The following is a 115,343-nucleotide window of genomic DNA, read 5'->3' as shown; positions in this document are numbered from 1 at the left end:
CCGACACCGGGCCGCCGTTGCCGAGCACCACCTGATTGGTGGCGTTCACCAGCTGGCCGTTTTCATCCACATGCAGATTGCCGGCGCGCGTGTAGGCTTCGCCGCCGTCGGCGGTTTGCACCGCCAGCCAGCCCGGCCCCTGAATCGCCACGTCGAGCGGGTTGCCCGTCTGCTGGATCGGCCCGGGCGTGTAATCCGCACCCGGCGTCGACGACAGCACGAAGGTGCGGGTGGTGTTGTCGTTGATCGAACTGCCGTCGCCGAACGACATCGGCACGGCGCGGAAAGTCGCCAGTTGCGCGCGAAAACCGGTGGTCGATGCATTGGCCAGGTTGTTCGCGACGATTGCCTGCTGTTCGAGCGCCTGCGTACTGCCCGACATCGCGGTGTAGATCAGCCGATCCATGGTGGGTTAGTCCCGGTCGCTTACAGGTTGATCAGGGTCTGGTCGACGGTCTGCTGGGTCTTGATCGTCTGCGCGTTCGCTTGATAGTTGCGTTGCGCGGTGATCAGGTTCACCAGTTCGCTCGTCAGATCGACGTTCGAGTTTTCCACCGCGCCGCCTTGCAGCACGCCGTGGTTGGTCGAGCCCGGCGCGGAAATCTGCGCGACGCCCGATTGCGAGGTCTGCTGAAACTCGTTGTTGCCGAGGTTCACGAGACCGTTCTGGTTCGAGAAGTTCGCCAGCACGATCTGGCCGAGCGCAGCGGTTTGCTGGTTCGAATAGTTGCCGGTCAGCGTGCCGTCGGCGCCGATCGTGAAGCTCGTCAGCGTGCCGGCCGCGTAGCCATCGGGCTGCAGCGAGTTCACGCCGTCCTTGCCGCCGTACTGCGTCGTGCCGGCGATGTTCAGCGTCAGCTTCTGCGGCGTCGACGAACCGTCCGTGGTCGGAATCGAGAAGTTGTAGGCGAACGGCGTGGTGGTGGCGACACCGGCTGCGTCCGTCGTGCCGAGCAGCGTGCCCGACGAGTTGAAGTTCGCGTGGCCGATCAGGCTCGCCGTGCCCGTCGAGGTGCCGGCATACACGTTCCACGTGCCGGCCGACGTCTTGGCGAAGTACATGTTGACCGTCTGCGAGCCGCCAAGCGAGTCATAGACCGTCGTGCTGGTCGAGTAGTTATACGTCGACGAGCTGTTCTGATTGAACGCCACCGGAGTCGGCGCGATCGCGACGCTGTCGCCGGTCGCCGGTGTGCCGTTGAGCGTGATGGTCTGACCGTTGCCGAGCGAGATCGCCGTGCCCGCCGTGTACGTCGCGGCGGCGGACGTCGTGCCGAGCGTGGTGTCGGTGACGGTGTAGGTCGTCGGGCTGGTGAAGTTGACCGTGTAGCTGTCGTTGTTCGTGCCCGAAGCGGTGTTCGTGATGGTTGCGCCGGGCGTCGTCAGCGTGCTGCCAGCGACGAGCGTCGGCGTCACGGTCGGCGTGCCGAGCATCAGCGGGTCCTGCGCATTCAGGTTCAACCCCGCGGTGATCTTGGTAGTGGCTTGCGGCGCGATGTTCGCGGTCGGCACGGTGAGCGGCACGGTCTGCGCGGTGTTGATGATGCCCGAGCTGTTCGCGGCGTAGCCCATCAGTTGCAGGCCTTGCGCATTGGTGATGTTGCCGTTCTTGTCGAGCTGGAACACGCCATTGCGCGAGTACACCAGCGAGCCGTTGTTCGACAGCTGGAAGAAACCATTGCCGTTGATCGCGACATCGAGCGCCTGGTTGGTGCTGGTGATCGTGCCTTGCGAGAACTGCTGCTGCACTTCGGCGAGCTTGGTGCCGATGCCGACCTGGTTGCCTACCGCCGTCGCCACGGAATTGGCGTACATGTCGGCGAATTGCGCGGCGCCGCTCTTGAAGCCAACCGTATTCGCGTTGGCAATGTTGTTGCCGATCACGTCGAGGTCGCTCGACGATGCCGACAAACCACTCAAACCTTGTTGGTAACCCATGACGGTCTCCGTATCTGGAAAGTCGTAACTGACAGAATCTGAATCAGAGGATGGCGGCGACACCGGTCAAGCCGACCGTCGAGCCATTCGAGAGCACAAGGCCCGGCGTACCGTTGGTCTGCATGACGACGCTTTGCACGGTGGCGCCCGTGAGCGTGGTGGCCGTGGCCTGCTGACCGTTGATCGTGCCGACCGCGCTGATCGTGTACTTGCCGTCCGGCAGCGCATTGCCGGCCGCGTCGGTCGGCGTCCAGCCCACCGGAATCGTGCCGGCCGACTGCTTGCCGAGGTCGATCGTGTTGACGATCTGGCCCGCCGAGTTCTTCACGACGACCTGCAGATCGCTGACCGAGTTGGCGAGCTGCACGCCGAACGCGCCGGCCTTGCCGCTCGCGACCGCCACCGAGCTGCCAGGAGCGAGCACGGTCGAGCCGATCAGCAGCGCGGCCTGCGACTGCTGGCCCGCCGACATCTGCGTGGCGAGCGAGCTGAGGGTCGTGTTCAACTGGCTGATGCCCGAAACCGTATTGATCTGCGCCAGCTGCGAGGTCATCTGCGAGCTGTCCATCGGGTTGGTCGGATCCTGGTTCTTCAACTGCGCGACGAGCAGTGACAGGAAGGTATTCTGCAGATCGGTCGCCGAGGTGCCGGACGTGCTGCCCGTCGAACTCGTGGAACTCGAGGCACTGTTCGTGCCGTTCATCGTATCGAGCAGCGTTTGCGACACATTCGTGCCGCTGCCGCCGATGGTGGTGTTGGTGGTCAAGGAGCTCTCCTCAGGTTCCGATCGTGAGCGTTTTCAGCATCAGTGTCTTGGCGGTGTTCAGGGTCTCGACGTTGGCCTGATACGAGCGCGAGGCCGAGATCATGTTGACCATCTCCTGCACCGGATCGACGTTCGGCAACGTGACGTAGCCGTCCGAATTCGCGGCCGGATTGCCGGGGTCGTAGGCGGTCTTCATCGGCGTCGGGTCGTCGACCACGCCGGTGACCTGCACGCCGCCGACCTGCTGGCCCGAAGCCGTGCGCGCGCCGCCGAGCGGGCTGACCGCGAACACGACCTGCTTGGCCTTGTACGGCTGGCCGTCCGGGCCGGTCGTGCTGTCCGCGTTGGCGAGATTCGACGCCGTCACGTTGAGCCGCTGCGACTGCGCCGACATCGCGGAGCCCGCAACACCAAAAATGTTCATCAGGGATGGCATTTCCCGACCTCTCTCTTACCGGTTCGACCCGGCTTCACGTTAATCCCGTAGCGATTGTTCTTGCGTACTGCTGAGTCTGTCGGCGTGGCTTCTTACGAGCCCGACTGGATTGCCGACAGCATCGTTTTGATCTGGCTGGACAACACCGTCATGCCCGATTCGAAGTGCAGCGTGTTGTCCGCGAACTGCACCCGCTCCGTGTCGATGTCGACCGTGTTGCCGTCGAGCGCGGGTTGGGTCGGCACGCGGTATTGCAGATTGCCGTAGTCGTCGGACGGGCCGCCGGTCGGCGTCAGCGTCGACTTGCCGGCCATGTGGCCCGGCGCCGTCGACACCATCGACATGCCGTTCGTCACACCCGCGGGCTGCGTCATGGCTAACGTCGCGTTGTTCGACGCCGCGGTTCCAGTGGCGCCGCCGCTCTTCTTCAGCGCGCCGGCGAGCGACGAGGCGAAGTCGACGTCGCGCGCCTTGTACCCAGGGGTATCGGCGTTGGCGATATTCGACGACAACAGCTCCTGCCGGTAAGCGCGCACATCGAGCGCTTGACGGCCAAAGGCGAATTCGGCATCGAGTTTGTCCAGCATAAGAATCTCCGGAGAACGTTCCCGAGGCTTCCCATGCATGCCTCGCGTGAGGACTGCACCAGGCGGGAAGACCTTTTTGCATGAGGTGCATCTTATGGGCCGAACGCAAGCGGCAATCGGACGAATAACCGGGAAAGGGGGCTTCTATTCAACGTTTACGCAAAGGGGGCGCTCACTAGAATGCAAGGCGTACCGATGCATTCGATGGAGAAATACGATGGACCAGCCCGCCTTCGATCCGACGCACCGCGCGAATTGCGCGGCGGCGCATCGCGTGGGTGCGGGTGCCGGCGTCGCACGGCGTGTGGCGCGCACGGTCTCGCGTCTGCTGACGCGCCTCGTCGTGAATCTGGCGGTGTGGGTTGCCGGCGGCATCGTGCTGCTGCCGGCCAGTACGCAGGCCCAGGAAGCCGGCGGCCCGATCGTGATTCCCGGCCCGGGAGAAAAGAATCCGGCCGCGCTCGCCGATCTGGCCGAGCATATGCAAACCGCGCCGGCCAAGCGCGCCGGTTCCGCCGCTACGTTGGCCGCGGCCACCGCGCAGTCGCTGACGCGGAATTCCACCACTCGCGACGCCGATTCATTCACGCGCGCCGCCAATGCGAGCGGCTCGATCGTCATTCCGGGCGCGGGCGAACCGCCGGCTGCGCCGCAAATGATCCGCACCAACTTCAGGCCCGACGCCAACGGCGTCGTCACGATTCCCGCGCCGGGCAGCGCCAATGCGAACGCCATGGACGGCGTCGCACGGGTCAATGTCGTGCCGGGTTCGCGCCAGGTGGTTCCTGTCGTGGTGACGCCCGAGCCGCAGGCCAATGGAGCACGGCGAGCCGCAAGCGTTCAGCCGGTGGCCGCCAATACACCGCTCAACGCAGCCGCTGGGGCAACCGCGGCGGCCGGTTTCGACAGTTTGGCGTCGCGCGGCGAGCCACCGCAGTTGGGTGCGAACGGCAAGCCGGTGGTGACCCGCGCCGCTGCCACGCCGGTCGCAACGGCTGCGCCTACGCCCGCGCCGGCTACTATCGGCCGCACGCCGGCCTTGCGGCAAGTCGCACCGGCCGTCGCGCAACAGAACCTGCGTCCCGCGACACTCGCGCCAGCCGCGCCGCTGCCCGGCCAACAGGATCCGGAGGCGATCCGCAGCGCCGCGCTCGCATTCCTGCAGCAGCAGTCCGCCGGCTTGCCCGGCAAGGTCGACATCACCGTGGCGCCGGCGTTTCCGCGCGGTCTCGCAGACTGCACGATGCTCGAGCCGTTCATGCCGAGCGGCGCGCGCCTGTGGGGCCGCATGACCGTCGGCGTGCGCTGCGCGGGTGAGCGTCCGTGGACCATTTATCTGCAGGCGCGCATCTCGCTGCACGCCACCTACTATCTGGCGGCACGTGCCATGGCGCCCGGCGAAGTGCTCACCGCCGCCGACCTCGTCGCGCGTGACGGCGATCTGACCGGCTTGCCGCAGGCGATCGTCACGGACCCGTCGCAGGCGGTCGGCTCGGTCACGCTCACGCGAGTTGCCGGCGGCATGCCGCTGCGCCGCGACATGCTGAAAAGCGCGTCGGCGGTATCGATCGGGCAAACGGTGCGGGTCGTGGCAGCCGGCGACGGTTTCGCGATTTCGGCGGAAGGCAGCGCGATGAACAATGCGTCGCCGGGCCAGCAGGTGCGGGTCAAGACCGCCAACGGCCAGATCATTTCCGGCATTGTGAAAGACGGCTCGACCGTGGAGATTCAACTGTGAACCGCTGCGGCGCGCACGCCATGATGGTTCCCCGCGCCACGCCTGTTCCGGCGGGCACGAGCGGCGCGGCAGGCAGCACCAGAATCAGGCCAGCCAAGGGCTCGGGTAGAGATGTAAGGAAAGGTAACGCCTTGATCGATTGCGCTAAAGTTTTGATCAGCGGTAGCCGTTATAAGGATCAAATCGTTCAGGAAGCCAATCGTGAAAGTCGATTCCACAACCAATTCGAATCTGCCGACGTTGAAAGATGCCCTGTCCCGTTCGCAACAAAGCGACGCGACGAGCGCGAACAGCAACGCGCAGAATGCGGGCACGGCCTCGCAGACCACCACCAGCGGTTCGGGCGACGCCAGCGTCAGCCTGTCGGGTCTGTCGCAGCATCTGCGCAGCCTCGCGGCGTCCGGCTCGGCCGATATCGACACGGCGCACGTCGAGTCGATCAAGCAGGCCATCAAGGACGGCTCGCTGAAGATCGATTCCGGCAAGATCGCCGACGGCGTGCTGAACACCGCACGCGAACTGTTGCAAAGCAAATCCTCGTCGACCGGCAACTGATCGACGCATCGAAGTACGGTGAAGTGCCGGGCGGCGTTCGACAAACCCGGCTCGCGGATCAAGCGCGAGCCGTCGTGTTCAGCGAGTTGTTGAGATGAAAGACGCCCTGCTTGCCACCCTCATCGAAGAATATTCGGCCGTCGAGGCATTTGCCTCGATTCTGACGCTCGAGACCAAGGCGCTGACTGCCTTGTCGCCGCTGGAATTGCTGCCGCCGATCGTCGAGAAGAAAACCGAACTGATCGGCACGCTGGCCAAACTCGAAGACACCCGCGACGGGCTGCTCGCCCAGATGGGCTTTCCCGCCGGCTGGCCCGGCATGGAGCTCGCGGCCAGCACCGACGCGCGCGTCGCCGAGCAGTGGACGCTGCTGCAGAAAGCCGCCGAACGCGCGCGACGCTGCAATACCAGCAACGGTGAACTGATCCGCGTGCGGATGGACTACAACCAGCGGGCGCTCACGGCGCTGCAGGTGGCCGTGCCCCAGAAGGTCGGCTTCTATGGGCCGGATGGCCGAATTCCCGCGCGTCCCGCCGTGTAAAGATCGTCGCTGGACCCGCATGGCCTGACACGTGGGCCGGACTGAAACAGATGGATTGAAAAGGGCTCGTCTTTTGACGAGCCCTTTTTGCTTTCAGGCACTCCGCTTCGAGCGCGCCGCACTCCTTCACGCACACGTTAGCCATCCGGCCAGGTGGCGCGAAATCGCCAGCCGCGTTGAAATCACGGCTTCCCCCTTACTGAGTTGCTCCGCCGTCCGGGCTTTTTTAAAGGCTATCCGGACGTGCATCAACGGAGTGCTAATCACTAGCGAGGTTGTGTAATGGTGTGTATGATTCGAGGAGTGCAGTATGAAAAGCGCCGAGGTCGTGAAACTCATTCAAATGGCGGGCTGGCAGCTGGTCCGCATATCGGGCGGCCACCATCATTTTCGTCACGCGGCAAGAACCGGTCTCGTGACCATCCCGCATCCGAAGAAAGATCTTCCGCCCGGCACATTGAACAGCATTCTGAAACAGGCGGGCCTGAAATGAAAAACCTGACTTTCCCCATCGCGATTGAACCGGGGAGTGCGGATCACGCGTTCGGCGTCATCGTGCCGGACATTCCGGGCTGTTATGCAGCAGGCGATACGCTGGAAGAAGCCTACGCGAACGCCAAGGAGGCCATCGAGGCCCATCTTGACGTGCTGCTCGACGAGGGCTTGCCGATTCCCGCGCGACGCACGCTGCAAGAGCACAGGCGCAATCCCGACTATGCGGATTTCACGTGGGGACTTGTCGCCACCCGGAATATTCCCGCCTTGAAGAAAGCGGTACGTATCAATATCTCGCTGCCCGAAGCGCTGGTCCAGGACATCGACACTTATGCCCAGGCGCGTGGCATGTCGCGCTCGGCCTTTCTGGCACTGGCCGCGGAACATGAAATGGCCGAGGCATGAGAAACAGCGGTTACGCGACACGCCGCTCACCGCTCATCCACGCCATCGAATACTCGAACTTCAGGTCGCCTCAGCGTTCGCCCAGGCCATCTCACGCAAGCGCGTACGCAAACGGGCCACGGCCTGGCTGTGCAACTGGCAGACTCGCGATTCGCTGACTTCCATCACCGCGCCGATTTCGCGCAGGTTCATGCCGCGTTCGTAGTACAGCGACATCAGCAGCTTCTCGCGGTCCGGCAGGCGGTCGATCGCCTCCACCAGCGCTGAGCGCAAGCTGTCGTCGAGCAGCGCCGACAGCGGGTCCGAGTGATCGACGCAGTAGCGGTCGAGGAACGGCTCGTCGTCCGCCGAACGGTCGAAGTCTTCGTAATAGATCAGCTGGCTGCCGTGCAGATCCTGCAGCATCGACTGATACTCGTCGAGTGGCATTTGCAGATGCTCGGCAATCTCCGTTTCGCTCGCCGAGCGGCCCAGATTCTGCTCCACCTTGTGCACCGCCGTTTCCACTTCACGCGAGGTGCGCCGCAAGCTGCGCGGCAACCAGTCGTTGCTGCGCAACTCGTCGAGCATCGCGCCGCGAATCCGCTGGCTCGCGTAAGTCTCGAACTGCGCGCCCTGGTCTTCCTTGTAGCGGCCTGCCGCGTCCAGCAGTCCGATCATGCCGGCCTGGATCAGATCGTCGAGATCGACGCTCGCCGGCATCTTGGCGACGAGCTGCAAGCCGAGGCGACGCACCAGCGGTGCGTACTTCGTCAGAACTTCGGCTTGGGAAATCTTTCCCTGAGCGTTATACATCGTGCTCCCCTTGTCCTTGTGCCGCCACTCAGGCGTGCTGCGCAGACGGTTGGTCGGCGTGTTGCGCCGCTGTAACTGTCGCAGGCGCCAACCAAGGCGTTTGCGACGACATCGCTGGCCGCATCGGCCAGTACTGCAACTCGGCGGCGAGGTGCCGGAAGTCACGCGCAGCCGGTGTCGACGGAAACGCATCGACGACACAACGCGACAACTCCAGGGCTCGCGCCATCCGCGCATCGGCGGCAATACAACCGGCGTCTTCCAGCGCCACCGTCAGGTAGCGCCCGGCCACGCCGGCCAGGTTTGCAAACGCGGTATGCGCGTCGTTCACGCTCTGCACGTGGTTCACCAGCACGCGGAACTGCGCGATGGCGTGCGCGTAGTGCAAGCGCTTCATGCATGCGTAGGCGTCGGTGATCGCGTGCGCGGCCATGCGCGTGACGATCATCACGTCGTGCGCCTGCCTCGCGAGCGCCGAGAGATGACCTTGCGCATCGAGTTCCGCGTCGATCAGCACGACGTCGGCGGAACCGCGCAACACCACGCCGAACTCGGCGGCCGTATGACCTTCCCGGTTCGGACGCGAGGCGGCCAGCACCGAGAAGCCAAGCGAGTGCCTTGCGGCGGCGTCGTCGAGCGTCATCTCGCCGCGCATCACGGCGGCAAAATTGCCCGCGCCGCGCACGCCGCCGAGCATCGTGCTCACCGACTTCTCGCCGAGGCATTCGTCGATCACCAGCACGTCCTTGCCCTGCTGAGCCAGCGCGGCGGCGAGGTTCACCACCGTCGTGGTCGAGCCGACGCCGGCCGAGCCGCTCGTCACCGCGATCACACGCGAGCCGCTGCGAGCCAACATCCGCCGCAGTCCTTCTGCCTGATCGGAGATGAGCTTATCCAAAGCGGACCTCGTGCAATTCGGCCGTGGAACGTGCGGACAGTGCGGACAGCAAAGCCGGAATGTCGTCGTCGTGCGGTACGAATGGCGAGTTATCGCGCGGTATGCAGAAGGTGCTCTTGATCAGGAATTTCTTCGTCGCGACGTACAGGTTTTCCGGCACCTTCTGACCGGTCGACACGTAGTGCACCGGCAGCTTGTAGCGGATCACCGTATCGAGCACGCCGCCGAGATTGGTGGCTTCGTCGAGCTTGGTCAGAATGCAGCCGGCGAGCGGCTGCTGATCCGGCGCGCGCTGATAGGCCTGCACGACTTCGTTGAGCGTGTCGCCATGGCTGGTCGCGTTGAGCAGCAACAGGCGCTGCACCGGCTGACCGGCGTGGCACAGCATTGCGATCTGGTCGGAGACGAGGCGGTCGCGCTGGCTCATGCCGATCGTATCGATCAGCACGATGTGCTTGTTGCGCAGCTCGGAGAGCGCGAGTTGCAGGTCGGCGCCGTCTTTCACCGCATGCACCGACACGCCGAGAATCTTGCCGAAGATGCGCAGTTGTTCGTGGCCGCCGATCCGGTAGCTGTCGGTGGTGAGCAAGGCAACCTTGCTGGCGCCGAAGCGCATCACGCAGCGCGCGGCGAGCTTGGCGGTGGTCGTCGTCTTGCCGACGCCCGTCGGGCCCATCAGCGCGAACACGCCGCCGCGCTCCATCAGCGCGTCTTCGTCTTCCATCACCGGCAGGTTCGAATCGAGCACCGAGCGGACCCAGTCCATGCCGCCGTCCATGCTCTCGATGTCGTCCGGCAGGTTGTCGACCATCATCTGCACGAGCTGCGCGGAGAAACCGGCGGCGAACAGATGCTTGGTGAGCGACGCGCGCACCGGGTTGCGGCGCTGGCGCTCGCCCCACAGCAGGCCGGCGAAGTGTTCCTCCATCATCCCGCGCATCGACGACAGCTCGCTCATCACGGTGTCGTTGACCACTTGCTCCATGCGTGCCTTGATCGCTTCGGCGACCGAAGCGGGCGTGCGGGCGTCTTCGTTCGAGGACGGCGCCGGTGCGTTTTTCTGCGCGGCGCGGCGCGCGGCGGCTTGCGCGCCTTCGCGCGCCCAGTCGGGCGTGTCGACGGCCTGCGGCGCGGCGGGCTTACCCGGTTCGACGGCGGCGCCAAGGCCCTTGGCCATCGCGGCCGCCGGCGACATCGCGGCGGGACGCGCGCTATATGCGCCCTCCTGCTGCTGTTCGGCCGCGATACGGCGCGCGTGGTCGATCAGCCAGGGATTCGATTCGGCCATCGTGCGCGGCGCTTGGGCGTCGGCACCCGGCGCGGCGGGCGCAGCCGGCACGCCGGCCGCTTTGAGCAGATCGGCGCGGATGTCTTCAGTGAGGCGCGAGGCCGCGGCGCGGGCACTCGGTTGCTCGGGGGTGATGGGTTTCGACGGCACGGCAGCGGCTGCCTTGATCGGCGCCGCTGCGTTGACGGGCGCGGCCGGCTTCACGGCGGCGCCCAATGCATCGCTCGCGTCGTCGTCGGTGTGGTCGGAGTGGGAAGCTCCGTTGCCCAGATTCTCCGCGCCGGCCTCCGGGCTTGCGCCGAACACCGACGAGAACACATCGGGCATGCCGCTCGCATACGGATTCGCCTGCATCGGCGCTGCCGCCGGCATGGCGCGCGGTGCGGCCAGCGCGGGCCGTCCAGCCATCGCATTCATCGATCCAGCCTGCAGTGCGCCGGCGCCTGCGCGCGGGACTTTCGGCGAGAGGGCGGCGAGGTCGCTGTCGGCCAGTGCGACGATCTCGACGCTGCCGTCGTCCATCGTGCGATTGGACAGTACGACGGCGTCCGCGCCCAACGCTTCGCGCACGAGACGCAGCGCATCACGACTGGTAGCACCGACAAATTTACGAATGTTCAAGCTGGACCCCCGATGAGGTAAACGGACTAACGGACCGGCAACATACCGCTTCCCATTGAGATCATTATTGCGAAACCCGTCGAGGCACGATCGATGGATAAAGACCGTTAAACGCGGGCAATTCGGACGATGGAAACGTGCTTCGATTCACACGCACGCCGGTTTGAAACACGCCTGGCGGTGCCGTCGGACGGCGCTTTCGCGGACGCGGCGTGTACGTCGCCGTCTGCTTGCGGCATGAAAAGCCAGGCGCCGGAATGAAAACCGGCGCTCGATGAGCGCCGGCAAAAGACATCGGCCACAAACTGGCCTCGGTGAGCGATACGCGTTACCCGTGCGCGCCGATCAGATTCACCACTTTGATATTGCGCGTGTCGGGCACCTCCGCATACGACAGCACCTTCAGCTGCGGCAGGCTGCGGCGCAGGAAGCGCGCGAGCATCGGCCGCAACGCATGCTGCACGAGCAGTACAGGCGCGAGCCCGAGGTTTTGCTGACGCGTCATCGCCTTCTGCGTTTCGTTCAGCAGCGTATGCGCAAGTCCCGGCTCGAGTCCGGGATTAGAGCCGGTCGAGAGCGCCTGCGAGAGCACCCGTTCGAGATTCGAATCGAGGCCCATCACCTGCATGTCGCCGACGCCCGGGAACCACTGCTGCGTGATCGCACGACCGAGCGCGAGGCGCACGGCGGCGGTGAGATCGTGCGCGTCGGAGATCTTCGGCGTGTGTTCGGAGAGCGCTTCGAGGATCGTGCGCATGTCGCGGATCGGCACGCCCTCTTCCAGCAGGTTTTGCAGCACCTTTTGCAGCGTGGTGAGCGGCAGCGACTTCGGCACCAGATCGTCGACCAGCGACGGCGTGTCCTTCTGCATCCGCTCGAGCAGCGCCTGTACTTCCCGGCGGCCCAGCAGTTCCGACGCATGCGTGACCACGAGGTGATTCAGGTGCGTCGCCACCACCGTGCTCGAATCGACCACCGTGTAGCCGTACACCTGCGCCTGTTCACGCAGGTTCGTATCGATCCAGATGGCCGGCAAACCGAAGGCGGGGTCCTGCGTCGGCGTACCCGGCAGCGCGGCGGACACCTGGCCCGGGTTGATCGCCAGCCACTGGCCGGGATACGCTTCGCCGACGCCCACTTCGACACCCTTGAGCGCAATTCGATAACCGTTCGGCCGCAATTCCAGGTTGTCGCGAATATGAATGACTGGCGGCAAAAAGCCGATCTCCTGCGCGAACTTCTTGCGGATGCTCTTGATCCGCTTGAGCAGTTCGCCGTCCGAGTTCTTGTCGACGAGCGGAATCAGCCGATAGCCGACTTCGAGGCCGAGCGTGTCGATCATCGTCACGTCGTCCCAGCTCGCTTCGGTGTTTTCGACCGGCGCCATCGCGGCCGGTGCGACATCGACGAGCGCCGTGGTGTTCTTGCGCTCCTCGGCGCGCTTTTTCATCGTGCGGCCGAGCTGGATCAGACCGCCGCCGAGAATCAGAAACGCGAAATGCGGCATGCCCGGAATCAGGCCCATCAGCACGAGAATGCAGCCGGTGATCATCAGCACGCGCGGATTGGTGAACAGCTGGCCGGTAAGCTGCGTGCCGATGTCTTCGTTGGTCGCCACACGCGAGACGATCACACCGGCGGCGGTCGAAATCACGAGCGACGGAATTTGCGCAACGAGGCCGTCACCGATGGTGAGCAGCGTGTAGTTCTTGCCCGCCGCCGCGAAGCTCATGTCGTGCTGCACGATACCGACGATCAGTCCGCCGATGATGTTGATCACCATGATCAGCAAACCGGCGATCGCATCGCCGCGCACGAACTTGCTCGCGCCGTCCATCGAGCCGTAGAACTCGGCTTCCTGCGAGACTTCGGCGCGGCGCTTTCTGGCCTGCTCTTCGTTGATGAGGCCGGCGTTCAGGTCGGCGTCGATCGCCATCTGCTTGCCGGGCATCGCGTCGAGCGTGAAGCGCGCGGACACTTCCGCGATCCGCCCCGCGCCCTTGGTGATCACCGAGAAGTTGATCACCATCAAAATGATAAAGACGACAATACCGACCGCGAAGTTGCCGCCCACGAGAAAGTGGCCGAACGACTCGATCACCTGGCCGGCCGCGTCCGGACCGGTATGGCCTTCGAGCAGTACGACCCGCGTGGACGCCACGTTCAGCGAGAGGCGCAGCAAGGTCGAGAACAGCAGCACGCTCGGGAATGCGGCGAAATCGAGCGGCTTCATCGTGTACATGCTGACGAGCAGCACCATCACCGAAAGCGCGATGTTGAAGGTGAACAGCAGATCCAGCAGGAACGGCGGCAACGGCAAAATCATCATGCCGAGGATCATGCAGATCAGCACCGGCCCGGCAAGGGCGCGCATATTGGTGCTGCTCAAGGCATCCGGCCGTCGGGCGAGGAAACCGGCGCGAGCGTTCATGCGGAGGCTCCTGAAGCGTCGTCGTTAGTAGCGTTGAGGGTCTCGGCGGCTTCCTGATCGGCTTCGTCGTCCGATACACCGCCCTTGTCGAGTTCCGCGGGCACGTCGAGTTCGGTCGGTGCGAGCGGCACGTCGCCGCCTTCGGTCTTGAAGCGCCGCAACTGATACACCCACGCGAGCACTTCGGCGACCGCGCCGTACAGCGGGCCCGGAATCTCGCGGTTGAGTTCGACGTTGTGATACAGCGCCCGCGCGAGCGGCGGCGCTTCCAGCAACGGCACGTTGTTTTCGGCGGCGATTTCGCGAATCCGCGCCGCCACCAGGTTGACGCCCTTGGCGACCACCTTCGGCGCGCGCATCTCGCCGTCGGTGTATTGCAGCGCGACGGCGAAGTGCGTCGGGTTGGTCACCACCACGTCGGCTTTCGGCACGTTGGTCATCATGCGGCGGCGGGCAATCGCGCGCTGCTGCTGGCGAATCCGCCCTTTGACGTGCGGATCGCCTTCGCTTTCGCGATGCTCGCGCTTTACTTCTTCCTTCGTCATGCGCAGCTTCTTGTGGAATTGCCACAGTTGATACGGCACATCCATCGCGGCGACGACGAACATGCCCGCCACCGTCATGCCGCAGCACACGGCGATCAGATGCACGGTGTTGGCGAGCGCGAGATGCAGCGGCTGGGTTGCGAGCGCGAGAATCTCTTCACGGCGATTCCAGATCGCCGTGCCGCCGATCACGCCGACCACCAGCGTCTTCGCGAGCGACATGCCGAGCTGGATCGGACCGTTGATCGAGAACATCTTGCCGAGGCCGGCAATCGGATTGAGGCGGTCGAATTTCGGCTCGAGGCCTTTTGCCGACAGTTGCCAGCCACCCAGCGCCATCGGTGCGAACAAGGCGGCGACGCCGGTGAAAGCGAGAATCGGCAGCAGCGCGTACAACCCTTCGCGGCTTGCCACGCCCGCACCGATCATCATGCGGCGCGTTTCGAACGCGCCAGCGTGATCGAACGTAAAGGCCGCGCGCAGCATGCCCTGCAAATGCTCGCCGATACTGCCGGACATTCCCCACACGCCGAAGAACCCCGCCGCCAGCAGGGCAAACGTGGACAGCTCCCGCGAACGCACGATCTGCCCTTCCTCGCGCGCCTTCTGCAGGCGCCGGGGGGTGGCTGATTCGGTTTTTTCGAGGTCGCTGTCCTCTGCCACAAAAGCTCTCCAGTCGGCTGAGGCACGGCGCCTCTTTCCAGTGAGAGCGATTATTCCCGCTCGACGCAAGCACCGATCGGCGGATAAGGGCGGAGAAAGTGGGGTATTTCGAGGGATGGAGACGGCCGGAAAGCCAGCCGGTCGGCCTTGCTGACGCGATGCGGCCGCTCGCTGCCGGACCGGACACGCGCGCGGTCTCGCGCGAGCGCCGGTCCGGTCTCAGGCTTCAGTACGACGCGTCAATCAAAACGCCACGAAAGGCGTTTGACCGCCATTCGCCGTCTGATCGATGCCGTAATACACATGGCGGCCGTAGAAGAACGGCAACCCGAGATCGAAGCTGCTGTTGCCGCCGATCTGCCCTGCCAGGTCGTTGAACGCGTAATTGCTGCCGTTGCTGAACAGCGTCGCCGCACTCAGGATGCCGATGCTGGCGTTCGCCTGCGTATTGTTCAGCCCGACCAGCGTCAGCGTCCGTGTTTGCGCCGACGACGGGCAGTAAAAGCCCGCAAAGTTGCTGCCGCACTGCGCGAGGGAGCTGTCGCCGAAGAAGTAGGCGTTCGAGCCCGAATCGAGGAAGGCTTGCACTTTCGTGCCGTTGAACACACTGTTGTCCATGTCGCCGAAAGCGTCGGTGGTAAAAAGCTGGACCCCGGTGAGCGCATTGTTCGCCTGCGTGCCGACGCCGAATACCAATGTGCCGGTGGCCGACGGCGCGCCGGTATTCGACACCGGCGGCATCTGCACGATCACGCCGTTGTTGTCGACCGGGAAATACGGGACCGGATTGGCCACCTGCTGCGCGAGCGGCACCGCCGTGCGGGCGCACGACACGCCGCCCGGACAGGCGAAGTAATTGCTGAAGCTGGCCGCCTGCGCAGGGTCCGAGCAGGTCGTGCCGCAATCGGTCGGCGCCGTGCCAATGCCGAGAATGCCGTTGGCGCCGAGATCGTCGACCTTGTTTTCGGCCGAACCGCTGCCGCAGCCGCGCGTCGGCACCGTGCTCGAATCCTTGTCGCCGATGATCTGCATCGGAATCGCGGCCGTGGTCGTCTCGCCACCGATCGCGATGGTCGCGGTGCGCACCGTGCCCCACGTGAAGCCGTCCGCGAAGGTCGCGCACTCGGCGAGCTGGGCGCCGCCGATGGTGACGGGCTGCAACGCACTGAGCAGCGAGGGGTTCACGACCGAGCTGACCACGCGCAGCCCGTACGAACCGGTATCGACCTGGATATTGTCAATAGTCTGACAATTCGTGGAGGAGCCGGGCGCGCATATTTTCACGCTGACCGCTGGGATATTGATGACGCCGTTCACGCCCCGGCCGACGGTGATGGGCACGGTATTCGCCGCGGTCGCGGCGATCGGCTGCTGGGTCGGACTGGCCGGCAGCGAGCCGCCGTTCAGCGTGGTCGATGAATCGTTGTTGGAGCCGCCACCGCCGCCGCACGCGACGAGCGCGGACACCAACGCCACGGCCGCGACGGCCTTCATCCAGCCCTTGAGCTTCACAGCAATATGCTTGGTTCGCATGTCTCGTCCTCGCTATTACTGGATGTCTGAACCGCTGACGCCGGCGGGCAGCGCCGGAGGCAACCACGCCTGGCCATTGAACGAGCCCATGTGGCCGCCGGAGCGCACCACGAGGCCGCTCTGGTCGACCGCGACCGGGCCGCGGCTGCCGCCGCGCGCCGCGCGCACCGCCTTCACGCCGGCCACGTACTGCGGGAAATAGTTGCCGAGCAGATCGTTCAGATCCGGCATTTGCGGCCCGCGCCAGGCAATGCCGAACACGGAGCCGTCCGAGGCGAGATATTCGCGGACCACGGTGCCGTTGCCGAGCGCCGTTTCACGCACGGTGTAAGACGTCGAAGCTGTAGCGGAAGACCCGGCGTTGGACGCGGAGCGCATCACGCTCTGCGCCGCGTTGACGGCACTGCTGCCGGGCTGAACGATACGTGACGAGACCGACGCGCCCGTAGGCGGTGTCATGGGGGCGCCACCCAGTCCCGCATGAGCGGACTGCACGGCGATAAACGAACAGGGCAAAGCAAGCGCCGTAACGATCCCAGCGCGGCGTACACGACTCCACATGAAGGCTCCTCCCGAGCTGCCGCTCGGCTCGCACGTGGTGCAAACCGGCCGCAAGTCTGCAGATCATACGGCACCGCTGCGGTCGCACTGCGGAGGGTTTGTCCCCATCGCGCCACCGACCGGCGTGTGTCTCCACCGGAGCGCCGTGCCGCTGCTTGAGTTCGTAGTATGCCTGTGGTTTGCGTCGGCAGACAGCAAGCACACGCGGACGCGTGGCTTGCCATGGGTCCTGCTTCGGCCCGGTGCCCTTGGTGGGCGGGCGCGACGCGGCGTCGCGCCGGCAGGTCAGAAGCCGAGGCTGGCCAGAAGATCGTCGACTTGCGACTGGTCCTGCACCACGTCCGTTTTGCCTTCCGGATTGATTTGCGGACCGTTCAGCAGATGTTCGGGGCTGCCGGTCGGCGAGACTTCGGCCGCCAGCGCCGCCGCGTTGGCCGCGAACTGCTCGCGCCGTTCGAGCGCGATGTTCTCGACCAGCACGCCGAGCAACTGCTGCTCGATCAGATACACGACATCCGTGATCTTCTTGATGACCTGGCCGGTCAGATCCTGGAAGTCCTGCGCCAGCATGATCTCCATGAGCTGCGAGTTGGTCGCGCTGGTCGCGTCGGGCACGCCGCGCAGGAAGGTCCGCGTGTCGTTCATCAACGCGCGCACTTCCTCGCGCTCGATCGGCGCCGCATACCACTGCTCCCAACGCGCGTCGAGTTCGCCCGCGTCTTTCTGCAGCTGTTCCTGGATCGGCTTGGCGATGTCGATAGCGGACAGGACGCGCTCGGCGGCCTGCTCTGTCATATCCGCGATGTACTTCAGGCGGTCGCGGGCATCGGGCACGGCTTCGGCCGCACGCTCGACATGCTTGTCGAGCCCGAGCTCGCGCATCGAGTCGCGCAGCGTGCGCGTCAGTTGTCCAATGCGGGCCAGGATGCGGTCGGACGCGAAGTCGCCGCTCTCGTTGGGCGCGTCGGCTCCTTGCGCGTTGGTCGGCAGATTCACATCAGCTCCCGGTCTTGGCCATCTTCTCGAGAATCTTGTTGAGCTTCTCGTCGAGCGTCGCGGCCGTGAACGGCTTGACGACATAACCGCTCGCGCCGGCCTGCGCCGCCGCGATGATGTTTTCCTTCTTCGATTCGGCCGTCACCATCAGCACCGGCAGGTGCGCGAGGTTGGCATCGGCGCGGATCTCCTTGAGCATGGCCAGACCGTCGAGGTTCGGCATGTTCCAATCGGAAATCACGAACTCGTACGTACCGCCGCGCAGACGCGCCAGACCGGCCGCGCCGTCTTCCGCCTCGTCGACGTTCGAATAGCCGAGTTCCTTGAGGAGGTTGCGGACGATCCGGCGCATCGTCGGAAAGTCGTCAACAACCAGAATCTTCATTCCCTTATCCATTTCATTCCCTTTGCTTGATCCATGGTGCGGCGCCTGACCGCTCAACTCGCGCCTCAAACCAGCGCCTCAAATCCTACCGGCCCGCATCATACCCGCTGAACGCGGTCGCCCATTGCCGAGAGACGCGCCATCACACGTCGGCTCATTTCCGGCAGCGATGCGATCTCGTCCGCCGCGCCAAGCGCAATCGCTTCACGCGGCATGCCGAACACAATACAGCTCGCTTCGTCCTGCGCAAGGGTGTAGGCCCCCGCCTTTTTCATGTCCAGCAGTCCGGCTGCGCCGTCGCGCCCCATCCCGGTCAGAATCACGCCGACCGCGTTCTTGCCCGCATGCTGCGCGGCCGAACGGAACAGCACGTCCACCGACGGACGATGCCGGTTCACCGGCGGCTCGTCCGACAGGTGAGCAATATAGTTCGCACCACTGCGGGCAAGCAACAGATGAGCGTGGCCGGGCGCGATATACGCATGTCCCGGCAGCACGCGTTCGCCGTGCTCTGCCTCTTTAACGGTAATCCGGCACAAACCATTGAGGCGTTGTGCAAAAGATTTTGTGAAGCCCGGCGGCATATGCTGCGCGATCAGCACTGCGGGTGCATCGGGCGGCAGCGGCACCAGCACTTCGCGGATCGCTTCCGTGCCGCCCGTCGACGCGCCGACGATGATCAGCTTCTCGGTACTGAGCAGCGGATTGTTGAAGAGCGGCGCCGCGCCGACCGGCGCCTGCGTCGCATGTGCTGCCGCGTGCTGCACTGGCGCGGCCTGGCGCACGCGTGCGCGCGCGGCGGCGCGAATCTTGTCGGCGAGCTTTTCCGAGTAATCGAGCATGCCGTCGCGAATGCCGACCTTCGGTTTGGTGACGAAGTCGACCGCGCCGAGTTCCAGCGCGCGCAACGTGATTTCATTGCCGCGCTCGGTCAGCGACGACACCATCACGACCGGCATCGGCCGCAGGCGCATCAGCTTCTCGAGGAAGTCGAGACCATCCATGCGCGGCATTTCGACGTCGAGCGTCAACACGTCCGGATTGTGCTGTTTGATGAGATCGCGCGCGACCAGCGGGTCGGGTGCGGTCGCCACCACCGTCATGTCCGGCTGGCCGTTGATGATTTCCGTCATCAGGCTGCGAATCAGCGCCGAATCGTCGACGCACAGTACTTTGATCTTTTGCACAGCGCTCACGCCTCCTCTGTAGTTCTGGCGTTGTTTGAATTAATCGGGCGCGTTCCGAACAGTTCGATGCGTGGCTTTGCTGCGCCTGCGCCCGCACTGCCCGCTGCCGTTCCCGTTGCCGCCGGCGAGCCGAACAGCTCGACCTTCGGACGGGCGCCAGCGGAACTCGAAAACAGTTCGACCTTGCCTCTCGACGCGGCCGGCGTCGAGAACAGTTCCACCCGCTTGCGCGCCGCGGCGAGCCGCTCGGCGCGCGCTTCGGCGCTTTGCCGCATCAGCGCCTGTTCGCGCTCGGCCACGCCCGCTTCCTGCTGCAGGCGCAACTTCTTCACCATCACCTGGCCCGTGCGCGGCATGAACGCCACCTTGCGCGGATGCGAGCCCTGCAAGTCCTCGGCGACGATGCGGATCTTCTCAACCGCCAGATAGCGGCGCACGAACTCCGAATTGCGGTCGCCGATGTTCATCGTCGTCATGCCGGCGAGCACCGCGCCGCCGCCGAATACCTTGGCTTCGAAACGCTCGCGCCGCCCGCCTGCCTTGATCAGTTCGTTGATCAGCACTTCCATCGCGTAGGCGCCGTAGCGCATCGAATCCGATGCCGCCTGCGCGACGTCCGCGCCGTCGTCGGGCAACATGAAGTGATTCATGCCGCCGATGCCCGCCGTGCGATCCTGAATGCAGGCCGCGACGCAGGAACCGAGCACGGTGACCAGCACCATGTCTTCGTGCGTGGTGTAGAACTCGTTCGGCAACAGCTTCACGCCGGGGCGCTGGAAGTGGTTGTCGAAGTACAGATTGGTGGCAATTGGCAAGGCGCTGCTCATACCGTCACCCCGCTCGCCGTGTGATGCGATGCCGTCGCCGGGCCGCGGGTCGCCGTCGGCGTACGCGCGCCGGTCGCATCACGCGTCAGTTCGTAGACGGTCTGGCCGCGCAGCTTGAATGCCTGCGTGACGTATGTGAAGTTTTCCGAGTGGCCGGCGAACAGCAAGCCGCCCGACTTCATCAGCGGCTCGAAGCGCGCGAGTACTTGCGCTTGCGTCGGCTTATCGAAATAAATCATTACGTTGCGGCAGAAGATCGCGTCGAACTGCGAACGCAACTGGTAATCGCGGTCGGTGAGGTTGAGTTGCTCGAAGCGCACCAGCGCGCGCACTTCCGGGCGCACCTTGACCATACCCGCGTGCGCACCAGTGCCCTTCAGGAAGAAGCGCTTCAGCCGCTCGGGTGAGAGATGCTTCACCTGGTCGAACTGGTACATGCCGGCTTCGGCCTTGGCGAGCACTTGCGTATCGATATCGGTGGCGAGCACCGAGGCCTGGCGCGCGCCGCTGTCGCCGAGCGCTTCGATCAGCGTCATCGCAATCGAATACGGCTCTTCACCGGTCGACGCCGCCGAGCACCACACCGAAACCGGCTGCGCGCGGCGCGGCACGAAATCGGCGAGGATCGGAAAGTGATGCGCCTCGCGAAAAAACGCCGTCAGGTTGGTGGTCAGCGCATTGGTGAACGCTTCCCACTCGGCCGGATCGTTTTCCGCTTCGAGCAGGTCGAGATACTGCTTGAAGGTGTCGAGGCCGCGGGCGCGCAGACGGCGCGCCAGACGGCTGTACGCCATGTCGCGCTTGTGATCCGACAGCGAAATGCCCGCGCTGCGGTGAATCAGTTCGCGAATGCGAGCGAAGTCCGCCGACGTGAATTCGAAATCCCGTGCCTGTTCGCCGGATCTAACCGGGTCAGCCCGGTCCGGACGTTGCTGTGCGCGCGTTGCCATCATGAGAGTTCCTGCCTGCGATACGAGCCATCCCGCTTTCCGCCCGGACAATCGCCCCGGGTAGAAGGGATTGTGTTCGCGGGGTCGCGCCCGCCCGCGAGTTCCGCCACCATGCAGTCGGCCCGCGACACGCCGATAAAGCGTGCTTCGATGATTCGCCCCTCATGGAGCGAGATGCCGAATGACTGCATGTCTTTGTGCCACTTCCTAGAATGTTTCCCAGTCCGCATCCGAGCCCGCCGTGGCCGCGCTCACTGCGGCCGGACGTGCTGCGGATTCGGATGCCGCGCGGGCGGTCTTCGGCTTGAGCGCCGGTTCGACACGCGCGGCGCCTGCATCGTGGCTCGCCGAACCCGATGCGGTGTTCGCCGCCGGATGTGCTGCGCCACCGTTCATGGATGCATGCGGCGCGGCCTTGGCCGCCGGCTTGCTCTTGCTGCTGGTCACGCGTGAAGCCGTCGATTGCGAACGCGTTGGCGCCGCGCTGTTATGCGCCGCGCCGCCGGCCACCTTCCAGCCATTCACCACGGCCTGCAACTGACGCGTCTGATCTTCGAGCGAGGCCGCTGCGGCCGCCGCCTGTTCAACCAGCGCGGCGTTCTGCTGCGTGACTTCGTCCATCTGCACGACCGCGCGATTCACCTGTTCGATACCGCCCGACTGCTCTTCGGACGCCGCGCTGATTTCGCCCATGATGTCGGTCACGCGGCGCACGGCCTGCACGATCTCGTCCATCGTCGTACCGGCGCGGCCGACCAGCGCCGAGCCGCTTTGCACCTTGTCGACCGAGTCGCCGATCAGTTCCTTGATTTCCTTCGCGGCGCTCGCGCTGCGTTGCGCGAGGCTGCGCACTTCGCCCGCCACCACCGCGAAGCCACGACCCTGTTCACCGGCGCGCGCCGCTTCGACTGCCGCGTTCAACGCGAGAATATTGGTCTGGAAAGCAATACCTTCAATCACGCCGATGATGTCGACGACCTTGTTCGAACTGCTCGCGATGTCCTGCATGGTCGTGACGACCTGGCCCACCACGTCGCCGCCGCGCGTGGCGATGTCGGATGCGTTGACGGCCAGTTGGCTCGCCTGACGCGCGTTCTCGGCGTTCTGCCGAACGGTCCCGGTCAACTGCTCCATGCTCGACGCGGTTTCCTGCAGCGAGGCGGCCTGCTGTTCGGTGCGCTGCGACAGGTCGGTGTTGCCCATGGCGATTTCGCGCGCGCCGGTGTCGATCGATTCCGTGCTGCTGTGAACCGCCTTCACCATCGTCGACATGCTGTCCTGCATGCGCTTGATGCCGGCGAACAGTCGCCCGATTTCATTGCGGCTGAAGACGTTGATCGTCTCCGACAGATCGCCCGCGGCGATGCGCTCGAAGCACGCCGTCGCGTCGGCGAGCGGCTGCACGATCAGGCCGCGCAGCGCGAAGCGGATACCCACCACGAGAAGCAGTGCGAGCGCGGTGACGGCGATGATCAGCGTCGTCATCAGCGAGATGTTCGATTGCGCGCTCGCTTGCTGATCCACGGCGCTTTGCTGCAAGGCCTTGACGACCGCCGCCGCCGCCGCGTCATAAGCGATGAACATCGGGCTGATTTTCGTATCGGCGATCGCGTGGTAGGCGGCCATGTCGTTCGCATTCAACGCCGCGAACTCCGGGTCGACGCCTTCGCGCATCACGCTCATGCGCTTGGCGAGAACGTCGTCGAGCAGCGCCTGATCGACGCCGGGCTTCGGTGCGTCGAGATAGCTCTGCCAGCTTTGGTTGCCCTTGGTCAGCAACTCCTGTGCGCGTTCGATCGCTTTCTTCGCTTCGTCCGCGTTGCCCGCGGCGGACAACGTGTTGAAGCGGTCCACCGCGAGGCGCGAGCGCAGCAGGTACGCCGAGGCATCGTCGAGCGCGTGAATGGCGACCAGATCGCCGCGCGCAATGCGGTCGAGCGACTGGCTCGCGCGGTTCAGCGCGCTCAGCCCAAGTACGCCGACCAGCACGGTCAGCGCGACCAGAATGATCCCCATCATCGTCAACGACGTGCGAATCGACCACCTGCTCAGCATTTCGATGCTCCCTATCCCAATCGTTTCGTGAAGGCTGCCGCCATCAGGCGCCGAGCGTTTCGATCAGCGCCATTTCGCGGCTGGTCATGAGCTTCTCGATGTCCATCAGGATCAGCATGCGGCCGTCGACGGTGCCCAGCCCCGTGAGGTACTCGGTCGTCAGCGTGGCGCCGAATTCCGGCGCCGGCATGATCTGGTCGGTGGCGAGCGTCAGCACGTCCGACACGCCGTCCACCACCATCCCGACCACGCGATGCGCGACGTTCAGGATGATCACCACGGTCTGGTGGTCGTACTCGACACGGCCCAGATGGAACTTGATACGCATGTCGACGATCGGCACGATGATGCCGCGCAGATTGATCACGCCCTTGATGAACTCGGGCGCATTGGCGATCCGCGTCACGTTGTCGTAGCCGCGAATTTCCTGCACCTTGAGAATGTCGATGCCGTACTCTTCGGCGCCGAGCGTGAAGACGAGGAATTCCTGACCGCCGGCGTCGGCCTGCTGCGCGTCGCGGCGGCTATTCGCACCGGTCGCGTTCGCGACGCTCGAATTGATGGATTGGACTTCTGCCACGTTAGCCCCCAAACGGTTGGGATGAAATGAGTTGAGTAAGTGTTACTGTTGCGGCGAATGTGTCGGACATCATGCGAGGCTCAGCGCGCCATGCGCGTGGCGTGTTTCGCGGTTCAATGCTGCGACGTCCACGATCAGCGCGACGCTGCCGTCGCCGAGAATGGTCGCGGCGGAAATGCCGTGCACCTTGCGGTAGTTCGTTTCCAGATTCTTCACGACGACCTGCTGCTGGCCCACCAGCTCGTCGATCAGCATCGCAAAGCGGCGCCCCTCGGTTTGCATGATGGTGACGATGCCTTGCGTCGGTTCCTGCTTCGCCCCTTCGACGTTGAACACTTCGTGCAATGCCACGAGCGGCAGGTATTCACCGCGCACCCGCACCACGCGCTCGCCGTTGGCGACCGTGTAGATGTCTTCGGCTTGCGGCTGCAGCGACTCCATCACGAAGTTCAGCGGCAGAATGAAAATCTCGTTGCCGACCTTGACCGACATGCCGTCGAGAATCGCCAGCGTGAGCGGCAACACGATGCGCGTGGTGCTGCCCTTGCCGGCGTGCGAGGTGATTTCCACGTGACCACCCATCGACTGGATGTTCCGCTTCACCACGTCCATGCCGACGCCGCGGCCCGACACGTCGGTGACCTGCTCCGCCGTCGAAAAGCCCGGCAGGAAGATCAGGTTCCAGACTTCTTCGTCGCTCATGGTCTCGCTGACCTGCATGCCCTGCTTGGCCGCCTTCGCGAGAATCTTGTCGCGGCGCAGGCCCGCGCCGTCGTCGCTCACTTCGATGACGATGTTGCCGCCATGATGCGCGGCCGACAGCACCAGCTGACCGGTCGAATCCTTGCCCGCCGCGCGCCGCGCTTCCACGGTTTCGATGCCGTGGTCGAGACTGTTGCGCACGAGGTGAGTCAACGGATCGATGATGCGTTCGATGAGGCTCTTGTCGAGTTCGGTCGCTTGCCCGAAGGTGACGAGTTCCACTTCCTTGCCGAGCTTCGCCGCCAGATCGCGCACCAGACGCGGGAAGCGGCTGAACACGTAATCCATCGGCATCATGCGGATCGACATCACCGCTTCCTGCAGATCGCGCGCGTTGCGCTCGAGTTGCGCCATGCCGTTGAAGAGGCGGTCGTGCAGTGCCGGGTCGAACGTGCTGGTGGTTTCCGCGAGCATGGCTTGCGTGATCACCAGTTCGCCGACCAGGTTGATCAGCTGATCGACTTTTTCGACGCCGACGCGAATCGAGCTGCCTTCCGCGCCGCCCGCTGCCGCAGCCGGACGTGCCGCCTTGCGGTCCTGCTCGGCGGGTGCGGCTGCGCTCGCCGGCGCTGGCGCCGGTGCGCTCGTGGCCGCCGCGGGTTGAGCCGCGGCCGGCGCCGGCGCGGCCGGTGTGTCGAACAGGCCGTGCGTGGCCGTTGATGCGGGTGCGGCGGTGCCGGCCGCCGGTGCCGGCGATGCTGCGTGGTCCGCCTGAGTTGCCTGTACTGCTTGCGCCGGAGACGAGTCGGCAGCGTCGGGCGTTCCAGGTTCGCCTTGCTGCGTGTCGTCCGCCGGTGCGGTGCCGCGGCCGATCACGATCTGACTTTCGTCGATCACGAAACAGCACACGGCGATGATGTCGTCGGAGGTCACATCGGTCGCGAGCCACAGCGTCAGATCGCCGCCGCTCTTGACCTGCCCGACGATGTTGCCCAGGTTGCCGAGCTCTTCGGCCAGCAGTTCCTGGTCCTTCTCACCAACGCCCCGTAGCGTAATTTTCAGATGGAGACCGGTTTCTTCGCCGGCTCCCGCGGCTTGCCCGGTCTGTGCCGGTTCGCCGTCAATCCATTCACCCGCCGCCTGCACCGCCTGTTCGACGACGTGCTCCGGCGGGGTACCGCCCTGTGCTGCCTGTGCTGCCTGTGTTGCAACCGGTGCCGCGCTCGCCGCGGCGGGTGCTGCGGCCGCAGCCGGCGCCGCCCCGTCGCGGCTTTCCGCGTTCAGGCGTTCGAGCTTCGCGCAAATCGCCTTCGCAGTGGCCGCGTCCGGCTCGGCGCTCGCGCGGTAATCGGCGAGCTGGCCGGACAACACGTCCTTGGTTTCGAGGAACGTGTCGATCATGTCCTTGCGCAGCACGAGTTCGTTATTGCGCGCGCGGTCGAGCAGCGATTCGAGAATGTGCGTCGTTTCCGTCAGCGCCGTAAAACCGAACGTCGCCGCGCCGCCCTTGATCGAATGCGCCGCGCGGAAAATTGCCGCGAGGTCTTCGGGGTCCGGGTGAGCGATATCCAGATTGAGCAGCAACTGCTCCATCTGCGCGAGCAGTTCGTCCGCTTCGTCGAAGAACGTCTGATAGAACTGAGTGATGTCGAGTGTCATGCCTGGGTCACCGCGAGAGTTCCTGTCTTGGCTTGGGCTGCCGTGCCGCCGCGTCGATAGCTTCTTTAACTGGGTCTATGGGTCGCGCTTACGCGTGGTCTGGCTCGGCTAGCGCCGCCACCAGTTCGGTCAGCATGTCGGGGTCGAGCGGCTTTTCGATCCAGCCGGTCGCACCCGCGGCTCGCGCCGCTTCCTTGAACGGCTCGCCCGATTCCGTCGTGAGGACGAGGATGGGCGTGGCCTGGTAAGCCGGGTTGTTGCGCAGCGCGGCGATCAGATCGAGGCCGGTCTTGCCCGGCATGTACTGGTCGGTCAGCACGAGGTCGAACGACATGGCGAGCGCGTTTTCGAGCCCTTCGTTGCCATCCGCCGCGAGCGTCACCTCGTAGCCGGCCGTCGTCAGCGTGGCGGCGAGAATCTGCCGCATCGATGCCGAATCGTCGATTGCCAGGATGTGCCTGATCATGAAAACCTCGCTGCACGTACGCTATGGATCGTCCCGCCGTCCGCGCCGGCAGGGCGCGTGAACCAGCGGGTCGATCGCGGTCTGTTACTGGGCCGACGGCACTGCCGCCGGCAACTTCGGTGCAACCGTTACCGGCTGCGCAAGCTTTTGCAGCAACGGCTTGGAGCCGGCTGCGTCGTCCGACAAGGTGGTCGTGGTGGAGTCGTCATGATTCAGCGCCTCCTCCGACTTCCTGTTCAGCACGATGATGCTGATGCGGCGGTTCTCCGGATCCATCGGGTCCGCCTTGTTCAGGTTCTGCGTCGACGCGAGGCCGAGCACGCGCATCACCTTCGCTTCGTCCATGCCGCCGCCGATCAGCTCGCGGCGCGACGCATTGGCGCGGTCCGCGGACAGTTCCCAGTTGCTGTAGCCCTTTTCGCCGCCGGCGTACTGCGCGGCGTCGGTGTGGCCTTGCACGATGATGCGGTTCGGCACGTCGTTCAGCGTATGGCCGATTTCGCGCAGGATGTCGCGCATATACGGCTCGACCTGGTCTTTCGCGGTCGCGAACATGGGCCGCTTCTGCGAGTCGACGATCTCGATGCGCAAGCCGGTCAGCGTCGAGTCGATGCGGATCTGCTGCTTGAACTGGCGCAGCACCGGATTCGCTTCGATCGCGGCCATCAGCTTGACCTGCAGATCGTGCAGGCGAACCTGCTCGCGACGCTCCAGCTCGCCTTGCAGCTGCTTCATCGAGTCTTCGCTGCCGTGTGCGGCGCTGTGCTCGGCGCGGTTGCTCGAACCCTCGCTGGAGCGCGTCACGCCTTGCGCGTCGGTCGAGATATCGCGGCCGCCGCCCTTCAGAATGCTCGAGTCCTCGGCGCTGCGGTCGCCGCCCCACAGCGTGATCTTCAACGGCTGATTGAAGTAGTCGGCAATGCCCCTCAACTGCACCGTGGACGCCGAACTCAGCAGCCACATCAGCAGGAAGAACGCCATCATCGCGGTCATGAAGTCCGCATACGCGAGCTTCCACGCGCCGCCGTGATGGCCGGCTTTCTTCGGCGCGGAGCGCTTGACGACAATGGCGCGGTCTTTGTCCTTGCTCATCGGTTCGGTTCCCGGCGCTCTTTACTTGGCCTTGACGCGGCGCACGTGCTCTTCCAGCTCGGCGAACGACGGGCGTTCGGTCGAGAAGAGCACCTTGCGGCCGAACTCGACGGCGATCGCCGGCGCGTAACCGTTCAGGCTGGCCAGAATCGTCACCTTGATGCACTGAAACATCTTGGTCGACTCGGTCACACGCTGTTCGGCGACGCTCGCAAGCGGCCCGATCAGCCCGTACGAAAGCAGAATCCCGAGGAAGGTGCCGACCAGCGCCTGCGCGATCATCTCGCCGAGCACCGCGGGCGGCTTGTCGGCGGAGGCCATGGTGTGCACCACGCCCATCACCGCGGCCACGATACCGAACGCCGGCATTGCGTCGCCGACCTTGTTCAGCGCGTGAGCGGGCGCCTCGCCTTCCTGGTGATGCGTCTCGATCTCCTCGTCCATCAGGCTTTCGATCTCGAACGCGTTCATGTTGCCGCCCACCATCAAGCGCAGGTAGTCGGTCAGGAATTCGATGATGTGATGGTCCGCGAGAATCTTCGGATACTGGGTGAAGATCGGACTCTTCGACGGATCGTCGATATCCGCTTCCAGCGTCAGCGTGCCTTCCTTGCGCGCCTTGGCCAGCAGGACGTAGAGCAGCGCCATCAGCTCCATATAGACGTCCTTGTTGTACTTCGCGCCCTTGAACAGGGTTGGAATGACGCGCAGCGTGGCCTTGATCGTCTTCATTCCGTTACCCAGAATGAATGCGCCGACCCCGGCGCCGACGATCATCAGCACTTCAACGGGCTGCAGCAGCGCGCCGAGATGGCCGCCTTCCAGCGCGTAACCGCCGAAAACGGACAAAAGCGTCACGAGTGTTCCCACGAAAATCAGCACTGCCGAGCCCTCACAAAGAAGCGACGGTGACCGTCGTTAATCTGGTTTACGGCAACGAAGCGGAAAACTTTGGCGGAAAAGCGGCTCGTCGCTCCGGTGTAAACCAGAGGCGGATGCGGCGGTCCGGCGCTGCGGCGGGACCGGCCATGGCGCGGGCGGGCTAGAAGCCCCGCCGCATGGGCGATGGAAGGCGCGCCGCGCAGCGGCGGCCGCCTTGCGGGTCAGGCTACGAGCGCGGCGAGGCTCTCGCGGGCTCGGGCGTCGGCGAATTTCTTTGTCTTACCGGCGCGCGAAGGCGGCTGGCACAGGCCGCAGACGAACGCGTGCTGCGGATCGTACGCGTGCGCGACAAAATGTCCCCCGCAGCGGCAGCAGGCGGTCATTTGCAGCATTCCGGAGTCGAAAAAGCGCACCAGCGTCCAGGCGCGCGTGAGACTGAGCACGGGCTCGTCGTCGTGCAGCTGGACGTGTTCGAGGTACAGCCGGTAGCTCTTCACGATCGACTGGATCGTCGGGCAGCCGCCGTGGCCGGCCATGAAGCGGTAGATGTTATAGAACAGCGAAGAGTGAAAGTTCGGCTGCCAGGTCATGAACCAGTCAGTCGAAAACGGCAACATGCCCTTGGGCGGTGAAACCCCTTTGAGCTCTTTATATAGCTTGATAAGCCGGTCGCGCGACAGACTGGTTTCCGCTTCCAGCAATTGCAAACGCGCGCCAAGCTCGATCAGTTGGATCGCCAGGGTGATTTCCCTGACTTCGAGCACAACACTCTTATAGGCCATCCGTTTGCGTTTCCCCCGTCCTGATCGCTTTGTTTGAATTACAACCTGCCATCAGCCGAGGTGCTCGACTGGCTGGCTTGCCATCAGGATCGCGGAATGCGCCTGGGCCACGGCGCTGGATTTGCCTTTGTCCGCCAGAGCGGACAGTACGGCATGGTCGTCGAAACGGAAACGGCACAACACCTGATTGGACGCCGCCAGCTTGACGGTCTGCGCCAACGACAGATTGGCGAGCACATCGGCTAACTGGTCCGAAATCCCCATGCGAAACATGCCCGTCGGCTTGTCTTCGCGCAGCAGTCGCTGGGCGAGCAGGAGATAAGACAGGTTGACTTCTCTGATCTCATTGAGCATTTCGCTTGTCGCGCTCATGATTCCCCCGGGGTGTATCTGGCTGGTCAGGCCGTTACGGAAACGTTTGCTCGGACGCGCGCACTTAAACCGCACGAATCGGCTCGTTTCTGGTCTTGCGAGCATTGTGTCGAAAGGGGGGGCGGACGAAAATCGGACAGACACCCAGCCTTGTTGACGGATTAATCCGTCATTCGTGTAGGAATTTTTCCTACAAAGGCGAGTCGGGGAGCGGGTTTGCGGAGAGCGAAGGCGCGCGATCTGAATTTTCCACGCGCCTTGAATTCACTGCTTTCACCGATGTGAACCAGATGGTGAGTCTGATCGACTCATGGCCCGCACCGTTACAGCGGTGAGCGGGAATTATAAGACGTTTTCACTTCTCTGCAATGTGCACCCTGTAGGCATCGCGCTCCACGTTTCGGGCCCGCGCCTTGCTGGAGGCTTCTCAGCGTTCGAATAATCATCCGGCGGCTTTTCCCGATTAGGGAGATGAGCGCCCAGACGACCTGTAACGCGCCATGTTTCGCGCTGTAACAACATTAAGCGTTTGAAAAATAACTCGAATTAGCACGGCCGATCCCGATAATGAAGCTAAGGGATTACCCGATGCAGGTTCGGAACACCCCCGGGCGGCGGCTTACCGCGCCCAACCGTCCGTCAGGCATTCGCTCTTCGCTCTGCTCAAGCGCTGCTGTGCGATGCCGTTCTGATTAGGAGAAAACGCATGCGAATCGCACAAATTGCGCCACTGTATGAAGCTGTTCCGCCGAAACTTTACGGTGGCACCGAACGCGTCGTGTCGTATCTGACCGAAGCACTGGTCGACCTCGGCCACGACGTCACGCTGTTTGCGAGCGGCGACTCGGTCACCTCCGCGAACCTCGACGCCTGCTGGCCTCGTGCGTTGCGCCTTGATCCGACGATCCGCGATGCGCTGGCTCCGCACGTCCTGATGATGGAAAAGGTCCGCAAGGTTGCGCACGAGTTCGACGTGCTGCACTTCCACCTCGACTACATGCCGTTCCCGCTCTTCACGACGATGGACACGCCGTTCGTGACGACGTTGCACGGCCGCCTCGACTTGCCGGAACTGCAACCGGTGTTCGATGCGTTCTCCAACGTGCCGGTGGTCTCGATTTCCGATTCGCAGCGTGCACCGCTGCCGCAAGCGAACTGGCTCAACACGATTTACCACGGTCTGCCGGAGCAGCTACTCACGCCGCAAACCCACAAGAAGCCGGAGTATTTGGCGTTCCTCGGCCGCATTTGTCCGGAGAAGCGCGTCGATACGGCTATCAAGATCGCTGCCCAAAGCGGTTTGCCGCTGAAGATCGCCGCCAAGGTGGACAAGGCCGACCAGGAATACTTCAAGCGCGAAATCGAACCGCTGCTCTCGCTGGCGCATGTGGAATTCGTCGGCGAGATCAATGAAGCGCAGAAGCCCGAATTCCTGTCCGGCGCCAAGGCGCTGCTGTTCCCGATCGACTGGTCGGAGCCGTTCGGTCTCGTGATGATCGAGTCGATGGCGTGCGGCACGCCGGTGATCGCATTCAACCGGGGTTCGGTGCCGGAAGTGATCGACCATGGCGTGACGGGTTACATCGTCGAGGACGTGCAAGGCGCGGTCGCGGCGCTGCAACGCCTGGACGAATTGTCGCGCACCGAGATCCGCGCCCAGTTCGAACGTCGCTTCAGCTCGAAGACGATGGCCCAGAATTACGTGGATGGCTATTCGGCATTGATCGACGCCACGCGCCGCCCGGTGTTGCGTCAGGTCGCGGTGGGCTAAACGCGGGTTCAAGCGGCCGGGCAGTTTTCGCTCTGCCGCTTGAGTATCGAAATTCGCCGCTTACGGCGTTTCCGATTTGCAGATCAATAGTGAGTCAATTTGTCGTGTGAATCGTTTGCGCGAGCGGCAAATCCAAGTTATCCCGCTTCTTTGTCCAGAAAAGCCGCCCCGCGAGGGCGGCTTTTTTAATACGGGTATGGATGCGCTTCCATCGCGGATTAGCACTCAGCAAATAAAGACCGCGTGCCAATAAACCTTCAGTTGGCTTTCGCCTCGACCGGCAATCGGCTCAAGCCGCACCAATCAAAAAGCGCTCGCGATTTTTACCGACGATCCACTTGGGCGGTTTGCCGCGCCCGCTCCACGTATTCCCCGACTTCGGATCCTGGTACTTTGCCGGCAGCGGCGCCTTCTTGGGCGGGCGGCCACGCTTGGCGGCAACCGCAAAGCCGAGGTCTTGAGCCGTCAGACCGTATTCAGCGATCTTTTGGCGGATGTCGGCGACCACATTGTCGATTTCAGTACGCCGCGCTTCTTCTGCTTGTGCCTGCAATTTGGCGATCTGCGCTTTGAGGTCTGCATATTGAGACATTCCGGTTCTCCCCTTTTCTAGAACTCATTGGCTCGCAGACTAACTGCAATTATAAAAATTCGCAATGGACAAGAATACCGATTTAGCAAGATATCCTCTGATAATTATTAACATCGGCGAATTGTAAAACGGCATCTTTATCTCGCAATAAAAAGGTAAAGGCGACACCACATTGACAATTCTTGACACATGATTTGGCGGGCTTTCCCTAGAATTGCGCGTTCACGGCATGCAGACGGACTTAGCCGCGCGTGCCAGCGGAAGCCCCATCTTTTTAGGATTACCAATCATGCAGCTGTCAAAGCGCCTCGCTGCCGAGTTGTTCGGCACTTTCTGGCTCGTGCTCGGGGGCTGCGGCAGCGCTGTCCTCGCTGCCAACTTCGCCGGCCCGGTTCACGGTCTGGGCATCGGCTTCGTGGGCGTCTCGCTCGCGTTCGGCCTGACCGTGCTGACCATGGCTTTTGCGATCGGCCACATTTCCGGCTGCCATCTGAATCCGGCGGTCAGCGTCGGCCTGACCGTCGCCGGGCGCTTTCCGGCGCGCGACCTGCTGCCGTACATCGTTGCCCAGTTGATTGGTGCCGTGCTGGGTGCGCTGGTGCTGTCGCTCATCGCGTCAGGCAAACCCGGCTTCGATCTCGTCGCCAGCGGCTTCGCAAGCAACGGCTATGGCGAGCGCTCGCCGGGCCACTACTCGCTCGCCGCGGCATTCATTTGCGAAGTCGTGATGACCGGCTTCTTCCTCTTCGTCATTCTCGGCTCGACCGATAAACGCGCGCCCGCCGGCTTTGCGCCGATCGCCATCGGCCTGTGCCTCACACTGATTCACCTGATCTCCATTCCGGTCACCAACACGTCGGTCAACCCGGCGCGTTCCACTGGCCCGGCGCTCTTCGTCGGCGGTGCAGCGATGGATCAGTTGTGGCTTTTCTGGGTTGCGCCGATCCTCGGCGCAGTGATCGCCGGCGTGTTGTACCCGGTTATCGCCGAAAGCCGCAGCGGCAATTCTCAGAAGCTGGCGCTCGACTAATTCGCGCGCAGTCATTTAAGCAACAAAGCGGGCGCTAAGGCGCCCGCTTTGTTTTGCGGCGAACGGCGACGGGCTCGATATCGCAGCGATGACGCACTCGCGCCCGCTGCTAGAATCGTGCGACTTCCCAAGCTCGCACAGGTGCTCCCTATGAAGCGTTTCCGCGGATTCCTGCATGGCGTCGCACTCTCCATCGGCGGCTTGTGCGCGAGTCTGTTGACGCCGCCTACAGCGCACGCGGCTGACGGCCAGACGGAAACGCTCGTGTTCGTGCGGCACGGTGAGAAACCCGCCCAAGGCTATGGGCAACTGAACTGCCAAGGGCTCAACCGCGCGCTGGCGTTGCCGGCCGTGATCGCGGCCAAGTTCGGCAAACCGGATGCGATCTATGCACCCGATCCGGGCCAACAGAAAGACGACAGCGGCAAGCCCTACTACTACATCCGGCCGCTTGCGACAATCGAGCCGACCGCCATCCAGTTCCAGATGCCGGTGCAAACGCCGTATGGTTTCGCTCAGATCGACCAGCTCGGCACCGCGCTCGTCAATCCTGCCAATCGCAACAAGCTCATTGTCGTGGCGTGGGAACACAAGCTGATCGTGAAGCTATTGCGCCAGATGATGAGCACGCATGGCGGCAATGCCGCTGACGTCCCGAACTGGAAGAGCGACGACTTCGACAGTATTTATGTTGTTCGCCTCGACTGGCAAAACGGCACCGCGCGCGCCAGCTTCAAACAAGATCGTCAGGGGCTGAATGGGCGCGCGACCGATTGCCCTTGCGCGCAGTTGCAAGGGGCTTCATCAGCGGCGGCACCGGCGGCTTTGTCGAGCGCGGCAGATTAATCGGGTAATACAGATGTAAGCCACAATTACGCATGCGGCCATGTGAATTGGGTTGAGCGAAGCGGCGGGAGCGATTCGGCGCGGCTCCAGAGGTCGTGAATCCCTATCTGGCAGGGCTTTGACCGAATGGCACTCAGCGCGCGGCATGCCTATGTAAGGCTGCTCCGGCCTTTCAAATCCTGCGACGATGCTTGCAGTCCGTAACATCTCGTCGCAGTACCCATCGACCGGAATGCGTAGATTGAACCTGTGCGACAAACATACGTCGCCTCACAGGAGAACAAACATGAAACGCATCGTCACTCACTTGCTGGTTGCTGCAGGACTCGCGGCGGGCGCATGCGGTGTCGCGCAAGCGCATACGGATCTGAACATCGGCCTGTCGCTCGGCGCACCGGTTTATGCCCCTCCGGCTCCGGTCTATGCCGCGCCGCAGCCGGTCTACTACGGCAACGGCGGCTGGGAGCATCGCTACGATCGCGGCGACTACTACCGTGGCGACCATCGATATGATCGCAACTGGAACCACAATGACCGCGGCTGGGGCCACGATAACCGGGGCGACCATGACAACCGCCGGGGCGGATGGCACGGGTGATCTTTCTGCTGCGTCTAACGTCGGCGAATGAGGCGGCTTGCTGACCCTGATGGACTCTGGTCGTGCAACGCGGTCACTAGCAGCCTGAACCAACCGACGCGCTCACTTAAAGGAAACGGCCTGCATGCATGAAACTGGATGCGGGCCGTTTCCATTTCCACTCAGGACATCAGTTCGTCGTCGAGCGAGAAAAGCTTGCGCAGATGGTGCGCGACGCCCGCTTCAAAGTTGTTGCCGATGCGCGGCACGTTCGGTAAACGCGTGATGAGGTCGGGATTGGCGTTGTTCATCATGAACGGATGGCCGGCCGTTTCCAGCAGATCGATATCGTTCATGTTGTCGCCGAAAGCGACGCATTGCGAGGCATCCACGCCAAGGCGCTCGAGTACGATCTGCAGCGCGCGGCCTTTCGATACGTTCGCCGTCATCACTTCCAGACAGTCCGGCAGCGAATAGGTCACGTACAGGGCGTCGCCGAATTCACGCGCGAGATTGGCCGCGACCCGTGCGAGATCAGCGGGAGCGCCAATGTAGAGAGCCTTCGCGATGTCGACGCCGTCGTGTTTCGGCAGGTCGGTCACCTCGTAGGTGAAGCCGGAGTCCTGGTGAAACTTCAGCAGATCCGGCGCGTCGCGGTCGATCAGCCAAGCCTGATCGGCGAACAGGTTGACGATCACGCGGCCATGCGCGCCAGCGATTTCCGGTTGTACGAGTCGTTGCACGATAGCCGGAGGCAGGTCGTCGGCGTGGATCACCGCGTTGTCCGGCGCGTGGATGCGCGCGCCATTCGATGTAATCAGATACGGATTGATGCCGAGCACGTCGCGGATGCCGGCGACGTCGCAATAATGGCGGCCCGTTGCAATCACGAACCGCAACCCGTCGCTTTCAAGTTTGCGTACGGTGGCGACCGTGAACGGATCCACCTGGTGATCCGCGTTGAGCAGCGTGCCGTCGAGATCCGTGGCGATGACTTTGTACATAGTTTGAGCAGGCGGGCAGCGTTGAAGCTGCGTATTTTACCGTTGCCGGCCGCATTCGCCGGAACGCGGTGGCCATGCACGGCTATTCTCACCGGCAAGCGCGCGACTCACGCACGCCGCGGCTCGCCGTTTTCAGCCGCCGATGCGAACCGCTTCACGTTGCGCCAACTGCAATCCACCGTGCGCCGAGTCGGCCAGCGGCTCGCGCAAACGCGCCTGATAAATCTGCGGCACGTACTCGCGCAACGGCGCGCCGAGTCCGCCGCACAACGCGACCGGCAGGCTCGCCGACGGGTCAAGCGCGGCAATCATCTTGCCCACTTCGGCGCCGGCCTCGCCGAGCAAGCGCGCCGCGAACGGATGCGTACGGTGAGCGATGACAATCGGCGCGAGCCTCGCATAAGCTGTCTGGTTGGCTTCGCAGAGCCAGACGACGAGGCTGTCGCGATCATGCGCGCCGGTGTGCGCGACCAGTGCCCGCGCCAGATCGTCGATGGGACCGCGACCGTCCAGCGCATGCTGGGCATGCACGATGGCCCGCAGTCCAAGCCACGCGCCGCTCGCTTCGTCGCCCGATGGGAAGCCGTAGCCGCTAACCTGGCGGCATTCGCCCTCGCCGTCCAGTACGGCCGCCACGCTGCCGGTGCCGAGCGCGACGATCACCCCATGCGCGCCGCCGTGTGCGCCGAGCAAGGTGGTGTAGGCGTCACTTTCCACGGCGAGTCCCGCTAGCACGGGCGCTTGTGCGCGAAACGCGGCCAGCCAGTCGCGATTGTTGACGCCTGCCAATCCGCAGCCGAGCACGCAGCGCGACCAGTCCAGCGCCTTGCCGGCGCTGGCAAATGCTTCGCCACAGCCGGCCGAGATAGCCTGCCATGCACGTTCGACACCGAGTCCCAACCCCGACGGCCCGCTTGCCGCCTGCGCCAGCTCGCGGCCTTGCGCGTCGCCGAGCACGACCCGCGTGCCGCTGCCGCCGCCGTCAATGCCGATCAGAAAGAAGTCTTTGTTCATGGAATCGAATGGGTTCCGTGGATGAATAAAGCATAGCGTGGCAGGTCAGTTTCAATCCGGCAATCGGCCGAATGGCTAGCTTGCAGTGCTCACGGCATCGGCTATGCTGGCGGGCGACATCACAACGCAGGAGCGCGACAGTGACACAGCGATGCAACTGGGTATCGAGCGAAGCGCTCGCACAGTATCACGACGCCGAATGGGGCGTCCCCTCGCGCGACGACCAGCATCTGTTCGAGATGCTCGTGCTGGAAGGCGCTCAGGCCGGCCTGTCGTGGTCGACGATTCTCAACAAACGGGCCGGCTATCGCCGCGCGTTTGCGGACTTCGACATCGCCAAGGTTGCGCGCTTTACGCCGAAACACGTCGAGACGTTGGTGAAGGACGAAAGTATCGTGCGCCACCGCGGCAAGATCGAATCGGCCATTACCAACGCCCGCGCCGTCCAGCAGATTCAGGCCGAGCACGGCTCGCTCGCCAACTTCGTCTGGTCGTTCGTCGATCAGACGCCGATCCAGAACGACTGGGCTTCTTATAAGCAGGCGCCCGCGTCGACCGACATTTCGGACGCGCTGAGCAAGGGGCTGAAGCGCTACGGCTGCAAGTTCGTCGGCTCGACGATCTGCTACGCGTTCATGCAGGCAGTCGGCATGGTGAACGACCACGAGGCGAGTTGCATGTGCCGCGCGCGATGCGCGGCGCTTGGCAAGAAAGGACGTAATCGTAAAGCGGGCTGAGGCGGCCCGGTATTCGCCCACGCTTAGTGCCGCTGTTCTAACAAAGGATGGTGGCTCAGGGAAACTCCCAGGGACCAAGGCGCGTACCCAACCTTCACCTCGCGGCGCAAGGCCTGACGGACGACACACGACGCATCACAACGCCGGACTCGGCGCGATGCGCCCGTCCGGTAAATCCCGGCTGCGCTTTCAGGGCATGTTGGTCGTTATACGGTTATGAGTTGCAGTTGCGGCAGTCGGCGAACCCTGCGGCATGGGGAGCATCGTGGAAAACGAGCCAGGCCCGGGAAATGGCGACTTTTCGCCACGCTAGTTCGGGATTCACCAAATGGAGCACGCCCGATACCGCCGGTCATGCGCTCGAACAACGAATAACCGCTGCGTAACGCACGGGAGACCAACCATGAAAACTCTTAACTTCCTGACGCATCAGGAGATTTTCGACCAAGCCGTGGCTCATTTGTTGGGCCAGAAGCGCGCCGCGCTTTTGCCGCGAGGCGGTGGCGCTTATCGCGGCTACTGTGGCGGCTGCCCGGTCGGCAGCTTCATCAAACCGCGCGACTATATGACCGCGATGGAAGGTATTCCAGTGCGCTTCATCGGCAAAACGCCTGCGGAGATGCCTGCGTATATGGACGTCGGCGTGTCCGCGCTGAAGAAGGCGCTGCTGCGCTCGCGCATCAATGTGTACGACCCGGCCACAGTCAACCTGCTCAGTTGTCTGCAAAACGTCCACGACGTTTTCGGCACTTGGGAATGGCTCGAGCGTCTGAGCTCGATCGCCCGCCAGTTTGGCTTGTCCGCCGACCGGCTGAAAAGCGCGGCGTAGGCAGGATAAAACCCGCTGCAATACCGTAACCGCGCGCCACTCTCCGGAGTCGCGGTGCGCGCGGCTAGTGGATTCAGAAACCGCGACCCAAAGGCGCGCAACCCTCATTCGCCCATTCCTTTCCGGGCTGAGCGCTCCACCTGACGCCCCAAAAGCAAAACGGCGATGTGGCTTCTTTCGAAGCTCACACCGCCGTTCGGCCGTGCGGAAAAGCGTGCTTAGTGCAGCTTTTTCGGCAGCATCTGGCTGCGCAGGCGCTTGTGCAGGCGCTTCACAGCAGCAGCCTTCTTACGCTTACGTGCCGTGGTCGGCTTTTCGTACGATTGGCGCTCACGCAGTTCAGCGATCAGGCCATTCTTTTCGATTGCGCGACGAAAGCGGCGAATCGCCACTTCGAACGGCTCGTTTTCTTTCAGAAGAATCGTCGTCATTTAATTCCTAACTCAATCACTTGATAGGGGTAAATTGCGTGGCGGCATACCGCTCACGCGCCGGCCCTCCGGTCGTTTCAGTTCATGGCCAGTAACAGGCAAACGCGGGCAGAACCCGGCCAAACCACGAATGAAACGAGAGGCAAAGCGGCCACGGAGGCCGGAAAAGAGAGGTGGGGAGTTCACCGCGGAACGCGGACAGACATAATGCAAAAGCCGCGTCTGCTGCTGTTTCGCCAACCTTTCATCAACAAAAAAGCATTGACGAAACAGGCAAAGATCTCAATTCACTCCCGATGATATCAGGAAACTCTCCATCCTACCAGGGGTTTAGGGATTGCGCCAGGTCACCTATTGCATGCTCAGGCGCTCGCTTCGTCCAATTCACGGATATCGGCGCCCGTCAGCATCAGATGAACGGCCGCCGCGAGGCTTTTAAGTTGCTCGACCGAAGTCGCGCTGGCAATAGGGGCCGTAACACTGGGGCGCGCGATCAGCCATGCCAGAGCGACAGTGGCCGGCGTGCTGCCATGCGCGTCGGCAACCCGGTCTAGCGCGGAGAGAATTCGCAAACCGCGATCATTCAGGTACTTTTCCACCCGGCTGCCGCGCGCCTTATTGGCCAGATCCGCCTGCGAACGGTACTTGCCGGACAGAAAGCCGCTCGCCAGACTGTAGTACACCACCACGCCGAGCTGGTTGGCGAGCGCCACCGGTTCGATGTCGCGCTCATATTCCGCGCGGTCATACAGGTTGTATTCCGGCTGCAGCAGTTGGTATTCGGGCAAGCCGTGCCGGCGGGATACGGCGAGTGCTTCCTCGACCCGCGCGCCGCTGTAATTCGACGCGCCGATCACCCGCACCTTGCCCGCCTCGACCAGCTTCTGATAAGCGCCCAGCGTTGCGGCGAGCGGCGTTTCGGTGTCGTCGTCGTGAGAAAAGTAGACGTCGATGTAGTCGGTCTGCAAGCGCCGCAGCGAATCCTCGACGGCCGCCTGAATGTTTGCCGCCGACAACCCTTTGCGCTGCGGATGCTTCGAGACCTTGGTAGCGAGCACGATCTTGTCGCGCTTGCCGCTCTGACGGAACCACTTGCCGATGATCGTTTCCGATTCGCCGCCTTGGTTGCCGGGCACCCATGCGGAATAGACATCGGCGGTATCGATAAAGTCGAGACCGGCGTCGACAAACGCATCCAGAATCGAAAACGAGGTGGCTTCATCGGCGGTCCAGCCGAAAACATTGCCGCCGAACATAAGCGGCGCGACCTGTAATTCCGAACGCCCAATCCTGCGCTTTTGCATGATTTCTCCAGGGTTTGTCACAAGAGAAAACGAGAATACGCCGTCTTTTCAATAGCTGCAGTGCAACTGCTGAAGAAGGCTGCAAGGGGCTTTCAGCCACATTGCAATATGCCCGGCACACAAAGCAATAGGTCCGTCATTGCATAAGTTCCTCAAGTTTTTTTTAGTGGGGCCGTCAACCTTCACTGAGGCGGCCAGCAATGAACGAGTGCTTCCGCCGATGCCAACGTGGCGTATTGGGCTCAAGGCTTATTTAGGAGATTTTCCATGCTCGGAATCAATAGCAACATCAACTCGCTGGTTGCACAGCAAAACCTTAATGGCTCGCAAAGCGCCCTTTCGCAAGCCATCACCCGCCTGTCGTCGGGCAAGCGCATCAACAGCGCGGCTGACGATGCAGCAGGTCTGGCGATCTCGACGCGTATGCAAACGCAGATCAACGGCCTGAACCAAGGCGTGTCGAATGCGAATGACGGCGTGTCGATGATTCAAACCGCATCGAGCGCACTGTCCTCGCTGACCTCCAGCCTGCAACGTATCCGTCAACTGGCGGTGCAAGCATCGACCGGTTCGCTGTCGTCGAGCGACCAGGCAGCGCTGCAGAAGGAAGTTTCGGCGCAGATCGCTGAAGTGAACCGTATCGCATCGCAAACGACGTACAACGGCACGAACATTCTGGACGGCTCGGCAGGCAGCGTGACGTTCCAGGTCGGCGCGAACGTCGGTCAGACGATCAGCCTGGACCTGAGCCAATCGATGTCGGCAGCGAAGATCGGTGGCGGCTTGGTGCAAACGGGTCAAACGGTTGGCACGATCGCGGTCAGCCTGAACGCGTCGGGCGCATACACGAGCACCGGCGCGACGATCACGTCGGTCAACGTTCTGTCGGACGGCAAGGGCGGCTACACCTTCACGGACCAGAACAACACGGCCATCACCTCGGGCGTCTCCAGCGCGATTTTCACCGCAGGCACGGCCGCTGGCACGGGCACCGCCGTGACGAACCTGACGCTGAGCGCATCGGCAGTGACGACGGCAGGCGCAGGTTCCGCGGCAGCCGTCGCCGCAGTGGCTCAGATCAACGCGATCAACAACCCGCCGACGGTTTCGGGCCTCGACATCAGCACGGTCACGGGCGCGAACGAAGCGATGGTCTCGATCGACAACGCGCTGCAAACGGTCAACACGCTGCAAGCTGCACTGGGCGCCGCGCAAAACCGCTTCACGGCAATCGCGACGTCGCAGCAAGCTGAATCGACCGACCTGTCGTCGGCACAATCGCAGATCACGGACGCCAACTTCGCACAAGAAACGGCGAACCTGAGCAAGGCGCAAGTGCTGCAACAAGCTGGTATCTCGGTGTTGGCGCAAGCTAACTCGAACCCGCAGCAAGTTCTGAAGCTCCTGCAGTAAGAGCTGACGCGGTAACGGCGATGCGTCGCGCGCAAGCGGGGCGCATCGCCGGGTTTCAAGCGACGGGAGGCATGCCTCCCGCTGTGCATTTCCATCACCTAGTGATGTAGCATCGCGCACCAACCAATACAGATTTCCAGACGCCCGGAGCCTCTGCATGTCCTCGATCTCAACCTCGTCCTCTACAGCAAGTGCCAATTCCGCGCTGCAGTCGGCTGCTCAGTCGATCATCAGCGGCTCGACGGGCAATTCGTCGATGGACGTGTCGACGCTCGTCACGGCACTCGTGAACGCGAAGGTCGCGGGACAAACCTCGGCTCTGGCGGCAAAGCAAACCTCCGACAACACGACGTTGTCCGCATACGGCGCGCTGAGCTCCGCACTCAGCGCTTTGCAGTCGGGCATCACGAATCTCGCCAACGGCAACACGCTGGCAACGTTCGCCGCGACCGCGAGCGGCACCGGGCTGACCGCGACAGCGGGCGTCGGCGCCGTGGCCGGCAGTTATTCGATCGCCGTGACGCAGATCGCCAGCTCGCAAGCCTTGTCGTCGGCAGCCTTCGGCGCCACGACGCAACTGGGCACCGGCACGCTGTCGATCTCGATGAACGGCAAATCGATGGATATCAACGTCGACAGCAGCAACAACACGCTCTCGGGCATCGCGTCGGCGATCAACGCGAGCAGCAGTAATCCCGGCGTCACGGCAACCATCGTGACCGGCACGGACGGCGCCCACCTCGTGTTGCGCGCGGCGAACACGGGGGCGGCCAACGTCATCAATGTTTCGACCAGCAACATCACCAGCGACACCGGCCTGTCGAGCCTCGGCGTGACGTCGACGGCCAGCACCACGGGCGGCCAGTCGGCCATTACGTCGGCCAATTCGAGCAGCGCCTGGACCCAGAGCGGCTTCGCGCAGGACGCGGAGTACACGATCGGCGGAATCGCGGGCAGCAGCGCGAGCAACGCGGTGACCGGCGCCATTTCAGGCGTGACGATCAATCTGACGGCGGCGGCCGTGGGCACGCCCGCGGGCACGCCGCAGACGCTGACCATCGCGCAGGACACCACCGCGCAGAACACCGCGATCAACAATTTCGTGAGCCTGTACAACACCGTCGTCACGACGATGTCCACGCTCACGTCGTTCAGCGCCGGTTCGACGTCGCAAGGCCCGCTGCTGGGCGACTCCACGCTGCAGACGATCAAGAACACGTTGGCCAACATCATCGGCGGCGCGGTCGGCTCGGGCAGCACCGGCACCACGCTGGCGGCGATCGGCATCACGTTGAAGGACGATCCGGCCGACGGCACGATGGTGGTCGACAACAACGCGCTGAACACCGCGCTGACGAGCAGCCCGGCCACGGTCGCGTCGCTCTTCAACTCGACCAACGGCATTGCCGAGCAGCTGAACGCCAGCATCACCACGTTCACGCAGACCGGCGGCATCATCGACACGCGCAACACCGCGCTGAACGCCGACCTGAAAAGCATTGCCACGCAACAAACCGCGCTCGCCGACTACACGACGCAATTGACGAACCAGTATCAGGCGCAGTTCACCGCCCTGAACACGTTGATGGCGACCATGAATAACAACTCGCAATACCTGACCGCGCTGTTCGGCGGGACCAACAGCGCGGGCGCGCTGGCCACCAACAAGGGCTAAGCCATGAGCGCGCACAACCTGAACCAGACGGAATTGGTGGAACGCGTGCTGTCGATCACGCGGGAAATCGAGCAGGCGGCCTCGCTCGCGGACTGGCCGGAAGCCGCCCGCCTGACCGAAGCGCGTTCGCCGCTGCTGATGTCGCTCACCGCGGATCAGGAACCGGCGGCGCTGGACATGATCCGCCAGATCCAGGCGATCGACGCGGCGCTCCTCGCGGACGCGGCAGTCACGCAGAACGAACTGCATTTCGAGTTCGAAGCGGCGATCGGACGCACCAAGGCCGCCGGCGAATATCAGCGGATGGCCCGCCTGTAAGAAAACCCGGAGGGGAGCCGCGCAAGGCGGCATCCGTTCCCGGAAAGCCGGTGCAGCCGGCCGACCGAATAATAAGAACTACGTGCCGAAGTGAGGCGCGCTCGTTCCCTCAGCCCGCCTCGTGCGGGCTTTTTTCTTGCCTTCCGGCTTTCCGGCCCCTTCCTCCATACGCTAAACAGGCGGCTTTTTTACCGTCATCTCCGCGCATCGGAAAGACCGGCCTCGTCGCACAATTTCCTCCATAGAACATTTTGCGCCGAGACCATGACTCTCCTGTACGAGCAGCCGCCTGCTGAATCCCTGACGCCCGAACAACAACTCGAGCAGGACATCGCGCTCGTGTTGCAAACGGCGCTCGACCATCACCACAAGGGCGAATTCGAGGACGCGCAAGCGCTGTATCGGGCCATTCTCGACGCGAACCCCAAACACGCCGACGTGCTGTACAACCTCGGCGTGCTGCTGGGCCAGACCGCCCGTACGGCGGAAGCCCTGCCGCTTTTCGAGCAGTGTCTCGGACTGCATCCCCACAACGGCCAGTACTGGGCCGCCTACATCAGTGCGCTGATCGACGCCGGCGAAACCGCCGCAGCATGGCTGGCGCTCGAGATGGGTCAGAAGCAGGGCTTGAAGGGACCGGCGGTGGACGGCTTGATCGTGCGCATGGCCAACCCCGGCAAAGTCATCCATACCTTGCCGGTCGCGGCGCAGAAGCCGCAAGCTGAGCCGGCCGCTGCAACAGACACGCCGCCGGCTGCGGAAAGCACGCGCACTACCATCGCATCGGGCCGCCGGGTCAGCCAGCAGGAAACCAACCGCTACACGGCGCTCTACAACAAAGGCAATGTCGTCGAGGCGGTGAAACTCGCCCGCTCCCTGACGCAACGCTTTCCCGCCGACGGCAATTCGTGGCGCTGGCTCGGCATCGCGCTGCACCGTCTGGGCCGCTATGACGAAGCACTCGCCCCGCTGCGCAAAGCCGCTGAACTGTTTCCCGAGGAACTCGAAAGCCGCACCGTGCTGGCCGATACGCTGCGCCTGAAAGGCTTGCCGGCGGAAACCGAGCAGGAGTGCCGCAAGATCCTCGCGATCAATCCGGACTACGCCGAAGCGCAGCGGATCTTCGGCATGTCGCTGGTTCATCAGGGCCGCGTGGCCGAGGGCCTGGCCGCCGCACGGCGCGCGATCGAACTCGCGCCGAACAATTCCACCATGTACAGCACGCTCGGCGTGTTGCTGCTCGATCTCGGCTTCGTGAGCGAGGCGGAAAAAGAATTCCGCGCCGCGCTGGAGAAGGATCCGAAAGACCACATCGCGGCCAACAACTTCCTGTTCACGCTGTCGCACAACCCCGAGATCGATCACGGCACGCTGTTTGCCGAGCACACCAACTTCGCGCGTCAGCATGAAGATCCGGTGCGCGCGCAGTGGCCGCGTCACGTGAATAAACGCTCGCCGGATCGCAAGCTGAAGATCGGCCTCGTTTCGGGCGACCTGTTCCGCCACGCCGTCGCGTCGTATTTGCTGCCGATCATGGAGCATCTTGCCAAGGACCCGAATCTGTCCTTGCATGTGTACAACAACCACATCGCCGAAGACGACTACACGCAGTTGCTGCGCAATTGCGCCGATGAATGGCAGCAGATCACCGGCATGCCGGACGCGCAACTCGCCAACAAGATCCGCGACGAACGCATCGATATTCTGTTCGATCTGTCGGGCCACACGGGCCGCAACCGTCTGCTGACTTTCGCGCGCAAGCCCGCGCCGATTCAGGTGACCTGGATGGGTTATCCGGGCACCACCGGCCTGAGCGCGATGGACTATTACCTGGTGGACAAGTACGGCGTGCCGTTCGGGCCGGCGGAAAACCTGTTCTCCGAAAAGATCGTCCATCTGCCGTCGAGCGCGACGTTCCTGCCGGAGCAGAGCGCGCCGCCGGTCAATATTCTGCCGGCCATGCATAACGGCTACGTCACGTTCGGCAGTTTCAACCGCCTGAACAAACTGCGCCGCGACGTGATCGCCCTGTGGGCCGAGTTGCTGCGCGCACAGCCGACCGCAAAAATGTTGCTCGGCGCAATCGCCACCGACGAAGACGAACAGTTGCTGATCGACTGGTTCGCCGGCGAAGGCATCGAGCGCGAGCGGTTGATGTTCCGCCGCCGTTCGAGCATTCCTGTCTATCTGCAACAGCATTTCCACGTCGATATCTGCCTGGACACGTTCCCGTACACGGGTTCGACCACGGTGCTGAACTCGTTGTGGATGGGCGTGCCCACGCTGACGATCGCCGGCGACACGCTGGCGAGCCGCGCCGGTACGACCTGGATGTCGCATGTCGGGCTCGATGACTTCGTCGTCGCGAACAAGGAAGAATTCGTTGCGCGCGGCGTGGCATTGGCCTCCGACATTCCCGCGCTCGCCGACATCCGCACCGGCTTGCGCGAACGCTGCGCAGCCTCGGCGGCGTTCCGCCCCGAGGTGGTCGCGGCAGGCGTCTCACGCGCACTGCGGATCATGTGGCAACGCTGGTGCGCCGGCGAACCGGCCGCCGCCTTCGAAGTTTCGATGGAAGACGTAACCGGCGCCGCCAGCGAAGCGCCCGTGCTGTCCGAACAAGGGGAATCCAAGTGAACGCAGCTTTGCCGCTTCGCGCTATCGAGTCACCGATCGAGTCGCCGATCGACGAGCGTATTTACGTTACCCAGCCGCATCTCGCGCCGCTTGAAGAGTTCATCCCCTATCTCCAGCAGATCTGGGACAGCAAAGTGCTGACCAACGGAGGTCCGTTTCACCAGCAGTTCGAAGCGGCGCTGTGCGAGTATCTCGGCGTCAAGCACCTTGCACTGTTCACGAACGGCACGCTGGCATTGCTCACCGCGCTGCAGGCGCTGCGCGTGACGGGCGAAGTGATCACCACGCCCTATTCGTTCGTCGCGACCGCGCACTCGCTGGTGTGGAACGGCATCAAACCGGTGTTCGTCGACGTCGATCCGGACACGCTCAATCTCGATCCCGCGAAGATCGAAGCGGCCATCACGCCGCAGACCACCGCGATCATGCCGGTGCATTGCTACGGCAAGCCGTGCGACGTCGACGCCATCCAGAAGATTGCCGACAACTACAACCTGAAGGTGATCTACGACGCCGCGCATGCGTTCGGCGTTCAGACCGACGCCGGCAGCGTGCTCGAACACGGCGATCTGGCTGTGTTGAGCTTTCACGCCACCAAGGTGTTCAACACCTTCGAAGGCGGCGCGATCATCTGCCAGGACGCGAAGACCAAGCAGCGCATCGACCATCTGAAGAACTTCGGTTTCGTCGATGAAACGACGGTGGTGGCCTCCGGCATCAACGGCAAGATGAGCGAGATCAATGCCGCGTTCGGTCTGCTGCAACTGCAGCACATCGACGAAGCCTTGGCCCGGCGCGCGCAGATCGATGCGATGTATCGCGAACGGCTGCGCGACATTCCCGGCATCCGCTGCATGCAGAAAGCCGGCGAGAAAGTGGCGAATCACTCGTACTTCCCGATTCTCGTCGGCCCGGAATTCCCGATCAGCCGCGACGCGCTGTATCAGAAGTTCCGCGATCACGACATCTACGCGCGCCGCTACTTCTATCCGCTGATTTCCGACTTCCCGATTTATCGCGGTCTGCCGTCCGCACGCCGTGAAAATCTGCCGATCGCGCACGCCGCCGCGCAACAGGTGCTGTGTCTGCCGATTTTCCCGGCGCTGACCGACGGCATGCTCGAGCGCATTGTCGGACTCATCGCGGACTGCTGATCATGACGTCCTCTGTTCGATCCGACCGGATGCAAGCGCGCATTCTCGATATCGCCGGATTTCTGCCCGAGCAGATCCTGACGAACGAGCAGCTCGCCGCGCTCTATCCGGAATGGCCGGCGGACAAGATCCTGGCCAAGACCGGCATTCAGCAACGGCATATCGCGTCGGCCGAACAGACCGCGGCGGATCTGGCTTACGAAGCGGCGCGCAATCTCTTCGCTCAGGGCGCAGTGAACGCGCAGGATGTCGACTTCGTCATTCTGTGCACGCAGGCACCCGACTATGTGCTGCCCACTTCGGCCTGCCTGTTGCAGGACCGGCTCGGCATTGCGACTCACGCCGGCGCGCTCGACGTGAATCTCGGCTGCTCGGGCTACGTGTACGGACTCTCGCTCGCCAAGGGTCTGGTGGAAACCGGCGCCGCACGCTGCGTGCTGCTGCTGACCGCCGACACCTATTCGAAATACGTGCACCCGCTCGACAAGAGCGTCCGCACCCTGTTCGGCGACGGCGCCAGCGCGACGGCGATCATCGCCTCCAGGGACAGCGACGCGTCGATCGGCCCTTTCGTGTTCGGTACGGACGGCCGCGGCGCGCAAAACCTGATCGTCAAGGCGGGACTGTTTCGCGAGCCGAAGAGCGCGCAAAGCGCACTCGAAACGACCGATGCATCCGGCAACGTGCGCACCGACGAACATCTGTACATGAACGGCGCCGAAGTGATGGCGTTCTCGCTCGCCGAAGTGCCCAAAGCAGCGACAGCGCTGCTCGAAAAGGCCGGCATGGACCGCGAGGAAATCGACTTCTTCGTGCTGCATCAGGCAAACCGTTTCATGCTCGAAGCACTGCGCAAGAAGATGAAGGTCCCGGAAGCGAAGTTTCCGATCCTGATGGAGCAATGCGGCAACACCGTTTCTTCGACGGTTCCGCTCGCATTGAAGCAGATGAAAGACGACGGCCTGCTCACGCACGGCAGTCGATTGATGTTGTTGGGCTTTGGCGTCGGCTACTCATGGGCCGGCTGCATGGTGACTTACTAGCAGGAGTGGACATGGAAAACTTTTACGAAGGAATGGCCGAAATCTTCGAGATCGACGCGAGCCTGATTACGCCGGAACTCGATTTGCACGAGCATAACTGGGATTCGCTCGCCGTCGTGTCGACGATCGCTCTCGTCGACGACTGCTTCAACGTGATGCTGAGCGGCCAGACGTTGAACAATTGCAACACCATCGCCGACATCGAAGCACTGATCAGCACGGCGAAGAAAGCAGCCTAAGGAGTTGAGCATGAGTTCGCCGGACTTCAGCGCAGGGCGCGAGTTACGCACGCAAGGCGCCCGCATCGCAGGCGTGGTGTCGTGCGTGCCGTCGAGACAGGTCGATAACGACTACTTCCTCGAGAGGTTCGATGCATCCGCTGTCCGCGACGTGGTCAAGATGATCGGCGTCAACCGGCGCCGCTGGGCCGACGCGCAGACGAGCACCGGCGATCTGTGCCGCAAGGCCGGCGAGAAGCTGCTCGCAGGACTCGGCTGGCAGGCGGACTCGATCGACGCGCTGATCTTCGTCTCGCAAACACCGGACTACCGCTTGCCCGGCACGGCGTTCGTGTTGCAGGCGGAAATGGGTTTGCCGAGCGCGTGTCTCGCCTTCGACATCAACCTCGGCTGCTCCGGCTATCCGCAAGCGCTGTGGCTCGGCATGAACCTGATTCAGACCGGCGCGGCAAAGCGGGTGCTGCTCGCGGTGGGCGACACGATCAGCAAGATCATCGACCCGACCGACCGCTCCACCACGCTGCTGTTCGGCGACGCGGGCACGATGACGGCGCTCGAAGCGTCGGAAAGCGAGGCTGCGGCGCACTTCATCATCGGTGCGGATGGCAAGGGCGTGCGCAATCTGATCGTGCCGTCGGGCGGCTTCAAGTCGTATGACGCCGCGGGTGACGAACGCATGGCCGGCAAATCGCCGCAATGCCTCTTCATGGACGGCGGTGAGGTTTTCAATTTCACGCTGAACGCGGTGCCGAAGCTGGTCTCGCGCACGCTCGATATCGCCGGCCGCGACAAGGACACGTACGAGGCGTTCCTGTTCCATCAGGCCAACCTGTTCATGCTGAAGCATCTGGCCAAGAAGGCCGGCCTGCCGGCTGAACGCGTGCCGACCAATATCGGCGACTACGGCAATACGAGTTGTGCATCGATTCCGCTGCTGATGACCACCGAACTGAAACACCGCCTGAAGGAAGAAACGCTGCAGCTGGGCATGTTCGGCTTCGGCGTCGGGTATTCGTGGGCTTCGGCGGCGCTCGCGGTCGGGCCGCTCACCATCGTGGACACGATCGAGACATGACACTCTTTGCTGACAACTGCCTCGCCGGCGGCCTCTATCTCGTGACCGGCGCGTCGTCGGGCATCGGCCAGGCGAGCGCGAAACTGGTCGCCAGCCTGGGCGGCCGCGTGATTGCCGCCGGGCGCGACGAGGCTCGCCTTCAGGCGACGCTCGCCGGGCTTCACGGCAGCGGTCATGTTATCGCCGTCGCATCGCTCGCCGACGCCGATCAAACCGCCGAATGGGTGAGTCACCTCGCTGAAACGCACGGCACGTTTGCCGGCGTGTTTCACGCGGCCGGCGTCGAGTTGATTCGTCCGGCGAAGCTGACGAAACAGGAACAGCTGGACCAGGTGTTCGGCAGCAGTTTGTATGCGGCGTTCGGCATTGCCCGCGCCGGCAGCAAGAAAAACGTGATCGCGGATGGCGGTTCGCTCGTGTTCATGTCGTCGGTGGCCGGTTCGACGGGTCAAGCGGGCATGACGGCTTACTCCGCCGCCAAGGCGGGCATCGACGGATTGGTCCGCTCGCTTGCCTGCGAAATGGCGCCGCGCAAGATTCGCGTCAACTCGATCGCGGCCGGCGCGGTTCACACCGCCATGCATGAGCGGCTGACGGGCGGCAGCCCCGACGAAGCGCTCGCGGCCTACGAGAAGAGCCACCTGCTCGGCTTCGGCGAGGCCGACGACGTCGCGCAATCCGCGCTGTTCCTGCTGAGCGGGGCGAGCCGCTGGATCACCGGCACCACGCTCGTCGTCGACGGCGGATATAAGGTTCGATGATGGTGAAGCGACTGATCGTGGCCGGCTGCGGCGCTTTCGCGCGCGAGCTGATCAACTGGGCGCAAGACGCGGCGGACGCGGGCCGGGGGGCAAGCGTCAGCGCATTTCTCGACGCAAATCCGGCCGCGCTGGAAGGCTATCCGTACCAGCTCGAATGGCGTGGCGACATCGACAACTATTGCCCGCAGGATGGCGAAGCCTTGCTCGTCGCTATCGGCGACCCTGCTGCCAAACGCGCCGTGGTGGCGCGCCTGCGTGAGCGCGGCGCGGTGTTCGCGACCCTCGTGCATCCGAGCGCCGTCATCGCGCGCTCCGCCGTGCTCGGCGAAGGTGTGGTGGTGTGCCCTCAAGCGGTGGTGTCGGCCGACGCGCGCGTCGGCGACTTCGTCGCGATCAACGTGCTGTCGAGCGTCGGCCACGACGTCAAGCTCGGCAATTACTCGACGCTCAGCTCGCACGTCGATCTGACCGGCTACGTGCAAACCGGCGAGGGCGTATTTTTCGGCAGCGGCGCGAAAATCCTGCCGAAGCTGAAGATCGGCGCACGCGCGAAAATCGGCGCCGGCGCCATCGTGATGCGCTCGGTGGCTGAAGACGCCGTGATCTACACCGCGCCCGCCAGGAAGCTCTGACATGACGCTCGACCGGATTCTGTTCGAACAGTACTGGCATCTCGCCTGTCATCGCCGTGAGCTCGCCAACGACGGCGACTTCATCAAATTCGACGGCGTGTCGGGCGAGATCGTCCTGTTCAACGACAACGGCGAGATCGTTGCATTCGACAACACCTGTCCGCACCGCGGCGCGCGAATTTATACCGATGAGCACGGCAACCGGCCGGCGACCTGCGGCTATCACGGCTGGACTTATAAGAACGGGACGATCATCGTGCCGGAGAAGGCACGCTTCAAGTCGTGCGATATCGACCGCGCGCGCTTCAATACATTCCAGGTCGACTGGTGCGGCGACTTCGTGTTTTTCGCGATCAAGCCGCGCACGGACTTGTACGAACAGTTGGGCAAGAGCGCGGATATCCTCGAGAACATTTCGTTCAATGTCGACCGGCGCCTCGATCTGAACCGCTACGACTACGAGTGCTATTGGCCGCTCGCCGTCGAGAACGCGCTCGAGCCGTATCACATTGCCGCGGTCCACACGGAAACGCTCGCCACCTTGCAACTCGGCGACGGTCAGAACGTGTTCGACGGCGCCAATTCGATCTGGTACGCGCCACTCGGCAATGCACGTCTTGCCAACCAGTTGGCGCGCCTGCGCAGGCTGTTCAATATCGACTACCAGTACGAGGGATATATGAGTCTCTATATCTTCCCGTTCACGATGATCTCGTCGACGTACGGCTACTCGTATTCGCTGCAGAACTTCTTCCCGGCGCGGCAAGGCGAAAGCCGCACGCGGTTCACCAGCCGACTGTACGCATCGAACACGCTGAATGAGAACGCCACGCGCGTGCTCGATTCGTTTTTCGAATCCACCGTGCGAATGAACCAACAGGTGTTCGACGAAGACCACGACATCTGCAAGTTGCTTCCGAAAGAAAGCTGGTCGACGGATGCGCTCCGTTTTCCGTCGGATGCGGAAGTGAAGATCGACCATTTCAGGCAATCGTGCCGCGCCGTCGGCGAGACGAGCCTGGCTGTGCCGCACCAGATCCAGACGTCGATCGACAAAGCCGCTTCGCTCTACGCGGCCGGCGCCGTCGATTGAAGCCAACACCCCAGCGAGAATTTCACCATGGCCACGCCATCCAAATTCGATAACGACACCTTCCCGCTCACGCGGGAACACATGGACGCTTTCGTGCGGCGCACCGCCGACCGCCTCGCGGAACACACCGGCAAGCTGCTCGAAGTGGGACCGCAAGATCGGTCTCTGGTACGCCAGTGCTTCACGAACTTCAGCGTCGACACATTCGACGTGGTCGACACCTACAAGCCGACAATCGTCGGCGACATCACCAAGGTCAATGCGGCGATTCCGGAAAGCGCATACGACGTGGTGGTGTGCATGGACGTGATCGAACACACGCTGAACCCGTTCGACACGGTCAAGGAAATCCGCCGCATTCTGAAGCACGAAGGCCACCTGATGATTTCCGCGCCGCTGAACTGGCGCATTCACGGACCCTCGCCGGATTGCTGGCGCATCACCGAGCACGGCTGGAACGTGCTGCTGCGCGATTTCGATATCGTCGAGATCGACATTCTGGAATCGCCGGAGCGCGAACTGTTCCCGTTGAAATACAACGTGCTCGCGAAGTGCAACAAATTCAAGAACACGCAAGACAACGAACTGACGTTCCGATTCATTTAGCCTTCGACATGAAAAATACCCTGGCATCCGTTGAGGCGGTCATCGATCAGATCGCTTCGGAGACGTTCAATCCGGACGTCTTCAAAGAGACTGGCGTATTCGTGATGCGCAACGCGATTCCGCGGCCTGTCGTGCAGGAATGGCAAGCCGAGTGGCAGGCGTTTTACGACGCGCAGTTGGCCGAAGGCCGCGACGTCAACAAGGCGAATCCGGTTTCGCTCACCGAGCAATTGCCGCCGAAGCTGGCCTCCATGTACAAGGAGCCGGTTTTTGCCGAGACGTTCCGGCAGATATTCGGCGAACACGTCGCGCTGTACAACCACCGTTTCGTGATCAAGGACAAGTTCAGTTCGAACAAAGTGTTTCTGCATCAGGACAGTTGCTATCACCTCGGCAATCTGAACAAGTGCAGCATGTTCGTGCCGCTCAGCATCGTCAACGCGGACAACGGCGGCATGTCGTTTTACGCGGGCTCGCACAAACTGGGCGTGCTCGGCGATGCCGGCGAGATCAATCCGGACAGCTTCGAATTCAAGTGGCCGAAGCTCACGCCGGAACTGAATCCGGGCGACTTCGTGATCATGAACAGTGCGCTATGGCACGAGTCCGGCCCGAATGTGTCGGGTATCGACCGCATCATGGCCGACACCATCGTGCAGCCCGCGGACGATCCCACCGGCAAGGATCTGCTGTGCGGCGAATGGCAAACGGATATTTTCTATTCACCGACCAACTACATTCGCTACTTCGTCAATTCGCGTGTGTTGAAGCTCATCAAGTATGAGAAAGAGCGCGCGGCCGCCGCAGTGTAATCCCGGGTTTGCTGCGCGCAGCGCAGCAGCGCACCGTGCTTGCGCATTTTGCCGCAGCATTACTGAAACGTCGCATTGACCGACAGTTGCACCACGTTGCCCTTCGGTCGGTTGCTGGTGTTGAATTCGTTGACCCAGCGCAGCGCAGCCGACACGGGCGTTTTCTGAATCTTGCCCGACCAGGTGATCATCGGCCCGACGCCCACGGAATGGCCCTGAGCGCCGCCGACAATGTCCGCAATGCCGCCGCTGTCGTGGCCGATCTGCTGGACATAACCACCCACCACGCCGACGCCCCAGCCGTTGCTGAAGCGCTTGAGTGCGAGCAGATCGAGCACGCTGACCGGCGCGTTGTGATAATGGGTATCCTTATTCGGCGTATAGAACTCGAGGCCGTAATTCAACGACAACTCAACGTTCTCCTTCGGCAGCAATTTCGTATAAGCGATTGTCGGCGTGAAGGTCCACGTGTTCTGTCCGGCATTGGCTAGCCGGTTCGAGTTGTACGCACCAGTCGGCGCGTAGATCTGAACACTGAATGCGACGTGGTCGTTCCTGGTCAGGTGATAGCCGGCAATGACTGGCGTGAAGAAGAAATCGGCGAACTGCGTGCCGTGGTCGTCCGGCAAGCGGCCATGAAACGACGAGATGTTGGTGTACTGAACCGGCACCCCGAACGACGACGCGAAGTTCCAGCCGCCCACGGTGATCCCCCACGTCTTGACCGCGGCGAGGATCGTGTATTCGGCCGTCGCATTGACGCCTTGCGTGACCTGCCCGGCAATCGGAATCGACTTGCTCGCGCCTAGCGAGCCTTCGTAGTAGACCGTGGCGGCCGACACGATCCAGTCGCTGGTGGGCGGCACGATGCCGCCGTACGGCGTTACCTGCTGGCCGGTAATCGGACGGCCGATGCCGCCTTCCGTCGCCCACGCCGTCTGGGAGAGACTCACGCCGACCGTTGTCACGAGCGCGCCTCTGCACAATCCGGCAACGAGCCGCCTGGCTGCGAATAAACAGTTAGGTTGACTCATAATCGTCCTCATCGAATGGCAGTTCGGCATTCTCACTCCTGCGGCACCGCATCGGGGCAGCCTGCGTCCGCAAGCCACACTGCGCGCGCGCGCGCAGGTTGCATGAGCGCTCCTTGAAACGAGAGGCGTCGCATCAAACGAAGCATGTGGAAAAGAGAAGATTCACCGAGCCGGCACCGCTAGGAATACTGGCGGCGATTTTAGAAGTTACAGAGATAAATTTGTGGCACGGCTGAAAAGCGAGATCGGTCTCGACCGACTTGCCCGCTTATTCAATTGGCATTGTGTTTTGCCAGGTGAGTCTCGACCCTCAACGTCTAAAAAATCCCACAACGGCTGCAATTACCGCTTCGGCCCATTAGACTGGCGCTCGCTTGAATTCGACCCACCGCTTTCGATGAGGCTTTCATGATTCGCACGCTGCACCGGTACTGCATTGCCTTCACCGTTGTCCTTCTTTCCGCCTGTTCGGTGACGCCGCGCCAGGACGGCGTGTCGCAGACCGGCGCATCGACGGCCGCCGCGTTGGCATCATGGAACGACACGAAGACCAAACGGTCGATCGTCGACTTCGTGACGCTGGTGACGACGCCCGAGTCCAAGGATTTCATCCCGCGTGCCGACCGGATCGCTGTATTCGATAACGATGGCACACTGTGGCCTGAGCAGCCCGCCCCGGTACAACTGGTGTTCGCGCTGCAACGTGTGAAGACGGTGGCCGCACGGCATCCGGAATGGAAGCACCAGGAACCGTTCCGCTCGATCCTCAAAGGCAATCTCAGGAATGTGGCGGCAAGCGGCGACACCGGCTCGATGCGGTTGTTGGCGGCGGCCCACGCCGGCATGACGGGCGATCAGTTCGCCGCGCTCGTGCACGAATGGTTCGATTCCGCGGGCGACCCGCGCTTCAACCGGCCTTATGCCGATCTCGCGTATCAGCCCATGCTCGAGTTGCTCGCCTATCTGCGCGCGAATGGCTTCAAGACCTATCTGGTGACGGGTGGCGACGTCGAGTTTGTCCGCGACGTGGCCCAGCGCATGTATGGCATTCCGCCCGAGCAGGTGATTGGCAGCACCGTCAAATACCGGTACGGCCAGAGTAACGGCGCGGTTTCGCTGACGCGTCTCTCGCAGGTCGACACGTTGCTCGACGGCTCGGCCAAACCGCTGGCCATCGATCGCGTGATCGGCAGGCGTCCGGTGATCGCGTTCGGCAACGCGGATGGCGACGCGCCGATGCTCGAATGGACCTCGGCAGGCGACGGCCCGCGGCTCGCCGCGCTCGTGCATCACACGGACGCGGAGCGCGAATACGCATACGACCGCGCGGCGAAGAGCGGCAAGCTCGACAAAGGTCTGGACGAGGCCGGCGCGAAAGGCTGGCTTGTCGTCGATATGAAAGATGACTGGAGAACCGTGTTCAAGCCGGACGGCGCGACAACGGCCACGGCGGCGACAACGGCCCGGGCGAACTGAATGTGAAACGCAGAGGGCCGTCCGGCTAACGGCCTTCTGCGACTATTTTCAGCTGTGGCCGGCGGCTCGTTTAGCGGCTCAGCGTAATCGCCAGATACGTGGCATAGAGCACCCCGCAAACCAGCAATGCCCAAACCGGCACGCCGCGCTCACGCACATTGACCCGCAGCCACGCCGCGGCGACGAGCGTGATTACGATGCCGGTCACCACTTCGATACGCGGCACCCACGGCGTCAGCAGAATACCGATCGCGGGCAGCAGGGTGCCCTGAAACACCATCGCACCGGTGATGTTGCCGAACGCCAGCGTGTCCTTGCCGCGGCGGATCCACAGAATGCTGTTGACCTTCTCGGGCAGTTCGGTGGCGATCGGAATGATCAGCAGCGAGAGCAGCAGCGGCGACACGCCGAGCGCCTGCGATACGCCACGCACACCATGGATGAAGCCTTCCGCGCCCCACACCAGCAACGCGACGGCCAGCGTCAATTGCACCACGATGGTCGCGAGGTTGGTCGGCACGCCGAGGCGCGAGATCAGCATCTTGCCCGGCGCTTCAGTGCCGTGGCCGGCATCGACCAATTCATTCGATGCGCGGAAGGTCATCACCACATAAGTGACGTACACGCCGACCAGCGCCAGGCTGAAGAGCGCGCGCACGATCATCTGCTCATGCGGCACGTACATCGCGGCCGCTGCCAGTACGAACGCACACAGGAAATAGTTCAGGTCGCGCGTGAAGCCCGTGCGCTCCGGCGCGACCCAGCCGCGCGCGCCGCGCGAGCCGAGAATTGCGAGCGTCATGAGGAAAGTGGAGAGGGTGGAAAGCATCAGCGGCGCACCGAGAATCGCGCCAACGCCGATCTCCTGATTGACCGCGCTATCCGTCGTGCCGCTGGCGATCGCGAGCAGCGGCACGAGCGTCTCGGGCAACGCGGTGCCGACGGCGGCGAACAGTGAACCCGTCACGCCTTCGGAAATCTCGAGGCGTTCACCCAGATGCTCGAGTGCATTGGTGAAGAGCTCGGCCGCCACCAGAATGACGACGAGCATGATGGCAAGTTCGAGCAGGAGACCGGTCATGCGTGGCACCCCGCAATCACGCAAAGGCAGCGACGCGGCGGACGGGTAGTAGGGGAGACTGGCAAGTTACGACGATGTTTCACAGGGCTGCTCCGCGGTCGGACGTCGATGACAAACCAATGACGCACCGCCGCCCGTCCGACCAGAACGAGGCAGTGCGTCAATGGTCTCGCCAAACCGACGCGGTCGAACGCGCCATGACCCGCAGGCCAAGTATGTTGACGCGCTCTCCTTCAATGGATGAAGGAAGGCTACTCCCCAGTGACCGGGGGATTCTAACGGCAGGGGGCGTTTTCAACAACCTTGTTGCGGTGACGGCGGTTGTTGGAGCTAATCGGATAGCCAGGTAGTCGGGAATTTAGCCCGTTAGTTGAAGTGATATTGCACGCCGATTGTGAAACTGTTATTTGTTCTTCGGGTCCCGTCGTGATTGCTGGTGTCGGTTGTCCATTCGCTCACCGCGCTCATGTGTTTAGCAAACTTATATTCGACGCCTAAACCCCAGTGAAGGCGTGTGTCCGGCCGGTCCATTGTCAATCCAACACGTATGTACGGCATACACTGATTGAATGGCATGCCAAATTTCGCATCGATTCCGCCATCTTTAGAAGTTGTCGAGCCGTGATGCAGATCGGCAAAAACTTCCGCGCCTGCAACGAAGCGATCGACATCGAAGTTATATCCCGCCGTAAACCCCGGAAAAATCGCAGTATGCGATGCTTTATTGACGGCGCCTGAAGCATCGGAGGTATTCACGCCCAACTTGAAACCCACATAGGGGCCGGCAAACTCGCTTGCGCCCGTTTGAGGAGGCACTGATTGCGCGTGGACGAGATTGGATAGCATCATGATCGATGCGGTTAAAATCAGCCGGGTTATTTTGTACATGACCTGCAATAAAACGATTGGCGCGCGGATAGATCGCGACACCTTATTAATCAGTGAAGCGATGTCAAAATTCCGCTCCGGGGATATTCACGCGCGATGGAATTTGCATGACCAAAATATGCTAATTCAGGAAATAGGATGGGGCTATGCGAAATGTCCGCATGGAGACCTTCAAACGTCCGATTCTTAATTTACGGCACAAATAAAGCGGGACGTTTTGGGACGAATCTGCAAAGGGACATGCGAGCATACGTAAGGCGTTGCCAAACGACTATTGCAGGAATGTGGGGTCTTAGGCGGCACGCGTGTGACACGACCGGGCCGTAAGAAACAAAAGGGCTTAGCGCATATTGCGTAAGCCCTTGAGCGAGATCGATTCTTTATGGTGCGCCCGGCTGGGATCGAACCAGCAACCCCTGCCTTCGGAGGGCAGTACTCTATCCATTGAGCTACGGGCGCTTCAACACGAAAGCGTGGCACCAGAACGGATGCGACGCCAAAGCGAGACCGAAAGGATACCCGGTTTCCGCCATACCGTCCACCGGACGGCCTGCATGGCGGTCTTCGCGGTCTTTCAGGCAACCCGCGCGATGCGGGTAAACGCCTGCTGAACACCGCGCCGCGCCCCTCGCCGCCGTCGAAATGTTCCGTCTATAATCGTCCGTGGCTGATTAAAGAACAAGAAGTTGCCGTCACGCTGTACCGCTCACATACCCACGGAGACGAGACAAGCATGAGCGAAGCACCACACGGAGCCCCGATCAAAACCCCCGGACAGCTCGTCGCCGCGATCATTGCCAGTTTTGCGGTACCGATCGTCATCATCGTTCTGTTAGTGATCTACGTCGACAATTCGACGCGCACCGGCGCCGGCACCGACTCTCTCTCCGAAGCCGAGGTCACCGCCCGCATCAAGCCATTTGCCCAGGTCGACATTCGCGACGCCAACGCGCCGCGCGTCTACAAGAGCGGCGAGGAAGTCTATAAGGCGGTGTGCTCCGCGTGTCACGCGTCGGGTGCGGCAGGCGCGCCGAAATTCACCAATACCGCCGACTGGGCACCGCGCATCGCGCAGGGCTTCGACACGCTGCTGCACACGGCGCTCTCCGGCAAAGGCGCGATGCCCCCGCGCGGCGGCACCAGCCCGGACGACTACAGCGATTTCGAAATCGCCCGCGCGGTCGCCTACATGGCCAACAATTCCGGCGGAAGTTTCCCCGAACCGGCTCAGCCGGCAGCGGGCGCACCAGCGGCGGCGGCATCCGGTGCTGCGGCTGCGGCGCCGGCCGGCGCTTCCGACGCGGGTGCGGCACAGGCCGCCGCAGCGATGGCCGCCATGGCGAGCGTACCGCAAGCAGCCGCGCCGGCAGCGGGCGGCACGCAAAGCGCGGACGCGTCGCAGGCCGGCAAGGCGTTGTATCAGCAGGTTTGCCAAGCCTGCCATGCGGCCGGCGTGCTGAACGCACCCAAGTTCGGCGACAAGGATGCCTGGGCGCCGCGCCTGAAAGAGCCGATGGACACGGTCTATAACTACGCGCTGCACGGCAAGGGTGCGATGCCTCCGAAGGGCGGCTCGACTGCTTCCGACGCGGACGTGAAGGCCGCCGTCGACTACATGGTCAGCGCGGTGAAGTAAAAACGCTCGCGGCGTTGGCCGCACCACTAAAAAATCCCTGCACCGTTGGCGACGCGGTGCAGGGATTTTTTTATATCTCGGCCTGCAAATGGGCCTACGTCATCTCAACGTTTTCAGCGCCAGTTCAAGGCTTCTGCAACAGCGCCTTCAAACTCGCGAGCCGGTCTTTCGGCGACATCGGCGCTTCTTCGGGCGTCGGCGGCGGGGCGTCGTCGAGCAGCATTTCGGGGATGAAACGCGACGGCTCGCACACCACCGTCTCGCGCGCGCGCTTGCGCTTCTTGCACCAGTTCAGATGCAGACTGCGCTGCGCACGCGTGATCGCCACGTACATCAGCCGGCGTTCTTCTTCGATGCGCGCGTCGTCGATCGGCTCGTCGTCGGGACCGCCGCGATGCGGCATGATGCCTTCCTCGACGCCCACCAGAAACACGTGCGGATACTCCAGACCCTTCGACGCATGCACCGTCGAAAGCCGCACCGCGTCGGGATCTTCCTCGCGGCCTTCGAGCATCGACATCAACGCCACGGTCTGAATCAGGCCGAGCAGACTCTTGCCGGTGTCGCCTAGACCGTCGGCGGTGTCGTAGCCGGTGGCTTCGTCGTTCGCCGTGCCCGCAGGCTCAGCCTTCGTGCCCTTGCGCTTGAGCCACTCCATGAACTCCAGCACGTTTTGCCACTTGGACTGCGCCTGACGTTCGTCGAACGCGTCGTAGAGATAGGCCTCGTAGTGGATCGCGTCCATCAGTTCGTCGAGCAGCGTGCCGGCGGCATCCTTTTCGGCGCGATCGGTGAGGCGCTGCATGAAGTCGCAGAACACGCGCATGGGTTCGATCTGCCGTGGCGAGAGACGCGCCTCGATGCCGCCCATGTACACTGCCTCGAACAGCGACACCTTGGCCTGGCCCGCGAACGAGCCGAGCGCCTCGAGCGTCGTATTACCGACGCCGCGTCGCGGCGTAGTGATTGCGCGGATGAACGCGGGGTCGTCGTTCGCGTTGGCGATCAGACGCAGATACGCGCAGATGTCCTTGATCTCGGCCTTGTCGAAAAACGATTGGCCGCCGGACAACACATACGGAATCCGCTCGCGCCGCAACACCTGCTCGAAAATGCGCGCCTGAAAATTGCCGCGATACAGGATCGCGTAGTCGCGGAAATTCGCGCGCCGCTCGAACTTGTGCGCCGACAGGCGAAACACCACGGATTCGGCCTCGTGCTCTTCGTCGTTGCACGGCGTGACGGTGATCGTGTCGCCCATGCCGTGCTCGGACCACAGCTTCTTTTCGAACAGCTTCGGATTGTTCGCGATCACGTTGTTCGCCGCGGTCAGAATGCGCACGGTCGAGCGGTAATTCTGCTCCAGCTTGATCAGATGCAGCTTCGGAAAATCCTTGCTGAGCTGTCCGAGATTTTCGAGCGTCGCGCCGCGCCAGCCGTAGATCGCCTGGTCGTCGTCGCCGACCGCCGTGAACGCCGCGCGCTTGCCGGCCAGCAGTTTCACCAGTTCGTACTGGCAGGCGTTGGTGTCCTGATACTCGTCGATCAGCAGATAGCGCAGCTTGTTCTGCCAGCGGTCGCGCACCTGCTCGTTCTTCTCGAAGAGTTCGGCGGGCAGACGGATCAGGTCGTCGAAATCGACTGCCTGATACGCATGCAGCGTCGCCACGTAATTGCGGTAGACGATCGCGGCCTGATGTTCATCCTCGTTCGCGGCGATCGCAATCGCCTGCTCGGGCATGATCATGCCGTTCTTCCACAACGAGATGATCGACTGGATCTTGCGGATGAAGCCTTTATCCGTCGAGCCTACCTGCTCCTGGATCATGCCGAAGCAGTCGTCGGAATCCATGATCGAAAACTGCGGCTTCAAACCGACATGCTCCGCTTCCTGCCGCAGAATCTGCACGCCGAGGGAGTGGAAGGTGCAGACCGTCAACTGGTTGACGGGCACTTTACGGCCTTCCTTGCCGGGCGTCGTCAGTGTCTTGCCTTCGAGCAGCTTGCCCACGCGCTCGCGCATTTCCAGCGCGGCCTTGTTCGTGAACGTGACGGCGGCGATGTGGCGCGGCTCGAAGCCCTTGGCTTCGATCAGGTGCGCGATCTTCTGCGTGATCACGCGCGTCTTGCCGCTACCTGCGCCGGCGAGCACGAGACACGGACCGTCAAGATAACGGACCGCTTCATTTTGAGCGGGGTTCAGGCCTGCGGACATCGTCTGTGGATGGGTAATGCGGTTGAAAGCAGCGGTTGAAGGCGTGGCGGCGCAATTTGCCGGCCGAAGGCCCGGAGGCATGCTGCGCGGACCCGGCGGCTGGAACGGGCGCCACGCGCGATGCGAGTGTGTTCCGGCCCGCTGCGATTCGCGCGAGAGGAGCGATGTTAACACGATTGTGTTGACGGATAGCGGCGACCAATGCCCGCGACGACGCTGACGGTCCACCGCCAGGACATGCCACAATTGCGGTGTTGCGCGCCGTCGCCGCGGTGGCAAAGCGGCGCGCCGTTTTTTGCAGGAAGACACGCATGTCCGCATCGCTGAAGATTGGATTGATGGGTTACGGTTTCGCCGGCGCGACCTTTCATGCGCCGGTGATCGAGCACTGCGGCCGCGCGAGCGTCGCGGCCATCGCCACGAGCCAGCCCGAGCACGCGCTCGCCGACTATCCGCACACGAAGGTGGTGGCCGACCTCGACGCACTGCTGGCGCTGGATGAACTCGACTGCATCGTGATCGCCACGCCGAACGACACGCACTTCGACCTGGCGCGCCGCACGCTGGAAGCGGGCAAGCATGTGGTGGTCGACAAACCGGTCACGCTGAACGCCGCCGACGCACACACGCTGGCCAACATCGCGCTCGCCCGCAGCAAGCTTTTCATGCCGTTTCACAACCGCCGCTGGGACGGTGATTTTCTGACCGTGCGCGATCTGCTCGCGAGCGGCGAATTGGGACGAATCACGCAATACGAATCGCACTTCGACCGTTTCCGGCCGGAGGTGCGGCAGCGCTGGCGCGAGGAAGCGTCGCGAGGCGGCGGCTTGCTGCTGGATCTCGGACCGCATCTGATCGACCAGGCGCTGGCGCTGTTCGGCACGCCGCAAACCGTGTCGGCAACGGTGCGCACCCATCGCGACGACGCCGGCGCGCCCGACTACGTGCACATCCAGCTCGGCTACGGCGAATTCGAAGTGGTGCTGCACGCCAGCGCGTTGACGGCGCTGGTCGCGCCGCGCTTCACCATCCACGGCACGCGCGGCAGTTATATGAAATACGGGCTCGACACGCAGGAAGATCAATTGAAGGCGGGCCTGCGTCCGGGCGACGACGGCTTCGGCGCGGGCAATGCCGCAGGTGTGCTGCGCGTGCTGGAAGGCGATCAGGAAGTCGAGCGCGAGTTGCCGACGCGCAATGGTGAGTACACCGGGTTTTATATTGCGGTGGCCGACGCGATCCAGAACGGCGTCAAATTCCCAGTGAGCGCACAGGACGCCGTCGACGTAATGACGGTTATCGAGCTTGCCACCCGAAGCTCGGAAGAAGGCGTCCGGCTGCCGTTCGATCGGATTCGTTGACGGTTTGGCCTGCGCGTCGAAACGACTTGTATACCTAAAACTGCACTCGCCGTGCACGCGGTGCGGGCCAGAGAACGCTGACAAGCGCGAAAGGAATATAACGTTACAAATCAGGCCGCGCCGCCGGTCAGCGCGGCCCGGTGGTCATCCGTTGCTACCGGGGTAGCACCACAAAACGACAATGACTTCCGGAGTGTCCATGCCCCGTACTATCCGTGCGCTCGCCGCGTGTGCCTTGCTCAGTTCCCTCGCCGCCTGTGTGGTGGCGCCTCAATCCCAGCCGGCGCCTCGTCCCAACCCGCAACAGATCGCGGATCAGCGCCTGCGTCAGGTCGACGGCCGCATCGACAATCTCAGCCGCCGGATCGACAACCGCGTGAATCAGGGTTATTACCCGCCGCCCCAAGGCGGCGCGCTGCACCATCGTCTCGACGTGATCCGTCAGGAAGCGCACGACATGGCCGCGCAGCATGGCGGCGGCCTGTCCGGCGACGAACAGCGCGTGCTGAACCAGGAACTGGACAACGCGGCACACGCTATCGGCGAATAATCGCGCCAGAATCAATTTCAGATTCCACACCGAAACAGTACGAGCGCGGGCATCACGTCCCGCGCTTTTTTTGACAGCTGCAAAGGCGCCAAGTCAACCGCCGCGCCGCTCACGGGCCTTTATTTGACAAGCCCCCGGCCCTCGCGTACATTCGCCGCACGCGTCGGGAGAGCGTGCTGGCCGCAGAAAACCGCAGGCCGCGCCGCCGAAGGGGCACACCCGCAAACTCTCAGGCAAAAGGACCGACCGCGTCGAAAAACCCGCGTCCAGGCAACATCGAGGCACAGGTTTTTCGCACTCTGGAGAGCGGCAGTAGCCGTCTGCGTCGTTTTTAATCGAGCGGATCTGGCAAGCTGCCCACCGAAGGGGCGCGCGTTTCACCGCGGCACGTCAACGTGACCACGGCAACGCAATCTCTCAGGTATCGAGGACAGAGGGGCCATGCAACGCATCGCTCGCAGCCGAAAGGCCGCGAGGCGTAGCGCCGCATGGCCTTTTTTGTTTCGCGAGACGCCCGAGGCCCCATGACCGAACTCAAACACACCCCGCTCAACGCCACCCATCGTGCGCTCAATGCCCGCATGGTCGATTTCGGCGGCTGGGACATGCCCGTCAATTACGGCTCGCAGATCGACGAACACCGCGCCGTGCGCACCGACGCCGGCATGTTCGACGTCTCGCACATGTGCGTCGTCGATTTCACCGGCGAGCGCGTGCGCGCTTTCTTCGAATACGCGCTGGCGAACAACGTCGCCAAGCTGCAAACGCCCGGCCGCGCACTGTATTCCTGTCTGCTGAATCCGAATGGCGGCGTGATCGACGATCTGATCGTCTATTACTTCGGCGAAGACCACTTCCGCGTGGTCGTCAACGCCGGCACCGCTGATAAAGATATCGCCTGGTTCGGCCAGCTCAACGCCGAAGGCAGCTTTGGCCTGACCATCACGCCGCGCCGCGACTATGCGATCGTCGCTGTACAAGGTCCGAATGCGCGCGAAAAGGTCTGGCAAACCGTGCCGGCCGCACGCGCCGCCACTGAAGCGCTGAAGCCCTTCAACGCCGCACGTATCGAAGACACGCCGTTCGGCGAATTGACCGTCGCTCGCACCGGCTACACCGGCGAAGACGGCTTCGAAATCATCGTCCCCGCAGATCACGTCGAAGCGCTGTGGAATGCATTGCAAGCTCAAGGCGTGCGCCCGGCTGGTCTCGGCGCGCGCGACACGCTGCGGCTCGAAGCCGGCATGAACCTGTACGGCCAGGACATGGACGACGACGTCTCGCCGCTCGACGCCGGGCTCGCCTGGACCGTCGACCTCACCTCGCCGCGCGACTTCGTCGGCAAGGGCAAGCTGGAAGCGGACGGCTCGCAGGCTGCGTTCGTCGGTTTGATCCTGCTGAAGGAAAACGGCAAGGCGGCGGGCGTGCTGCGTGCTCATCAGAAAGTCGTCACGCCGCAGGGCGAAGGCGAAATCACCAGCGGTACGTTTTCCCCGACCATGCAGGAATCGATCGCCTTCGCGCGTGTGCCGAAAGGCGTGCAGCCGGGCGACACAGTACACGTTCAGATTCGTGACAAAAACGTCCCCGCAAGCGTGGTAAAACTGCCGTTCGTGCGCAATGGCAAAGTGCTCGCGGTTTAAGCAAACCTGCGCGTGCGTCTACTTCCCAAGTTACAACCGAATCACACCGCATAGGAGCATCCGATGAGCATCCCGGCCGATCTGAAATACACCGAATCGCACGAGTGGGTCCGCACCGAGGCGGACGGCACGCTGACGGTCGGCATCACCGACCACGCCCAGGAAGCGCTCGGCGATATCGTCTTCTTCGAAGTCCAGGAACTGGGCAAGACCGTTACCGCGGGCGACACCGTCGCCGTCATCGAATCGGTGAAGGCCGCTTCCGATATCTACGCGCCGGTCTCGGGCGAGATCATCGAAGCGAACACCGCCGTGGCCGACACACCTGATTCGGTCAACAGCACGCCGTACGAAAGCTGGCTCTTCAAGATCAAGCCGGCTGCGGACGCCACGCAAGACCGTCTGATCGACGCCGACGCTTACACCAAGTCAATCGGCGCCTGATTCACCTTTACGTTTAACCCGACAGGTGCGGCGCGTCCTTCAGAAAGTCGCAGGACAGCCGCACCGCCAGGAACACCCATGAAGCTCGAACACCCGGATCGTCTGATGAACCGCACTCCTCTCTCGCTCGCCGCGCTCGAAGTGCATGACGCCTTCGCCGAACGGCATATCGGCCCGGACGCGGCCGACCAGCACGCCATGCTCGAAGCCCTCGGCTTTGCGTCGCGCGCCGCGCTGATCGACGCCGTCATTCCGAAGACGATCCGCCGCACCGAAACGCTGCCGCTCGGACCCTTCACGCAACCGAAGAGCGAGGCGGAAGCGCTCGCCGCGCTGCGCGAACTCGCGGACAAGAACCAGGTGTTCCGCTCGTACATCGGGCAGGGCTACTACAATGCGCACACGCCGACGGTGATCCTGCGTAACGTGCTGGAAAATCCGGCGTGGTACACCGCGTACACGCCGTATCAGCCAGAAATCTCGCAAGGCCGTCTGGAAGCGCTGCTGAACTTCCAGCAGATGATCGTCGACCTGACGGGTCTGGCGATCTCGAATGCGTCGCTCCTCGACGAAGCTACCGCCGCCGCTGAAGCGATGACGCTGCTGCAACGCATCGGCAAGCCGAAGTCGAACGTGTTCTACGTGGCCGACGACGTGCTGCCGCAAACCATCGAAGTGGTGAAGACGCGCGCCACGCCGGTCGGCATTGAAGTGAAAGTGGGCCCCGCTGCGGAAGCCGCGAATGCGAATGCGTTCGGCGTGCTGTTGCAATACCCGGGCGTGAACGGCGACGTGCGCGACTACCGCGCGCTCACCGAAGCGATCCACGCAGCGGGCGGCCACGTGGTGGTCGCCGCCGACCTGCTCGCGCTGACCGTGCTCACGCCGCCGGGCGAATGGGGCGCGGACGTGGCCGTCGGCAATACGCAGCGCTTCGGCGTGCCGGTCGGCTTCGGTGGTCCGCACGCGGCTTACCTCGCCGTGCGCGACGAGTTCAAGCGTCAAATGCCGGGCCGTCTCGTCGGCGTGACCGTCGACGCACAAGGCAATCCCGCGCTGCGTCTCGCCCTGCAAACGCGCGAACAACACATCCGCCGCGAGAAGGCGACCTCGAACGTGTGTACCGCACAAGCGCTGCTCGCGATCATGGCCAGCATGTATGCCGTCTATCACGGCCCGCACGGCCTGAAGACGATCGCGCTGCGCGTGAACCGCATCGCCGCGTTGCTGGCGGAAGGCGCGAAGCAACTCGGCTATACGCTCGCCAACGAAACTTTCTTCGACACGCTCACGTTCGAAACCGGCGCGCGCACGCAAGCGCTGCTCGACGCGGCCACCGCGAAGCGTATCAATCTGCGTCGCGTCAGCGCCACGCAAGTGGGCCTGTCGATCGACGAAACCACGACACGCCACGATCTCGCCGATCTGCTGGCCGTGTTTGCGCAAGCGGCTTTCACCAACGATGTGCCGCAAGTCGATGCACTCGACGCAAAGCTCGCCGCATCGAACACCGCATCGGTGCCGGCCGCGCTCGAACGCACCAGCGCGTATCTCACGCACCACGTGTTCAACCGTCATCATTCGGAAACGGAAATGCTGCGCTATCTGCGCAGCCTGTCGGACAAGGACCTCGCGCTCGACCGTTCGATGATCCCGCTCGGTTCGTGCACGATGAAGCTGAACGCCACCTCGGAAATGCTGCCGGTTACGTGGCCTGAATTCGGCCAGATCCATCCGTTCGCGCCGGCTGAGCAAACCGTCGGCTACCGCGAGATGATCGATCAGCTCGAAGAGATGCTGGTCGCGGCCACCGGTTACGCGGCTGTGTCGCTGCAACCGAACGCCGGCTCGCAAGGCGAATACGCCGGCCTGTTGATCATCCACGCGTATCACGCGTCGCGCGGCGAAGCGCATCGCAATGTCTGCCTGATTCCCGCTTCGGCGCACGGCACGAACCCGGCTTCGGCGCAGATGGCCGGCATGCAAGTGGTCGTGGTGGCCTGCGACGCGCAGGGCAACGTCGATATCGAAGACCTGAAGAAAAAAGCCGATCAGCACGCCGACAAACTCGCGGCGATCATGATCACGTATCCGTCCACGCACGGCGTGTTCGAGCAGAACGTGCGCGAAATCTGCGAAATCGTGCATGCGCACGGCGGCCAGGTCTATGTGGACGGCGCGAACATGAACGCGATGGTCGGTCTGACGGCGCCGGGCCAGTTCGGCGGCGACGTCTCGCACCTGAATCTGCACAAGACCTTCTGCATTCCGCACGGCGGCGGCGGACCGGGCGTCGGTCCGGTGGCGGTCGGCGCGCATCTCGCACAATTCCTGCCGAACCAGATCTCGTCGGGCTATGAACGCGCGCCGAACGGCATCGGCGCGGTGTCGGGCGCACCGTACGGCTCTGCATCGATCCTGCCGATCTCGTGGATGTATATCGCGATGATGGGTGCTAAGAACCTCACCGCCGCGACCGAAACCGCGATCCTCAACGCGAACTACGTCGCGAAAAAACTCGCGCCGCATTATCCGGTGCTGTATTCGGGCCCGGGCGGACTGGTCGCGCACGAGTGCATTCTCGATCTGCGTCCGATCAAGGAAACCAGCGGCATCACCGTCGACGACGTCGCCAAGCGTCTCGCCGACTACGGCTTCCACGCCCCGACCATGAGCTTCCCGGTGCCGGGCACGCTGATGGTCGAGCCGACCGAATCGGAATCGAAGGAAGAACTCGACCGTTTCATCGAAGCGATGATTGCGATCCGCGAGGAAATTCGCGCGGTCGAAGAAGGCCGCTCGGATCGCGAGGACAATCCGCTGAAGCATGCGCCGCACACGGCAGCGGTGGTGATCGCGAATGACTGGAAGCACGCGTATGCGCGCGAAACCGCGGCGTATCCGCTGCCCACGCTTATCGCAAAGAAGTACTGGCCGCCGGTTGGCCGCGCGGACAACGTGTACGGCGACCGCAATCTGTTCTGCTCCTGCGTGCCGATCGCCGACTACGAGTAAGCAGGCTCGCTGCCGCGCATCGCCCACTGTCTCGAATAGAGGCGGCAGGGCGGTGCGGGGTTCTGTCCTGAGTTCTCTGTCGTTCGTGCCCGCAAACGGCTAACATCACACACCGAATCAGCCTAACGAGGAGTTTCGCATGGCGCGAAAGGTGCGATTGATGCAAAGCCGGACCGAAGCAACGCGAGCGCCGAACTGGCGGCAAGCCTGCGCGCTGCTGTTGGCTGGCGCAGCCGTGCTGCTGCCGCTGCGGCAAGCGCAGGCCGCGATGAATTTTTGCGCGGCGCCCGCGCTGCAGACCAGCGAACGCACGAACGCCGATCCCGGTGTGAAAGCGCTGGTGAGCAATGTGCAGGCCCATCTGAACGACCAGCCGCATGCGCTGGCGAAGCTGCATACCGAAGGCACGCTGCCGCACGAAGGCATCTACGACCAGAGCGTCGAAGCGGAGAAAGATCTCGATCTGTTGCGCGACGCCGCACTTGCCTGGCGCGCCACTAGCGACGACCGCTATCTCAAGCTCGTCGACCGCTTGCTGTACGCCTGGGTCACGACCTATCAACCGAGCTTCAATCCGATCGACGAAACCCGTTTCGAAGGACTGATTCTCGCGTACGACATGACGGCGAGCGCGTTGCCGGTGAAAACGCGCAATGCGTCGATGGCGTTCCTGACAAAGCTCGCGAACGGCTACATCGGGCAAATCGACGCGCAGCCGCGCCCGCTCAAGGGAACGTTTAGAAACAACTGGCAAAGCCATCGGATCAAACTGATTGCCATGGCCGCGTTCACGCTCGACAACCGCAAGATGATCAACGCGGCCCAGCGTCTGTTCGTCGAGCATATCGGCGACAACATCGAGCCGGATGGTTCGACGATCGATTTCAGCGAACGCGACGCGCTGCACTACGTCACCTACGACTTGCAGCCGCTCGTGACAGCCGCGCTCGCCGCGCGTCGCCATAACCGCAACTGGTTGCCTGAGAAGGGCGCGGACGGCGCGTCGCTGGAAGCCGCGCTCAACTGGCTGGCGCCGTATGCGGCCGGCAGCAAGACGCATGAAGAATTCGTGCATTCGAGCGTTCCGTTCGATGCAAGACGTCGCGAAGCCGGCTTGCCCGGCTATTCGGGTCAGTGGGATCCTAAGAATGCGACGGAACTGTTTCACCTGGCGGCGCGCCTCGACGGGCGCTATACGCCGATCGCGCTACAGCTCGCACCGACGCCGCCCGCGTGGCTCGCCGTGTGTTTGCCGCTGCCGGCGCGGTAATCCATCTTTATCAATTGCAGGGAGCAGTAAATGGCAGTCAGCGTCTTCGACCTCTTCAAAATCGGCATTGGGCCGTCCAGTTCGCATACGGTCGGGCCGATGCGCGCGGCGCTGATGTTCGCTCAAGGGCTCGAACGCGATGGGCTGCTTGCTGCGACCGCATCGGTCAAAGTGGAGTTGTACGGCTCGCTCGGCGCGACGGGCAAAGGGCACGGCACCGATCGCGGCGTCATGCTCGGCCTGATGGGCGATGCGCCCGACACCGTGGACCCTGACACGATAGCGCAGCGGCTTGAGGGAGTGCGCGTGTCCCGCAAGCTGGCATTGCTCGGCACGCACGAGGTGCCGTTCGTGCAAAAGGATCACATTTCGTTTTATCGTCAGGCGCTGCCCGAGCATCCGAACGGTCTGAAGTTGCGTGCGCTCGATGCGCAGGGCGAGACGTTACGCGAGTCGACCTATCTGTCGGTGGGCGGCGGTTTCGTGGTGACGGCCGGCGCGCCGAATACGAAAGTGTTGGCCGCCGTCGACCAACTGCCGTACTCGTTTCGCAGCGGCAACGAGTTGCTCGCGCTGTGCGAATCGACCGGTAAGAGCATCGCCCAGCTGATGTGGGAAAACGAGCGCGTCTGGCATACGGAAGAGGAGACGCGTACGGGCCTGCTGAAGATTTGGGACGTGATGCAATCGTGCGTGTCGCGGGGTTGCGGCATCAACAATCCGGATGCAGACGGTAATTTGCCAGGCCCGTTCCAGGTGAAACGTCGCGCGCCGCAGCTGTATCGCGCGCTGTCGGGCAATCCCGAGCTGGCGTTGCGCGATCCGCTGTCGATGATCGACTGGATCAATCTCTACGCGATCGCCGTCAACGAAGAAAACGCCGCCGGCGGACGCGTGGTGACGGCGCCGACCAACGGCGCGGCCGGCATCATCCCGGCCGTGCTGCATTACTACATGCGTTTCATGCCGGGCTCGAATCAGCAAGGCGTGATCGACTTCCTGATGACCGCGGCGGCGATCGGCATCTTGTACAAGCTGAACGCGTCGATTTCGGGCGCTGAAGTGGGCTGTCAAGGCGAAGTGGGCGTTGCCTGCTCGATGGCGGCGGGCGCGCTCGCCGCCGTCATGGGCGGCACGCCGCGGCAGGTCGAGAACGCCGCGGAAATCGGCATGGAGCACAACCTCGGGCTGACGTGCGATCCGGTCGGCGGCATGGTGCAGATTCCGTGTATCGAACGCAATGCGATGGCATCGGTGAAAGCGGTCAATGCCGCGCGCATGGCTTTGCGCGGCGACGGCAGTCATTATGTGTCGCTCGATTCGGTGATCAAGACCATGCGCGAGACCGGCGCGGATATGAAGACCAAGTACAAGGAAACGTCGCGCGGCGGGTTGGCGGTGAATATCGTCGAGTGTTGAGTTGCGCGGTTTGCTGGCTTTACGACGAATGACGACGCGGGCTATCAGGCCCGCGTTTTTTATTTGCGTGTCACGTTACGCGCGAGCAGGACGGTTGCGCTGCGCCGTGACAGCGCAGCCGCGCTCGGCGTAAGCTGTCGAAGCGCCGCATCGGCCAGTGTCCCGCCGATGCGTGCATCCTCACACCGCACTCATGCACTGCCTGGAGGCTTCATCGCAATGTCGCAGCCGAATGCTCCCGTTTCCGGATCCGCCGCCGCTCAAACCACCGGCGCGCGTCTCGTCGTCGATGCTTTGCTCACGCACGGTGTCGAACGTGTTTTCTGTGTGCCTGGTGAGAGTTTTCTCGCCGTGCTGGATTCGCTGCACGACGAAACCGAACGCATCCAGACCATTGTTTGCCGTCACGAAGCGGCCGCGGCGAACATGGCGGAAGCCGTCGGCAAATTGACGGGGCGACCGGGCGTCGCGCTTGTCACGCGCGGACCGGGTGCCACGCATGCGTCGATCGGCGTGCACACCGCGTATCAGGATTCCACGCCGATGATCCTGCTGATCGGCCAATGCGCGCGCGAGCATCTCGATCGCGAGGCGTTCCAGGAAATCGACTATCGGCGCATGTTCGGCCAGATGGCGAAGTGGGTCGCCCAAATCGACGATCCGAAGCGCATTCCCGAATATCTAAGCCACGCGTTTCACACGGCGACGTCCGGACGGCCTGGCCCCGTGGTGTTGTCGCTGCCGGAAGACGTGTTGAGCGATGCCTGCGAAGCCGTGGCAGGCGCGCCTGCTTATCAGCGCGTGGCGGCGTCACCGTCGGCGGCGCAGATTGAGAAGTTGCGCGTATTGCTCGAAGGCGCGCAGCGGCCGATGGTGATCGCGGGCGGCAGCGGTTGGACGCCGGCTGCGTGCGCGGACTTTCGACGCTTCGTGGAGAACTGGCAATTGCCGGTCGGCCTCGCATTCCGCTTTCAGGACATGCTCGACAACGAGCACGCGAACTATGCCGGCGACGTCGGCCTCGGAATCAATCCGGCGCTGGCGCAACGTATCCGTGACGCCGACGTGCTGCTCGCGATCGGGCCGCGCTTGGGCGAAGCGACCACCAACGGCTACACGTTGCTTGATATTCCGAAGACCAAACAAACGCTCATCCACGTGCATCAAGGTGCGGAGGAGTTGGGTCGCGTGTATGCGGCGGATCTGCCGATCGTTTCCGGCATGCCGGAGCTGGCAGCGGTGCTTGCGGAACTGGAGCCTTTGTCCGAGCAACTCGCCTGGTCGGGCGCAGCGAGCGAGGCGCATCAGGCGTATCTCGACTGGCGCAAGCCGCGTCAGATTCCCGGCGATGTGCAGATGGGCGAAGTGATCCAGCAGTTGCGCGCGCATCTGCCGGACGACGCGATTCTCACCAACGGCGCGGGCAATTACGCGACGTGGCTGCATCGGCATTTTTCGTATCGCCATTACCGTTCGCAACTCGCCCCGACTAGTGGTGCGATGGGCTACGGTGTGCCGGCGGCGATCGCGGCGAAGTCGATGTATCCGCAACGCGCGGTCGTGGCGCTGGCCGGCGACGGTTGCTTCATGATGGCCGCGCAAGAACTCGCGACGGCGATGCAGTACGACCTGCACGTGCTTTTCATCGTGGTGAATAACGGTCACTTCGGCACGATCCGGATGCACCAGGAACGGCATTATCCTGGTCGGGTACATGGCACCGGGCTCACGAATCCGGATTTCGCGGCGTTCGCGCGCTCGTTCGGCGCGCATGGTGAGACGGTGGAGCGGACTGAGGATTTTCTGCCTGCGTTAAAGCGTTCGATTGAGGCGAAGCGCGCGGCAGTGATCGAGATTCGCATGCCGCAGGAAGCAAGCACGCCGGGCGCGACGTTGGAGCAGATTCGCGAGCAGGGGAGGAAGATGCGAGGGGAGTAATCGCGCTGCCATTCGATTGGCACGCGACGTCGCAAAATACCAAACGAAAAGCCCTGCGTGTTCTAAAACCGCAGGGCTTTTTTTGCGTCAGTTGCCGTGTCAAACCATCACACGGCAGCCAAGCTGCTCTAGCAGGAAAAGCTACTTACTTCCCACCCACGCTTTGCAACGTCGTCCACTTGCCATCGACAACCTTGTACAGCGTGATACCGCCGTTCTTCAGGTCGCCCTTGCTGTCGTACGCGAGGTTCGCCGACGTCACTGCCGGCATCGAGGTCTTCGCGAGCACCGGCAAGTACTTGGCCGGATCGGTGGAGTTCGCCTTCTTCATTGCGTCGAACATGGCCATTGCGCCGTCGTAAGCGTACGGCGAGTACGTTTGCACGTCTTCGTTGAAACGCTTCTTGTACTTCGCGACGTAGTCCTTGCCGCCCGGCATTTCTTCCAGCGGCAAGCCGGCAAGCGATGCCACCGTGCCGTTCGCCGCTTCACCCGCGATCTGGATGAACGTAGGCGTGTGGACCATTTCGCCGCCCATCAGCGGCGCCTTGATGCCCAGTGCCTTCATCTGCTTGACCATCGGTGCCGCTTGCGAATCCGCGCCGCCGTAGTAGATCAGATCCGGTTGGACCGACTTCAGCTTGGTCAGGATCGACTTGAAGTCCACAGCCTTGTCGTTCGTGTATTCACGATCGACGATCTGGCCACCGGCTGCCTTCGCCGCCTTTTCGAACTGATCCGCCAGACCTTGGCCATAAGCCGTGCGGTCGTCGACGATCACGATCTTCTTCATGCCCAAGGTCTTCACCGCGAACGTGCCGGCGACCGAACCTTGCTGCGTGTCGGACGTCATCATGCGGAACGTGGTCTTAAAACCTTGTTGCGTATATTCCGGCGCCGTCGCCATAGCGATTTCGGGGATGCCCGCGTTCGCGTAAATGCGCGAAGCCGGAATCGTGGTGCCCGAGTTGAAGTGGCCGAGCATGCCCTTGATGCCGTCGTCCACCAGCTTTTGTGCAACCGTCGTACCGGTGCGCGGATCGGCCTGGTCGTCGGCCGAGTCCAGCACGAAGCGGACTTGCTTGCCGCCGATCACCGGCTTGGTCGCGTTCATATCTTCCACTGCCAGCGTGATGCCGTTCTGGAAGTCCTTGCCGTAGTGCGCCTGCGCGCCTGTCATCGGGCCGGCAAAGCCGACCTTCACATCTTCCGTCGATTGAGCATTGGCCGTCCCCGCCAGCGACATCGCTGCAACCAGTGCAGCGCCTGCCAGCTGTTTCATCTTGTGTTGCATAGCTTCTCCTTGGTACCAGGTGTGGATGGAGCGGTTTCGGGGTCGCCGTACCGCTTCCTTCTTTTTTGAAAAGATCGTTAAGGTTCGCTCAACCGATCGTCATCAAATTCGCATTACCGCCTGCTGCTGCCGTATTCACGCTGACCGAGCGTTCCGTCAACAGACGCTCGAGCGCGTAATCCTCATCGCCGCTTTCCAGCGCGCGTGCCGCAACGCCCTGCACCGACACGATCGGGCCCGGACGCTTCGCGACTTCCTTGACCAGCGCCAGCAGCTCGTCGCTATCGCCTTCGAACAGCACGGCGTCGAACGTTGCATCCGCGCTCTTCTTCACGCTCGCATGTGACTTCAGCGACGCGGGCAACTGCGCCACCAACTGTTCACCAGCCGCGCCTTCGAACAACGCGCGATTTCCCGTAGCGAGCGCCGCGGCAAACTGCACGCGCGCGCCGCTCGCAGTAGACGCAATGCACAGCACCGTGCCGCGTGCGCCCAACGTGTACGTGTTGCGCTCGCCAGTCGGTCCCGACAGTACCGCCGTGGCGCCCGCCGGGATATGCGACAAATAGCCATCGCAGCGCGCGGCCAGCACGGGCTGTTGTTCGGCGATCAGCCAATCGCGATAAGCCGTCAATGCAGCGGACGGATTGTCGCTGTTTTCGGCTGCGTTCGGTGCATCCGCAACCAATGCCTGAGCGAGCGACTTCGGCAAACCGGCCGGACGCGTCGCCAGCAGACGCTGCAGATACAGCGCGCCGCCCGCTTTCGGCCCCGTGCCCGACAAACCTTCGCCGCCGAACGGCTGCACACCCACCACCGCGCCGATCACATTGCGGTTCACATAAATGTTGCCGACGTGCGCGCGGCTGATCACGTGAGCGATGGTTTCATCGATCCGCGTATGGATGCCGAGCGTCAGGCCGTAGCCCGTCGTGCGAATCTGTTCGAGCAGCTTGTCGAGCTGGCTGCGGCGGTAACGCACCACATGCAACACCGGGCCGAACACTTCGCGCTTCAGTTCGTCGATGCTGTCGAGTTCGATCAGCGTCGGCGGAACGAAGGTGCCTTGCGCGCAACCGTCGGGCATCGGCAATTGCTCGACCTTGCGGCCTTTCTCGCGCATCGTCGCGACGTGCGCGTCGATACCGCGCTTCGCGTCGAGGTCGATCACCGGGCCGACGTCGATCGACAGACGGTCAGGATTGCCCACGGCCAGTTCGCGCATCGCGCCGGTCAGCATCTCCAGCGTGCGGTCAGCGACATCGTCCTGCAGACAAAGAACGCGCAGCGCGGAACACCGTTGACCGGCGGAGTCGAAAGACGATTGCAGCACGTCCGCGACCACCTGTTCAGCGAGCGCCGACGAGTCCACGATCATTGCATTCTGGCCGCCCGTTTCGGCGATCAGCGGAATCGGCTTGCCGTCCGGATCGAGGCGGCTCGACAGCGTCTTGTTGATGAGGCGCGCGACTTCAGTAGAACCGGTGAACATCACCGCGCGCGTGCGCTGATCGGCGACCAACGCAGCGCCGACCGTTTCGCCATTGCCCGGCAGCAGTTGCACTGCGCCCGCCGGCACGCCGGCTTCGCGCAGAATGCGCACGGCTTGCGCGGCGATCAGCGGCGTCTGTTCGGCCGGCTTCGCGAGCACGGTGTTGCCGGCGGCCAGTGCCGCGGCCACCTGGCCCATGAAAATCGCCAGCGGGAAATTCCACGGGCTGATGCAGACCACCGGACCGAGCGGGCGATGCGTGTCGTTGGAGAACTCGTCGCGAATCTGCGTGGAGTAGTAGCGCAGGAAGTCGATCGCTTCGCGGATTTCCGCGACCGCATTGGCCAGCGACTTGCCGGCTTCACGCACCACCAGACCCATCAGCGTATGCATCTGCGCTTCGAGCAGATCGGCGGCACGCGCGAGGCAATCGGCGCGCGCATCGACCGGCGTGGCCTGCCAGATCGGCGCGGCGGCGACGGCATGCGCCAGCGCGGCGCTCACATGTTCTGGCGTCGCCTCGACGACCGTGCCGACGAGGTCGCGATGATCCGCCGGGTTGCGCACATCGCGCGCGACGCCCACGGCGATTTCGTTGTCCTCGAGCATCGGCGCGGCGCGCCACGGATGATGCGCGCTCGCCAGCAACGCCGACGACAGCGACGCCAGTCGATGCTCGTTCGACAGATCGAGGCCCATCGAATTGAGACGCTCGGCGCCGTACAGATTGCGCGGCAGCGGAATCTTCGCGTGCGGCGCGCCGAGCGGCACGATCTTCGAGGCTTCGTCGACCGGGTCGGCGATCAGGTCCTTGATCGCGACGTTTTCATCGGCAATGCGATTCACGAACGACGTGTTCGCGCCGTTTTCCAGCAGACGGCGCACGAGGTACGCGAGCAGCGTTTCATGCGTGCCGACCGGCGCGTACACGCGGCACGGACGGTTCAGCTTGTCGCGGCCGGTGACTTCCTCGTACAGCGGCTCGCCCATGCCGTGCAGGCACTGGAACTCGTACTGGCCGGGATAGTAGTTGTTGCCCGCGAGGTGATAGATCGCCGAGAGCGTGTGGGCGTTGTGCGTGGCGAATTGCGGATAGACCGCGTCGGGCGCGCCCAGCAGTTTCTTGGCACAAGCGAGGTACGACACGTCTGTGTAGATCTTGCGTGTGTACACCGGATAGCCTTCGAGGCCGTCAACTTGCGCGCGCTTGATTTCGGTATCCCAGTACGCGCCCTTCACGAGGCGCACCATGATGCGGTGACGGCTGCGGCGCGCCAGATCGATGATGTAGTCGATCACGAACGGGCAACGCTTCTGATACGCCTGCACCACGAAGCCGATGCCGTTCCAGCCGGCCAGCTCCGGATCGAAGCACAGCGCTTCGAGCAGATCGAGCGAGATTTCGAGGCGGTCGGCTTCTTCGGCGTCGATGTTCAGGCCGATGTCATAGCGGCGCGCGAGGATCGCCAGCGAGCGCACGCGCGGCAGCAATTCGCTCATCGTGCGCTCCTGCTGCGAACGCGAGTAGCGTGCGTGCAGCGCGGAGAGCTTGATCGAAATGCCCGGGCCTTCGTAGATGCCACGGCCGCCGGCAGCCTTGCCGATCGCGTGGATCGCCTGTTCGTACGACGCGTAGTAGCGCTGCGCGTCGGCTTCGGTGGTGGCCGCTTCGCCGAGCATGTCGTACGAGTAGCGGAAGCCGCGTGCTTCGTATTTGCGGCTATTGGCCAGCGCTTCGGAGATGTTCTCGCCGGTGACGAACTGCTCGCCCATCAGGCGCATCGCCATGTCGACGCCCTTGCGGATCAGCGGTTCACCGCCCTTGCCGATCAAACGCGTCAGCGCCGACGAAAGGCTCGTTTCGCTATTGGTCGTCACCAGCTTGCCGGTAATCATCAAGCCCCACGTCGCGGCGTTGACGAACATCGACGGTGCCTGTCCCATGTGCGATTTCCAGTCGCCCTTGCTGATCTTGTCGCGGATCAGCGCGTCGCGCGTGGCGCGGTCGGGAATGCGCAGCAGCGCTTCGGCGAGGCACATCAGCGCCACGCCTTCCTGGCTCGACAGCGAGAACTCGTGGATCAGACCTTCGACGCCACCGCCCTTGCTCTTGGTGCGCAGCGTTTCGACGAGCTTGCCGGCCATCGTCTGCACATCGCCCGCGAGGTTTGCCGGCAAACGAGCCTGACCGACCAGGAACGGCAAGCATTCCGGCTCAGGACGACGGTAAGCGGCCGTGATCGCCGCGCGCAGTACCGATTGCGGTTGCACGTTTTGCGCGAACTCGAGAAACGGGTGCGACGCGCCGTCTTCTTCCTGCTCGACCGAGGCGCCATCGGCAAGATCCGCCGAGCCTGCCACGCCCGACAGTTCGGGCGGCAGCTGACCGTGCTCGATCTTTTCGAGGTACGCGAAGATGGCCTGCTTGATGAGCCAGTGCGGGGTGCGTTCAAGACGGGTAGCGGCATCTTTCAGCCGGGAACGCAGGAGGTCGTCGACCTTGACGCCAAGGGTGGTGCTAGCCATGTTTCCTTCTTCGGATACCAAACGAATGCGCTGGGAAAGACTAAAAGTTGGGCGAATCGTACGCCTCCCAATAAAAAGGTGCAACCATGTTAAACGCATGGTTGCACCCTGTTGAGAGCCTTGTGCGGCGGGGGTTTTCGCCAGACGGCGCTGAGCGCGTGCGCAGCGGTTGCGCTTAGTACTTTCCCTGGCGTGATTCTTTTTGCATTTACCCTTATCAGAACGGGTCGGCGCGCCGTTATACGGAACATAGCGGCACGCGGCCTCCGGGCACGCACAAAAAACGGTACGGGGTTTAGAGGACAGGCGAAATGGAAAAGTGGCTGGTGATATTGGGCATCTGGGCGATGTGCGCGACTTGCGGCGTCCTCTTCATACGCGGCGCGACGAGCGGGCCGGGCAGGCGCGAGCCCGATGACGAACGTGCGCCGACGGCACCGCGCGCTGCGGCGGGCGACGCGCGGGCCGCATTGAACGATTGAGCGGTTGCGTCCGGCGTTCCGTGCCGGACGTAGCGGCGCCGCTTCTTACGCTGACTCCAGTCGCCGGGCGAATGCAAGGCCCGGCTTCATGCGGCGGCGTGGTGTCGGCGTGCGTCGATGTCGGGGGGTCGGTTTTGAACTGCGCACGGGTATCGTGTCGGCGCAGCTGGATCGGCTCGAACTGCACAAAGGTATCGTGTCAGCGCAGCTGGATCGGCGCGAACTGTCCACGACTACGCTTCACCGCTGTCGAATCGACTCGAGTTACGTGCTGGCGTCGCGTCAGTGCCGGTGAACCGGCTCGAACCGCGAGCAAGCGTCGCGAGGCGAAACGAGTTGGTCGTGCAGCCGGCAAAGCCGGCTGTCAGCTACGCTCGCGCCGAAGCCGGAACCAAACACGGCGAGACCCGGAATGCCCTGCTCCAACGAATCCCGATTCTCAGCGCGATGCCGGCAGCCCGAACAACAAGGCGCGTGCGTTTCCTCGCGTGCCTGCGCCGTGCTGTCGACGCGGATCGTGCGTCTCATCACGAGCCTTGCCCCAAGCTATTCCAGTACGGTGCGAACACGTGCGCGGACAGCGCGTAACCGATGGCGATATTGACCACCACCCCCACCGTGAACGCCAGGAACGGCTTCAGGCCGGTGGCGGTGAGCGAGCGCAAGCGCGTGGTCAGCCCGATGCTCAGAAAGCAGAAAGTGAACGCCCACGTGCGCAACGCCGTGATCGGCGCGACGAATTCGGGCGTCACGACTTTGCGGTAATCGGCCAGCGAATAGTGGCTGGCGATCCACGTCACCAGCGCCGACGCGATCACGAAACCGATCACGAACTTCGGAAAGCGCGCCCAGATCTCGCCGGCGTTGGCCTTGGCTTTGACGCCGCTGTCCTGCGATTCCCAGCGCGTCGTCGCGACGATCGCCAGCACGAACGCCCAGATGCCGATCCAGATATCGCGACCGACCACCTTCATCAGCGTGAACGCCTGCAACGACGCCTCCGGCGCGCCGGCAATCGCGCCGCCCGCATGTTTCGCGAAGTCGCCATACGCTTGAGCAGCCGCGATGCCGGCGGCGTCGGCGAATTCAGACGTGCCGATCCAGGCGCCGGCGACCGCAGTCGACAGGCCGAGCAAGCGGGATGCGAACGGCAATACGAAGATCATCACGATCGCCCACAGCACCACCAGCGTGATCGCCACCGAAGCCTGTTCGCGTTTAGCCCGCACTGCGCCGGCAATCGCGATGGCCGCCGAGACGCCGCACACTGCGCCGCCGACGCCGAGCACGGCGGCAAAACGCCGGTCGAGGCCGAACGCCTTCGCGGCAAAGAAGATCACGAAGAACGTGACGAGCGAGACGATGGTCGCCTGCCCGACCGCCACCGGTCCCGCCCACACCAGCAACGTGAACGGCAACGTCGCGCCGAGCAGCACGATCCCGACCTTGATATAGAACTCGACGCGCAAGCCGGCCGAAAACCATTCAGGCAGCTTGAACACGTTCGAGATCAGCAGGCCCAGCGCCAGCGCGACGAGCGGCGGTTCGAGGTTGTACTTCGACGCGTTGACCCACGCGCCCAGCGTAAAAATCAGTGCCGACGCGATGAACAGGATCAGGAACGAGGCCAGGAAAGCACTGACCCGCTGCTTGAGCGCCGCCAGGCTCACGCCGAATAGCAGCGCGAACACGATAAACAGCGTGGCATAGTTCGGCAGGTGCTTGCCGACATCCTGCGCGGCCTGCGCCACGCTCGACCATTTGGCAGGCGCCACCGCCAGCCACTTGATGCTGCTGCCCGACGCGAAGAGCGCCCAGGCGACGACGATCACCAGCAGGCCGACCCACACCGCCCACCAGTCTTCAGTCGAGAAAAGTCCGCCACCGTGCATGCTGTGCCGATTCGTCGGCGCCGCGCCGGGTTGCAGCGTCGGGTTGGTGTCGCTCATCGCCATGCCCCGAGGAAGTTGAGATGAATCGACGCGGGAATGTTGGAGTTTTGCCTGAAAGCGCGCCGATTCGGCGAAATATAGGCGAGCGGTGTCGCAAAACGAAACGACTATTCGCTCTATGAATATGACCGAAAGGAGTAACGACGGCGTCGGCCCGCCGACGCGCCTTAGATGTCGAGCGGATCAACTTCCAGATTCCAGCGCAGCACGCCTTTCAGGCCGCGCAGCAGCGGCTGCCAGGCGCGCAAGGTCGCCTGCAAGGCGGCCCGCGACGCACTCTCGATCAGCAACTGCGCGCGGTGCACGTGCATCACTTTGACGATGGTAAGCGGCACGGCGTCGTAGACGGTCACGCGTTCGGCGGCCGCAATGCCGGTCAACTCGGCCGCTGCCTGTTGCAGGAAGGCGAGCGCGGCTTCGAGCGTGCGGCCTTCGGCGCGCAGCAAGGCTTGATAGACGAATGGCGGCAAGTGCGCATCACGCCGTTCGGCCAGCGTGGAATTGGCGAAGCCGACATAGTCGTGGCGACCCAGCGCGTGATAGAGCGCGTGGCGCGGATAGCGTGTCTGCACGAGCACTTCGCCCGGCAAACCCGCACGGCCTGCCCGGCCGCTCACCTGCATCAGTTGCGCGAAAAGCCGTTCGCTCGCGCGGAAGTCGTGGGAAAACAACGCGGTGTCCGCGTTCAGCACGCCGACCAGCGACACGCGCTGGAAGTCGTGACCCTTGGCGATCATCTGCGTGCCGACAAGGATATCGACTTCGCCCGCGTGGACGTCGGAGAACAGCGCCTGCGCGCTCCCTTTACGGCGCGTGCTGTCGGCGTCGATCCGCAAGATGCGGGCGCCGGGCACCGCGCTCGCCAGCGTTTCTTCGACGCGCTGCGTGCCGCGGCCCATCGGCGCGATATCGACGTTGCCGCACTCCGGGCAGGAGCGTGGGATACGCGCTTCCCATCCGCAGTGGTGGCAGCGCAGCGCGCGCTCGGGCTTATGCAGCACGACATACGCGCTGCACCGTGGACAACCGGCGACCCAGCCGCAGGCATCGCAGGCAAGCTGCGGCGCGTAACCGCGGCGGTTCAGGAACACGAGGCTTTGCTCGCCGCGTTCGAGCCGCGCCTTCAGCGCCGCGATCAGCGGCCCCGACAAACCTTCCACCGATGCCCGCCCGCGCCGCCGTTCCTCTTCCAGATCGATCAGTTTGACGGTGGGCAATACGGCCTCGGCAACGGCACGGCGCGACAGCGTGAGCCGCTTGTAGCGGCCCTGGTCGGCCTGCCACCAGCTCTCCAGCGACGGTGTGGCCGAACCGAGCACGACCGGCAAGCCAAGTTGCTTGGCGCGATAAATCGCCAGATCGCGCGCCGAATAACGCAAACCTTCCTGCTGCTTGTAAGCAGGATCGTGCTCCTCGTCGACGACGATGATCGCGAGCTTGGGCAGCGACGCCAGCACCGCCAGCCGCGTGCCGAGCACGATGCGCGCGCGGCCGGTGTGCGCGGCGAACCAGTTGCGGGCGCGCTCGCCTTCCGCGAGGCCGCTGTGCAGCGTGACGATCGACGTGCCCTCGAGCGCGGCGAAGCGCGCGCGGAAGGCCGCTTCGAACTGCGGCGTCAGATTGATTTCGGGGACGAGGACGAGCGCCTGGGCGTCGGGCTTCGCGGCCAGAATCTCGGCGAGCGCGCGCAAATAGACCTCCGTCTTGCCACTGCCTGTCACGCCGTGCAGCAGGAACGGCGCAAAGCCGTCGGCATCACGGACGGCCTCGACGGCGGCCGCCTGCTCGTCCGTGAGCGTGGGCAGAGCGGGCGCGCACGTGTCAGACGAAGCGGCTGTGGCCAGCGCCGCCGCGGCTTCGATGATGTCCAACGCGACCCAGCCGTCGGCCTGCCAGGCGTCGAGCGTTGCAATCGCTTTGGGGTGTAGCGCGCGGGCGTCGGCGGCAAGCAGGAACTCCGTTTCGGCCAACGCCTGCGCCAGTTTCCGCAAGGCGCTTGCCCGCGCCGGCAGGGCACCGGGCAATGCGTCGCGGCCTGCGGGCGTGAGACTGTAGCGCTCTTCCGGCGCGAACAGGCGCGACCAGCGCGACGCATCGCGCAACGCCTGCGGCAACGCGGGCAACGCGACCTCGCCGAGACCGCGCTGGTAGTAGTCGGCGGCGAACGCAGCCAGCTTCAGCCATTCCGACGACACCGGCGGGCAAGCGGTGCACACGCCATTCACCGAGCGAAGACGGTCTGCCGGCACGTCGCTGTGAGCGGTCACTTCGCAGACGAGCCCTACGACATGGCGTTTCCCGAACGGCACGCTCACCAGCATGCCCGGCGCGACAGGCACAGGCGTGCCGAAACGGTAGTCGAACAAGGTCGCCAGCGGATGGTCGAGTGCGACGCGGACGAACACGTCGCTCACGCGTCGGCAGGGATCAGGGGAATGAGCGCGACACGATGCCACATCGTGGTGCCCATTGAGCAGACGGCGAATCCGTAGAAGTTAAAGTAAAACTTCAATATCGGCGCTAAGTTTTGGATTCCGCTGAATAATTGCAATCGGTCCGAGTGCCTGTGGATAACTTTGTTGAGAACTTTGCCCGGACGGCCCGGGAACCGCGCCGCAGCGGCCTTCTGTGGGGTTCCGCACACTCTGGCTAGAACCCGTGAAACCCTTGCCAGACAAGGCTTAGATCAAATGCGCCTGCAATGTGCAAGGGCCAGGACACGACTAAAGCTTCTACCGCGCCGCAGCGTGATGAATGTGCATAAGTCAAGTCTTGACTTTCTCAGGACCGCCATCCGACGGCCTGTTAGCTGCAAATTTCCCCTTAGACCGAGAGCCCAGTTCGCTGCAATGCAACAAAAAATGGTAACGATTACGGCTTCATGCCGGTGCATGAGCGCCGCTGCGAATCGCCCGGCTATGACGATGCACCTCATCAACCAGTTCGGCGACGTTCTCCGGCGGTGTGAACTGCGAAATGCCGTGGCCGAGATTGAACACGTGGCCGGGATGATTCCCGAAGCTGTCGAGCACCGCGCGCGCTTCCATGCGGATTGAAGCCGGCGGCGCGAACAGCACCGATGGATCGATATTGCCCTGTAGCGCCACCTTCCCGCCCACGCGCTCGCGCGCTTTACTCAGGTTCACCGTCCAATCGAGGCCGACCGCATCCACGCCGGTTTCGGCGATTTCGTCGAGCCACAGCCCGCCGCCCTTCGTGAAGGTAATGACCGGGACTTTTTCGCCGTCGTGGTCGCGCTTCAACTGACTCACCACCTGCTGGACGTACTGCAGCGAGAAACGTTGATACGCGCCGTCAGCCAGCGCCCCGCCCCACGTGTCGAAAATCATTACGGCTTGCGCGCCGGCTTCGATCTGGGCGTTCAAATACGCCGCGACCGAGCGCGCGTTGACGTCGAGAATGCGGTGCATCAGATCCGGACGCGCGTAGAGCATCGACTTCACCGTGCGGAAATCCGCCGACCCGCCGCCTTCGACCATGTAGCACGCGAGCGTCCACGGACTGCCTGAAAAGCCGATCAGCGGTACGCGTTGACGGCCTTGCGCGTCGGTCAGCGCGGTGCGAATTTCGCGCACGGCGTCGGTCACGTAGCGCAGCGTGGCGTCGATGTCCGGCACCGCGAGGCGCGCGACGTCGTCTTCCGTGCGAACCGGGCGAACAAACTTAGGACCCTCGCCGGTCACGAATTCGAGGCCGAGACCCATGGCGTCGGGCACGGTGAGGATGTCGGAGAACAGGATCGCGGCGTCGAGCGGATAACGGTCGAGCGGCTGCAACGTGACTTCTGTCGCGTACGCCGGGCTCTTCGCCAAACCGAGGAAACTGCCCGCGCGACCGCGCGTGGCGTTGTATTCCGGCAGGTAGCGGCCAGCTTGCCGCATCAGCCAGATCGGCGTGTAGTCGGTCGGCTGGCGCAGCAGTGCGCGCAGGAAAGTGTCGTTCAGGAGTTTATGGGCCACGTTGCGTACGACTGAGGGCAAAGGGGCATTTTACCGGAGCCGGCCCGCTGCATCGTGCTTGATCCGGCCAATAACTGTCGGGCACGTCGGTGGCGGCGGGTTTTGCGTGGGCGGCCACGGCGTCATGACCTGGCTGAACGGCCAATGTTCAAGTGCGAATTGCCGGGCTATTATCCAACGGACTCACCAAACAATTACATACAACCAAGGAGGCTCGATGAACAAGGCAGCACTCGCACTGCTCGGCGCGCTGGCCGGCGTTTTGATGCACGCAGGCGTCGCCGGGGCACAGACCAGCGCGCCCACCGCACTGCCCTCCCGGCTCGACGAAATTCTCGCGCGCGGCACGCTGCGCGCCTGCACGACGGGCGACTACAAGCCGTACTCGTTTTACAAGGCGGACGGCCAGTTCGAAGGCATCGATATCGACATGACGGAGTCGCTCGCCAAGTCGCTCGGCGTCAAGACGGAGTACGTCAAGACGTCGTGGTCGAATCTGATGAACGACTTTGTCGCCAAGTGCGATGTGGGCGTGGGCGGTGTGTCGCCGACCCTCGAGCGGCAGAAGCGCGCGTTTTTCACGGAGGCCTACATGGTCGACGGCAAGACGCCGATCGTTCGGTGCGACGACGTCAACAAATATCAGACCGTCGCGCAAATCGACCAGCCGGCGACACGCGTGATCGTCAATCCGGGCGGCACCAATGAGCGCTTCGCGAAACAGTACTTCCCGCACGCGAACCTGACCGTCTATCCGGATAACGTGACGATCTTCAAGCAGATCCTCGCCGGCAAGGCGGATGTGATGGTGACGGACGCGTCGGAAACCCTGTTGCAGCAAAAGTTGAATCCCGGCCTTTGCTCGGTTCATCCGGACAAGCCGTTCCAGTATGGTGAGAAGGCTTGGCTCCTACCGCGCGGCGATGTGTCGTTTCAGCAATACGTCGACCAGTGGTTGCACCTCGCGCGGGCAACAGGCGAATACCAAGCCATTTCGGACAAGTGGCTGAAGTAGCGTAATGCGTTTTGGCCGCCTCCTTTCCCATTTTTCGCTGTGAGACGGCGGCGGTCGAGAAACGCCAAATGACCACGTTCACGCGCCAATCATGTAACGGCACGACGCGCTGTTAAGTAAACCCCGAACGATAATGCCGTCGCAGCCGTCGGTCGGCGCGTTCTTTGCGCCCCAATTGCGCGTGCCGGCGAATGTTGCGATGCAAGGCGGCCGCGTGATTTCGAGTTCGGAAACATGTGACGTGGGCCAAGGACCTGTAACACGGGGAGTCGTCCGTCCAAAAGATGAACGTGCAACCATTTCATGCAGAATTGACTTAACGGATTACGCCGCACTATGCGTCGCGAATAGCATCAATCAGGCGTATGAAATTGCGAGTGAGTCATCGGTAAAAATTACGTTTCAATCGTCTCTTTTTGGCAAAATATCCTGCAGCGCCTTATCTGGCGGGCGTTACAACCTGAAACACTTTGTTACCGCGCTCGTAGATTAATTCGCCCACAATGCCCTCACGGTTTCAACACGGATGTGGCTGGGTGCTTGGTGTGAGCGGATACGATGCACTTGCCGGTCGGCCTATGCCGAAGCCCTGTAAAGGGGCATCCCTGCTGGGGCCGTAGTCGACGCAGGGTCGTCGTCTCAGTCGGTTCCTTCTTTGGTCTCCTCGCGCTAACCCCGTAGCGTGTGGTTTTTAGCGGGCTCCAGGCCCGCTTTTTTTTCGTCTGGCCAAACGTTTGCGCGGCGCAGTAACGCGCTGTATCGCGCTTATTCGCTGCACTTGGAGCGAGCTCGCGCGGCAAACGATTTGCCCCTTCTGCTTTATCTCTGTGCCTCATTGGCCGATCCGCGGCGCGATGGTTTGCCCCGCGCAGACCTGCCATTGACGGTCACGCCGTCTTGTCTTCCCGCAGCTTCAATTCGCTGATCATCTGCTCGCGCATGATTAACTTCTGCACCTTACCGGTCACCGTCATCGGCAGTTCGTCGACAAAGCGGATGTATTTCGGCACCTTGTAGTGCGCAATCTGCCCTTGGCAGAACTGCTGGATCTCTTCAGCCGTCGCCTGCTCGCCCGGACGCAATACGACCCACGCGCAGACCTCTTCGCCGTACTTCGTGTCGGGCACGCCGAACACCTGCACGCTTTGGATCTTCGGGTGTCGGAACAGAAACTCCTCGATCTCGCGCGGATAGATGTTCTCGCCGCCGCGGATCAGCATGTCCTTCAGCCGGCCGACGATGTTGCAGTAGCCCTCGGCGTCGAGCGCCGCCAGATCGCCGGTATGCATCCAGCCGTCGACAATGCTTTCGCGCGTCTTCGCCTCGTCGCCCCAATAGCCCTGCATCACCGAATAGCCGCGCGTGCATAGCTCGCCGGTTTCGCCAACCGGCACGATCGCGCCGAGGGGATCGACGATTTTCACTTCCAGATGCGGCTGGATGCGGCCGACCGTTGTCGTGCGCTTGTCGAGCGGATCGGTCGTCGAACTCTGGAACGAGACCGGGCTGGTTTCCGTCATGCCATAGGCGATGGTGATTTCGCTCAGATGCATTCTGGAAACGACCTTCTTCATGGTCTCGATCGGGCAAGGCGAGCCCGCCATGATGCCGGTACGCAAGCGCGAGAAGTCGTAGGTAGCGAAGTTCGGATGATCGAGTTCGGCGATGAACATGGTCGGCACACCATGCAACGCGGTGCACTGCTCTTCTGCGACCGCCGCCAGCGTTGCGGCCGGGTCGAAGCCCTCGCCCGGAAACACCATATTGGCGCCAACCGACACGCATGCCAGCACCGCCAGCACCATGCCGAAACAGTGATACAGCGGGACGGGGATGCATAGACCGTCCTGCTCGCTCAGCCGCATCGCCATCGCGATGTAACGCGCGTTATTCACCACGTTGCTGTGGGTCAGCGTCGCGCCCTTCGGATTGCCTGTCGTGCCGCTGGTGAACTGGATATTGATCGGCTCGTGGCACGAGAGCGTGGCGCCGATGGCGTCGAGCTTCGCCACGTCGAGCGAGACGCGCCCCCGCTCGATCACGTCGGAAAAGGTCAGCATGCCGAGCGTTTCCGTGTCGCACATGCGAATCACATAGCGCAATTCGGGCAACCTTGCCGCGTGCAGTTCACCGGGCGCCTGCGTGGCTAGTTCGGGCGCGAGCTCCTGCAGCATCTCCAGGTACATGGACGTCTTGAACCGCTCGGCGGCGATAATTGCCTTGCAGCCGACCTTGTTAAGCGCGTACTCGAGCTCCGCGAGCCTGTAGGCCGGATTGATATTGACCAGCACGGCGCCGATGCGCGCCGTAGCAAACTGGGTCAGCAACCATTCCACGCGATTTGGCGACCAGATGCCCACGCGGTCACCCTTCGCGATACCGAGTGTGAGCAGCCCTGCTGCCAAAATGTCGACTTCTTCAGCGAACTCTTTCCATGTCCACCGAATGCGTTGCTCGCGAAACACCACGGCCGGACGGTCCGGAAAGCTTGCCGCCGTGTCGCGCAGAAACCGGCCGACCGTCGCTTCGCTCAACGGAATGTCGGTCGACCCGCGGACATAGGACAGCCCGTCTTTGGGTTCGATGAGTGCACCTTCGCCTGACGCATGCGTTGCCATGGTGTTGTCTCCGTGAGCTCAGCGGAAGCTCGTCTATTGAAATGAATTTGAAATCGATTGTGCCACCGGCGTGTGTCGGTCCGGCATCAAGTCTTACCCGCAGCGCATTGCGGGGCTGCGCGAGGCGAGGCACCGCGTTGAATCAAAACACAATTTTGCTGACCTTTCCGTAAACGTCAAGTCGAGATCAAAAAAAAGCAGCCGTGAAGGCTGCTTTCTCTCTGATACGTTTTGCCTAGTTCTGACCGCGCAGCTTGCGCAGACGCTGAATCGCAGCGAGCTGAGCCGTCGCGTACGCCAGTTCCGCTTGCGCGGTTGCGTATTCGAGGTTCGAACCCGTGTTCTGCAGCGCTTCTTCCGCACGCTTGCGTGCATCTTCAGCCTTGGCTTCGTCGAGATCCTTGCCGCGAATAGCCGTGTCGGCGAGAACCGTCACAGCGCCCGGCTGGATTTCGAGGATGCCGCCAGCGACGAAGACAAACTCTTCTTCACCGTTTTCCGCTTCGATGCGCACCGCACCCGGACGAATCCGCGTGATGAGCGGCGTGTGGCCCGGCAGAATGCCGAGTTCACCTGCTTCGCCCGGCAGCGCGACGAACTTCGCCTGGCCCGAGAAGATCTGCTCTTCCGCGCTGACGACGTCTACCTTGATTGTTGCCATAAGTGTCGACTCCTGTGGCGACCAGAGTTGGCGCTTTAGCGCTTCTCGAGTCCCCTGCAAAGCTCGACGAGAGCTAACGCTTTAGCGCTGACTCTCGTCCCATGCAAGGCTGGGTTGAGCGTATTAAGAGGCGCCGGCTTCGGGATTCGATACCGTGATGGTATCCCTTCCGCGCGAACACCGGCGCCCGCTTCGTTACACCCGGCCTTTACTGGATCTTCTTGGCCTTTTCGAAGGCTTCGTCGATCGTGCCGACCATGTAGAACGCTTGTTCCGGCAGGTGGTCGCACTCGCCGTCGACGATCATCTTGAAGCCACGGATCGTTTCCTTCAGCGGCACGTACTTGCCCGGCGAACCCGTGAACACTTCAGCGACGTGGAACGGCTGCGACAGGAAACGCTGGATCTTACGAGCGCGCGCCACGGCGAGCTTGTCTTCCGGCGCCAGTTCGTCCATGCCCAGAATCGCGATAATGTCGCGCAGTTCCTTGTAGCGCTGCAGCGTTTGCTGCACGCCGCGCGTGATCGAGTAGTGCTCTTCGCCGATCACGTTCGGGTCGATCTGACGCGAGGTCGAATCGAGCGGGTCGACTGCCGGGTAGATACCCAGCGAAGCGATGTCACGCGACAACACGACCGTTGCGTCCAGGTGGCCGAAAGTCGTAGCCGGCGACGGGTCGGTCAAGTCATCCGCAGGGACGTACACGGCCTGAACCGACGTGATCGAGCCGGTCTTGGTCGACGTAATACGTTCTTGCAGCTTACCCATTTCTTCAGCCAGCGTCGGCTGATAGCCCACTGCCGACGGCATACGGCCGAGCAGTGCCGACACTTCCGTGCCTGCCAGCGTGAAACGGTAGATGTTGTCGACGAAGAACAGCACGTCGAGGCCTTCGTCACGGAAGTGCTCAGCCATCGTCAGACCGGTCAGCGCGACGCGCAGACGGTTGCCCGGCGGCTCGTTCATCTGGCCGTACACCAGCGCGACCTTGTCGAGAACGTTCGAGTCCTTCATTTCGTGATAGAAGTCGTTCCCTTCACGGGTACGCTCGCCAACACCTGCGAACACGGAATAACCACCGTGCTCCTTCGCGATGTTGTTGATCAGTTCCATCATGTTCACGGTCTTGCCCACGCCGGCGCCACCGAACAGACCAACCTTACCGCCCTTGGCGAACGGGCAGATCAGGTCGATAACCTTGATGCCGGTTTCGAGCAGTTCCGTCGACGGCGACAGTTCGTCGAACGCCGGAGCCTTCTGGTGAATTCCGCGCACCACGTCCGAGTTGATCGGGCCGGCTTCGTCGATCGGGCGACCCAGCACGTCCATGATCCGGCCGAGGGTCGGCTTGCCGACCGGCACGCTGATCGGGTTGCCGGTGTTCTTCACCGTCGTACCACGGCGCAGACCGTCCGATGCACCCAGACAGATGGTACGGACGACGCCGTCGCCCAGCTGTTGCTGGACTTCGAGGGTCAATTCCGAACCGTCGAGAATGAGCGCGTCGTAAATCTTCGGCATCTGGTCGCGCGGAAATTCCACGTCGATCACCGCGCCGATGCACTGTACGATCTTGCCTTCTACCAAAGCAGTAGTACTCATCGCTTTTCCTTTAGATACTCAATTCTTCACTCGCGCAAAGGCGCAGTTTGGATGGGGGCGCCTAGCCGGGGTGCGCCGCGAAGGCGCACACGAAGCGGCGTGCCTGACCGTCAAGGTCAGACTGCCGCCGCGCCACCGACGATTTCCGACAGTTCTTTCGTGATCGCGGCCTGACGGCTCTTGTTGTACACGAGCTGCAGTTCGTTGATGACCGTCTTCGCGTTGTCCGAAGCGGCCTTCATTGCGACCATTCGTGCCGACTGTTCCGATGCCATGTTTTCCGCGACGGCCTGATAAACCAGCGCTTCGACATAACGCACCAGCAGTTCGTCCACCACTGCCTGCGCATCCGGCTCGTAGATGTAGTCCCACTGCGTGCTCGGCGTCGTGCCGTCTTCTTCCTTGCGCTCGAACTGATCTGCCGACAGCGGCAGCAGTTGCTCGATCACCGGCTCCTGCTTCATCGTATTGACGAAGCGCGTGTACGCCAGGTACACCGCCGAAACCTTGCCTTCCGAGTACAGGTCGAGTTGCACCTTCACCGCGCCGATCAGCTTTTCCAGATGCGGCGTATCGCCCAGATGCACGACATTCGACACCACCTTGGCGCGCAGACGATTCAGAAAACCGAGACCCTTGGTGCCGATCGCGGTTGCTTCGATCGTCTTGCCCTGGCCTTCCAATTCCTTAAACTTCTGCAGCGACGCACGCAGCACATTGGTGTTCATGCCGCCGCACAGACCTTTATCGGTCGTAACGAGGATGATGCCGGTCGCCTTCGCGCCTTCGTTCGACACCATGAACGGGTGACGATACTCCGGGTTCGCACGGCTCATGTGTGCAGCGATATCGCGGACCTTGTCGGCATACGGGCGAGCAGCGCGCATGCGCTCCTGAGCGCGGCGCATCTTCGATGCGGCCACCATCTCCATCGCTTTCGTGATCTTGCGCGTGTTTTGCACGCTCTTGATCTTGCCGCGAATTTCCTTCATTCCAGCCATTGCTTGCTCCTTGATCGAAGCAGCGCGGGTTCAGTTGCCTGTGAGCCGCGCTGCTTCAAGGTCCGTTTATGCCTTGTAGGTCACTTGCGGATCAATAAGCGCCGGACTTCTTGAAGTCTTTGAGAGCCGTGTGCAGCAGGGCTTCGTCGTCCTTCGAGAGTTCCTTGGTGTCTTCGACGCGCTTGATCAGGTCTGCGTGCTTCGCTTTCAGGTAGTCGCGCAGGCCCTTTTCGAACGGCAGCACTTGCGCAACTTCCAGATCGTCGAGGTAGCCGTTGTTCGCTGCGAACAGCGCGACAGCCAGTTCCCACACTTGCAGCGGCTGATATTGCGGCTGCTTCAGCAGTTCCGTCACGCGGCGGCCGCGCTCCAGTTGCTTGCGGGTAGCTTCGTCGAGGTCCGAGGCGAACTGCGCGAACGCAGCCAGTTCACGGTACTGTGCGAGGTCGGTACGGATACCGCCCGACAGCTTCTTCACGACCTTCGTCTGAGCCGCACCACCGACGCGCGACACCGACACGCCGGCGTTAATTGCCGGGCGGATACCTGCGTTGAAAAGGTCGGTTTCCAGGAAGATCTGGCCGTCGGTAATCGAGATCACGTTCGTCGGAACGAATGCGGTCACGTCGCCTGCTTGCGTTTCAATGACCGGCAGTGCCGTCAGCGAACCGCTCTTGCCCTTCACCTCACCGTTGGTGAACTTCTCGACGTAGTCTTCCGACACGCGAGCCGCACGTTCCAGGAGACGCGAGTGCAGATAGAACACGTCGCCCGGGTAAGCTTCACGGCCCGGCGGACGGCGCAGCAGCAGCGAGATCTGACGGTATGCCCAAGCTTGCTTGGTCAAATCGTCATAAACGATCAGCGCGTCTTGACCGCGGTCGCGGAAGTATTCGCCCATCGTGCAGCCGGCGTACGGCGCCAGATATTGCATGGCAGCCGATTCCGAAGCCGAAGCGGCCACGACGATCGTGTATTCCAGCGCGCCGGTTTCTTCCAGCTTGCGCACCACGTTCATGATCGACGAAGCCTTCTGGCCGATCGCGACGTAGATACAGAAGAGATTCTTGCCCTTCTGGTTGATGATCGCGTCGACTGCAACTGCGGTCTTGCCGCACTGGCGGTCGCCAATGATCAGCTCGCGCTGGCCACGGCCAACCGGCACCATCGCGTCGATCGACTTCAGACCGGTTTGGACCGGCTCCGAAACCGACTTACGCCAGATCACGCCCGGAGCAATCTTTTCGATTGCATCGGTTTTCTTCGCGTTGATCGGGCCCTTGCCGTCAATCGGGTTGCCGAGTGCGTCGACCACGCGGCCGAGCAGTTCCGGGCCCACCGGCACTTCCAGAATGCGGCCGGTCGTCTTGACCACGTCGCCTTCCGAAATGTGTTCGTACTCACCCAGAATCACGGCGCCGACCGAGTCGCGCTCGAGGTTCAGTGCGAGACCGAAGGTGTTGCCCGGGAATTCGAGCATTTCGCCCTGCATCACTTCCGACAGGCCGTGAATACGCACGATACCGTCGGTCACGGAGATCACAGTGCCCTGGTTGCGAACGTCTGCGCTCGCTTCAAGGCCCTGGATCCGGCTCTTGATCAGCTCGCTGATCTCAGAGGGATTGAGTTGCATTATTCGCTCCTGATAGTCAATTCTGTTGCGTGCCAGCCGCTTCAGCGCTTGAGGCGCTTCAGGCCGTCAGAGCCGTTTGCATGCTGGCAAGCCGCGCGCGGACCGAGGTATCGAGCACTTCGTCGCCAACCGTCACGCGCACGCCGCCGATCAACGACGAGTCGATCTCGACCGTCGGCTTCAGCTTGCGTTTGAACTTGCGTTCGAGACTTGCGACGAGGTCGTTCAACTGCGCGCCTTCGAGCGGGAATGCGCTGACGATCAGCACATCGGCCGCCCCTTCGCGGGCGTTCTTCAACTCTTCGAACTGCACAGCGATTTCCGGCAGCAATTGCAGACGATGGTTGTCCACCAGCATTTGCACCAGATTCTTCGCTTGCGCGTTGTCCTTGAGCGGCGACTTGACCGCGGCCAGCAGCAGTTCGCTGACTTGGGCGCGGCTTACTTTCGGGCTCGAGGCGATCGACAGCACTTCGGGCAGACGCGCAACCTGTGCCAGCTCCTGCACGAGCGTGGACCAGGCGGCGATGTCACCAGCTTCGGCCACGCCAAACAGCGCTTCTGCGTACGGACGGGCGATGGTTGCAAGTTCGGCCATGATCAGAGCTCGGCTTTCAGTTGATTCAGCAGGTCAGCATGAGCTGCCTGGTCGACTTCGCGCTTCAGGATCTGTTCAGCGCCCTTCACAGCGAGTGCGGCGACTTCGCCGCGCAGCGTTTCGCGCGCTTTCACGACTTGCTGCTCCGCGTCGGCCTTCGCTTGCGCGATGATGCGAGCGGCTTCAGCCTGTGCCTGAGCCTTGATTTCGTCAGCGACTGCCACAGCGCGCTTTTCTGCGTCAGCAATACGTTGCTGACCGTCGTTGCGTGCCTGAGCGAGTTCCTGGTCGACGCGCTTGTGAGCGGCTTCGAGTTCTGCCTTGCCCTTTTCAGCAGCCGACAAACCGTCAGCAATCTTCTTCGAGCGCTCGTCGAGGGCGTTGATCAACGGCGGCCACACGAACTTCATCGTGAACCACGCGAGGATCAGGAACACGACCATTTGCGCAAACAGGGTTGCGTTGAGATTCACGGTGTTTCCTTAAACGTTGCTAGTTCGGAAAGTGAAACGGCAAGGCGCTCATCGATTCTGTATTCGATCAGCGCCCGAGTGCCCGTTCCGCCCTGCGCCTTTACCAGTTATAGCTCAGGCGCAAACTTCCGAGGAACCTCAGCCTGCCAGTTTCGACAGCAGCGGGTTCGCGAACGCAAACAGCATTGCCACACCAACGCCAATCAGGAACGCCGCATCGATCAGACCAGCCAGCAGGAACATCTTGGTTTGCAGCGGGTTCATCAGTTCAGGCTGACGTGCACATGCTTCGATGTACTTGCCGCCCATCAGGCCGATACCGATACAGGCGCCGATTGCACCCAGGCCGATGATGATGCCGATACCGATGGCGGTCAGACCCTGGATGTTGGCGATGAAAGCTTGCATGATCACTCCTTTGTGAAAAGTCTTTTAGAACTGGTTGGAACTGGGATTTAAATGAAACAAAACTAAAACGTCGTTCAACGAGCCGTGATTAGTGGCTGTCGTGTGCCTGGCCGATGTACACCAGCGTCAGCATCATGAAAATGAATGCTTGCAGCAGAACGATCAGGATGTGGAAGATCGCCCAAACCGTGCCAGCGATGACGTGGCCGATGAAGCCGAGCACTGACGCGTCCGCGCCGAAACCCCACATGCTGCCGAGCAGGGCAATCAGCAGGAACAACAGTTCGCCCGCGTACATGTTGCCGAACAGCCGCATGCCGAGCGAGACCGTCTTTGCGACGAACTCGATGATGTTCAATGCAAGGTTCGGGATCCACAGGAGCGGATGCGCGCCGAACGGAGCGGACAGCAGTTCGTGCACGAAGCCGCCGGCGCCCTTGATCTTGAAGTTGTAGTAAATCATCAGCGCGAACACGCCGAGTGCGATGCCGAGCGTGCCGTTCAGGTCGGCGGTCGGCACGATGCGGTGATGGGGGATGACTTCTGACAGACCCAGCCAGCCGATCACACGGCCCGGCAGGTCAACGGGGATGAAGTCGAGCGAGTTCATGAGGGCGACCCAGACGAACACGGTCAGGGCCAGCGGTGCGATGAAGGTGCGCGTGCCGTGGATCATCGACTTCGATTGATCCTCAACCATTTCAACCAGCATTTCGATCGCGCATTGGAAACGGCCCGGCACGCCGGACGTTGCCTTGCGGGCAGCGAGATGCAGAATCAGGATGGTGGCCAGACCGCAAACGATCGACCAGAAAAGGGTGTCCAGATTCCAGACGTGAATGTCGAAAATCGACGTCTGGTGCGCGGTGGAAAAGTTCTGCAAGTGGTGCGCGATGTACTCGGACGGATCCAGAGCGCGCGTGCCTTCGCTAGCTGCCATATCGTTAATGCCACCCAAATTGTCGAAAATCGTCTTAGGCCGTTCCCGCAGCAATTCTGTATTGCGGGAACACGCCGGGTGCGGACCATGTCATATCCGCACTCCTGATGCCAACGCTGCGCGCCAGCCTGAATTTTTTGCTGCTACTTTCGTTGCTGCTACCTTAGCGCCAGGCTAAGGCGATCCAGTACGTCTTGAGCGCGATGAGGTAAGTCACGAGCAGCGGAACCCAGCGTACGTCGTGATACCAGAAGGCGATGGCTACAAACATCGCGATCGTTGTCCCCATCTTGAGCGCTTCGCCGATCATCCAGCTCATGGCTGTTTCGGCGCCGCTCAGCGTTCTCAGTCGTGCCGCGAACAACGCGCTCGGCACCCAGCAGATCGCTCCTCCCAGGAACGCGGACAGCGCAGCAACGCCCGGCGGCTTGTAGAACAGCCACCACACCAGCGTAGCACCCAGGGACAAAACCATTTGCGCTGCCACGACCTTGAAAGGCGTGACGCGCGATGGACGGCTCACGGTGGGACCAAATAGCTTTTCAGCTTCGGCCCGCGTGAGCGGAACGATATTGTTATCTTGCTGCTCGACATCCCACGCGTCGTCAGGTGTCGCTTGCTGACCGGTGGACGCAACGGAAGCTTTGCGTTCAGCGCGGTGTTCGTCGTGCCCATTCTTCGGCGCTTGATTCGACGTTTTGACCGCCATCGCAGTGTTCCGAAAGTCTTGTTCCAGCCCGCGAGCTTACGCTGCGCTTACGGGGTTCCCGTGCAATTAAATCCGGGCGATTGTAAGCGATAGTTGCAGGCAATTCAAGACTTTAGGCCGTTCAATAACCAGCGTGAAAAGGCCCCCCACCATGCGGGAACGGCTGTTTCACCGGGCGAAACACGTCAAATGTAAGGCTGTCGGGCGGTGCCAAAACACGCGGTGTGCAACGCGAGAATTTGCCCTCGTTGATGCGTCGTTTAAACGTCGTAGCAGACGTCTCGAAAATGCAACAAACGCCGATTTTTGCCTAAGCAGGTGGACATGAGGGGCGCTGCCGGGTAGGCGCAAAGTGGTGTGCGCTGATTGGTGGACCACGCGGCACGTGAGGATCCACAAGGAAAGCCTTCGAGAAGAATCTCCTCGCTTGCGCTAATGAATGTGCTCGCGACGTGGCGGCCAACTCTCAGCCTTGGCGTCGGACGCGCCCTCCTCCGTGAAAGTTATCCTTGTGGAGTTTGCGGCGTAACCGCTTCGCGGCTCCTGACATCAGTCAGGCTCAAATGCGCCCATATTGCGACGGCGGCATGGCAGTTACTCGTGGCGACGGCCGTAATCCTGACAGCCAGCGAATCCCGCGAGATGACTCGATATATGAGTAATCCTGATTATCCCGCGTCGCTTTTATTTAGGAATCCGTCGAACATTGATCTGAGCCACTGGTCAGCCGCAAAGCCCGATCAATGCTATGCGCTTTTTGCAAACCCGCCGCGTTCAAGACGTCCACAGCGAATCCAACAGCCTGCGATCGGCAGTCGGCCTTATCGCAAGCTGTCAGATGCCCTTCCCAGTTAATTCGTCAATCAGGCGGTGGCGTTACCACGTAACCGGACCAGAATGCCTTCCAGGGCATCCAGATCACCGAAGTCCACCAGCACCTGGCCGCGCCCGCGTCGGCCGAGCTTGATCTTGACCGTCGCCGCCAGCAAGTCCGACAGTTCTTCTTCGAGCCGCCGAGTATCGCGGCCACCATCGCCATTCGCACGCGCCTTCACCGCTGGCGCGGCTTTTGTAGTCGCCGTCACGAGCTTTTCGGTTTCGCGCACCGACATGCGCTTGTTGACCACCTGGTTGGCCAAGGTGATTTGCGTCGCGGCGTCGACGGCCAGCAGCGCGCGAGCGTGACCCATGTCGAGATCGCCAGCCAGCAGCATCGTCTGTACGGGCGACGCCAGGTTGAGCAGACGCAGCAGATTCGATACCGCGCTACGCGAGCGGCCGACCGACTCCGCCGCCTGCTCATGAGTGAAATTAAACTCGTCGAGCAAGCGCTGGATGCCCTGCGCTTCTTCCAGCGGATTCAGATCTTCACGCTGAATGTTCTCGATCAGCGCCATCGCGGCGGCAGCCTGATCCGGCACGTTCTTCACCAGCACCGGCACTTCGTCGAGGCCCGCGAGACGCGCCGCACGAAACCGCCGCTCGCCGGCAATGATTTCATACTTGTCCGCCGAGATGGGACGCACGAGAATCGGCTGCATCACGCCTTGCGCGCGGATGCTGGCCGCCAGTTCTTGCAATGCGCCCTCGTCCATGCGAGTACGTGGCTGATATTTGCCCGCCTGCATCTTGCTAAGCGGCAGCACGTTCGGTGCGCCCTCGATCGTTACTGCCTCGGTAATGTCTGCTGTACCACCCAGCAACGCTTCGAGGCCGCGGCCCAATCCCTTCTTTCTCGCTACTGCGTTCATCGTGCTTCCTCGATCCGCTTAGGACGCCTGGGGCGCGTCATTCAATGCGCGCACCCGCTCAATCATTTCCGCGCCGAACTGTACATACGCCTGCGCACCGCGCGATGCCCTGTCGAACACCACGCCCGGCAAACCATAGCTGGGTGCCTCGGCGAGACGCACGTTGCGCGGGATCACCACGTCGAACACCTTGTCGCCGAAATGTTCTTTCAATTGATCCGAGACTTGCTGTTGCAGCGTGATGCGCGGATCGAACATCACGCGCAACAGACCGATCACCTTCAGGTCGCGGTTGAGGTTCGCGTGCACCTGTTTGATGGTGTTGACCAGATCGGACAAGCCTTCGAGTGCGAAGTACTCGCACTGCATCGGGATCACGACGCCGTGTGCCGCGCACAGGCCGTTGAGCGTCAGCAGCGACAAAGCAGGCGGGCAGTCAATCAGCACGAATTCATATTCGTTTTCGACCGCCGCAAGCGCAATCTTCAATTGGCGCTCACGGTTCTGCACACTGACCAATTCGACTTCGGCGCCGGCGAGTTCGCGGTTCGCGGGCAGCACGTCGTAATCGACAGCCTCCGGCCGCACCCGCGCATCGGCCACCGCGACGCCGTCCACCAGCACTTCGTAGACGGTATTTGCGCATGCAGCCTTATCGATGCCGCTGCCCATCGTGGCGTTGCCCTGCGGGTCCAGGTCGATGAGAAGGACTCGCTGTCCCTGCGCTGCCAAGCTCGCGGCCAGATTGACTGTGGTCGTCGTTTTGCCGACGCCGCCCTTCTGGTTCGCAACGCAGAAGATTTTTGCCATCGTTGGTGTGTCCCTTTTGCAGCTTGGAGGAAGTAAAAATCGCGGGTGATGCCGGATGCGTCTGTGGGGCTAGCACACGCCAGCCACTGGGCCGCTAGCTGCCGGCATCCACCAAAACTTTAATCAGATGTCGCTCGGCGTCGAGCGACGGCACGTGCAGTCGAATTATCTGTTCCACGTGGGCGCCCACCGGCAAGCGCTCGATCTCGCCGTCCGGACGCACGCCTTTCATGGCCCAGATCGCACCCTGCTCCGCAACCAGATGACGGGCCAGTGTAACGAAATCCGAGAGCTCTGCGAATGCGCGCGAGACAATTACGTCGAACTTTGCCGGTACTTCGGCGCCGGGCTGCAAAGTCTCGACCCGGCCGGTTACCACGGAGAGATTCGCGAGGCCTAGTTCGGCCTTGGCCTGCGCCTGGAAAGCCGTCTTTTTATGAACGATGTCGTTCACGGTGACGGTCCATTCCGGCAGAACAATTGCCAGCACGATACCCGGCAGGCCACCGCCCGAGCCAACGTCGAATACTGAGGACGGGCCTAGCGGCGCGAGGTGCGGCACGATCGAAAGCGAATCCAGGATGTGCTGAATTAGCATCTGGCGCGGGTCGCGGATCGCCGTGAGGTTGTAGACGGCATTCCACTTCGACAGCAACGCGACATAGTCGAGCAGTTTATCCAGTTGCGCGTTGCTCAAATCAAGGCCGAGTTCGCGTACACCATCCGCCAGTAGCGGCGCCAACGCGTCCCTACCGCCTCCCTTCTGGCTCACCGTCATTGCGTCACCGGCGTGTTGTCAGTGCCGGGTTCGGCGGATTTTGTCGGACGACGGCCCAAACCGCGCTTCAGATGGACCATCAGCAAGGAGATCGCCGCAGGCGTAATGCCCGAAATACGCGATGCCTGCCCGATGGTTTCAGGGCGGAATTGCGTCAGTTTCTGACGCGCTTCGAATGACAGCCCCCGCACTTCCGCATAGTCCAGTCCTTCAGGCAAACGCGTGCTTTCGTGCGCCTCGTTCCGCTCGATTTCGCCGGCCTGCCGGTCGATATAGCCCTGATATTTAATACCGATCTCGATCTGTTCCTTGATCTGGGCCAGCAGCACGTCGTCTTCGGCCAAGATCTCCGGTGCGGCACAGGCGCCGGCGCGCAGCCCACAAACCCCGTCGTAGGAAACACCCGGGCGACGCAGTAGATCCGCCAGGCTGTACTCGTGGTCGATCGGCTTGCCGAGCAGCGCCGTCGCCTCGTCAGCCGGTAATGTCTTAGGATTGACCCAAGTCGTGCGAAGACGCTCTGTTTCACGTGAAACAGCCTCGCGCTTGCGGCTGAAAGCGTCCCAGCGGATGTCGTCAACGACGCCCAACTCACGGCCAATCTCCGTGAGGCGCATATCCGCATTGTCTTCACGCAAGCTCAAGCGGTATTCCGCGCGGCTTGTGAACATGCGATACGGCTCCGACACGCCGCGCGTGACTAGATCGTCGACGAGCACACCAAGATAAGCCTGATCGCGCCGCGGGCACCACGCTTCCTTGCCTTGCACAAACAGACCCGCATTGATGCCCGCGAGCAAACCCTGCGCTGCCGCTTCTTCATAGCCAGTTGTACCGTTGATCTGACCGGCGAAGAACAGTCCGTTGATCACCTTGGTTTCCAGCGACGCCTTTAGCCCGCGCGGGTCGAAGTAGTCATACTCGATCGCATAGCCGGGCCGGAGGATGTGTGCGTGCTCCAGGCCGCGCATCGAACGCACGAGCTCCAGTTGCACGTCGAATGGCAAGCTGGTGGAAATCCCGTTGGGATAGAACTCATTGGTCGTCAGCCCCTCCGGTTCAAGGAAGATCTGATGCGATTCCTTCGATGCAAACCGGTGAATCTTGTCCTCGATCGACGGGCAATAGCGCGGCCCCACTCCTTCGATCACGCCGGTGTACATCGGCGAACGGTCGAGACCGCCGCGGATGATGTCGTGCGTGCGCTCGTTCGTGTGCGTCACCCAGCACGGGACTTGCCGCGGATGCTGCTCAACGCGTCCAAGAAACGAGAAGACCGGCACCGGATCCAGATCGCCGGGTTGCTCTTCGAGTTGCGAAAAATCGATCGTGCGGCCGTCGATCCGCGGCGGCGTCCCCGTTTTGAGGCGACCTTGCGGTAGCTTTAACTCCTTGAGACGCGCGGACAGCGACACTGCAGCAGGATCGCCCGCGCGACCGCCGGTGTAGTTGTTCAAACCCACGTGAATCTTGCCGTCAAGGAACGTCCCGGCTGTCAGAACCACCGCGCGCGCGCGAAAACGGATTCCCACTTGCGTCACAGCGCCGACGACGCGGTCGCCCTCCACCATCAGATCGTCGACAGCTTGCTGGAATAGCCAAAGGTTTGGCTGATTCTCTAGGCGATGCCGGATAGCCTGCTTGTACAGCAGACGGTCGGCTTGGGCGCGCGTCGCGCGAACGGCGGGCCCCTTCGACGAATTCAGGATGCGGAACTGGATGCCGCCCTCGTCCGTTGCGGCCGCCATTGCACCGCCGAGCGCGTCGACTTCCTTCACGAGATGGCCTTTGCCAATGCCGCCAATAGACGGATTGCAGCTCATCTGGCCGAGGGTTTCGATGTTGTGGGTCAACAGGAGCGTGGTGTTACCCATGCGCGCGGAAGCCAAAGCGGCTTCGGTGCCGGCATGACCGCCGCCGACGACGATTACGTCAAATTCTGTGGGAAAGAGCATCGCGGATCTCACGCCAGATCGTCGCGTGAGCCTTTCAAAGAAAAATGTATGGGCGAATTATAGCGGGTTCGGTTTAGGCCCGAATTTAGGCCGAATGGCCAATCCATAAAAAAACGGCGTGTTTCACGTGAAACACACCGTTTGAAGAACGGAAAAAGCGAGGAACGCAAGCGCTAGGCGACCTTCTTCGCCAGTCCCAGATAGGTTTCGATCACGCGCGGATTTTGCGCCAAGTCGGTTGCCGGCCCTTCCAGCGCCAGTTCACCTGTTTCCAGCACGTAGCCGTAGTCTGAAATTTGCAGCGCGGCGCGCGCATTCTGCTCGATCAGCAACGTGGCAACACCGGTCTGCCGCAGAGCGCTAATGATGTGGAAAATTTCCTTCACGATCAACGGCGCAAGACCGAGACTCGGCTCGTCCAGCATCAACAGATCCGGCTTGCCCATGAGCGCCCGGCCCACTGCGAGCATCTGTCGTTCACCACCGGACAAGGTCCCGGCAGCCTGCTTACGTCGTTCCTTCAGCCGCGGAAACAGCGTAAAGACTGGCTCGAGCTGGTCGAGGAAGTTGCGCTCCCCTGCGCGCTTGCGCCGATAGGCGCCGAGGACGAGATTGTCTTCCGCCGTCATCGACGCAAACAGTTCGCGCTTCTCCGGCACCAGGCACATGCCGCGCGCGACGCGCTTTTCGACCGGCACGGCGCTGACGTCTTCACCTTGATACAGGACGGCGCCCTTCGCGTGGCCCGTGGTCGGCAATGCGCCCATGATCGCGTTCAGCAGCGTGGACTTGCCCGCACCGTTCGGGCCGATTACCGAGACGATCTGGCCGGGCCGCACCTTGATTGCCGCGCCGTGCAGCGCCTCCACCTTGCCATAGCGGACCGACAAAGCGTCAACGTCGAGAATCGGGCTAGCAGCATTCATCGTGTTCTCCATCACTCCACCCCGCCGAGATACGCTTCCAAAACTGCTGGATCTTGTTGCACCTCTTGCGGCAAACCTTCGGCAATACGAGTCCCGAACTCCATGACCACCAGCCGATCGGTGAGATTCATTACGAAATCCATATCGTGCTCCACCAGCAGCACGCTCATACCTTCCGCCTTCAGGCGTCGCAGCAGGTCGGCCAGTTGCAGCTTTTCCTGATAGCGCAGACCGGCGGCCGGTTCATCCAGCAGCAGCAGCGTCGGGTCACAGCACAACGCTCGAGCAATTTCGAGAATCCGCTGCTGCCCCAACGCGAGGCTGCCGGCTTCGTCGTACATGTGCTGCTCGAGGCCGACGCGGCGAATCTGGCGAGCCGCCTCGGCCATCAAGCGCGCCTCTTCCGCGCTGTTCAGGCGCACGACGCTGCGCCACACGCCAGCCTGCCCGCGCAAGTGCGCGCCGATCGCGACGTTCTCGAGCACTGTCATGCCCGGCAGCAGCTTGACGTGCTGGAAGGTGCGGCCGATTCCCCGTTTGACGATTTCACGTGAACTCAGCGAATCGATGCGCTCGCCGCGGAACGTGATCTCACCGCTGGTCGCCTGCAACACGCCGGTAACCAGATTGAACGTGGTCGACTTGCCGGCCCCATTGGGCCCGATCAGACCGATGATCTGCCCTGCCTTCACTTCGAAGCTGACATCGTTCACCGCAACCAGTCCGCCGAACTGCTTGCGCGCCTTGTTCACCGTCAACAGGTCTTCGCCGGCCGCGGGCTTGCTGCGCTGCGGCAACGGCTCGGCATGATCCGCCAGATGTGCGCGCGGCCCTTTTGGGAAGAAGCGCGCGACGAACGGCCAAACGCCTTGGCGCGCGTACTGCAGCAACAGCACCATCAAAATGCCGAACACGATCACTTCGAAGTTGCCGTTCTCACCGAGCAGCTTGGGCAGCAAGGTTTGCAGATAGTCCTGCAGCACCGTCAGGATCGCCGCGCCGAGTACCGCGCCCCAGACGTGCGAGACGCCGCCCACGACGGCCATGAATAGAAACTCGATGCCGTGATTCAGACCGAAAGGCGTCGGGTTCACCGCGCGCTGCAGGTGGGCGTAGAGGAAGCCCGAGACCGAGGCCAGCACCGCCGCGTACACGAAGATCACCACGCGCATCCACCCGGTGTTCACGCCCATCGCCTCGGCCATCATGCCGCCGCCGCGTAACGCGCGGATCGCCCGCCCAGGACGACTATTAAGCAGATTCTGAACTGAAATCACCGCGCCGAGCACGACCAGCCAGATCAGGTAATAGATATGGCGGCCAGATTCGAGGTTGATGCCGAACACATTCAACACCGGAATCCCGTTGATGCCGTCGTACTTGCCGAGCATCTCGAGATTGCCGAACAGGTAGAACAGCGCGAGACCCCATGCAATTGTGCCGAGGGGCAAAAAGTGTCCCGACAGACGCATCGTCACCAGTCCGAGCATCAGCGCGATCAATGCCGTCACCACCACGCCGGCGATCAGCGCGAGCCACGGCGAAACACCGTAGCGCGTCGTCAGATATGCGGTTGCATAGGCGCCGATACCAACGAACGCGGCCTGGCCAAAGCTCGTCATCCCGCCGATGCCGGTCAGCAGCACAAGACCGATCGCGACGATCGAATACAGACCGATGTAGTTGAGCAGCGTCACCCAGTACTCAGGCACGTGAATCGGTTGCGGCAACACCGGCAGCGCGAACAGCACCACGAGGAACAACCAGAAGAACTTGTTTTGCATGATCCGTTTCATCGCGTCACTCCTCTTCCTCTTCGGCGTGCGGGCTGGCAAGACTCCGCCAGAGCAACACGGGGATGATCAGCGTGAACACGATCACTTCCTTATAAGCGCTCGCCCAGAACGACGAATACGACTCCAGCAGGGCGACCAGGATCGAGCCCGCGGCAGCCAGCGGATAGCTGACGAGTCCGCCGATAATCGCCCCCACGAAGCCCTTCAAACCGATCAGGAAGCCCGAGTCGTAGTAGATGGTGGTCAAGGGCGCGACGAGAATGCCGCACAGCGCGCCGAGGCCCGCCGCCAGCGTGAACGCGAGGCACCCCGCCTGCGTCGTGCCGATGCCGACGAGCCGCGCGCCGAGCCGGTTCACCGAGGTCGCACGCAACGCCTTACCCGAGATCGAGCGATCGAAGTAAAGATACAGCGCGCCGATCAACACCACTGCCGTGCCGACCACCCACAGGCTTTGCCCGGAAATCGTCAGCGTGCCGATGTTGAAGGTTGCGTCGGAAAACGCCGTAGTGCGCGAACCTTCCGCACCGAACATCACGAGACCCAGGCCGACCATCGCGAAGTGCACCGCCACCGCCACGATCAACAGCAGCAGCGTGGTCGCTTCCGCGATCGGCTCATACGCGAGCCGGTACACATACGGTCCCATCGGAATCACGATCAGCAGCGTCAACGCGATCTGCGCGATCATCGGCAGCGTATGCATGAAAACGCCTTGCGTGAGCGCGTAGACCGCGATCGGAAACAGCAGATATTTGCCGACCAGCATGACCAGCGTGCGCGCCGCATGCCGGCGCCGTTCCGGATGCCGCACCAGCCCCGCTATCTCGACGACGAAGCAGCCCGCGCCCATCGCCATCAGCAACCAGCAGGTGGCCGGAAATTTCTGTGTCTGCAGTGCGGCGAGCGTCAGCGCGCCGTACGAAACAAACTCCCCCTGCGGGATGAAGATGACCCGCGTCACGGAGAACACCAGCACCAGCGCGAGCGCGAGCAGCGCGTAGATCGCGCCGGTGGTGATGCCGTCCTGCGCGAGGATCGCCGCAATTGATAGATCCATACTTCCTCGTCCTGAAGCGTCGAAATCGAAACCGGAAAACCGTCGTGGCGGCAGAACTCGAGGCCGTCCACGGGCCCGCTGTGCCTGAAAAGGCGACCGCCGCGCCGGAACACGGCGCGGCGGTCGATGCCATTGTCATCGAACAGAATGGCAATGCGGCGTCACATGCCGCACGTCGCGCGAGAGGCGCGTACCGTTTTACTGTTAGTCGTTCTGCAGCTTCCACTTGCCGTCGACGATCTGCACGATCACGCGTGCGCGCTTGTCGAGGCCGTTGTGGTCGGTCGTCGTGGTGTTCATGATGCCGTGCGAAACCGGCAGTTCCTTGATGTTCTCGAGCGCGCCACGCAGTGCCACGCGGAACTGTTCCGTGCCCGGCTGAGCGGTCTTCAGCGCGACCGGAATCGCTGCTTGCAGCATCTGGCCGGCGTCCCATGCGTGACCGCCGAAGGTCGCGACCGAGCCCGCGCCATACGCTTTCTCGTACGCCGCTTTATAGGCCAGCGACGACTTCTTCACCGGGTTCGCATCGGGCAGTTGATCCGCCACGAGGATCGGGCCAGCGGGCAGGAATTCGCCTTCGCAATCCTTGCCGCACACGCGCAGGAAGTCGTTGTTGGCGACGCCATGCGTCTGATAGACCTTGCCCTTGTAGCCGCGCTCCTTGAGCGTCTTGGCCGGCAGCGCCGACGGCGTGCCCGCGCCCGCGATCAGCACCGCGTCGGGATTCGCGCCCATCGTCTTCAGGACCTGGCCCGTCACCGATGCGTCGGTGCGGTTGAAGCGCTCGTTCGAGACGATCTTCAGATTGTGTGCCGCGGCCGCCGCGGTGAAGACGTTGTTCCAGCCGTCGCCGTAGGCATCCGCGAAGCCGATGAAGCCCACCGTCTTCACGCCGTGATGTTCCATGTAATCAGCGATGGCGTCTGCCATCAGGCTGTCGTTCTGCGGTGGTTTGAACGCCCATGCGCGCTTCGCGTCCATCGGCGAAATGATCGCCGCCGATGCCGCCAGCGAGATGACCGGCGTCTTGCCTTCGGCGGCGGCGTCGAGCATGGCGAGTGAATTCGGCGTGACGGTCGAACCGATGATCGCGTCGACGTGGTCTTCGTCGATCAGCTTGCGCGTGTTCTGCACGGCTTTGCCGGTATCGGATCCGTCGTCGAGAATGATGTACTGCACGGTCTTGCCGCCGATCTCTTTCGGCAGCAGCGCAATCGTATTCTTTTCAGGAATCCCGAGCGATGCGGCCGGCCCCGTAGTAGAAAGCGTCACGCCGATCTTCACCTGAGCGAACGCCGCGCCCGCACTGCACATCAACGCCATGGCAATGCCGGTGCGAACCCATTGCTTTGTCTTTTTCATTGCAAGTCTCCAAACGCTTTGAAGCGCGTATCTGAAATCCGACTCATGGGCCGGGTGTCTGAATCTAGTTATCGGGTTCTGGCGTGCCAAGCATGGTTTTCCCTGCCAGGCGCGAATACCGTCGCCGCTTTGGTGCTACTTCACTGCTGCATACCACGACTGCAAACTGCTGCGATATTCTGTGAACAAAACACTAACATGTTAGTAGTATTGCGTTCTGCATGATTGCAGGTCAATAGACCGCAACCCAAATGCGGGTTTGTCCTGAAGCCGCGGAGCCACACTTTTGCACGCGACGCGGACAATAAAAAAGACGCGTCAACTGCACGCGTCTTTTGTTTATTGAAGGTCCATATCGCTTTGCCTTCGCTCAGTCGCCGGACAACTTCCACTTGCCGCCGACAATCTCCACCATCACGCGCGCCCGCTGGTCCAGACCAGCATGGTCGTTCGCGCTCATGTTGAAGATGCCGTGCGACGCGGGCGTGTCTTTGGTGCTTTCCAGCGCGGCCCGCAATGCTTCGCGGAAGGCAGGCGTGCCCGGTTGCCCCTTCTTCAACGCCTGCGGGATCGCGCGTTGCAGCAGCAGGCCCGCGTCCCATGCGTGGCCGCCGAAGGTGGACACCGAGCCGGCGCCGTAAGCAGTTTCGTACGCGCGCTTATAGGCGAGCGCACTCTTCTTCACGGGATTCGAATCGGGCAGTTGTTCGGCGACGAGCAACGGACCCGCCGGCAGATAGGTGCCTTCGCAATCCTTGCCGCACACGCGCAGGAAGTCGTTGTTGGCGACGCCGTGCGTCTGATAGTACTTGCCCTTGTAGCCGCGCTCCTTAAGCGTTTTCTGCGGCAGCGCGGCCGGTGTGCCTGCGCCGGCGATCAGGACCGCGTCCGGATTCTGCGACATGATCTTCAGCACCTGGCCGGTCACCGATGCGTCGTTGCGTGCGAAGCGTTCGTTCGCGACGACTTTGATCTTCGCGAGATCTGCGGCTTTGCCGAACTCCTTGAACCAGCTCTCGCCGTATGCGTCGGAGAAACCGATAAAGGCTACCGTCTTCACACCGTGGTTCGACATGTGCTGCGCGATCGCGGTGGCCATGAGAATGTCGTTCTGCGGCGTCTTGAAGACCCACGCGCGCTTCGCATCCATCGGTTCGACAATGCTTGCCGCGGCTGCCATGGAAATCATGGGCGTGGTGGTTTCAGCGGCGACGTCGATCATGGCCAGCGAATTCGGCACGACGGTCGAGCCGATCAGCGCATCCACGTGATCTTCGCTCGTGAGCTTGCGCGTGTTCTTGACGGCCTGGGTGGAATCCGTGGCGTCGTCGAGCACGATGTAGTCGATCTTCTGGCCCGCCACCTCTTTAGGTAGCAGCGCAATCGTGTTCTTTTCCGGAATGCCGAGCGACGCGGCCGGGCCCGTTGCCGACAAGGTCACGCCAATTTTTACGTCCGCGAATGCATGGCCGCTCCATGCCGCGTTCACTCCGGTGGCGACCAATGCCGCGCTGATCCAACGCAATGCCGACTTCATCCCGCTCCTCTATCAACCCCGTCATTCATTCGAATTTAAATCCGCGGATTTAAATCCCGACCAAGCGGTCGGTGAATAGCGAGTTTAGCGGACGAAAGCCACGCGCGGCAAGCGTTTTGCAGGATTCAGACGTGTGAAATCGCGACAGGTTCGATGAATAAAAAAGGCTCACCGAATTAGCGGGGAATTTGAATGGCAAATAACCGGAAATACAAATAAAAAGCGCTGTTGGATATCAATCCAACAGCGCTTTCGTCTGGGCACTAAGTGCCTCATTGTCTCCTCGTTCTCCACCTGCAAAATTCGTGGTGCATCAGAACTGCATGAAGATTAAACGAGCACTCCGCGTACTACAACTAGCAATTACCCTAGTGGTGCACTGCGGCACTGAATTGGGGCACGGTTGTGCGAGCCATACCGTGTATGCATTTCGACTCGATTGCGGCCCTCTTCAACCTGCAGCATCGAGACGGCCGGATTATATCGGATGCCGAATCAATTGCCCATTAGACTGAACGTCAGGCTCGCAGCGGCCGCGCTCGCGCGATAATTTCGCCGACAATGCCACGCCGAAACGCCAGCACGCAGGCAATGAAAATCACGCCGGTGACGATGGTGACCGATTCGCCCAGCGAGCGGAACCACTCGACGCCCGTGGTCGCCGCCAACGCCCCGCCGATATCGCCGAGCCGGTCCTCGAGCGCGACGATCAGCGCCGCGCCGAGCAGCGGTCCGAACAACGTACCCATGCCGCCGACGAGCGTCATCAGGATCACGAGGCCGGACATGGTCCAATATGCGTCGCTCAACGTCTCGAAGCCTTGCACCAACACCTTGAGCGAACCCGCCAGACCCGCGATCCCCGCCGACAGAATGAACGCGAGCAGCTTGAAGCGATCCGTATCGTAGCCGAGCGACACCGCACGCGGCTCGTTCTCCTTGATGGCCACCAGCACCTGCCCGAACGGCGAATGCACGATCCGCACGATCAACAGGAAGGCGAGCACCATCACGGCGAGCACGACGAAATACAGCGCCACGTCGGACGACAGATCCAGCACGCCGAACAGTTTGCCGCGCGGCACGCCTTGCAGACCGTCCTCGCCATGTGTGAACGGCGCCTGCAGGAACACGAAGTACACCATCTGCGCGAGTGCCAGCGTGACCATTGCGAAGTAGATGCCCTGGCGGCGAATCGCGAAGATACCCACGATCAGCCCGAGCAAGGTTGCCGCAGCGGTACCGGCGAGCACGCCGAGCTCCGGCGAGAAGCCGAGCGATTGGATCGCATAGCCCGTCACATAGCCAGCCGAAGCAAGAAACATCGCGTGGCCGAACGACAGCAAACCGGTGTAGCCGATCAGCAGATTAAACGCCGCCGCGAACAGCGCGAAGCACAGCACCTTCATGACGAAAAGCGGATAGATGCCGAGCACCGGCACCGCGAGAAGCGCGATCAGCAGCAGACCGTAGAGCACTTTTCTCTGCATCATTTTTCCTTGCCGAAGAGACCCGCCGGGCGCACCAGCAACACCAGCGCCATGATCACGAAGACGACGGTCGCCGACGCTTCCGGGTAAAACACGCGCGTAAGCCCTTCGATCACACCGAGCAGCAAACCGGTGAGAATCGAGCCCATGATCGAACCCATGCCGCCGATCACGACCACCGCGAACACGGTGATGATCATCGGCTGGCCCATCAGCGGCGAGACCTGAATCACCGGTGCGGCGAGCACGCCGGCAAACGCCGCCAGGGCGACGCCGAAGCCGTAGGTCAGCGTAATCATCAGCGGCACGTTGATGCCGAACGCTTCGACCAGTTTCGGGTTTTCCGTACCGGCGCGCAGATAGGCGCCGAGACGCGTCTTCTCGATCACGAACCATGTCGCGAAGCACACCGCCAATGACGCCACCACGACCCACGCGCGATAGTTCGGCAGGAACATGAAGCCGAGATTGGTCGCGCCGGAAAGCGCCGACGGCACGTCGTACGGCTGGCCGGACGAACCGTAGATGGAGCGGAACACGCCCTCGACCACGAGCGTGAGCCCAAAGGTCAGCAAGAGCCCATACAGATGATCGAGCTTGTAGAGCCAGCGCAGCATCGAGCGTTCGATCGCGATGCCGAACAACCCGACGACCAGCGGTGCCAGCACCAGCATCACCCAGTACGGCAGGCCGAAATACGAAAAGCCCATCCACGCGAGCATGGCGCCCAGCATGAACAACGCGCCGTGCGCGAAATTGATCACGTTGAGCAAGCCGAAGATCACCGCCAGCCCGAGGCTCAGAATTGCGTAGAACGAGCCGTTCACGAGCCCAAGCAACAGCTGGCTCAGCATCGCCGGTAGCGGAACGCCAAAGATTTCCATTGAAGCCTTAACCCATCGCCAAGGTGAGATCGGTCACGCACGATCCGGCCGGCGCGCGATCAGCGGCAAACAACGCCGATCGCGCGCGGCATGTGAAACGCTTCGCCGTCAGCCTGTGTACCATCATGGCACCATGCCTCGCCCGTCAGGACAAGCAGACAGACGGCTATCTGGTTACGAACCAGCGATTATTTCCACAACGCGCAGCGCGTTTCGGCCTTGGTCGTGAACGCCTGCTCGCCGGGAATCGTCGCCGTGATCTTGTAGTAATCCCACGGCTCTTTCGACTCGGCCGGCGTCTTGACCTGCATCAGGTACATGTCGTGGATCATGCTGCCGTCCTGACGGATGTAGCCCTTCGCATAGAAGTCGTCGATCTTGGTCTTTTTCAGTTGCGCCATCACCTTGTCGGAGTCGGTCGAACCCACCGCCTTCACCGCGTTCAGATAGGTCATGGTCGCCGAGTAGTCGGCGGCCTGCAGGCTCGACGGCATCTTCCTCATCTTGTCGAAATAGCGCTGCGCCCACTTGCGCGTGGTGGCGTCCTTGTTCCAGTACCAGCTGTCCGTCAGTACGAGGCCTTGCGTGGTTTCCAGACCAAGGCTGTGCACGTCGTCGATGAACATCAGCAGCGCGGCGAGCTTCATCGTCTTGGTAATGCCGAACTCCTTGGCCGCCTTGATCGAGTTGATCGTGTCGCCGCCCGCGTTGGCGAGGCCGAGAATCTGCGCCTTCGATGCCTGCGCCTGCAACAGGAACGACGAGAAGTCCGACGCCGACAGCGGATGGCGCACCGTGCCCAGCACCTGGCCGCCGTTCGCTTTCACGACGTCCGACGTGTTCTTCTCCAGCGCCTTGCCGAAGGCATAATCGGCCGTCAGGAAGTACCACGTCTTGCCGCCCTGCTTTGTCACCGCCGAGCCCGTGCCCTTGGCGAGCGCCGTGGTGTCGTACGCATAATGGATCGTGTACGGCGTGCATTGCTCATTGGTCAGCGTGTCCGCGCCCGCGCCGATGCTGATGTACACCTTCTTCTTTTCGCCGGCCACGGTGTTCATCGACAGACCGGTTGCCGAATTCGTGCCGCCGATCAGCAGGTCGACACCGTCGCGGTCGAACCATTCACGCGCGCGCGACGCCGCGATGTCCGCCTTGTTCTGGTGGTCCGCATACACCACGGTGATCGGCTTGCCGTTGACCTTGCCGCCGAAATCCGCCACCGCCATGCGGATCGCCTCGAGTCCACCCTGCCCATCAATGTCCGCATACAGACCGGACATGTCGGTGATGAAACCGACCTTCACCGCGTCGTCAGCCGCTTGCGCGCTGCCCATCGTCAATGCGGCGCCGGCGGCGACCGCGAAACAAAGTGTGGCAAGCCGCGCGAGTGGGTTCTTTTTCATTCCTGTCTCCTGGTTTCTTCGCTTGTGGTTATCAGAGGCAATCGGGCGCTTTTATACGCCCAGTAGGTCGTGCAGGACCGGCATCTTGCTTTCGAGCTCACTCGCCCCGAAGTGCTCGACAATCGCGCCGTGCTCCATCACATAGAAGCGGTCCGCCAGCGGCGCGGCAAAACGAAAGTTCTGTTCGACCATCACGACGGTGTAGCCCCGCGCCTTGAGCGTCATGATCATGCGCGCCAGCGCCTGCACGATGACAGGCGCGAGCCCTTCCGAGATTTCGTCGAGCAGCAGCAAGCTCGCGCCGGTGCGCAGAATGCGCGCCACCGCCAGCATCTGCTGTTCGCCACCGGATAGCCGCGTGCCCTGGCTCGCGCGGCGTTCTTGCAGATTCGGGAACATCGAATAAATCTCTTCGAGCGACATCATGTGCGCCTTGTCGCCGATCGGCGGCGGCAACAGCAGGTTTTCCTCGCACGAGAGGCTCGAAAAGATACCCCGTTCTTCCGGGCAGTAGCCCACGCCGCAATGCGCGATACGATGCGTGGGCAGATTGATGGTTTCGCGTCCGCCAATGCGGATCGAACCGGTGCGCCGTCCGGTCAGGCCCATGATGGCGCGCAGCGTGGTGGTGCGTCCCGCGCCGTTGCGGCCCAGCAGGGTTACGACTTCGCCGCGGTTCACCGTCAGATCGAACCCATGGAGAATATGGGACTCCCCATACCACGCCTGCAAACCCTTGATGTCCAGCGCGGGAACGGCGTTCTCCGTCCCGCTTACGTCGAGGCTTTCACGCTCGGCAATCGTATTCATGCGTGGGCTCCGGCGAGCGCCGCGTCGGCGCTGCCCATATAGGCTTGCATCACGAGCGGATTCTTCGACACTTCGGCGTAGCTGCCTTCGGCGAGCACTTCGCCCCGTTGCAGCACCGTAATCGTGTCGGAGATGCCGGCAATCACATTCATGTTGTGCTCGACCATCAGAATGGTGCGGCCGCTCGATACTTTTTTGATCAATGCCGTCACGCGATCGACGTCTTCATGGCCCATGCCTTGCGTCGGCTCGTCGAGCAACATGAGCTCGGGTTCCATGGCGAGCGTGGTGGCAATTTCCAGCGCGCGTTTGCGGCCGTAGGAAAGTTCGACCGTCAACACATCGGCGAAATCGGTCAGTCCGACCTGGGTGAGCAAATCCATTGCGCGGTCATCGAGTTGGCGCAGCGTTCGTTCGCTCTTCCAGAAATGAAATGCCGTGCCGAGCTGGCGCTGCAAACCGATGCGCACATTCTGCAATGCTGTCAGATGCGGAAATACCGCGGAAATCTGGAACGAACGGATGATGCCGCGCCGCGCGATTTGCGCCGGGCGTTCGCCCGTGATGTCGATGCCGTTGAAAACGATCTGGCCCGCAGTGGGTTCCAGAAATTTGGTGAGCAGATTGAAACAGGTGGTCTTGCCTGCCCCATTCGGGCCGATGAGCGCATGGATCGAGCCACGGCGCACGCGCAGGTTCACACCGTTCACGGCGATGAAGCCTTTGAACTCACGGGTGAGGCCGCGCGTTTCGAGAATCGTATCGCCGAGAATCATGTTCCCTTCCATACGGAGTAAGGCGAAGCACTACGATCTTCCGCGCGAACCGCTGCGCGACTTTTTATGACGGCGGCACCCCGTGCCGCTCGTTGGCGTGCTGCACCAATCCGGACGGTAGTCCATGGGGCGGCACGCAGCATGGCTGCCATTGTCGCGCCAATGATGCAGCGCATTCATTGGGATTTGCACTTAGTGGAAGTAGATGACACCGGCCCCGAACGGGGCGCATACGTGCGAGATGGCCGCCGCGCAGGTCGGACGGGCATCTCATGCGGCTCGTGCTCTAGTCTGTCACACCGCGGACATGAACGGCGTCGCGCTGGCTTGTGCCGCGAAACTCCCGCCCACACGCGCACGGCGATCTTCGCGGATCATGTCGCTGGCGCGCTCGGCGATCATCAGCGTGGGCGAATTAGTGTTGCCTGAGGTGATGGTCGGCATGACAGATGCATCGACCACGCGCAGTCCGTCAACACCGATAACCCGTAGACGGTTGTCGACGACGGCGCCGGGGTCGTCGGTCGTCCCCATGCGGCAGGTGCCGACTGGATGGAAGATGGTCGTGCCGACCGCGCCGGCAGCCTGCTGCAGCTCCTCTTCGGTCTGGTACTGAATGCCTGGCAAAATCTCCTGCGGCCGGTAGCGTGCGAGCGCGGGCGCCGCCGCGATGCGGCGCGTGAGGCGCAGCGCGTTGGCGGCAACGTGCAGGTCGTAGTCGGTGGAGAGATAGTTCGGAGCGATCAAGGGCGGCGCTGAAGCATCGGCGGATTCGATGTGAATGCTGCCGCGCGAAGTGGGCCGCAACTGGCACACCGACGCCGTGAAAGCATTGAAACGATGCAGCGGTTCGCCGAAGCGATCGAGCGAAAGCGGCTGGACGTGATATTCGAGGTCGGGCCGCGTGAGCGAGCGATCGCCCGGATCGGATTTGGCGAACGCGCCGAGTTGCGACGGCGACATAGACATCGGGCCGCTTTGAAAAAACGCGTACTGCATGCCGATCAGCAACTTGCCCCACCAATGCGCGGACGCTGTATTGAGCGTACGCACGCCGTCGACTTTATAGGCCATGCGCAATTGCAAATGATCCTGCAGATTTTCGCCCACGCCACGCAGATCGTCGACGACCTCGATACCCAGATTCTGCAGACGCGCGCCATTGCCGATGCCGGAGAGTTCAAGCAATTGCGGCGAATTCACCGCACCTGAACTGAGGATCACTTCGCAGCGTGCCTTGGCCAGATAGTCCGTGTTGTCGCCGCGATATTCGACGCCCGTGCAACGGCGTCCATCGAATACGACGCGTTGCGTGTGCGCGCC

101 protein-coding genes, 1 tRNA gene and 3 riboswitches (2 of these 105 cut by a window edge) are annotated in these 115,343 nt (G+C 62.5%); of the genes, 37 read left to right on the top strand and 65 right to left on the bottom strand.

What is annotated here, in order from left to right; translation table 11 throughout:
- The 5 genes from flgF to flgB all read right to left on the bottom strand — a co-directional run.
- Positions 1-406: the 5' portion of a flagellar basal-body rod protein FlgF gene (gene flgF / locus B0G75_RS09010; RefSeq protein WP_012434704.1), read on the bottom strand. 353 nt of this gene lie to the left of the window's left edge; 406 of the gene's 759 nt are visible here — the first part of the coding sequence; the start codon lies at positions 404-406; the stop codon falls past the left edge of the window.
- A 20-nt stretch (positions 407-426) separates the two neighbouring features.
- Positions 427-1,938 (bottom strand): flagellar hook protein FlgE, encoded by a 1,512-nt coding sequence (locus B0G75_RS09005; RefSeq protein WP_106303347.1) that lies wholly within the window; start codon positions 1,936-1,938, stop codon positions 427-429.
- Positions 1,939-1,981: 43 nt separating this feature from the next.
- Entirely contained in the window at positions 1,982-2,704 is a 723-nt protein-coding gene (gene flgD / locus B0G75_RS09000) for a flagellar hook assembly protein FlgD (protein ID WP_106303344.1), read from the bottom strand.
- A gap of 10 nt (positions 2,705-2,714) precedes the next feature.
- The gene (gene flgC / locus B0G75_RS08995; RefSeq protein ID WP_012434707.1) at positions 2,715-3,140 is read right to left on the bottom strand and encodes a flagellar basal body rod protein FlgC; all 426 of its coding nucleotides are present in this window, start codon (positions 3,138-3,140) and stop codon (positions 2,715-2,717) included.
- 92 nt (positions 3,141-3,232) lie between these two features.
- Positions 3,233-3,727, bottom strand: a complete 495-nt coding sequence (gene flgB, locus B0G75_RS08990; RefSeq protein ID WP_106303341.1) for a flagellar basal body rod protein FlgB — start codon at positions 3,725-3,727, stop codon at positions 3,233-3,235.
- A 217-nt stretch (positions 3,728-3,944) separates the two neighbouring features.
- Here flgB and flgA point away from each other — a divergent pair, with 217 nt between their 5' ends.
- From flgA to B0G75_RS08965, 5 genes are all read left to right on the top strand, one after another.
- Positions 3,945-5,465, top strand: coding sequence for a flagellar basal body P-ring formation chaperone FlgA (flgA, locus tag B0G75_RS08985; protein ID WP_106303338.1), 1,521 nt, complete (start codon positions 3,945-3,947; stop codon positions 5,463-5,465).
- A 201-nt stretch (positions 5,466-5,666) separates the two neighbouring features.
- Positions 5,667-6,020, top strand: coding sequence for a flagellar biosynthesis anti-sigma factor FlgM (gene flgM, locus B0G75_RS08980; protein WP_106303336.1), 354 nt, complete (start codon positions 5,667-5,669; stop codon positions 6,018-6,020).
- Between the two features lie 94 nt (positions 6,021-6,114).
- Complete coding sequence (locus B0G75_RS08975; protein WP_106303334.1) at positions 6,115-6,561, top strand: flagella synthesis protein FlgN; 447 nt, start codon at positions 6,115-6,117, stop codon at positions 6,559-6,561.
- Positions 6,562-6,871: 310 nt separating this feature from the next.
- A complete protein-coding gene (locus B0G75_RS08970; RefSeq protein ID WP_106303332.1) occupies positions 6,872-7,054 on the top strand; it encodes a type II toxin-antitoxin system HicA family toxin in 183 nt (60 codons plus the stop codon).
- Positions 7,051-7,461 carry a type II toxin-antitoxin system HicB family antitoxin gene (locus B0G75_RS08965; protein WP_106303329.1) on the top strand — a complete coding sequence of 137 codons (411 nt, stop codon included), beginning with the start codon at positions 7,051-7,053 and terminating at the stop codon, positions 7,459-7,461. Before B0G75_RS08970 ends, B0G75_RS08965 begins: the two co-directional genes overlap by 4 nt.
- A gap of 60 nt (positions 7,462-7,521) precedes the next feature.
- Here B0G75_RS08965 and B0G75_RS08960 read toward each other — a convergent pair whose 3' ends face one another.
- The 20 genes from B0G75_RS08960 to flhD all read right to left on the bottom strand — a co-directional run bounded on the left by B0G75_RS08960 (position 7,522) and on the right by flhD (position 29,731).
- Positions 7,522-8,256, bottom strand: a complete 735-nt coding sequence (locus B0G75_RS08960) for an RNA polymerase sigma factor FliA (RefSeq protein ID WP_012434714.1) — start codon at positions 8,254-8,256, stop codon at positions 7,522-7,524.
- 28 nt (positions 8,257-8,284) lie between these two features.
- Complete coding sequence (locus tag B0G75_RS08955; protein WP_106303326.1) at positions 8,285-9,154, bottom strand: AAA family ATPase; 870 nt, start codon at positions 9,152-9,154, stop codon at positions 8,285-8,287.
- Complete coding sequence (flhF, locus tag B0G75_RS08950; protein WP_106303323.1) at positions 9,147-11,063, bottom strand: flagellar biosynthesis protein FlhF; 1,917 nt, start codon at positions 11,061-11,063, stop codon at positions 9,147-9,149. Before flhF ends, B0G75_RS08955 begins: the two co-directional genes overlap by 8 nt.
- A 328-nt stretch (positions 11,064-11,391) precedes the next feature.
- Positions 11,392-13,494 carry a flagellar biosynthesis protein FlhA gene (gene flhA / locus B0G75_RS08945; RefSeq protein WP_106303318.1) on the bottom strand — a complete coding sequence of 701 codons (2,103 nt, stop codon included), beginning with the start codon at positions 13,492-13,494 and terminating at the stop codon, positions 11,392-11,394.
- Positions 13,491-14,702 (bottom strand): flagellar biosynthesis protein FlhB, encoded by a 1,212-nt coding sequence (gene flhB / locus B0G75_RS08940; protein ID WP_106303315.1) that lies wholly within the window; start codon positions 14,700-14,702, stop codon positions 13,491-13,493. Before flhB ends, flhA begins: the two co-directional genes overlap by 4 nt.
- Before the next feature lie 243 nt (positions 14,703-14,945).
- A complete protein-coding gene (locus tag B0G75_RS08935) occupies positions 14,946-16,235 on the bottom strand; it encodes a DUF3443 domain-containing protein (RefSeq protein WP_106303312.1) in 1,290 nt (429 codons plus the stop codon).
- A 15-nt stretch (positions 16,236-16,250) separates the two neighbouring features.
- Positions 16,251-16,796 (bottom strand): DUF2844 domain-containing protein, encoded by a 546-nt coding sequence (locus B0G75_RS08930; protein WP_106303309.1) that lies wholly within the window; start codon positions 16,794-16,796, stop codon positions 16,251-16,253.
- 285 nt (positions 16,797-17,081) lie between these two features.
- On the bottom strand, positions 17,082-17,792 hold the full coding sequence (gene cheZ / locus B0G75_RS08925; protein WP_106303306.1) for a protein phosphatase CheZ: 711 nt from the start codon (positions 17,790-17,792) through the stop codon (positions 17,082-17,084).
- Between the two features lies 1 nt (position 17,793).
- Positions 17,794-18,189, bottom strand: a complete 396-nt coding sequence (gene cheY / locus B0G75_RS08920; RefSeq protein WP_106303303.1) for a chemotaxis response regulator CheY — start codon at positions 18,187-18,189, stop codon at positions 17,794-17,796.
- Positions 18,190-18,275: 86 nt separating this feature from the next.
- Complete coding sequence (locus B0G75_RS08915) at positions 18,276-19,364, bottom strand: chemotaxis response regulator protein-glutamate methylesterase (RefSeq protein WP_181309216.1); 1,089 nt, start codon at positions 19,362-19,364, stop codon at positions 18,276-18,278.
- Positions 19,365-19,369: 5 nt separating this feature from the next.
- Positions 19,370-20,191, bottom strand: a complete 822-nt coding sequence (gene cheD, locus B0G75_RS08910) for a chemoreceptor glutamine deamidase CheD (RefSeq protein ID WP_106303298.1) — start codon at positions 20,189-20,191, stop codon at positions 19,370-19,372.
- The gene (locus tag B0G75_RS08905; protein ID WP_106303295.1) at positions 20,188-21,144 is read right to left on the bottom strand and encodes a CheR family methyltransferase; all 957 of its coding nucleotides are present in this window, start codon (positions 21,142-21,144) and stop codon (positions 20,188-20,190) included. Before B0G75_RS08905 ends, cheD begins: the two co-directional genes overlap by 4 nt.
- Before the next feature lie 204 nt (positions 21,145-21,348).
- Complete coding sequence (locus tag B0G75_RS08895) at positions 21,349-23,196, bottom strand: methyl-accepting chemotaxis protein (RefSeq protein WP_106303290.1); 1,848 nt, start codon at positions 23,194-23,196, stop codon at positions 21,349-21,351.
- 43 nt (positions 23,197-23,239) lie between these two features.
- The gene (gene cheW / locus B0G75_RS08890) at positions 23,240-23,776 is read right to left on the bottom strand and encodes a chemotaxis protein CheW (protein WP_012434728.1); all 537 of its coding nucleotides are present in this window, start codon (positions 23,774-23,776) and stop codon (positions 23,240-23,242) included.
- 69 nt (positions 23,777-23,845) lie between these two features.
- Positions 23,846-26,137 (bottom strand): chemotaxis protein CheA, encoded by a 2,292-nt coding sequence (gene cheA / locus B0G75_RS08885; protein WP_106303287.1) that lies wholly within the window; start codon positions 26,135-26,137, stop codon positions 23,846-23,848.
- A gap of 88 nt (positions 26,138-26,225) precedes the next feature.
- The gene (locus tag B0G75_RS08880; RefSeq protein WP_007179975.1) at positions 26,226-26,603 is read right to left on the bottom strand and encodes a response regulator; all 378 of its coding nucleotides are present in this window, start codon (positions 26,601-26,603) and stop codon (positions 26,226-26,228) included.
- An 84-nt stretch (positions 26,604-26,687) separates the two neighbouring features.
- Entirely contained in the window at positions 26,688-27,695 is a 1,008-nt protein-coding gene (gene motB / locus B0G75_RS08875; RefSeq protein WP_106303284.1) for a flagellar motor protein MotB, read from the bottom strand.
- A 21-nt stretch (positions 27,696-27,716) separates the two neighbouring features.
- Positions 27,717-28,577, bottom strand: a complete 861-nt coding sequence (gene motA, locus B0G75_RS08870; RefSeq protein ID WP_006050895.1) for a flagellar motor stator protein MotA — start codon at positions 28,575-28,577, stop codon at positions 27,717-27,719.
- A 221-nt stretch (positions 28,578-28,798) separates the two neighbouring features.
- On the bottom strand, positions 28,799-29,359 hold the full coding sequence (gene flhC, locus B0G75_RS08865) for a flagellar transcriptional regulator FlhC (RefSeq protein WP_106303281.1): 561 nt from the start codon (positions 29,357-29,359) through the stop codon (positions 28,799-28,801).
- Between the two features lie 51 nt (positions 29,360-29,410).
- A complete protein-coding gene (gene flhD / locus B0G75_RS08860) occupies positions 29,411-29,731 on the bottom strand; it encodes a flagellar transcriptional regulator FlhD (RefSeq protein ID WP_258194260.1) in 321 nt (106 codons plus the stop codon).
- A gap of 706 nt (positions 29,732-30,437) precedes the next feature.
- Between flhD and B0G75_RS08855 the strand changes: the two genes are divergently transcribed.
- Positions 30,438-31,502: a glycosyltransferase family 4 protein gene (locus B0G75_RS08855; protein ID WP_106284776.1), complete on the top strand. Its 1,065-nt coding sequence runs from the start codon at positions 30,438-30,440 to the stop codon at positions 31,500-31,502.
- 289 nt (positions 31,503-31,791) lie between these two features.
- Here the strand turns inward: B0G75_RS08855 and B0G75_RS08850 are convergent, their stop codons facing one another.
- Positions 31,792-32,094 (bottom strand): H-NS family nucleoid-associated regulatory protein, encoded by a 303-nt coding sequence (locus B0G75_RS08850; protein WP_007179981.1) that lies wholly within the window; start codon positions 32,092-32,094, stop codon positions 31,792-31,794.
- A gap of 289 nt (positions 32,095-32,383) precedes the next feature.
- On the opposite strand from B0G75_RS08850, the gene aqpZ reads away from it, so the two are divergent.
- The 3 genes from aqpZ (at position 32,384) to B0G75_RS08835 (ending at position 34,568) form a co-directional block, all read left to right on the top strand.
- On the top strand, positions 32,384-33,124 hold the full coding sequence (gene aqpZ, locus B0G75_RS08845) for an aquaporin Z (protein ID WP_106303275.1): 741 nt from the start codon (positions 32,384-32,386) through the stop codon (positions 33,122-33,124).
- A gap of 150 nt (positions 33,125-33,274) precedes the next feature.
- Positions 33,275-33,970 (top strand): histidine phosphatase family protein, encoded by a 696-nt coding sequence (locus B0G75_RS08840; protein ID WP_106303272.1) that lies wholly within the window; start codon positions 33,275-33,277, stop codon positions 33,968-33,970.
- A gap of 286 nt (positions 33,971-34,256) precedes the next feature.
- Positions 34,257-34,568 (top strand): hypothetical protein, encoded by a 312-nt coding sequence (locus tag B0G75_RS08835; RefSeq protein ID WP_106303270.1) that lies wholly within the window; start codon positions 34,257-34,259, stop codon positions 34,566-34,568.
- 161 nt (positions 34,569-34,729) lie between these two features.
- On the opposite strand, the gene B0G75_RS08830 is transcribed toward B0G75_RS08835, so the two are convergent.
- Positions 34,730-35,551 carry a Cof-type HAD-IIB family hydrolase gene (locus B0G75_RS08830; RefSeq protein ID WP_106303267.1) on the bottom strand — a complete coding sequence of 274 codons (822 nt, stop codon included), beginning with the start codon at positions 35,549-35,551 and terminating at the stop codon, positions 34,730-34,732.
- 132 nt (positions 35,552-35,683) lie between these two features.
- Positions 35,684-36,565 (bottom strand): BadF/BadG/BcrA/BcrD ATPase family protein, encoded by an 882-nt coding sequence (locus B0G75_RS08825; RefSeq protein WP_106303264.1) that lies wholly within the window; start codon positions 36,563-36,565, stop codon positions 35,684-35,686.
- 140 nt (positions 36,566-36,705) lie between these two features.
- On the opposite strand from B0G75_RS08825, the gene B0G75_RS08820 reads away from it, so the two are divergent.
- Positions 36,706-37,302, top strand: a complete 597-nt coding sequence (locus B0G75_RS08820; protein ID WP_181309206.1) for a DNA-3-methyladenine glycosylase I — start codon at positions 36,706-36,708, stop codon at positions 37,300-37,302.
- A 403-nt stretch (positions 37,303-37,705) separates the two neighbouring features.
- Positions 37,706-38,131: a hypothetical protein gene (locus B0G75_RS08815; protein WP_106303257.1), complete on the top strand. Its 426-nt coding sequence runs from the start codon at positions 37,706-37,708 to the stop codon at positions 38,129-38,131.
- Positions 38,132-38,349: 218 nt separating this feature from the next.
- Here the strand turns inward: B0G75_RS08815 and rpsU are convergent, their stop codons facing one another.
- Both rpsU and B0G75_RS08805 read right to left on the bottom strand, forming a co-directional pair.
- A complete protein-coding gene (gene rpsU / locus B0G75_RS08810; RefSeq protein WP_006050883.1) occupies positions 38,350-38,562 on the bottom strand; it encodes a 30S ribosomal protein S21 in 213 nt (70 codons plus the stop codon).
- Between the two features lie 362 nt (positions 38,563-38,924).
- Complete coding sequence (locus B0G75_RS08805) at positions 38,925-39,866, bottom strand: aldo/keto reductase (RefSeq protein WP_106303255.1); 942 nt, start codon at positions 39,864-39,866, stop codon at positions 38,925-38,927.
- Between the two features lie 267 nt (positions 39,867-40,133).
- On the opposite strand from B0G75_RS08805, the gene B0G75_RS08800 reads away from it, so the two are divergent.
- From B0G75_RS08800 to B0G75_RS08740, 13 genes are all read left to right on the top strand, one after another.
- Positions 40,134-41,279, top strand: coding sequence for a flagellin (locus B0G75_RS08800; RefSeq protein ID WP_106303252.1), 1,146 nt, complete (start codon positions 40,134-40,136; stop codon positions 41,277-41,279).
- 157 nt (positions 41,280-41,436) lie between these two features.
- A complete protein-coding gene (fliD, locus tag B0G75_RS08795) occupies positions 41,437-42,954 on the top strand; it encodes a flagellar filament capping protein FliD (RefSeq protein WP_106303249.1) in 1,518 nt (505 codons plus the stop codon).
- 3 nt (positions 42,955-42,957) lie between these two features.
- Positions 42,958-43,272 carry a flagellar protein FliT gene (locus tag B0G75_RS08790; RefSeq protein ID WP_106303246.1) on the top strand — a complete coding sequence of 105 codons (315 nt, stop codon included), beginning with the start codon at positions 42,958-42,960 and terminating at the stop codon, positions 43,270-43,272.
- Between the two features lie 264 nt (positions 43,273-43,536).
- The gene (locus B0G75_RS08785) at positions 43,537-45,909 is read left to right on the top strand and encodes a tetratricopeptide repeat protein (protein ID WP_106303243.1); all 2,373 of its coding nucleotides are present in this window, start codon (positions 43,537-43,539) and stop codon (positions 45,907-45,909) included.
- Positions 45,906-47,063, top strand: a complete 1,158-nt coding sequence (vioA, locus tag B0G75_RS08780) for a dTDP-4-amino-4,6-dideoxy-D-glucose aminotransferase VioA (protein WP_106303240.1) — start codon at positions 45,906-45,908, stop codon at positions 47,061-47,063. Before B0G75_RS08785 ends, vioA begins: the two co-directional genes overlap by 4 nt.
- A gap of 2 nt (positions 47,064-47,065) precedes the next feature.
- Positions 47,066-48,106, top strand: coding sequence for a ketoacyl-ACP synthase III (locus B0G75_RS08775; RefSeq protein WP_181309205.1), 1,041 nt, complete (start codon positions 47,066-47,068; stop codon positions 48,104-48,106).
- An 11-nt stretch (positions 48,107-48,117) separates the two neighbouring features.
- Positions 48,118-48,345: an acyl carrier protein gene (locus tag B0G75_RS08770; RefSeq protein ID WP_106303234.1), complete on the top strand. Its 228-nt coding sequence runs from the start codon at positions 48,118-48,120 to the stop codon at positions 48,343-48,345.
- A 10-nt stretch (positions 48,346-48,355) separates the two neighbouring features.
- Complete coding sequence (locus tag B0G75_RS08765; RefSeq protein ID WP_106303231.1) at positions 48,356-49,420, top strand: ketoacyl-ACP synthase III; 1,065 nt, start codon at positions 48,356-48,358, stop codon at positions 49,418-49,420.
- A complete protein-coding gene (locus B0G75_RS08760; protein WP_106303228.1) occupies positions 49,417-50,181 on the top strand; it encodes an SDR family NAD(P)-dependent oxidoreductase in 765 nt (254 codons plus the stop codon). Before B0G75_RS08765 ends, B0G75_RS08760 begins: the two co-directional genes overlap by 4 nt.
- Positions 50,181-50,813 (top strand): acetyltransferase, encoded by a 633-nt coding sequence (locus tag B0G75_RS08755; protein ID WP_106303736.1) that lies wholly within the window; start codon positions 50,181-50,183, stop codon positions 50,811-50,813. The genes B0G75_RS08760 and B0G75_RS08755 overlap by 1 nt, the downstream gene beginning before the upstream one ends.
- Before the next feature lies 1 nt (position 50,814).
- Entirely contained in the window at positions 50,815-51,906 is a 1,092-nt protein-coding gene (locus B0G75_RS08750) for an aromatic ring-hydroxylating dioxygenase subunit alpha (RefSeq protein ID WP_106303225.1), read from the top strand.
- A gap of 27 nt (positions 51,907-51,933) precedes the next feature.
- Positions 51,934-52,512: a methyltransferase domain-containing protein gene (locus B0G75_RS08745; RefSeq protein WP_106303222.1), complete on the top strand. Its 579-nt coding sequence runs from the start codon at positions 51,934-51,936 to the stop codon at positions 52,510-52,512.
- An 8-nt stretch (positions 52,513-52,520) separates the two neighbouring features.
- Entirely contained in the window at positions 52,521-53,324 is an 804-nt protein-coding gene (locus tag B0G75_RS08740) for a phytanoyl-CoA dioxygenase family protein (protein ID WP_106303219.1), read from the top strand.
- A 59-nt stretch (positions 53,325-53,383) separates the two neighbouring features.
- On the opposite strand, the gene B0G75_RS08735 is transcribed toward B0G75_RS08740, so the two are convergent.
- Complete coding sequence (locus B0G75_RS08735) at positions 53,384-54,292, bottom strand: transporter (protein WP_258194255.1); 909 nt, start codon at positions 54,290-54,292, stop codon at positions 53,384-53,386.
- 474 nt (positions 54,293-54,766) lie between these two features.
- Between B0G75_RS08735 and B0G75_RS08730 the strand changes: the two genes are divergently transcribed.
- Entirely contained in the window at positions 54,767-55,834 is a 1,068-nt protein-coding gene (locus tag B0G75_RS08730; protein ID WP_106303213.1) for an HAD family phosphatase, read from the top strand.
- A gap of 70 nt (positions 55,835-55,904) precedes the next feature.
- Here B0G75_RS08730 and B0G75_RS08725 read toward each other — a convergent pair whose 3' ends face one another.
- Together B0G75_RS08725 and B0G75_RS08720 are read right to left on the bottom strand one after the other, a co-directional pair.
- On the bottom strand, positions 55,905-56,915 hold the full coding sequence (locus tag B0G75_RS08725) for a sodium:calcium antiporter (RefSeq protein WP_106303210.1): 1,011 nt from the start codon (positions 56,913-56,915) through the stop codon (positions 55,905-55,907).
- A gap of 92 nt (positions 56,916-57,007) precedes the next feature.
- Positions 57,008-57,187: riboswitch (yybP-ykoY riboswitch) on the bottom strand.
- A 94-nt stretch (positions 57,188-57,281) separates the two neighbouring features.
- Positions 57,282-57,764, bottom strand: a complete 483-nt coding sequence (locus B0G75_RS08720; RefSeq protein ID WP_258194253.1) for an outer membrane protein — start codon at positions 57,762-57,764, stop codon at positions 57,282-57,284.
- Between B0G75_RS08720 and B0G75_RS40565 the strand changes: the two genes are divergently transcribed.
- Positions 57,763-57,993, top strand: a complete 231-nt coding sequence (locus B0G75_RS40565; protein WP_181309217.1) for a hypothetical protein — start codon at positions 57,763-57,765, stop codon at positions 57,991-57,993. The two genes, B0G75_RS08720 and B0G75_RS40565, sit on opposite strands and share 2 nt — an antisense overlap.
- 193 nt (positions 57,994-58,186) lie before the next feature.
- On the opposite strand, the gene B0G75_RS08715 is transcribed toward B0G75_RS40565, so the two are convergent.
- Positions 58,187-58,262, bottom strand: a tRNA-Arg gene (locus tag B0G75_RS08715).
- Between the two features lie 274 nt (positions 58,263-58,536).
- Between B0G75_RS08715 and B0G75_RS08710 the strand changes: the two genes are divergently transcribed.
- Positions 58,537-59,439: a cytochrome c5 family protein gene (locus B0G75_RS08710; protein ID WP_106303205.1), complete on the top strand. Its 903-nt coding sequence runs from the start codon at positions 58,537-58,539 to the stop codon at positions 59,437-59,439.
- A gap of 124 nt (positions 59,440-59,563) precedes the next feature.
- Here B0G75_RS08710 and B0G75_RS08705 read toward each other — a convergent pair whose 3' ends face one another.
- Positions 59,564-61,654 (bottom strand): UvrD-helicase domain-containing protein, encoded by a 2,091-nt coding sequence (locus B0G75_RS08705; RefSeq protein ID WP_106303202.1) that lies wholly within the window; start codon positions 61,652-61,654, stop codon positions 59,564-59,566.
- A 311-nt stretch (positions 61,655-61,965) separates the two neighbouring features.
- On the opposite strand from B0G75_RS08705, the gene B0G75_RS08700 reads away from it, so the two are divergent.
- The 8 genes from B0G75_RS08700 (at position 61,966) to B0G75_RS08665 (ending at position 73,294) form a co-directional block, all read left to right on the top strand.
- Complete coding sequence (locus tag B0G75_RS08700; protein WP_106303199.1) at positions 61,966-63,015, top strand: oxidoreductase; 1,050 nt, start codon at positions 61,966-61,968, stop codon at positions 63,013-63,015.
- Between the two features lie 199 nt (positions 63,016-63,214).
- Complete coding sequence (locus B0G75_RS08695; protein ID WP_106303196.1) at positions 63,215-63,565, top strand: hypothetical protein; 351 nt, start codon at positions 63,215-63,217, stop codon at positions 63,563-63,565.
- A gap of 154 nt (positions 63,566-63,719) precedes the next feature.
- Positions 63,720-63,821: riboswitch (glycine riboswitch) on the top strand.
- Between the two features lie 33 nt (positions 63,822-63,854).
- Positions 63,855-64,009: riboswitch (glycine riboswitch) on the top strand.
- An 80-nt stretch (positions 64,010-64,089) separates the two neighbouring features.
- On the top strand, positions 64,090-65,208 hold the full coding sequence (gcvT, locus tag B0G75_RS08690) for a glycine cleavage system aminomethyltransferase GcvT (protein WP_106303192.1): 1,119 nt from the start codon (positions 64,090-64,092) through the stop codon (positions 65,206-65,208).
- Positions 65,209-65,271: 63 nt separating this feature from the next.
- The gene (gene gcvH, locus B0G75_RS08685) at positions 65,272-65,652 is read left to right on the top strand and encodes a glycine cleavage system protein GcvH (protein WP_012434788.1); all 381 of its coding nucleotides are present in this window, start codon (positions 65,272-65,274) and stop codon (positions 65,650-65,652) included.
- Between the two features lie 78 nt (positions 65,653-65,730).
- Complete coding sequence (gene gcvP, locus B0G75_RS08680) at positions 65,731-68,667, top strand: aminomethyl-transferring glycine dehydrogenase (protein WP_106303190.1); 2,937 nt, start codon at positions 65,731-65,733, stop codon at positions 68,665-68,667.
- A 139-nt stretch (positions 68,668-68,806) separates the two neighbouring features.
- On the top strand, positions 68,807-69,937 hold the full coding sequence (locus B0G75_RS08675; RefSeq protein ID WP_106303187.1) for an alginate lyase family protein: 1,131 nt from the start codon (positions 68,807-68,809) through the stop codon (positions 69,935-69,937).
- Positions 69,938-69,967: 30 nt separating this feature from the next.
- Positions 69,968-71,356, top strand: coding sequence for an L-serine ammonia-lyase (locus B0G75_RS08670; RefSeq protein ID WP_106303184.1), 1,389 nt, complete (start codon positions 69,968-69,970; stop codon positions 71,354-71,356).
- Between the two features lie 219 nt (positions 71,357-71,575).
- The gene (locus tag B0G75_RS08665) at positions 71,576-73,294 is read left to right on the top strand and encodes a thiamine pyrophosphate-binding protein (protein WP_106303181.1); all 1,719 of its coding nucleotides are present in this window, start codon (positions 71,576-71,578) and stop codon (positions 73,292-73,294) included.
- Positions 73,295-73,439: 145 nt separating this feature from the next.
- Here B0G75_RS08665 and B0G75_RS08660 read toward each other — a convergent pair whose 3' ends face one another.
- The gene (locus B0G75_RS08660) at positions 73,440-74,588 is read right to left on the bottom strand and encodes a branched-chain amino acid ABC transporter substrate-binding protein (protein ID WP_106303178.1); all 1,149 of its coding nucleotides are present in this window, start codon (positions 74,586-74,588) and stop codon (positions 73,440-73,442) included.
- Positions 74,589-74,676: 88 nt separating this feature from the next.
- On the bottom strand, positions 74,677-78,606 hold the full coding sequence (putA, locus tag B0G75_RS08655) for a trifunctional transcriptional regulator/proline dehydrogenase/L-glutamate gamma-semialdehyde dehydrogenase (protein WP_106303175.1): 3,930 nt from the start codon (positions 78,604-78,606) through the stop codon (positions 74,677-74,679).
- 311 nt (positions 78,607-78,917) lie between these two features.
- Here putA and B0G75_RS40560 point away from each other — a divergent pair, with 311 nt between their 5' ends.
- Positions 78,918-79,088 (top strand): hypothetical protein, encoded by a 171-nt coding sequence (locus B0G75_RS40560; protein ID WP_181309204.1) that lies wholly within the window; start codon positions 78,918-78,920, stop codon positions 79,086-79,088.
- 527 nt (positions 79,089-79,615) lie between these two features.
- Here B0G75_RS40560 and B0G75_RS08640 read toward each other — a convergent pair.
- The 3 genes from B0G75_RS08640 to hemE all read right to left on the bottom strand — a co-directional run bounded on the left by B0G75_RS08640 (position 79,616) and on the right by hemE (position 85,020).
- On the bottom strand, positions 79,616-81,037 hold the full coding sequence (locus B0G75_RS08640; RefSeq protein WP_106303733.1) for a YeiH family protein: 1,422 nt from the start codon (positions 81,035-81,037) through the stop codon (positions 79,616-79,618).
- Positions 81,038-81,207: 170 nt separating this feature from the next.
- A complete protein-coding gene (locus tag B0G75_RS08635; protein ID WP_181309203.1) occupies positions 81,208-83,454 on the bottom strand; it encodes a primosomal protein N' in 2,247 nt (748 codons plus the stop codon).
- 465 nt (positions 83,455-83,919) lie between these two features.
- The gene (gene hemE, locus B0G75_RS08630; RefSeq protein WP_106303166.1) at positions 83,920-85,020 is read right to left on the bottom strand and encodes a uroporphyrinogen decarboxylase; all 1,101 of its coding nucleotides are present in this window, start codon (positions 85,018-85,020) and stop codon (positions 83,920-83,922) included.
- Positions 85,021-85,237: 217 nt separating this feature from the next.
- On the opposite strand from hemE, the gene B0G75_RS08625 reads away from it, so the two are divergent.
- Positions 85,238-86,035: a transporter substrate-binding domain-containing protein gene (locus tag B0G75_RS08625; protein ID WP_106303163.1), complete on the top strand. Its 798-nt coding sequence runs from the start codon at positions 85,238-85,240 to the stop codon at positions 86,033-86,035.
- Positions 86,036-86,922: 887 nt separating this feature from the next.
- On the opposite strand, the gene B0G75_RS08620 is transcribed toward B0G75_RS08625, so the two are convergent.
- The 25 genes from B0G75_RS08620 to B0G75_RS08495 all read right to left on the bottom strand — a co-directional run.
- Complete coding sequence (locus tag B0G75_RS08620; RefSeq protein WP_106303160.1) at positions 86,923-88,653, bottom strand: AMP-binding protein; 1,731 nt, start codon at positions 88,651-88,653, stop codon at positions 86,923-86,925.
- A 235-nt stretch (positions 88,654-88,888) separates the two neighbouring features.
- The gene (locus tag B0G75_RS08615) at positions 88,889-89,314 is read right to left on the bottom strand and encodes a F0F1 ATP synthase subunit epsilon (protein ID WP_012434800.1); all 426 of its coding nucleotides are present in this window, start codon (positions 89,312-89,314) and stop codon (positions 88,889-88,891) included.
- Between the two features lie 208 nt (positions 89,315-89,522).
- Entirely contained in the window at positions 89,523-90,917 is a 1,395-nt protein-coding gene (gene atpD / locus B0G75_RS08610) for a F0F1 ATP synthase subunit beta (RefSeq protein ID WP_106303157.1), read from the bottom strand.
- A gap of 116 nt (positions 90,918-91,033) precedes the next feature.
- Positions 91,034-91,918, bottom strand: coding sequence for a F0F1 ATP synthase subunit gamma (gene atpG, locus B0G75_RS08605; RefSeq protein ID WP_106303154.1), 885 nt, complete (start codon positions 91,916-91,918; stop codon positions 91,034-91,036).
- 91 nt (positions 91,919-92,009) lie between these two features.
- Positions 92,010-93,551: a F0F1 ATP synthase subunit alpha gene (gene atpA, locus B0G75_RS08600; RefSeq protein WP_106303151.1), complete on the bottom strand. Its 1,542-nt coding sequence runs from the start codon at positions 93,549-93,551 to the stop codon at positions 92,010-92,012.
- A 58-nt stretch (positions 93,552-93,609) separates the two neighbouring features.
- A complete protein-coding gene (locus B0G75_RS08595) occupies positions 93,610-94,149 on the bottom strand; it encodes a F0F1 ATP synthase subunit delta (protein ID WP_006050846.1) in 540 nt (179 codons plus the stop codon).
- Between the two features lie 2 nt (positions 94,150-94,151).
- The gene (locus tag B0G75_RS08590) at positions 94,152-94,622 is read right to left on the bottom strand and encodes a F0F1 ATP synthase subunit B (protein WP_006050845.1); all 471 of its coding nucleotides are present in this window, start codon (positions 94,620-94,622) and stop codon (positions 94,152-94,154) included.
- A 138-nt stretch (positions 94,623-94,760) separates the two neighbouring features.
- Positions 94,761-95,030, bottom strand: coding sequence for a F0F1 ATP synthase subunit C (atpE, locus tag B0G75_RS08585; protein WP_007180033.1), 270 nt, complete (start codon positions 95,028-95,030; stop codon positions 94,761-94,763).
- Positions 95,031-95,118: 88 nt separating this feature from the next.
- Entirely contained in the window at positions 95,119-95,970 is an 852-nt protein-coding gene (gene atpB / locus B0G75_RS08580; protein WP_106284871.1) for a F0F1 ATP synthase subunit A, read from the bottom strand.
- 163 nt (positions 95,971-96,133) lie between these two features.
- A complete protein-coding gene (locus tag B0G75_RS08575) occupies positions 96,134-96,679 on the bottom strand; it encodes an ATP synthase subunit I (RefSeq protein ID WP_106303148.1) in 546 nt (181 codons plus the stop codon).
- Positions 96,680-97,542: 863 nt separating this feature from the next.
- Positions 97,543-98,430, bottom strand: a complete 888-nt coding sequence (locus B0G75_RS08570) for a ParB/RepB/Spo0J family partition protein (RefSeq protein ID WP_106303146.1) — start codon at positions 98,428-98,430, stop codon at positions 97,543-97,545.
- Between the two features lie 18 nt (positions 98,431-98,448).
- Complete coding sequence (locus B0G75_RS08565; protein ID WP_012434808.1) at positions 98,449-99,240, bottom strand: ParA family protein; 792 nt, start codon at positions 99,238-99,240, stop codon at positions 98,449-98,451.
- Between the two features lie 94 nt (positions 99,241-99,334).
- Positions 99,335-100,018: a 16S rRNA (guanine(527)-N(7))-methyltransferase RsmG gene (gene rsmG / locus B0G75_RS08560; RefSeq protein WP_106303143.1), complete on the bottom strand. Its 684-nt coding sequence runs from the start codon at positions 100,016-100,018 to the stop codon at positions 99,335-99,337.
- Positions 100,015-101,973, bottom strand: a complete 1,959-nt coding sequence (gene mnmG / locus B0G75_RS08555) for a tRNA uridine-5-carboxymethylaminomethyl(34) synthesis enzyme MnmG (protein ID WP_106303140.1) — start codon at positions 101,971-101,973, stop codon at positions 100,015-100,017. The genes rsmG and mnmG overlap by 4 nt, the downstream gene beginning before the upstream one ends.
- A 173-nt stretch (positions 101,974-102,146) precedes the next feature.
- A complete protein-coding gene (locus B0G75_RS08550) occupies positions 102,147-102,899 on the bottom strand; it encodes an ABC transporter ATP-binding protein (RefSeq protein ID WP_181309202.1) in 753 nt (250 codons plus the stop codon).
- A gap of 11 nt (positions 102,900-102,910) precedes the next feature.
- Positions 102,911-104,695: an ATP-binding cassette domain-containing protein gene (locus B0G75_RS08545; RefSeq protein WP_106303134.1), complete on the bottom strand. Its 1,785-nt coding sequence runs from the start codon at positions 104,693-104,695 to the stop codon at positions 102,911-102,913.
- 4 nt (positions 104,696-104,699) lie between these two features.
- Positions 104,700-105,755 carry a branched-chain amino acid ABC transporter permease gene (locus tag B0G75_RS08540; RefSeq protein ID WP_106303131.1) on the bottom strand — a complete coding sequence of 352 codons (1,056 nt, stop codon included), beginning with the start codon at positions 105,753-105,755 and terminating at the stop codon, positions 104,700-104,702.
- 204 nt (positions 105,756-105,959) lie between these two features.
- Entirely contained in the window at positions 105,960-107,120 is a 1,161-nt protein-coding gene (locus B0G75_RS08530; RefSeq protein ID WP_106303125.1) for an ABC transporter substrate-binding protein, read from the bottom strand.
- 370 nt (positions 107,121-107,490) lie between these two features.
- Positions 107,491-108,657 (bottom strand): ABC transporter substrate-binding protein, encoded by a 1,167-nt coding sequence (locus B0G75_RS08525; RefSeq protein WP_106303122.1) that lies wholly within the window; start codon positions 108,655-108,657, stop codon positions 107,491-107,493.
- 518 nt (positions 108,658-109,175) lie between these two features.
- Positions 109,176-110,147 (bottom strand): branched-chain amino acid ABC transporter permease, encoded by a 972-nt coding sequence (locus B0G75_RS08520; RefSeq protein WP_181309214.1) that lies wholly within the window; start codon positions 110,145-110,147, stop codon positions 109,176-109,178.
- On the bottom strand, positions 110,147-111,031 hold the full coding sequence (locus B0G75_RS08515; protein WP_012434817.1) for a branched-chain amino acid ABC transporter permease: 885 nt from the start codon (positions 111,029-111,031) through the stop codon (positions 110,147-110,149). The genes B0G75_RS08520 and B0G75_RS08515 overlap by 1 nt, the downstream gene beginning before the upstream one ends.
- A 188-nt stretch (positions 111,032-111,219) precedes the next feature.
- On the bottom strand, positions 111,220-112,434 hold the full coding sequence (locus B0G75_RS08510; protein WP_106303115.1) for an ABC transporter substrate-binding protein: 1,215 nt from the start codon (positions 112,432-112,434) through the stop codon (positions 111,220-111,222).
- Positions 112,435-112,485: 51 nt separating this feature from the next.
- Entirely contained in the window at positions 112,486-113,244 is a 759-nt protein-coding gene (locus B0G75_RS08505) for an ABC transporter ATP-binding protein (RefSeq protein WP_012434819.1), read from the bottom strand.
- Positions 113,241-114,020: an ABC transporter ATP-binding protein gene (locus B0G75_RS08500; protein ID WP_007180049.1), complete on the bottom strand. Its 780-nt coding sequence runs from the start codon at positions 114,018-114,020 to the stop codon at positions 113,241-113,243. Before B0G75_RS08500 ends, B0G75_RS08505 begins: the two co-directional genes overlap by 4 nt.
- Before the next feature lie 294 nt (positions 114,021-114,314).
- On the bottom strand, positions 114,315-115,343 hold the 3' portion of the coding sequence (locus B0G75_RS08495) for a GMC family oxidoreductase (RefSeq protein WP_106303112.1). 684 nt of this gene lie beyond the right edge of the window; 1,029 of the gene's 1,713 nt are visible here — the last part of the coding sequence; the start codon falls outside the window, past its right edge — the gene reads right to left on this strand; it ends in the stop codon at positions 114,315-114,317.

The organism is Paraburkholderia sp. BL18I3N2 (genome assembly GCF_003001875.1).
Classification (GTDB): Bacteria; Pseudomonadota; Gammaproteobacteria; order Burkholderiales; family Burkholderiaceae; genus Paraburkholderia; species Paraburkholderia phytofirmans.
Note: the sequence above shows the minus strand (reverse complement) of the source record. Positions and strands in the feature narration are given on the sequence as shown.

Excerpts from the sequence above, each read along its gene's own strand:
- B0G75_RS09005 (WP_106303347.1), bottom strand. The coding sequence starts at position 1,938 with ATGGGTTACCAACAAGGTTTGAGTGGTTTGTCGGCATCGTCGAGCGAC.
- flgC (WP_012434707.1), bottom strand. The coding sequence starts at position 3,140 with ATGCCATCCCTGATGAACATTTTTGGTGTTGCGGGCTCCGCGATGTCG.
- flgB (WP_106303341.1), bottom strand. The coding sequence starts at position 3,727 with ATGCTGGACAAACTCGATGCCGAATTCGCCTTTGGCCGTCAAGCGCTC.
- flgA (WP_106303338.1), top strand. The coding sequence starts at position 3,945 with ATGGACCAGCCCGCCTTCGATCCGACGCACCGCGCGAATTGCGCGGCG.
- B0G75_RS08975 (WP_106303334.1), top strand. The coding sequence starts at position 6,115 with ATGAAAGACGCCCTGCTTGCCACCCTCATCGAAGAATATTCGGCCGTC.
- B0G75_RS08970 (WP_106303332.1), top strand. The coding sequence starts at position 6,872 with ATGAAAAGCGCCGAGGTCGTGAAACTCATTCAAATGGCGGGCTGGCAG.
- B0G75_RS08965 (WP_106303329.1), top strand. The coding sequence starts at position 7,051 with ATGAAAAACCTGACTTTCCCCATCGCGATTGAACCGGGGAGTGCGGAT.
- B0G75_RS08960 (WP_012434714.1), bottom strand. The coding sequence starts at position 8,256 with ATGTATAACGCTCAGGGAAAGATTTCCCAAGCCGAAGTTCTGACGAAG.
- flhA (WP_106303318.1), bottom strand. The coding sequence starts at position 13,494 with ATGAACGCTCGCGCCGGTTTCCTCGCCCGACGGCCGGATGCCTTGAGC.
- B0G75_RS08935 (WP_106303312.1), bottom strand. The coding sequence starts at position 16,235 with ATGCGAACCAAGCATATTGCTGTGAAGCTCAAGGGCTGGATGAAGGCC.
- B0G75_RS08930 (WP_106303309.1), bottom strand. The coding sequence starts at position 16,796 with ATGTGGAGTCGTGTACGCCGCGCTGGGATCGTTACGGCGCTTGCTTTG.
- cheY (WP_106303303.1), bottom strand. The coding sequence starts at position 18,189 with ATGGATAAGGGAATGAAGATTCTGGTTGTTGACGACTTTCCGACGATG.
- cheD (WP_106303298.1), bottom strand. The coding sequence starts at position 20,191 with ATGAGCAGCGCCTTGCCAATTGCCACCAATCTGTACTTCGACAACCAC.
- B0G75_RS08905 (WP_106303295.1), bottom strand. The coding sequence starts at position 21,144 with ATGATGGCAACGCGCGCACAGCAACGTCCGGACCGGGCTGACCCGGTT.
- B0G75_RS08895 (WP_106303290.1), bottom strand. The coding sequence starts at position 23,196 with ATGCTGAGCAGGTGGTCGATTCGCACGTCGTTGACGATGATGGGGATC.
- cheA (WP_106303287.1), bottom strand. The coding sequence starts at position 26,137 with ATGACACTCGACATCACTCAGTTCTATCAGACGTTCTTCGACGAAGCG.
- B0G75_RS08880 (WP_007179975.1), bottom strand. The coding sequence starts at position 26,603 with ATGATCAGGCACATCCTGGCAATCGACGATTCGGCATCGATGCGGCAG.
- motB (WP_106303284.1), bottom strand. The coding sequence starts at position 27,695 with ATGAGCAAGGACAAAGACCGCGCCATTGTCGTCAAGCGCTCCGCGCCG.
- flhC (WP_106303281.1), bottom strand. The coding sequence starts at position 29,359 with ATGGCCTATAAGAGTGTTGTGCTCGAAGTCAGGGAAATCACCCTGGCG.
- flhD (WP_258194260.1), bottom strand. The coding sequence starts at position 29,731 with ATGAGCGCGACAAGCGAAATGCTCAATGAGATCAGAGAAGTCAACCTG.
- B0G75_RS08855 (WP_106284776.1), top strand. The coding sequence starts at position 30,438 with ATGCGAATCGCACAAATTGCGCCACTGTATGAAGCTGTTCCGCCGAAA.
- B0G75_RS08850 (WP_007179981.1), bottom strand. The coding sequence starts at position 32,094 with ATGTCTCAATATGCAGACCTCAAAGCGCAGATCGCCAAATTGCAGGCA.
- aqpZ (WP_106303275.1), top strand. The coding sequence starts at position 32,384 with ATGCAGCTGTCAAAGCGCCTCGCTGCCGAGTTGTTCGGCACTTTCTGG.
- B0G75_RS08840 (WP_106303272.1), top strand. The coding sequence starts at position 33,275 with ATGAAGCGTTTCCGCGGATTCCTGCATGGCGTCGCACTCTCCATCGGC.
- B0G75_RS08835 (WP_106303270.1), top strand. The coding sequence starts at position 34,257 with ATGAAACGCATCGTCACTCACTTGCTGGTTGCTGCAGGACTCGCGGCG.
- B0G75_RS08830 (WP_106303267.1), bottom strand. The coding sequence starts at position 35,551 with ATGTACAAAGTCATCGCCACGGATCTCGACGGCACGCTGCTCAACGCG.
- B0G75_RS08825 (WP_106303264.1), bottom strand. The coding sequence starts at position 36,565 with ATGAACAAAGACTTCTTTCTGATCGGCATTGACGGCGGCGGCAGCGGC.
- B0G75_RS08815 (WP_106303257.1), top strand. The coding sequence starts at position 37,706 with ATGAAAACTCTTAACTTCCTGACGCATCAGGAGATTTTCGACCAAGCC.
- rpsU (WP_006050883.1), bottom strand. The coding sequence starts at position 38,562 with ATGACGACGATTCTTCTGAAAGAAAACGAGCCGTTCGAAGTGGCGATT.
- B0G75_RS08805 (WP_106303255.1), bottom strand. The coding sequence starts at position 39,866 with ATGCAAAAGCGCAGGATTGGGCGTTCGGAATTACAGGTCGCGCCGCTT.
- B0G75_RS08800 (WP_106303252.1), top strand. The coding sequence starts at position 40,134 with ATGCTCGGAATCAATAGCAACATCAACTCGCTGGTTGCACAGCAAAAC.
- fliD (WP_106303249.1), top strand. The coding sequence starts at position 41,437 with ATGTCCTCGATCTCAACCTCGTCCTCTACAGCAAGTGCCAATTCCGCG.
- B0G75_RS08790 (WP_106303246.1), top strand. The coding sequence starts at position 42,958 with ATGAGCGCGCACAACCTGAACCAGACGGAATTGGTGGAACGCGTGCTG.
- B0G75_RS08785 (WP_106303243.1), top strand. The coding sequence starts at position 43,537 with ATGACTCTCCTGTACGAGCAGCCGCCTGCTGAATCCCTGACGCCCGAA.
- B0G75_RS08775 (WP_181309205.1), top strand. The coding sequence starts at position 47,066 with ATGACGTCCTCTGTTCGATCCGACCGGATGCAAGCGCGCATTCTCGAT.
- B0G75_RS08770 (WP_106303234.1), top strand. The coding sequence starts at position 48,118 with ATGGAAAACTTTTACGAAGGAATGGCCGAAATCTTCGAGATCGACGCG.
- B0G75_RS08765 (WP_106303231.1), top strand. The coding sequence starts at position 48,356 with ATGAGTTCGCCGGACTTCAGCGCAGGGCGCGAGTTACGCACGCAAGGC.
- B0G75_RS08760 (WP_106303228.1), top strand. The coding sequence starts at position 49,417 with ATGACACTCTTTGCTGACAACTGCCTCGCCGGCGGCCTCTATCTCGTG.
- B0G75_RS08755 (WP_106303736.1), top strand. The coding sequence starts at position 50,181 with ATGGTGAAGCGACTGATCGTGGCCGGCTGCGGCGCTTTCGCGCGCGAG.
- B0G75_RS08750 (WP_106303225.1), top strand. The coding sequence starts at position 50,815 with ATGACGCTCGACCGGATTCTGTTCGAACAGTACTGGCATCTCGCCTGT.
- B0G75_RS08745 (WP_106303222.1), top strand. The coding sequence starts at position 51,934 with ATGGCCACGCCATCCAAATTCGATAACGACACCTTCCCGCTCACGCGG.
- B0G75_RS08740 (WP_106303219.1), top strand. The coding sequence starts at position 52,521 with ATGAAAAATACCCTGGCATCCGTTGAGGCGGTCATCGATCAGATCGCT.
- B0G75_RS08730 (WP_106303213.1), top strand. The coding sequence starts at position 54,767 with ATGATTCGCACGCTGCACCGGTACTGCATTGCCTTCACCGTTGTCCTT.
- B0G75_RS08725 (WP_106303210.1), bottom strand. The coding sequence starts at position 56,915 with ATGACCGGTCTCCTGCTCGAACTTGCCATCATGCTCGTCGTCATTCTG.
- B0G75_RS40565 (WP_181309217.1), top strand. The coding sequence starts at position 57,763 with ATGATCGATGCGGTTAAAATCAGCCGGGTTATTTTGTACATGACCTGC.
- B0G75_RS08720 (WP_258194253.1), bottom strand. The coding sequence starts at position 57,764 with ATGATGCTATCCAATCTCGTCCACGCGCAATCAGTGCCTCCTCAAACG.
- B0G75_RS08710 (WP_106303205.1), top strand. The coding sequence starts at position 58,537 with ATGAGCGAAGCACCACACGGAGCCCCGATCAAAACCCCCGGACAGCTC.
- B0G75_RS08705 (WP_106303202.1), bottom strand. The coding sequence starts at position 61,654 with ATGTCCGCAGGCCTGAACCCCGCTCAAAATGAAGCGGTCCGTTATCTT.
- B0G75_RS08700 (WP_106303199.1), top strand. The coding sequence starts at position 61,966 with ATGTCCGCATCGCTGAAGATTGGATTGATGGGTTACGGTTTCGCCGGC.
- B0G75_RS08695 (WP_106303196.1), top strand. The coding sequence starts at position 63,215 with ATGCCCCGTACTATCCGTGCGCTCGCCGCGTGTGCCTTGCTCAGTTCC.
- gcvT (WP_106303192.1), top strand. The coding sequence starts at position 64,090 with ATGACCGAACTCAAACACACCCCGCTCAACGCCACCCATCGTGCGCTC.
- gcvH (WP_012434788.1), top strand. The coding sequence starts at position 65,272 with ATGAGCATCCCGGCCGATCTGAAATACACCGAATCGCACGAGTGGGTC.
- gcvP (WP_106303190.1), top strand. The coding sequence starts at position 65,731 with ATGAAGCTCGAACACCCGGATCGTCTGATGAACCGCACTCCTCTCTCG.
- B0G75_RS08675 (WP_106303187.1), top strand. The coding sequence starts at position 68,807 with ATGGCGCGAAAGGTGCGATTGATGCAAAGCCGGACCGAAGCAACGCGA.
- B0G75_RS08670 (WP_106303184.1), top strand. The coding sequence starts at position 69,968 with ATGGCAGTCAGCGTCTTCGACCTCTTCAAAATCGGCATTGGGCCGTCC.
- B0G75_RS08665 (WP_106303181.1), top strand. The coding sequence starts at position 71,576 with ATGTCGCAGCCGAATGCTCCCGTTTCCGGATCCGCCGCCGCTCAAACC.
- B0G75_RS08660 (WP_106303178.1), bottom strand. The coding sequence starts at position 74,588 with ATGCAACACAAGATGAAACAGCTGGCAGGCGCTGCACTGGTTGCAGCG.
- putA (WP_106303175.1), bottom strand. The coding sequence starts at position 78,606 with ATGGCTAGCACCACCCTTGGCGTCAAGGTCGACGACCTCCTGCGTTCC.
- B0G75_RS40560 (WP_181309204.1), top strand. The coding sequence starts at position 78,918 with ATGGAAAAGTGGCTGGTGATATTGGGCATCTGGGCGATGTGCGCGACT.
- B0G75_RS08640 (WP_106303733.1), bottom strand. The coding sequence starts at position 81,037 with ATGAGCGACACCAACCCGACGCTGCAACCCGGCGCGGCGCCGACGAAT.
- B0G75_RS08625 (WP_106303163.1), top strand. The coding sequence starts at position 85,238 with ATGAACAAGGCAGCACTCGCACTGCTCGGCGCGCTGGCCGGCGTTTTG.
- B0G75_RS08620 (WP_106303160.1), bottom strand. The coding sequence starts at position 88,653 with ATGGCAACGCATGCGTCAGGCGAAGGTGCACTCATCGAACCCAAAGAC.
- B0G75_RS08615 (WP_012434800.1), bottom strand. The coding sequence starts at position 89,314 with ATGGCAACAATCAAGGTAGACGTCGTCAGCGCGGAAGAGCAGATCTTC.
- atpD (WP_106303157.1), bottom strand. The coding sequence starts at position 90,917 with ATGAGTACTACTGCTTTGGTAGAAGGCAAGATCGTACAGTGCATCGGC.
- atpG (WP_106303154.1), bottom strand. The coding sequence starts at position 91,918 with ATGGCTGGAATGAAGGAAATTCGCGGCAAGATCAAGAGCGTGCAAAAC.
- atpA (WP_106303151.1), bottom strand. The coding sequence starts at position 93,551 with ATGCAACTCAATCCCTCTGAGATCAGCGAGCTGATCAAGAGCCGGATC.
- B0G75_RS08595 (WP_006050846.1), bottom strand. The coding sequence starts at position 94,149 with ATGGCCGAACTTGCAACCATCGCCCGTCCGTACGCAGAAGCGCTGTTT.
- atpE (WP_007180033.1), bottom strand. The coding sequence starts at position 95,030 with ATGCAAGCTTTCATCGCCAACATCCAGGGTCTGACCGCCATCGGTATC.
- atpB (WP_106284871.1), bottom strand. The coding sequence starts at position 95,970 with ATGGCAGCTAGCGAAGGCACGCGCGCTCTGGATCCGTCCGAGTACATC.
- B0G75_RS08575 (WP_106303148.1), bottom strand. The coding sequence starts at position 96,679 with ATGGCGGTCAAAACGTCGAATCAAGCGCCGAAGAATGGGCACGACGAA.
- B0G75_RS08570 (WP_106303146.1), bottom strand. The coding sequence starts at position 98,430 with ATGAACGCAGTAGCGAGAAAGAAGGGATTGGGCCGCGGCCTCGAAGCG.
- B0G75_RS08565 (WP_012434808.1), bottom strand. The coding sequence starts at position 99,240 with ATGGCAAAAATCTTCTGCGTTGCGAACCAGAAGGGCGGCGTCGGCAAA.
- rsmG (WP_106303143.1), bottom strand. The coding sequence starts at position 100,018 with ATGACGGTGAGCCAGAAGGGAGGCGGTAGGGACGCGTTGGCGCCGCTA.
- mnmG (WP_106303140.1), bottom strand. The coding sequence starts at position 101,973 with ATGCTCTTTCCCACAGAATTTGACGTAATCGTCGTCGGCGGCGGTCAT.
- B0G75_RS08550 (WP_181309202.1), bottom strand. The coding sequence starts at position 102,899 with ATGAATGCTGCTAGCCCGATTCTCGACGTTGACGCTTTGTCGGTCCGC.
- B0G75_RS08545 (WP_106303134.1), bottom strand. The coding sequence starts at position 104,695 with ATGAAACGGATCATGCAAAACAAGTTCTTCTGGTTGTTCCTCGTGGTG.
- B0G75_RS08540 (WP_106303131.1), bottom strand. The coding sequence starts at position 105,755 with ATGGATCTATCAATTGCGGCGATCCTCGCGCAGGACGGCATCACCACC.
- B0G75_RS08530 (WP_106303125.1), bottom strand. The coding sequence starts at position 107,120 with ATGAAAAAGACAAAGCAATGGGTTCGCACCGGCATTGCCATGGCGTTG.
- B0G75_RS08525 (WP_106303122.1), bottom strand. The coding sequence starts at position 108,657 with ATGAAGTCGGCATTGCGTTGGATCAGCGCGGCATTGGTCGCCACCGGA.
- B0G75_RS08520 (WP_181309214.1), bottom strand. The coding sequence starts at position 110,147 with ATGCAGAGAAAAGTGCTCTACGGTCTGCTGCTGATCGCGCTTCTCGCG.
- B0G75_RS08515 (WP_012434817.1), bottom strand. The coding sequence starts at position 111,031 with ATGGAAATCTTTGGCGTTCCGCTACCGGCGATGCTGAGCCAGCTGTTG.
- B0G75_RS08510 (WP_106303115.1), bottom strand. The coding sequence starts at position 112,434 with ATGAAAAAGAACCCACTCGCGCGGCTTGCCACACTTTGTTTCGCGGTC.
- B0G75_RS08505 (WP_012434819.1), bottom strand. The coding sequence starts at position 113,244 with ATGAATACGATTGCCGAGCGTGAAAGCCTCGACGTAAGCGGGACGGAG.
- B0G75_RS08500 (WP_007180049.1), bottom strand. The coding sequence starts at position 114,020 with ATGATTCTCGGCGATACGATTCTCGAAACGCGCGGCCTCACCCGTGAG.